114 protein-coding genes and 1 tRNA gene (2 of these 115 cut by a window edge) are annotated in these 109,306 nt (G+C 66.7%); 63 read left to right on the top strand and 52 right to left on the bottom strand.

The annotated features are described in order from the left end of the window. Together GC146_RS07470 and GC146_RS07465 are read right to left on the bottom strand one after the other, a co-directional pair. Nucleotides 1-181: the 5' portion of a hypothetical protein gene (locus GC146_RS07470; protein WP_291836612.1), read on the bottom strand. Its footprint begins 524 nt before the window's first position; only the first 181 of its 705 coding nucleotides appear in the window; it begins with the start codon at nt 179-181; its stop codon lies beyond the left edge, outside the window. Then, nucleotides 153-434 carry a hypothetical protein gene (locus tag GC146_RS07465; protein WP_291836609.1) on the bottom strand — a complete coding sequence of 94 codons (282 nt, stop codon included), beginning with the start codon at nt 432-434 and terminating at the stop codon, nt 153-155. Before GC146_RS07465 ends, GC146_RS07470 begins: the two co-directional genes overlap by 29 nt. 170 nt (nt 435-604) lie before the next feature. On the opposite strand from GC146_RS07465, the gene GC146_RS07460 reads away from it, so the two are divergent. The 4 genes from GC146_RS07460 (at nt 605) to GC146_RS07445 (ending at nt 4,239) form a co-directional block, all read left to right on the top strand. After that, nucleotides 605-1,105 (top strand): hypothetical protein, encoded by a 501-nt coding sequence (locus GC146_RS07460; RefSeq protein WP_291836607.1) that lies wholly within the window; start codon nt 605-607, stop codon nt 1,103-1,105. A 76-nt stretch (nt 1,106-1,181) separates the two neighbouring features. Further along, nucleotides 1,182-1,793: a ribonuclease HII gene (locus tag GC146_RS07455; protein ID WP_291836604.1), complete on the top strand. Its 612-nt coding sequence runs from the start codon at nt 1,182-1,184 to the stop codon at nt 1,791-1,793. A 103-nt stretch (nt 1,794-1,896) separates the two neighbouring features. Beyond that, nucleotides 1,897-3,003, top strand: a complete 1,107-nt coding sequence (locus GC146_RS07450; protein ID WP_291836601.1) for a site-specific DNA-methyltransferase — start codon at nt 1,897-1,899, stop codon at nt 3,001-3,003. A gap of 198 nt (nt 3,004-3,201) precedes the next feature. Then, the gene (locus GC146_RS07445; protein ID WP_291836599.1) at nt 3,202-4,239 is read left to right on the top strand and encodes an NADP-dependent oxidoreductase; all 1,038 of its coding nucleotides are present in this window, start codon (nt 3,202-3,204) and stop codon (nt 4,237-4,239) included. Between the two features lie 60 nt (nt 4,240-4,299). Here the strand turns inward: GC146_RS07445 and GC146_RS07440 are convergent, their stop codons facing one another. Both GC146_RS07440 and GC146_RS07435 read right to left on the bottom strand, forming a co-directional pair. Next, on the bottom strand, nt 4,300-5,448 hold the full coding sequence (locus GC146_RS07440) for an alkane 1-monooxygenase (protein ID WP_291836597.1): 1,149 nt from the start codon (nt 5,446-5,448) through the stop codon (nt 4,300-4,302). Nucleotides 5,449-5,500: 52 nt separating this feature from the next. After that, a complete protein-coding gene (locus tag GC146_RS07435) occupies nt 5,501-6,559 on the bottom strand; it encodes an A/G-specific adenine glycosylase (protein WP_291836595.1) in 1,059 nt (352 codons plus the stop codon). Nucleotides 6,560-6,613: 54 nt separating this feature from the next. On the opposite strand from GC146_RS07435, the gene GC146_RS07430 reads away from it, so the two are divergent. From GC146_RS07430 to GC146_RS07420, 3 genes are read left to right on the top strand one after another with little or no spacing between them, the layout of a single operon-like run. Beyond that, the gene (locus tag GC146_RS07430) at nt 6,614-7,123 is read left to right on the top strand and encodes a DUF721 domain-containing protein (RefSeq protein ID WP_291836593.1); all 510 of its coding nucleotides are present in this window, start codon (nt 6,614-6,616) and stop codon (nt 7,121-7,123) included. Between the two features lie 12 nt (nt 7,124-7,135). Further along, the gene (locus tag GC146_RS07425; RefSeq protein ID WP_291836591.1) at nt 7,136-7,816 is read left to right on the top strand and encodes a DsbA family protein; all 681 of its coding nucleotides are present in this window, start codon (nt 7,136-7,138) and stop codon (nt 7,814-7,816) included. After that, nucleotides 7,813-8,940, top strand: a complete 1,128-nt coding sequence (locus GC146_RS07420; protein WP_291836588.1) for a CoA transferase — start codon at nt 7,813-7,815, stop codon at nt 8,938-8,940. The genes GC146_RS07425 and GC146_RS07420 overlap by 4 nt, the downstream gene beginning before the upstream one ends. Here GC146_RS07420 and lpxK read toward each other — a convergent pair. The 5 genes from lpxK to GC146_RS07395 are packed head-to-tail and all read right to left on the bottom strand — an operon-like array spanning nt 8,927 to nt 13,591. Then, on the bottom strand, nt 8,927-9,922 hold the full coding sequence (gene lpxK / locus GC146_RS07415; protein ID WP_291836585.1) for a tetraacyldisaccharide 4'-kinase: 996 nt from the start codon (nt 9,920-9,922) through the stop codon (nt 8,927-8,929). The genes GC146_RS07420 and lpxK overlap by 14 nt on opposite strands. A 1-nt stretch (nt 9,923) precedes the next feature. Further along, entirely contained in the window at nt 9,924-11,150 is a 1,227-nt protein-coding gene (locus GC146_RS07410; RefSeq protein ID WP_291836582.1) for a glycosyltransferase N-terminal domain-containing protein, read from the bottom strand. 1 nt (nt 11,151) lies between these two features. Further along, entirely contained in the window at nt 11,152-11,397 is a 246-nt protein-coding gene (locus GC146_RS07405; protein ID WP_291836580.1) for a DUF4170 domain-containing protein, read from the bottom strand. Nucleotides 11,398-11,454: 57 nt separating this feature from the next. Beyond that, complete coding sequence (locus GC146_RS07400) at nt 11,455-12,258, bottom strand: 3'(2'),5'-bisphosphate nucleotidase CysQ (RefSeq protein ID WP_291836577.1); 804 nt, start codon at nt 12,256-12,258, stop codon at nt 11,455-11,457. After that, the gene (locus GC146_RS07395; RefSeq protein WP_291836574.1) at nt 12,245-13,591 is read right to left on the bottom strand and encodes a TldD/PmbA family protein; all 1,347 of its coding nucleotides are present in this window, start codon (nt 13,589-13,591) and stop codon (nt 12,245-12,247) included. Before GC146_RS07395 ends, GC146_RS07400 begins: the two co-directional genes overlap by 14 nt. A 129-nt stretch (nt 13,592-13,720) precedes the next feature. Here GC146_RS07395 and GC146_RS07390 point away from each other — a divergent pair, with 129 nt between their 5' ends. Further along, on the top strand, nt 13,721-14,452 hold the full coding sequence (locus GC146_RS07390; protein ID WP_291836571.1) for a dienelactone hydrolase family protein: 732 nt from the start codon (nt 13,721-13,723) through the stop codon (nt 14,450-14,452). Nucleotides 14,453-14,518: 66 nt separating this feature from the next. On the opposite strand, the gene GC146_RS07385 is transcribed toward GC146_RS07390, so the two are convergent. After that, a complete protein-coding gene (locus tag GC146_RS07385; protein ID WP_291836568.1) occupies nt 14,519-16,027 on the bottom strand; it encodes a DUF2125 domain-containing protein in 1,509 nt (502 codons plus the stop codon). A gap of 131 nt (nt 16,028-16,158) precedes the next feature. Here GC146_RS07385 and GC146_RS07380 point away from each other — a divergent pair, with 131 nt between their 5' ends. From GC146_RS07380 to GC146_RS07370, 3 genes are read left to right on the top strand one after another with little or no spacing between them, the layout of a single operon-like run. Next, the gene (locus GC146_RS07380; protein ID WP_291836565.1) at nt 16,159-16,908 is read left to right on the top strand and encodes an SDR family oxidoreductase; all 750 of its coding nucleotides are present in this window, start codon (nt 16,159-16,161) and stop codon (nt 16,906-16,908) included. Next, a complete protein-coding gene (locus GC146_RS07375) occupies nt 16,905-17,507 on the top strand; it encodes an enoyl-CoA hydratase/isomerase family protein (RefSeq protein ID WP_291836562.1) in 603 nt (200 codons plus the stop codon). The genes GC146_RS07380 and GC146_RS07375 overlap by 4 nt, the downstream gene beginning before the upstream one ends. Before the next feature lies 1 nt (nt 17,508). Continuing rightward, nucleotides 17,509-18,681 carry a TIGR03862 family flavoprotein gene (locus GC146_RS07370; protein ID WP_291836559.1) on the top strand — a complete coding sequence of 391 codons (1,173 nt, stop codon included), beginning with the start codon at nt 17,509-17,511 and terminating at the stop codon, nt 18,679-18,681. Here the strand turns inward: GC146_RS07370 and GC146_RS07365 are convergent. The 6 genes from GC146_RS07365 to GC146_RS07340 form a co-directional block, all read right to left on the bottom strand. Then, nucleotides 18,665-19,246 (bottom strand): glutathione S-transferase family protein, encoded by a 582-nt coding sequence (locus GC146_RS07365; RefSeq protein WP_291836556.1) that lies wholly within the window; start codon nt 19,244-19,246, stop codon nt 18,665-18,667. The genes GC146_RS07370 and GC146_RS07365 overlap by 17 nt on opposite strands. A 59-nt stretch (nt 19,247-19,305) precedes the next feature. Then, on the bottom strand, nt 19,306-20,334 hold the full coding sequence (gene holA, locus GC146_RS07360) for a DNA polymerase III subunit delta (protein ID WP_291836553.1): 1,029 nt from the start codon (nt 20,332-20,334) through the stop codon (nt 19,306-19,308). Then, complete coding sequence (gene lptE, locus GC146_RS07355; RefSeq protein ID WP_291836551.1) at nt 20,331-20,831, bottom strand: LPS assembly lipoprotein LptE; 501 nt, start codon at nt 20,829-20,831, stop codon at nt 20,331-20,333. Before lptE ends, holA begins: the two co-directional genes overlap by 4 nt. Beyond that, nucleotides 20,821-23,514 carry a leucine--tRNA ligase gene (gene leuS, locus GC146_RS07350; RefSeq protein ID WP_291836546.1) on the bottom strand — a complete coding sequence of 898 codons (2,694 nt, stop codon included), beginning with the start codon at nt 23,512-23,514 and terminating at the stop codon, nt 20,821-20,823. The genes lptE and leuS overlap by 11 nt, the downstream gene beginning before the upstream one ends. A gap of 73 nt (nt 23,515-23,587) precedes the next feature. Beyond that, nucleotides 23,588-24,055 carry a DUF3576 domain-containing protein gene (locus GC146_RS07345; RefSeq protein ID WP_291836544.1) on the bottom strand — a complete coding sequence of 156 codons (468 nt, stop codon included), beginning with the start codon at nt 24,053-24,055 and terminating at the stop codon, nt 23,588-23,590. A 144-nt stretch (nt 24,056-24,199) separates the two neighbouring features. Beyond that, nucleotides 24,200-25,309, bottom strand: a complete 1,110-nt coding sequence (locus GC146_RS07340; RefSeq protein WP_291836541.1) for a porin — start codon at nt 25,307-25,309, stop codon at nt 24,200-24,202. A gap of 236 nt (nt 25,310-25,545) precedes the next feature. On the opposite strand from GC146_RS07340, the gene GC146_RS07335 reads away from it, so the two are divergent. After that, on the top strand, nt 25,546-26,199 hold the full coding sequence (locus tag GC146_RS07335) for a YggS family pyridoxal phosphate-dependent enzyme (RefSeq protein ID WP_291836538.1): 654 nt from the start codon (nt 25,546-25,548) through the stop codon (nt 26,197-26,199). On the opposite strand, the gene GC146_RS07330 is transcribed toward GC146_RS07335, so the two are convergent. Continuing rightward, a complete protein-coding gene (locus tag GC146_RS07330) occupies nt 26,196-26,690 on the bottom strand; it encodes a L,D-transpeptidase family protein (RefSeq protein WP_291836535.1) in 495 nt (164 codons plus the stop codon). The two genes, GC146_RS07335 and GC146_RS07330, sit on opposite strands and share 4 nt — an antisense overlap. Then, nucleotides 26,687-27,415, bottom strand: a complete 729-nt coding sequence (locus GC146_RS07325) for a sterol desaturase family protein (protein WP_291836532.1) — start codon at nt 27,413-27,415, stop codon at nt 26,687-26,689. Before GC146_RS07325 ends, GC146_RS07330 begins: the two co-directional genes overlap by 4 nt. A 146-nt stretch (nt 27,416-27,561) precedes the next feature. Here GC146_RS07325 and GC146_RS07320 point away from each other — a divergent pair, with 146 nt between their 5' ends. Then, nucleotides 27,562-28,347, top strand: a complete 786-nt coding sequence (locus GC146_RS07320) for a hypothetical protein (protein WP_291836529.1) — start codon at nt 27,562-27,564, stop codon at nt 28,345-28,347. 6 nt (nt 28,348-28,353) lie between these two features. On the opposite strand, the gene ribA is transcribed toward GC146_RS07320, so the two are convergent. Further along, a complete protein-coding gene (ribA, locus tag GC146_RS07315; RefSeq protein WP_291836526.1) occupies nt 28,354-29,439 on the bottom strand; it encodes a GTP cyclohydrolase II in 1,086 nt (361 codons plus the stop codon). Between the two features lie 156 nt (nt 29,440-29,595). On the opposite strand from ribA, the gene GC146_RS07310 reads away from it, so the two are divergent. From GC146_RS07310 to GC146_RS07300, 3 genes are all read left to right on the top strand, one after another. After that, complete coding sequence (locus tag GC146_RS07310) at nt 29,596-30,282, top strand: response regulator transcription factor (protein ID WP_291838463.1); 687 nt, start codon at nt 29,596-29,598, stop codon at nt 30,280-30,282. 195 nt (nt 30,283-30,477) lie between these two features. Continuing rightward, nucleotides 30,478-30,804 carry a hypothetical protein gene (locus tag GC146_RS07305; protein ID WP_291836523.1) on the top strand — a complete coding sequence of 109 codons (327 nt, stop codon included), beginning with the start codon at nt 30,478-30,480 and terminating at the stop codon, nt 30,802-30,804. 96 nt (nt 30,805-30,900) lie between these two features. Further along, complete coding sequence (locus tag GC146_RS07300) at nt 30,901-31,689, top strand: exodeoxyribonuclease III (RefSeq protein ID WP_291836520.1); 789 nt, start codon at nt 30,901-30,903, stop codon at nt 31,687-31,689. A gap of 64 nt (nt 31,690-31,753) precedes the next feature. Here the strand turns inward: GC146_RS07300 and GC146_RS07295 are convergent, their stop codons facing one another. Further along, entirely contained in the window at nt 31,754-32,392 is a 639-nt protein-coding gene (locus GC146_RS07295) for a GDSL-type esterase/lipase family protein (protein WP_291836517.1), read from the bottom strand. Nucleotides 32,393-32,547: 155 nt separating this feature from the next. On the opposite strand from GC146_RS07295, the gene GC146_RS07290 reads away from it, so the two are divergent. Genes GC146_RS07290 through GC146_RS07280 form a run of 3 tightly spaced genes read left to right on the top strand, consistent with a single transcriptional unit; the run spans nt 32,548 to nt 34,322 of the window. Continuing rightward, nucleotides 32,548-33,468, top strand: a complete 921-nt coding sequence (locus tag GC146_RS07290; protein WP_291836514.1) for a co-chaperone YbbN — start codon at nt 32,548-32,550, stop codon at nt 33,466-33,468. A 27-nt stretch (nt 33,469-33,495) separates the two neighbouring features. Then, nucleotides 33,496-34,134 carry an LON peptidase substrate-binding domain-containing protein gene (locus GC146_RS07285; RefSeq protein ID WP_291836511.1) on the top strand — a complete coding sequence of 213 codons (639 nt, stop codon included), beginning with the start codon at nt 33,496-33,498 and terminating at the stop codon, nt 34,132-34,134. Continuing rightward, the gene (locus GC146_RS07280; RefSeq protein WP_291836507.1) at nt 34,131-34,322 is read left to right on the top strand and encodes a Trm112 family protein; all 192 of its coding nucleotides are present in this window, start codon (nt 34,131-34,133) and stop codon (nt 34,320-34,322) included. Before GC146_RS07285 ends, GC146_RS07280 begins: the two co-directional genes overlap by 4 nt. On the opposite strand, the gene GC146_RS07275 is transcribed toward GC146_RS07280, so the two are convergent. Further along, nucleotides 34,319-35,584, bottom strand: a complete 1,266-nt coding sequence (locus GC146_RS07275; protein ID WP_291836504.1) for a UbiH/UbiF/VisC/COQ6 family ubiquinone biosynthesis hydroxylase — start codon at nt 35,582-35,584, stop codon at nt 34,319-34,321. The genes GC146_RS07280 and GC146_RS07275 overlap by 4 nt on opposite strands. A gap of 51 nt (nt 35,585-35,635) precedes the next feature. Between GC146_RS07275 and GC146_RS07270 the strand changes: the two genes are divergently transcribed. The 4 genes from GC146_RS07270 (at nt 35,636) to GC146_RS07255 (ending at nt 42,025) form a co-directional block, all read left to right on the top strand. Then, nucleotides 35,636-36,964 (top strand): amidase family protein, encoded by a 1,329-nt coding sequence (locus GC146_RS07270; protein ID WP_291836501.1) that lies wholly within the window; start codon nt 35,636-35,638, stop codon nt 36,962-36,964. Between the two features lie 119 nt (nt 36,965-37,083). Next, complete coding sequence (locus GC146_RS07265) at nt 37,084-38,262, top strand: aminotransferase class I/II-fold pyridoxal phosphate-dependent enzyme (protein ID WP_291836498.1); 1,179 nt, start codon at nt 37,084-37,086, stop codon at nt 38,260-38,262. A 12-nt stretch (nt 38,263-38,274) separates the two neighbouring features. Next, nucleotides 38,275-41,322: a DNA translocase FtsK gene (locus GC146_RS07260; protein ID WP_291836496.1), complete on the top strand. Its 3,048-nt coding sequence runs from the start codon at nt 38,275-38,277 to the stop codon at nt 41,320-41,322. A 91-nt stretch (nt 41,323-41,413) separates the two neighbouring features. After that, nucleotides 41,414-42,025, top strand: a complete 612-nt coding sequence (locus GC146_RS07255) for an outer membrane lipoprotein carrier protein LolA (protein WP_291836494.1) — start codon at nt 41,414-41,416, stop codon at nt 42,023-42,025. 4 nt (nt 42,026-42,029) lie between these two features. Here GC146_RS07255 and GC146_RS07250 read toward each other — a convergent pair whose 3' ends face one another. Further along, a complete protein-coding gene (locus tag GC146_RS07250) occupies nt 42,030-42,617 on the bottom strand; it encodes a transglycosylase SLT domain-containing protein (RefSeq protein WP_291836491.1) in 588 nt (195 codons plus the stop codon). Between the two features lie 229 nt (nt 42,618-42,846). On the opposite strand from GC146_RS07250, the gene hspQ reads away from it, so the two are divergent. Continuing rightward, a complete protein-coding gene (hspQ, locus tag GC146_RS07245; protein ID WP_291836488.1) occupies nt 42,847-43,173 on the top strand; it encodes a heat shock protein HspQ in 327 nt (108 codons plus the stop codon). On the opposite strand, the gene GC146_RS07240 is transcribed toward hspQ, so the two are convergent. Beyond that, the gene (locus tag GC146_RS07240; protein ID WP_291836485.1) at nt 43,170-44,747 is read right to left on the bottom strand and encodes a gamma-glutamyltransferase family protein; all 1,578 of its coding nucleotides are present in this window, start codon (nt 44,745-44,747) and stop codon (nt 43,170-43,172) included. The genes hspQ and GC146_RS07240 overlap by 4 nt on opposite strands. 138 nt (nt 44,748-44,885) lie before the next feature. Between GC146_RS07240 and GC146_RS07235 the strand changes: the two genes are divergently transcribed. From GC146_RS07235 to GC146_RS07210, 6 genes are all read left to right on the top strand, one after another. After that, nucleotides 44,886-46,046, top strand: coding sequence for an acetyl-CoA C-acyltransferase (locus GC146_RS07235; RefSeq protein ID WP_291836482.1), 1,161 nt, complete (start codon nt 44,886-44,888; stop codon nt 46,044-46,046). 1 nt (nt 46,047) lies between these two features. Next, a complete protein-coding gene (locus GC146_RS07230; protein ID WP_291836479.1) occupies nt 46,048-46,560 on the top strand; it encodes a GAF domain-containing protein in 513 nt (170 codons plus the stop codon). A 69-nt stretch (nt 46,561-46,629) separates the two neighbouring features. Further along, nucleotides 46,630-47,199 carry a cupin domain-containing protein gene (locus GC146_RS07225; protein ID WP_291836476.1) on the top strand — a complete coding sequence of 190 codons (570 nt, stop codon included), beginning with the start codon at nt 46,630-46,632 and terminating at the stop codon, nt 47,197-47,199. Nucleotides 47,200-47,275: 76 nt separating this feature from the next. After that, nucleotides 47,276-49,735, top strand: a complete 2,460-nt coding sequence (locus GC146_RS07220; protein WP_291836473.1) for an FAD-dependent oxidoreductase — start codon at nt 47,276-47,278, stop codon at nt 49,733-49,735. A 68-nt stretch (nt 49,736-49,803) separates the two neighbouring features. Next, nucleotides 49,804-50,694, top strand: coding sequence for a homocysteine S-methyltransferase family protein (locus GC146_RS07215; protein WP_291838460.1), 891 nt, complete (start codon nt 49,804-49,806; stop codon nt 50,692-50,694). A gap of 10 nt (nt 50,695-50,704) precedes the next feature. Then, nucleotides 50,705-53,149, top strand: a complete 2,445-nt coding sequence (locus tag GC146_RS07210; protein WP_291836469.1) for an FAD-dependent oxidoreductase — start codon at nt 50,705-50,707, stop codon at nt 53,147-53,149. Between the two features lie 3 nt (nt 53,150-53,152). Here GC146_RS07210 and GC146_RS07205 read toward each other — a convergent pair whose 3' ends face one another. Continuing rightward, nucleotides 53,153-53,773, bottom strand: coding sequence for a YdeI/OmpD-associated family protein (locus GC146_RS07205; RefSeq protein WP_291836466.1), 621 nt, complete (start codon nt 53,771-53,773; stop codon nt 53,153-53,155). 119 nt (nt 53,774-53,892) lie between these two features. Between GC146_RS07205 and rarD the strand changes: the two genes are divergently transcribed. Further along, complete coding sequence (rarD, locus tag GC146_RS07200) at nt 53,893-54,804, top strand: EamA family transporter RarD (protein ID WP_291836463.1); 912 nt, start codon at nt 53,893-53,895, stop codon at nt 54,802-54,804. A 33-nt stretch (nt 54,805-54,837) separates the two neighbouring features. On the opposite strand, the gene GC146_RS07195 is transcribed toward rarD, so the two are convergent. Continuing rightward, complete coding sequence (locus GC146_RS07195) at nt 54,838-55,254, bottom strand: nuclear transport factor 2 family protein (protein ID WP_291836461.1); 417 nt, start codon at nt 55,252-55,254, stop codon at nt 54,838-54,840. 102 nt (nt 55,255-55,356) lie between these two features. On the opposite strand from GC146_RS07195, the gene GC146_RS07190 reads away from it, so the two are divergent. Continuing rightward, the gene (locus tag GC146_RS07190; protein ID WP_291836459.1) at nt 55,357-56,019 is read left to right on the top strand and encodes an RluA family pseudouridine synthase; all 663 of its coding nucleotides are present in this window, start codon (nt 55,357-55,359) and stop codon (nt 56,017-56,019) included. A 58-nt stretch (nt 56,020-56,077) separates the two neighbouring features. Here GC146_RS07190 and GC146_RS07185 read toward each other — a convergent pair whose 3' ends face one another. Both GC146_RS07185 and GC146_RS07180 read right to left on the bottom strand, forming a co-directional pair. Next, nucleotides 56,078-57,004, bottom strand: coding sequence for a ring-cleaving dioxygenase (locus GC146_RS07185; RefSeq protein WP_291836457.1), 927 nt, complete (start codon nt 57,002-57,004; stop codon nt 56,078-56,080). 144 nt (nt 57,005-57,148) lie between these two features. Beyond that, entirely contained in the window at nt 57,149-58,588 is a 1,440-nt protein-coding gene (locus GC146_RS07180; RefSeq protein ID WP_291836454.1) for an aldehyde dehydrogenase family protein, read from the bottom strand. A 146-nt stretch (nt 58,589-58,734) separates the two neighbouring features. Here GC146_RS07180 and GC146_RS07175 point away from each other — a divergent pair, with 146 nt between their 5' ends. The 4 genes from GC146_RS07175 to GC146_RS07160 are packed head-to-tail and all read left to right on the top strand — an operon-like array spanning nt 58,735 to nt 61,862. Beyond that, the gene (locus GC146_RS07175; RefSeq protein WP_291836453.1) at nt 58,735-59,388 is read left to right on the top strand and encodes a peroxiredoxin; all 654 of its coding nucleotides are present in this window, start codon (nt 58,735-58,737) and stop codon (nt 59,386-59,388) included. Between the two features lie 7 nt (nt 59,389-59,395). Further along, complete coding sequence (locus tag GC146_RS07170; RefSeq protein ID WP_291836452.1) at nt 59,396-59,914, top strand: RimK/LysX family protein; 519 nt, start codon at nt 59,396-59,398, stop codon at nt 59,912-59,914. After that, the gene (gene rimK / locus GC146_RS07165; RefSeq protein WP_291836450.1) at nt 59,911-60,816 is read left to right on the top strand and encodes a 30S ribosomal protein S6--L-glutamate ligase; all 906 of its coding nucleotides are present in this window, start codon (nt 59,911-59,913) and stop codon (nt 60,814-60,816) included. The genes GC146_RS07170 and rimK overlap by 4 nt, the downstream gene beginning before the upstream one ends. After that, nucleotides 60,816-61,862, top strand: coding sequence for a succinylglutamate desuccinylase/aspartoacylase family protein (locus GC146_RS07160; RefSeq protein WP_291836447.1), 1,047 nt, complete (start codon nt 60,816-60,818; stop codon nt 61,860-61,862). The genes rimK and GC146_RS07160 overlap by 1 nt, the downstream gene beginning before the upstream one ends. A gap of 128 nt (nt 61,863-61,990) precedes the next feature. On the opposite strand, the gene pnp is transcribed toward GC146_RS07160, so the two are convergent. From pnp to rbfA, 9 genes are all read right to left on the bottom strand, one after another. Next, nucleotides 61,991-64,123 (bottom strand): polyribonucleotide nucleotidyltransferase, encoded by a 2,133-nt coding sequence (gene pnp, locus GC146_RS07155; protein WP_291836444.1) that lies wholly within the window; start codon nt 64,121-64,123, stop codon nt 61,991-61,993. Between the two features lie 163 nt (nt 64,124-64,286). Further along, entirely contained in the window at nt 64,287-64,691 is a 405-nt protein-coding gene (locus GC146_RS07150; protein ID WP_291838457.1) for a GFA family protein, read from the bottom strand. A gap of 101 nt (nt 64,692-64,792) precedes the next feature. After that, the gene (gene rpsO / locus GC146_RS07145; RefSeq protein ID WP_291836440.1) at nt 64,793-65,062 is read right to left on the bottom strand and encodes a 30S ribosomal protein S15; all 270 of its coding nucleotides are present in this window, start codon (nt 65,060-65,062) and stop codon (nt 64,793-64,795) included. A 135-nt stretch (nt 65,063-65,197) separates the two neighbouring features. Then, on the bottom strand, nt 65,198-66,193 hold the full coding sequence (locus tag GC146_RS07140; protein WP_291836437.1) for a calcium-binding protein: 996 nt from the start codon (nt 66,191-66,193) through the stop codon (nt 65,198-65,200). Nucleotides 66,194-66,298: 105 nt separating this feature from the next. Beyond that, complete coding sequence (locus tag GC146_RS07135) at nt 66,299-67,210, bottom strand: alpha/beta hydrolase (protein WP_291836434.1); 912 nt, start codon at nt 67,208-67,210, stop codon at nt 66,299-66,301. A gap of 77 nt (nt 67,211-67,287) precedes the next feature. Then, nucleotides 67,288-67,809 carry a DUF1643 domain-containing protein gene (locus tag GC146_RS07130; protein WP_291836431.1) on the bottom strand — a complete coding sequence of 174 codons (522 nt, stop codon included), beginning with the start codon at nt 67,807-67,809 and terminating at the stop codon, nt 67,288-67,290. Nucleotides 67,810-67,859: 50 nt separating this feature from the next. Next, nucleotides 67,860-68,771: a tRNA pseudouridine(55) synthase TruB gene (truB, locus tag GC146_RS07125; RefSeq protein ID WP_291836428.1), complete on the bottom strand. Its 912-nt coding sequence runs from the start codon at nt 68,769-68,771 to the stop codon at nt 67,860-67,862. A 59-nt stretch (nt 68,772-68,830) separates the two neighbouring features. Beyond that, on the bottom strand, nt 68,831-69,562 hold the full coding sequence (locus tag GC146_RS07120; protein ID WP_291836426.1) for a phosphodiester glycosidase family protein: 732 nt from the start codon (nt 69,560-69,562) through the stop codon (nt 68,831-68,833). Continuing rightward, a complete protein-coding gene (rbfA, locus tag GC146_RS07115; RefSeq protein ID WP_291836422.1) occupies nt 69,559-69,966 on the bottom strand; it encodes a 30S ribosome-binding factor RbfA in 408 nt (135 codons plus the stop codon). Before rbfA ends, GC146_RS07120 begins: the two co-directional genes overlap by 4 nt. Nucleotides 69,967-70,075: 109 nt before the next feature. Here rbfA and dapB point away from each other — a divergent pair, with 109 nt between their 5' ends. After that, entirely contained in the window at nt 70,076-70,900 is an 825-nt protein-coding gene (dapB, locus tag GC146_RS07110; protein WP_291836420.1) for a 4-hydroxy-tetrahydrodipicolinate reductase, read from the top strand. An 85-nt stretch (nt 70,901-70,985) separates the two neighbouring features. Next, nucleotides 70,986-71,351, top strand: coding sequence for a dihydrodipicolinate reductase (locus GC146_RS07105; RefSeq protein WP_291836418.1), 366 nt, complete (start codon nt 70,986-70,988; stop codon nt 71,349-71,351). On the opposite strand, the gene GC146_RS07100 is transcribed toward GC146_RS07105, so the two are convergent. Continuing rightward, the gene (locus GC146_RS07100; protein WP_291836416.1) at nt 71,348-71,536 is read right to left on the bottom strand and encodes a DUF1674 domain-containing protein; all 189 of its coding nucleotides are present in this window, start codon (nt 71,534-71,536) and stop codon (nt 71,348-71,350) included. The genes GC146_RS07105 and GC146_RS07100 overlap by 4 nt on opposite strands. A 68-nt stretch (nt 71,537-71,604) precedes the next feature. Here GC146_RS07100 and GC146_RS07095 point away from each other — a divergent pair, with 68 nt between their 5' ends. From GC146_RS07095 to GC146_RS07060, 8 genes are all read left to right on the top strand, one after another. Further along, a complete protein-coding gene (locus GC146_RS07095; protein WP_291836413.1) occupies nt 71,605-72,891 on the top strand; it encodes a transcription antitermination factor NusB in 1,287 nt (428 codons plus the stop codon). A gap of 113 nt (nt 72,892-73,004) precedes the next feature. Beyond that, complete coding sequence (locus GC146_RS07090) at nt 73,005-74,720, top strand: heparinase II/III family protein (RefSeq protein ID WP_291838454.1); 1,716 nt, start codon at nt 73,005-73,007, stop codon at nt 74,718-74,720. Between the two features lie 16 nt (nt 74,721-74,736). Then, nucleotides 74,737-76,326, top strand: a complete 1,590-nt coding sequence (purH, locus tag GC146_RS07085) for a bifunctional phosphoribosylaminoimidazolecarboxamide formyltransferase/IMP cyclohydrolase (protein WP_291836410.1) — start codon at nt 74,737-74,739, stop codon at nt 76,324-76,326. Nucleotides 76,327-76,336: 10 nt separating this feature from the next. Further along, nucleotides 76,337-76,828: a signal peptidase II gene (gene lspA / locus GC146_RS07080; protein ID WP_291836408.1), complete on the top strand. Its 492-nt coding sequence runs from the start codon at nt 76,337-76,339 to the stop codon at nt 76,826-76,828. 53 nt (nt 76,829-76,881) lie between these two features. Next, nucleotides 76,882-77,379, top strand: a complete 498-nt coding sequence (locus tag GC146_RS07075; protein ID WP_291836405.1) for a DUF3035 domain-containing protein — start codon at nt 76,882-76,884, stop codon at nt 77,377-77,379. Between the two features lie 50 nt (nt 77,380-77,429). Continuing rightward, nucleotides 77,430-79,256 carry a DNA mismatch repair endonuclease MutL gene (mutL, locus tag GC146_RS07070; RefSeq protein WP_291836403.1) on the top strand — a complete coding sequence of 609 codons (1,827 nt, stop codon included), beginning with the start codon at nt 77,430-77,432 and terminating at the stop codon, nt 79,254-79,256. Continuing rightward, on the top strand, nt 79,253-80,410 hold the full coding sequence (gene rmuC / locus GC146_RS07065) for a DNA recombination protein RmuC (RefSeq protein ID WP_291836400.1): 1,158 nt from the start codon (nt 79,253-79,255) through the stop codon (nt 80,408-80,410). Before mutL ends, rmuC begins: the two co-directional genes overlap by 4 nt. Continuing rightward, complete coding sequence (locus tag GC146_RS07060) at nt 80,407-80,937, top strand: HutD family protein (protein WP_363241218.1); 531 nt, start codon at nt 80,407-80,409, stop codon at nt 80,935-80,937. The genes rmuC and GC146_RS07060 overlap by 4 nt, the downstream gene beginning before the upstream one ends. Before the next feature lie 6 nt (nt 80,938-80,943). Here GC146_RS07060 and GC146_RS07055 read toward each other — a convergent pair whose 3' ends face one another. Both GC146_RS07055 and GC146_RS07050 read right to left on the bottom strand, forming a co-directional pair. Beyond that, nucleotides 80,944-81,603: a ChrR family anti-sigma-E factor gene (locus GC146_RS07055; protein WP_291836397.1), complete on the bottom strand. Its 660-nt coding sequence runs from the start codon at nt 81,601-81,603 to the stop codon at nt 80,944-80,946. After that, nucleotides 81,600-82,124, bottom strand: a complete 525-nt coding sequence (locus GC146_RS07050) for a sigma-70 family RNA polymerase sigma factor (protein WP_291838447.1) — start codon at nt 82,122-82,124, stop codon at nt 81,600-81,602. Before GC146_RS07050 ends, GC146_RS07055 begins: the two co-directional genes overlap by 4 nt. Nucleotides 82,125-82,381: 257 nt before the next feature. Here GC146_RS07050 and GC146_RS07045 point away from each other — a divergent pair, with 257 nt between their 5' ends. From GC146_RS07045 to GC146_RS07020, 6 genes are all read left to right on the top strand, one after another. Further along, nucleotides 82,382-83,683, top strand: a complete 1,302-nt coding sequence (locus GC146_RS07045) for an FAD-dependent oxidoreductase (RefSeq protein WP_291836394.1) — start codon at nt 82,382-82,384, stop codon at nt 83,681-83,683. Continuing rightward, nucleotides 83,680-84,435, top strand: coding sequence for a DUF1365 domain-containing protein (locus GC146_RS07040; RefSeq protein WP_291836392.1), 756 nt, complete (start codon nt 83,680-83,682; stop codon nt 84,433-84,435). Before GC146_RS07045 ends, GC146_RS07040 begins: the two co-directional genes overlap by 4 nt. Further along, the gene (locus GC146_RS07035; protein WP_291836390.1) at nt 84,432-85,658 is read left to right on the top strand and encodes an MFS transporter; all 1,227 of its coding nucleotides are present in this window, start codon (nt 84,432-84,434) and stop codon (nt 85,656-85,658) included. The genes GC146_RS07040 and GC146_RS07035 overlap by 4 nt, the downstream gene beginning before the upstream one ends. Nucleotides 85,659-85,660: 2 nt before the next feature. Beyond that, a complete protein-coding gene (locus tag GC146_RS07030) occupies nt 85,661-86,221 on the top strand; it encodes a DUF3833 domain-containing protein (protein WP_291836388.1) in 561 nt (186 codons plus the stop codon). A gap of 1 nt (nt 86,222) precedes the next feature. Next, nucleotides 86,223-86,969, top strand: a complete 747-nt coding sequence (locus GC146_RS07025) for an SDR family NAD(P)-dependent oxidoreductase (RefSeq protein WP_291836385.1) — start codon at nt 86,223-86,225, stop codon at nt 86,967-86,969. Between the two features lie 77 nt (nt 86,970-87,046). Then, on the top strand, nt 87,047-87,370 hold the full coding sequence (locus GC146_RS07020; RefSeq protein WP_291836382.1) for a DUF3775 domain-containing protein: 324 nt from the start codon (nt 87,047-87,049) through the stop codon (nt 87,368-87,370). On the opposite strand, the gene GC146_RS07015 is transcribed toward GC146_RS07020, so the two are convergent. Further along, nucleotides 87,355-88,425 carry a saccharopine dehydrogenase gene (locus GC146_RS07015; protein ID WP_291836380.1) on the bottom strand — a complete coding sequence of 357 codons (1,071 nt, stop codon included), beginning with the start codon at nt 88,423-88,425 and terminating at the stop codon, nt 87,355-87,357. The genes GC146_RS07020 and GC146_RS07015 overlap by 16 nt on opposite strands. Next, complete coding sequence (locus GC146_RS07010; protein WP_291836377.1) at nt 88,406-89,050, bottom strand: histidine phosphatase family protein; 645 nt, start codon at nt 89,048-89,050, stop codon at nt 88,406-88,408. The genes GC146_RS07015 and GC146_RS07010 overlap by 20 nt, the downstream gene beginning before the upstream one ends. Before the next feature lie 125 nt (nt 89,051-89,175). Here GC146_RS07010 and GC146_RS07005 point away from each other — a divergent pair, with 125 nt between their 5' ends. Further along, nucleotides 89,176-90,831: a peptidoglycan-binding protein gene (locus GC146_RS07005; RefSeq protein ID WP_291836374.1), complete on the top strand. Its 1,656-nt coding sequence runs from the start codon at nt 89,176-89,178 to the stop codon at nt 90,829-90,831. A 63-nt stretch (nt 90,832-90,894) separates the two neighbouring features. Here the strand turns inward: GC146_RS07005 and GC146_RS07000 are convergent, their stop codons facing one another. From GC146_RS07000 to GC146_RS06990, 3 genes are all read right to left on the bottom strand, one after another. Next, complete coding sequence (locus tag GC146_RS07000) at nt 90,895-92,211, bottom strand: ABC transporter substrate-binding protein (protein ID WP_291836372.1); 1,317 nt, start codon at nt 92,209-92,211, stop codon at nt 90,895-90,897. A gap of 139 nt (nt 92,212-92,350) precedes the next feature. After that, complete coding sequence (ykgO, locus tag GC146_RS06995; RefSeq protein ID WP_291836369.1) at nt 92,351-92,476, bottom strand: type B 50S ribosomal protein L36; 126 nt, start codon at nt 92,474-92,476, stop codon at nt 92,351-92,353. Between the two features lie 77 nt (nt 92,477-92,553). Continuing rightward, nucleotides 92,554-92,628: transfer RNA gene (locus GC146_RS06990), tRNA-Val, on the bottom strand. A 154-nt stretch (nt 92,629-92,782) separates the two neighbouring features. On the opposite strand from GC146_RS06990, the gene GC146_RS06985 reads away from it, so the two are divergent. Beyond that, nucleotides 92,783-93,646: an N-formylglutamate amidohydrolase gene (locus tag GC146_RS06985; RefSeq protein WP_291836366.1), complete on the top strand. Its 864-nt coding sequence runs from the start codon at nt 92,783-92,785 to the stop codon at nt 93,644-93,646. Nucleotides 93,647-93,712: 66 nt separating this feature from the next. On the opposite strand, the gene GC146_RS06980 is transcribed toward GC146_RS06985, so the two are convergent. Together GC146_RS06980 and GC146_RS06975 are read right to left on the bottom strand one after the other, a co-directional pair. Further along, nucleotides 93,713-95,443: an OFA family MFS transporter gene (locus GC146_RS06980; protein ID WP_291836363.1), complete on the bottom strand. Its 1,731-nt coding sequence runs from the start codon at nt 95,441-95,443 to the stop codon at nt 93,713-93,715. A gap of 218 nt (nt 95,444-95,661) precedes the next feature. Then, nucleotides 95,662-96,915 carry a DNA polymerase IV gene (locus tag GC146_RS06975; protein ID WP_291836361.1) on the bottom strand — a complete coding sequence of 418 codons (1,254 nt, stop codon included), beginning with the start codon at nt 96,913-96,915 and terminating at the stop codon, nt 95,662-95,664. 140 nt (nt 96,916-97,055) lie between these two features. On the opposite strand from GC146_RS06975, the gene GC146_RS06970 reads away from it, so the two are divergent. Beyond that, nucleotides 97,056-97,913, top strand: coding sequence for an SPFH domain-containing protein (locus GC146_RS06970; RefSeq protein ID WP_291836358.1), 858 nt, complete (start codon nt 97,056-97,058; stop codon nt 97,911-97,913). Beyond that, nucleotides 97,913-98,200 carry a hypothetical protein gene (locus GC146_RS06965; protein WP_291836356.1) on the top strand — a complete coding sequence of 96 codons (288 nt, stop codon included), beginning with the start codon at nt 97,913-97,915 and terminating at the stop codon, nt 98,198-98,200. Before GC146_RS06970 ends, GC146_RS06965 begins: the two co-directional genes overlap by 1 nt. Before the next feature lie 10 nt (nt 98,201-98,210). On the opposite strand, the gene GC146_RS06960 is transcribed toward GC146_RS06965, so the two are convergent. From GC146_RS06960 to pyrF, 3 genes are all read right to left on the bottom strand, one after another. Further along, nucleotides 98,211-99,134 carry a sulfotransferase domain-containing protein gene (locus tag GC146_RS06960; protein WP_291836353.1) on the bottom strand — a complete coding sequence of 308 codons (924 nt, stop codon included), beginning with the start codon at nt 99,132-99,134 and terminating at the stop codon, nt 98,211-98,213. Nucleotides 99,135-99,230: 96 nt separating this feature from the next. Continuing rightward, nucleotides 99,231-100,022 (bottom strand): hypothetical protein, encoded by a 792-nt coding sequence (locus GC146_RS06955; RefSeq protein ID WP_291836350.1) that lies wholly within the window; start codon nt 100,020-100,022, stop codon nt 99,231-99,233. A 63-nt stretch (nt 100,023-100,085) separates the two neighbouring features. Beyond that, nucleotides 100,086-100,802 carry an orotidine-5'-phosphate decarboxylase gene (gene pyrF, locus GC146_RS06950; protein WP_291836348.1) on the bottom strand — a complete coding sequence of 239 codons (717 nt, stop codon included), beginning with the start codon at nt 100,800-100,802 and terminating at the stop codon, nt 100,086-100,088. Between the two features lie 64 nt (nt 100,803-100,866). On the opposite strand from pyrF, the gene GC146_RS06945 reads away from it, so the two are divergent. The 5 genes from GC146_RS06945 to GC146_RS06925 all read left to right on the top strand — a co-directional run bounded on the left by GC146_RS06945 (nt 100,867) and on the right by GC146_RS06925 (nt 106,150). Further along, nucleotides 100,867-101,586 carry a copper homeostasis protein CutC gene (locus GC146_RS06945; RefSeq protein ID WP_291836345.1) on the top strand — a complete coding sequence of 240 codons (720 nt, stop codon included), beginning with the start codon at nt 100,867-100,869 and terminating at the stop codon, nt 101,584-101,586. 119 nt (nt 101,587-101,705) lie between these two features. Beyond that, on the top strand, nt 101,706-104,321 hold the full coding sequence (gene clpB, locus GC146_RS06940) for an ATP-dependent chaperone ClpB (protein ID WP_291836342.1): 2,616 nt from the start codon (nt 101,706-101,708) through the stop codon (nt 104,319-104,321). Nucleotides 104,322-104,441: 120 nt separating this feature from the next. After that, nucleotides 104,442-104,960, top strand: a complete 519-nt coding sequence (locus tag GC146_RS06935) for a MarR family transcriptional regulator (RefSeq protein WP_291836339.1) — start codon at nt 104,442-104,444, stop codon at nt 104,958-104,960. Then, complete coding sequence (locus tag GC146_RS06930) at nt 104,935-105,639, top strand: GNAT family N-acetyltransferase (RefSeq protein ID WP_291836336.1); 705 nt, start codon at nt 104,935-104,937, stop codon at nt 105,637-105,639. Before GC146_RS06935 ends, GC146_RS06930 begins: the two co-directional genes overlap by 26 nt. A gap of 31 nt (nt 105,640-105,670) precedes the next feature. Next, complete coding sequence (locus tag GC146_RS06925; protein ID WP_291836333.1) at nt 105,671-106,150, top strand: Mpo1-like protein; 480 nt, start codon at nt 105,671-105,673, stop codon at nt 106,148-106,150. Between the two features lie 31 nt (nt 106,151-106,181). Here GC146_RS06925 and GC146_RS06920 read toward each other — a convergent pair whose 3' ends face one another. The 3 genes from GC146_RS06920 to GC146_RS06910 all read right to left on the bottom strand — a co-directional run bounded on the left by GC146_RS06920 (nt 106,182) and on the right by GC146_RS06910 (nt 107,909). Then, nucleotides 106,182-106,607, bottom strand: coding sequence for a hypothetical protein (locus GC146_RS06920; protein WP_291836330.1), 426 nt, complete (start codon nt 106,605-106,607; stop codon nt 106,182-106,184). Between the two features lie 237 nt (nt 106,608-106,844). Further along, a complete protein-coding gene (locus GC146_RS06915) occupies nt 106,845-107,342 on the bottom strand; it encodes a fasciclin domain-containing protein (protein WP_291836326.1) in 498 nt (165 codons plus the stop codon). Nucleotides 107,343-107,426: 84 nt separating this feature from the next. Beyond that, nucleotides 107,427-107,909: a fasciclin domain-containing protein gene (locus GC146_RS06910; protein WP_291836323.1), complete on the bottom strand. Its 483-nt coding sequence runs from the start codon at nt 107,907-107,909 to the stop codon at nt 107,427-107,429. A gap of 305 nt (nt 107,910-108,214) precedes the next feature. Here GC146_RS06910 and msrP point away from each other — a divergent pair, with 305 nt between their 5' ends. Beyond that, nucleotides 108,215-109,111, top strand: a complete 897-nt coding sequence (msrP, locus tag GC146_RS06905) for a protein-methionine-sulfoxide reductase catalytic subunit MsrP (RefSeq protein ID WP_291836319.1) — start codon at nt 108,215-108,217, stop codon at nt 109,109-109,111. Then, on the top strand, nt 109,111-109,306 hold the beginning of the coding sequence (msrQ, locus tag GC146_RS06900; protein ID WP_291836317.1) for a protein-methionine-sulfoxide reductase heme-binding subunit MsrQ. The gene runs 422 nt beyond the window's last position; only the first 196 of its 618 coding nucleotides appear in the window; the start codon lies at nt 109,111-109,113; its stop codon lies beyond the right edge, outside the window. The genes msrP and msrQ overlap by 1 nt, the downstream gene beginning before the upstream one ends.

The following is a 109,306-nucleotide window of genomic DNA, read 5'->3' as shown; positions in this document are numbered from 1 at the left end:
GGTCGTTGTTGTCGACAAACAGCTTCTCGACACGGGCGTTGAAGGCGCTGGCATCCGGCAAGTTGGCAAACAGCAACACCGCCGTCATCGCCAGAATCAACACGATGGAGACGATACCTGCGATGACGACACGGCTGCCGGTCTGGCGCGCCTCAATAGCGGAGGTAGTATTCTCCGGCACTGTCTTTCCTTTCTGCAAGCCCCGACTCGTCGAAGACAGATACGACGTTCAGCAGCTGCCAGCCAGCGGCAGCCAGTCGCGGTGCCAGTTCCGCACGGGCGGCCCCGACTGTGCAAGTCCCATTGATCTGCGCCACGCCATATTGAAGGCGCAGCGGATTGTCCTGCTTGGCCTTGTAATCGGCATAGCAACTGGCCTGCGCAGTGGTCGCGAGAAGGCTCAGCACAAGGACGATGGGAGAAAGGATTTTCATGTCGTCACTCTGCCCTCGGGCCGTGGTGATATTCAATAGCGCCGACGCGGTTTGCGAAGGTTATCGGATGGCCCGGTGGCGTTATTGCCTGACCTTCCGGACCGCTCGCAAGGTTGGTTCATCGCATCGGGCCCGTCTGCCGATGCCGTCAAACCAAAAGGACCAAGCACATGAAAAAGACCCTTCTTGCCGGTGTCGCCGCCGCCTCGCTCGCCCTCTCGGGCCTGTCCGCCACCCCCGCCTTCGCCGACAGTGGCACACAGGCGCGCAACCTCATCATCGGTCTGGGCGCGCTTGCCATCATCGGTGCCGCGATCAATGACAGCCGGTCCCATGCCGCGCCCGCTCCGGCCCGCCCGGCCCCAACCCGTCCCGACCGGTTCAGCCGCGCGCTGCCCGCGCAATGCCTCGACCGGGTCGATACCCGCCACGGCGTCGTGCGCCTGTTCGATCCCTCCTGCCTGCGCGCCAATTATGCCGGCGCCCGTCACCTGCCCGACAACTGCATGGAGGTCGTGCGTGGCCGTTACGGGCGCGAGCGCGGCTATGATCCGCAATGCCTCGCCGCGGCGGGCTACTCGGTCGAGGCGCAGCGCTGGGGCCGCCGCGACGGCGGCAACGGCTGGGGCGGGGGTTGGGGTGGCCAATGGGGCCAGGACCGCCGCCACTAGTCCCAGACAACCCTGTTCTCCTTCGGGCCGCGGTGATTTCCCTTGATCGGGCGCCGCGGCCTTGCTTTGTGGCCGCATGTCCAGCCTTCCTGACCTCAGCCATGAACGCGCCACCGGCGCTGCCCGCGTCGCCGGTGTGGATGAGGCCGGGCGCGGCCCGCTGGCAGGGCCAGTCGTGGCCGCCGCGGTGATCCTGACCCCCGGCAGCATCCCGCCGGGGCTGAACGATTCCAAGACCATCGCCAAGGCGCGCCTGCCCGCGCTGTTCGACGCGATCATGGCCGCGGCAGAGGTGTCTGTCGGGCTGGCCTCGGTTGCCGAGATCGACAGCCTCAACATCCTGCGCGCGTCGCACCTGGCGATGGAGCGGGCGCTGGCGGACCTGTTGCCGCCGCCTGACCACGCGTTGATCGATGGCAATCTGTTGCCGCGCGGTCTGGCCGTGCCCGCCACCGCCATCGTCAAGGGCGACGCGCTGTCGCTTTCCATCGCGGCGGCCTCGATCATCGCCAAGGTCACGCGCGATCGCATCATGGTGGACTTGGCGCAACAGCATCCCGGCTATGGATGGGAGCGGAACGCAGGCTATCCCAGCGCCGCGCATCGCAAGGCACTTCAAGATTTGGGGGTCACCCCACACCATAGGCGGTCGTTCCGGCCGGTGCACAACATCTTGTATCAAGATTAATTCTTAACCCGTTGATTCAAAAAAGTTTTTGACAGCGAATCGGTCCTGACTCATCTTGTCCAAAGGAACGAGCGGAACCAACCGCCGGGGACGAGGCAGACCGATGACGACGAAAACCACCAGCGGGCGCGCCAGCGCGCTGCCGCTTGACACCATTCTTGACGGCGATTGCATCGCGCAGATGAACGCGCTGCCGGAGGCGTCGGTCGACCTGATCTTCGCCGATCCGCCCTATAACCTGCAGCTGCGCGGCGACCTGCACCGTCCCGACAATTCCAAGGTCGACGCCGTCGATGACGCGTGGGACCAGTTCGCCAGCTTTGCCGCCTATGACCGCTTCACGCATGATTGGCTGACGGCGGCGCGTAGGCTGCTGAAGCCCAATGGCGCGATCTGGGTGATCGGCAGCTATCACAACGTCTTTCGCATGGGCGCCGAGCTGCAGAACCAGGGCTTCTGGATTCTCAACGACGTGGTCTGGCGCAAGTCCAACCCGATGCCCAATTTCCGCGGCAAGCGGTTTACCAACGCCCATGAGACGCTGATCTGGGCCAGCAAGTCCGAAGGCGCGAAATACACCTTCAACTACGAGGCGCTGAAGGCGCTGAACGAAGGCGTGCAGATGCGCTCGGACTGGGTGATCCCGCTCTGCACGGGCCATGAACGCCTGAAGGACGAGGCGGGCGACAAGGCGCATCCCACGCAAAAGCCCGAGGCGCTGCTGCACCGTCTGCTGGTGGGCACCACCAACCCCGGCGACGTTGTGCTGGACCCGTTCTTCGGCACCGGCACCACGGGTGCTGTCGCCAAGATGCTGGGCCGTCACTTCATCGGGATCGAGCGCGAGGAAAGCTATCGCCGCGCCGCCGAGAAACGCATCGCTGCCGTGCGCAAGTTCGACCGCTCTGCGCTGGAGGTCTCCACGTCCAAGCGGGCCGAACCGCGGGTGGCCTTCGGCGTGCTGGTCGAACGCGGGATGCTGCGGCCGGGTGAGGTGCTGGTCAACGGGCGCGGGCAGGCCGCCAAGGTGCGCGCAGACGGCACGTTGATCGCCGATGACGTGAAGGGCTCGATCCACCAGGTTGGCGCGCACCTGGAAGGCGCGCCCAGCTGCAACGGCTGGACCTACTGGCACTTCAAGCGCGACGGTCAGCAGATCCCGATCGACCTTCTGCGCCAGCAGATCCGCGCCGAGATGGCGCGCCACTGATCCAAAATACCGCCGGTGCCTGTGGCCTGACGGGGCAACGCCCCCGCGCCCGCACCCACCTGCCCCGCCGTCCTTGACAGGTCGGCGGGGTCTTTTCGTTCTGGCCTTTCGTTCCCCGCTGCCGACACGTCACGCGCATGTTGCTGGCAATCGCCATCCGTTCGGCCCAGAAGGGGCACAACCACGGGGAGACGCGCCATGACTACCGCCACGTCCATCGTCCTTGCCAGCCGCCCGCAGGGGCCGGCCACGCTGGAAAACTTCCGGCTGGAGCAACACCCGTTGCCCGACCCCACCGAGGGCGAGCTGCTTGTCCGGGTGATCTGGCTGTCGCTCGATCCCTACATGCGCGGCCGCATGGATGACGGGCCGTCCTACGCCGCGCCCGTGGCGCTTGGCGCGGTGATGACCGGCGGCGCGGTGGCCGAGGTCGTGGCCTCGCGCCACCCGGGCTTTGCCGTGGGCGATCTGGTGATGGGGGCCTTCGGCTGGACGACGCACGCCATTTCCGACGGCGCGGGTCTGCGCAAGGTCGATCCGCGCCTTGCGCCGCCGCAGACCGCGCTGGGCGTGCTGGGGATGCCGGGCATGACCGCATGGGTCGGCCTGACCGACATCGCGCCGATGAAGCCGGGCGAAACGGTGGTGATCTCGGCCGCGACCGGGGCGGTGGGCAGCGTGGCCGGGCAGCTGGCCAAGGCGCGCGGCGCGCGCGTCATCGGCGTTGCCGGCGGGCCCGAGAAATGCGTCTGGGCCACGTCCGAGCTTGGCTATGATGTCTGCCTCGATCACCACGCGCTGGATGAAAAGGCCCTGCGCGCCGCGCTGCGCGAGGCCGCGCCGGACGGGATCGACGTTTATTTCGAGAATGTCGGCGGCAAGACGCTGGCCGCCGTCATGCCCAACATGGCCACCGGCGGGCGCATCGCGCTTTGCGGCATGATCGCGTGGTATAGTGGCCAGAACTTCGACGAAGCACTGCCGCTTCCCCGCGTCTGGAGCACAATCCTTACCCGGCGGCTGAACGTGCGGGGTTTCATCGTCTCGGACCATTTCGACCGCTCGGGCGCTTTCGCCGCCGAGGTGGCCCCGCTTGTGATGTCGGGCCGCATGAAGCTGCGCGAGACCGTGACCGACGGGCTGGAAAACGCGCCCGCGGCCTTCCTGTCGCTGCTGGAAGGCGGCAATTTCGGCAAGGCGCTGGTGCGTGTCGGCCCCGATGCCGGGGCTGCGTGAGGCGCACCGCCTCCCTGATGCGGTGGCTCCAGTCGCCGGGAAGGCGCCCCCACGGGGGCGCTACCGCGGCATCGGGTTCGACGCCGTCTTGTAGGGCTGCCAGTCGGTGATCTCGGGGTAGAACTTGCGCCGCCAGGCCCGCACCCGCGGGTTCATGATCCGCCGCCAGAGGGGCGGCATCATCGCGGCAATCGTCATCACCGGGTAGCCGAAGGGAAGGTTCGGCGCGTCGTCATCGGCATAGTTCTGCAGCAGCGGAAACCGGCGGTCGGGCTTGTAATGATGGTCGGAATGGCGCTGCAGGTTGATCAGCAGCCAGTTCGACACCCGGTGCGCCGCGTTCCACGAATGCCGCGGCAGGACATGTTCATACTTGCCACCGCCAAGGTGTTTGCGGGTCAGCCCGTAATGTTCGACGTAGTTGACCAGTTCCAGCTGCCAGATCGCGATGAAGGCCTGCGTCAGGAACAGCCAGACCCCCACCCAGCCACCGATCAGCGCCGCCAGCGCGACGAAGGCCGCCTCCAGCGCCCAGTAGCGCCAGAACGGGTTCGCCGCATCCCACCACGGCCGCCCCTTGCGCGCCAGCATCGCCGCCTCGGCCCGGAAGGACGACACCAGGCATTGCCACAGCACGCGCGGAAAGAAGCGGTGGAACCCCTCGTTGTAGCGGGCCGTCACCGGGTCGCGCGGGGTGCCGACGTAGCGGTGATGGACCCGCAGATGCTCTGACCGGAAATGCGAATACATCACCATCGCCAGCAGCAGGTCGCCCAGCAGGCGTTCCCACCGCGGTTTCTGGTGCATCAGCTCGTGGCTGTAGTTGATGCCGATGGTGCCGGTGATCACCCCGATCCCGGCGAAAAGCGCCCACTTTTCCCACAGCGCCATCGAACTGTCGTGGGTGGCGGCCCAGAGCGTGCCGAAGATCACCAGTGCCTGCAGCCCCGGCCAGAGCAGCGTGATCAGCCGATACCAAAACAGCGCATCATCGGGCGTCGAAAGGTCCGCGTTCTCGGTGTTCAGCCCCACCACGGCGTCGATCAGCGCGAAGAGATACCATGTCGACAGCGGCAGCAGGATCAGCGACCAGCCGCCCACCGATGCCTCGATCCATACCAGCGGCAGCAGCCCCAGCGACAGCCAGAACGGCAGCGCGGCGCCAAGGCGCGCGGCAACGGGGCGTGCGGTGTCGGGGGCGATGGTCATCCGGTTCGGTCCTGATCGCGTGGGCCTATCCTAGCTGCCATGCGATGTTGGCTCAATCATGACGCAGGCTGGCCGCCGCAAGGTCATGCACCTTGCGCATCACCGTGGGCAGCGAGGCGGGGCGAAATGCCGCTGCCGGTACCCACTGGCCGCGGGCTGGGGCCGCATCGAGCGGCAGGCGCGCGGTCAGGATTTCCAGCCGTAGGTGGAAATGCGTGAAGGTATGGCGCGCCTCGGCGCCCAGCCGCGACCAGTCGGCATCGAGGGGCGGGGCGGGGTCGGGCACGTCGGACCAGTCCGAACAGGGCCAGCCCAGCATGCCCCCCAGAAGGCCGCTGTCGGGCCGCGTTTCCAGCAGCCAGGCCCCATCAGCGCGCCGCGCGACATAGGCAAAGCCGCGCCGCACGGGCTGTGCCTTTTTCGGCGTCTTTTTCGGCAGGTCCGGCGCGGTGCCCGCCATGCGCGCGGCGCAGGACGCACGCCAGGGGCAGATGCCGCAGGCGGGAGACCGGGGGGTGCAGATCGTCGCGCCCAGGTCCATCACCGCCTGTGCATAGTCGCCGGGGCGCGCGGCAGGTGTAAGGGCGGCGGCCAGGGCCGTCAGCTCGGCCTTGGCGGCGGGCAGGGGGGTGTGAACGTCATGCAGCCGCGCCATCACCCGTTCCACGTTGCCGTCCACCACCGTTTCGGCCCGGTCGAAGGCGATGGCGGCAATGGCGGCGGCGGTGTAAGGGCCGATGCCCGGCAGGCCCCGCAGCCCTGCCACCTTGTCGGGAAAACGGCCGTCATGATCCGCCACCACGGCGCGGGCGCATTTCAGCAGGTTGCGCGCCCGGGCGTAATAGCCCAGCCCGGCCCATTCGGCCATCACCGCGGCATCGTCGGCCGCGGCAAGGGCGGCCACGCTGGGCCACAGCGTGGTGAAACGGTGGAAATAGGACCGGACCGCGGCGACGGTGGTCTGTTGCAGCATCACCTCGGACAGCCAGACGCGGTACGGGTCCGGCCGGATGCCCGCCTTGCGCGCCGCCGGGGGCACACGCCACGGCAAGTCGCGCGCGTGGTGGTCATACCAGTCCAGAAGTGTGGCGCTGAGGGCAGGGACAGGCATTGCGTTCTTTCGGGGTGTCATGGCGCAGACATCGGTCTAGAATAGCGCGCAGACATGAAACAGCCACGCCACACATCGACACGCGGTTTTTCTCGCGCCGCCACGCTGCTGCAATCGCAGATCCGGGCCGGGACCGAAGGGCGCGGCTTTACCGAGACGCGGGTCCTGACCCATTGGCCCGAGATCGTGGGCGAAGACATTGCCGCCGTCGCGCAACCGGTCAGCGTCAGCTTTTCGCAAGGCGGCATGGGTGCCACATTGGTGGTTCTGGTGACCGGTGCACATGCGCCGATGATCGAGATGCAGAAGGACCAGATCCGCGACAAGGTGAATGCCTGCTACGGCTACCGCGCCATCGCGCGGGTGCGGGTGACCCAGACCGCGCCGACCGGGTTCGCCGAAGGCCGCATCGCCTTTGGCCCGGCCCCGAAAAAGCCCCCACCTGCGCCCGACCCGGCCCTTCTGGCCGAGGCGCGCGCGGCCGCACAAGGTGTTGAAGATGACACTTTGCGTCTTGCGCTTCAGCAGCTAGCCGCCAATGTTTTGTCCAAACGTTATAACTGATCCGAGGATTTCATGAACCGTCGTGCCTTTCTGACCGCAAGTGTGTCCGTCGCAGCGCTGGGTGGCGCCTGGTACCTGACCCGTCAGGGACAGGCGGAAGGGCTGCTTCCGGGGCCCGCAATGGCCGATGGCTCGGCCGCCGCGACCGCGCCTGTCGCCGACCCGTCGCTGGTTCCGGACATGACGCTGGGCAATCCTGACGCCAAGGTGACGGTGATTGAATACGGCTCGTTCACCTGCCCGCACTGTGCCGAGTTCCATGCCGACCAGTGGCCCAAGATCGACGCAAACTACGTTCAGACCGGCAAGATCAAGTTCATCTACCGCGAACTGGTGCGTAACCGGCCCGACATCTGGGCGTCGATGTTGGCGCGTTGCGATGGCGGGCTGCGCTACTTCGGCATTTCGGACCTTCTGTTCAAGCGTCAGCAGGACTGGGCCGCGGGCGGCGACATGGCCTCGATCGCCAGCGGTCTGCGGCAGATGGGCAAGGTTGCAGGCTTCGACGACGCGACGCTCGAAAAATGCCTTGGCGACGCCACGATGGCGCAGTCGATCCTGTCGGTCAGCCAGACCAATGCCGACCGTGACGGCATTCAGGGCACGCCGACCTTCCTCATCAACGGCGTGAAATACACCAACATGTCCTACGAGGATTTCGCCAAGATCCTGGACGCGCAGCTGGCCGGATGACACCGCTCGCCGGCCTGAAGGTCGTCGAGCTTGCCCGGATCCTGGCCGGTCCCTGGGCCGGGCAGACGCTGGCCGATCTCGGCGCCGAGGTGATCAAGATCGAATCCCCCGAAGGCGACGATACCCGCACCTGGGGCCCGCCCTTCGTCACCCGCGAGGGCGAGCGTGCGGCGGCTTATTTCCACGGCTGCAACCGCGGCAAGCGCTCGGTCGTGGTGGACCTGCGCACGGCCGAGGGGCAGGCGCAGGTGCGCCGTCTCGTGGCCGAGGCCGACGTGCTGATCGAGAACTTCAAGGTTGGCGGGCTGGTAAAATACGGGCTGGATTACGCCAGCCTGTCCGCGCTGAACCCGCGGCTGATCTACTGCTCGATCACCGGCTTCGGGCAGGACGGCCCCTATGCCGCGCGCGCGGGCTACGACTATATCCTGCAAGGTATGTCGGGGCTGATGTCGATCACGGGCGAGCCCGACCGCCAGCCGCAGAAGGTGGGTGTCGCCGTCACCGACCTGATGACCGGGGTCTACGCGACAACCGCCATCCTTGCCGCGCTGCACCAGCGCGGGGTGACGGGGCGCGGCCAGCAGATCGACATGGCGCTTTTCGACGTGGCCGTGGCGATGACGGCGAACCAGGCGATGAATTACCTCACCACCGGCACGCCGCCGACGCGGCTGGGCAACGCGCACCCCAATATCGTGCCCTACCAGGTCTTCGATTGCGCCGACGGCTTCATCATCATCGCCAGCGGCAATGACAGCCAGTATCGCAAGCTGTGCCGTATCCTGAACCTGCCGGAATTGGCCGACGATCCCGCCTATGCCACCAACGCCGACCGGCTGGCCCGGCGTGAGGATCTTGTGGCGCGGTTGTCGGCGGCGACGCTGGGCTGGACCAAGGCGGCGTTGCTGGCTGCCTGCGAAGAACAGGGTGTGCCAGCCGGGCCGATCAACGACATGGCCGAAGTCTTTGCCGATCCGCAAATCGTGCACCGCCAGATGCAGGTCGTTCTTGATGGCGTGCCGTCGGTGCGTACACCAATCAGGTTTTCTGACGCCGAGCTTGCGCTGGAGCGTCCCTCGCCCCGGCTGGGGGCCGATGACGGTCTGCTTAACGAGGGGTGACGCCGATCCGCGCCAGCGCGGCGTCAACCAGCGCCCAGTCATCCAGTTCCAGCCGCACAGGCAGCGTCAGCACCTTCTGCCGAAAGCTTGCTGGCAGGCGCACGGCATCCTTCTCGGTGGTCACCAGTTGGGCACGCCGCATCTTCGCCTCGGCCTCCAGCCGGGTCATCAGGGCCGCCGTCAGCGGTTGATGATCCTCCAGCGCCTCGCCGCGCACCACCTCGGCCCCCAGCCCGCGCAGCGTGGCGAAGAAACGCGCCGGATCGCCGATGCCCGCGAAGGCCAGAACCGGCAGGCCCTGCCAGACCATGCCGGTCCGCAGAGGTTGCAGCTGCCCCTCGGCCAGCGGCACCGGCAGCGGCCGTGCCTTGCGGAAGGCCGCGCGTGCCTCGGGCGCGCCGATGACCAGGACGAGGTCGGCGCGCGCCAGCCCGACCGTCACCGGCTCGCGCAGCGGCCCCGCCGGCATGACGCGGCCGTTGCCGAAACCGCGCGCGGCATCGACGACGACGATCGACAGGTCCTTGGCCACGGCCGGGTTCTGGAACCCGTCATCCAGCAGGATCACGTCCGCGCCCGCCGCCTGTGCCGCCTGCACGCCGGCCGCGCGGTCGCGGGCCACCCAGGTGGGCGCGAAGGCGGCCAGCAACAGCGGTTCGTCCCCCGTTTCGGCGGCCCCGTGGCGGCGTTCGTCGACGCGGACCGGGCCGGTTAGGCTGCCACCGTGGCCGCGGCTGACGATATGCGGCGACCAGCCCCAGCCCGACAGCCGCATCGCCAGCGCGATGGCCGTCGGCGTCTTGCCGGTGCCGCCGACGTTGATGTTGCCGATGCAGATGACCGGCACGGCGGCCTTCAGCGGCGTGCCCTGCCGCAGCCGCCGCGCTGTTGCCGCGGCATAAAGCGCGCCAAGCGGCGCCAGCGCGCGTGCGGCCAGCGTGGGCTTGTCGGGCGGGGTGAACCAGAAGCGAGGGGCGGGCATGTCAGGCGCCTCTTCGGGGCGCATCGCCCATTTCGGTGATCAGCATGATCAGCCGGTTGGTCACGTCGGCACCGCTCGAGGTGACGTCCCACGCGGCATGGGCCATGGTCGCCGCCTTGTCGGGCTCCAGCAGGCCTTCCACCATGCGGCCCAGATCTTCGGGTCCGCTGACCTGCCGGCTGGCCCCGGCCGCGGCTAGCCGACGATAGCTTTCGGCAAAGGGCATGGTGGCGCGGCCATGTACCACGACCGATCCAAGGGCTGCCGCCTCGAACGGGTGGCGCAGGCCCTGCCCTGTCAGGGTGCCGCCGATATAGGTGATTGGCGCAAGCCGATACCACAGCCCCAATTCGCCATCGCCATCGGCGACATAAACCTGAATCGTCTCAACCGGCTCCTGCTCGGAGCTGCGCAGCGCGGTCTGAAACCCCGCTGCCTGCAGCCGTGCCGCCATCTCCGGCCCGTCCAAGCGGTTGCGCGTATCAAGGATCAGCAGCAGCCGGTGCGTGCGCCGGTTTGCTACTGCATGAGCCTGCGCCAACAGCGCGGCCTCGTCCAGCGGCGTATCGGCGGCCAGCCAGACCGGGCGCGCGCCAAGGCTGGCGGCGATGTCGCGCCGCTCGCGGTCGTTGCAGCCCAGAACGGCCACGGTGTCTTCCAGCTTGCCCGACAGTTCCATCTGCACGTCATCGGCACCGGCGCGCCGCAGACGTGCCAGCACCGGTCCGTCACTGACAAGGATTCTGCTGAACCGTCGCAGCACCGCGCGCAACGCGCCGGGCCGCCAGCCGCCCGAGGTAAGATGCAGCGCCTCTGGCCCGGCTTCGGCAAGGATTGCGGGCAGATCACGCGCCGCCACCTCGGCCAGCAGGGCGGGATCAAGATCACCCCGCAGCCACAGCAGCATGTCCGGCGCCCAAGTCTCGAGAAAGGCCCGCGCTGCCGTTCGGCCCGGGGCCGGTTGTGGCTGCACCAGCATCTCGGCCCCGGGCAGGCTTTCAGGCAAGGTCTGGGGCACGGCATCTGGCAGGGTCAGAAGCACTGAAAGCGGCCCGGCCTCGTCCTGCAGGCGCTGGGCCAGTGCGGCAACGGCACCGATTTGCGCCGCGTTCGCCCCCCGCACCCACAACAGGCGCCCCGGTGGCCGCACCGCCCCGGCCTCCGCGTTTCCCGCGGGCTCGCGCCAGCTGCGCGGAACCAAGCCGGCCAGCGGGGGCCGCGGGCTCATCTCAATCGCCCATTTCCTCGGTCGCCGAGGCCGGCGCCGCCTCGTCCCGCAAACGGTGAATATGGGCGATGAAATAGCGCATGTGCGCGTCGTCGACGGTGCGCTGCGCCTCGGCCTTCCAGGCCGAATAGGCGCTGGCATAATCGGGGAACATGCCGACGATATGGATGTCCTTCACATCGCGAAAGACGTTGCGGCTTGGGTCGAGCAGTTCGCCGCCGAAAACAAGGTGCAGGCGCTGGGTCATCTGGTCCTCGGGTTAGGTCGCAAATTCTGGCGCACCCTAAGGAAATGCGGTGCGGGGTCAAGCAAACGGGGCAGCGGGCGCAGCTTGGGGCGCAAGACGCGCCACAAGCGCGCCATGCACCTCGCCGGCCGCCACGATCCCGTCAACCTGCGGATGCGGGTTGTTGAAACGCAACGGCGCGCCGCTGCGGTCGGTCGCGTGGCCCGACGCCTCGGCCACGATAAGCGCGCCTGCCGCCACATCCCACTCCCATGTTGGCCGCAGGGTCAGCATGGCGTCGAACCGGCCCGCGGCGACAAGGCACAGCCGATAGGCCAGAGAGGTGCGGAACTTGCGCTGAACGGGTGGCGTGGCACCGTCCCGCCAGTGGACCGGGTCAAGGCTGGGGCGCGCAGCCAGCACGGTCGCACTGTTCAGCTCACGCAGTTTGCTGACGACGATCGGCTGGCCGTTGAGTGTCGCACCACCGCCAGCCTCTGCGCAGAACATCATCTCGCGTAGCGGCAGGTAGACGACGGCGGCGGTCACCCGGCCATGTTCTGCAATGGCCAGCGAATGGGCCCAGTCCTGTGCCCCTTCGATGAAGGCGCGGGTGCCGTCGATGGGATCGACGATGAACGTGTTTGTGGCCTGCAGACGGGCCGGATTGTCCTCTGTCTCTTCCGACAGCCAGCCATAATTCGGGCGCGCGCGGGTCAGCTCGCGCCGCAACATGGCGTCCACTTCAAGGTCGGCCTCGGTGACTGGGCCAGCGCCATGTGGCTTGTCCCAGGCCCGCGGGCCGTCCTCGAAATGGCGTTTGGCAATGACACCCGCCTCTCGTGCGGCGTCGGTCAACAGGGTCAGATCAGTCGCCGGCAAGCGTCAGCCCCTCGACCAGAAGCGAGGGAACGACGGTGCCAAGGTGGTGGCGTGCGTCGTTGGCGGGCGTGATCCGCGGCAAGAATTCCAGCAGGTTGCCCGCCACGGTGCATTCGTTGACCGGGTAGGCGATCTGGCCGTTTTCCACCCAGAACCCCGACGCCCCGCGCGAATAGTCGCCGGTGTTGGGGTTGATGGTGGAGCCGATCATCTGCGTGATCAGCAGGCCCGTGCCCATCTGCGCGATCAGGTCGTCGCGGCTGGACGTGCCCTCGGTCAGGGCGATGTTGCTGGTGGACGGAGAGGGCGGTCCGCCGGTGCCGCGCGCGGCGTTGCCGGTGCTGGGCAGGCCCAGCTTGCGCCCCGTGGCAAGGTCAAGCGTCCAACTGCGCAGGATCCCGTCCGCGACGATCTCGCGCCGGGCGGTGGGCAGCCCCTCGGCATCGAACAGGCGCGAGCCCGGGACGCGGGCGCGGTGCGGATCCTCGATCACCGACAGGCCCTTGGGCAGGACTTGGCTGTCCATCCGGCCCAAGAGCCAGCTGCTGCCGCGCGCGATCATCATGCCGTTGGCGGCCTGCAGCAGATGGCCGATCAGAGAAGAGGCGACCCGTTCGTCAAAGATCACCGGATAGGCGCCCGTTTTCGGCCGCCGTGCACCCAGCCGGGCCACCGCGCGCTCGCCGGCAATGCGGCCGATCTCGTCGGCATCGCGCAGGTCGGACTGAAAAACGCGGCTGTCGAAATCCCAGTCGCGCTCCATCCCGGTGCCTTCGCCGGCGATGGCGACGCAGCCGCGCGCCCGGTCACTGCGGCCAAAGCCTGCAGAGAAGCCGTTGGTCGCGGCAATGTGAACGCGCCGACGCCCATAGCCGGCGGATGCGCCGTCAATCCGGGTGACGCCCTTGACCGCCAGCGCGGCGGCCTCGCAGCGGCGAGCGTCATCCTCAAGGACGGCGGGGTCGGGCTCGTCGCTTGGATCGTAAAGGTCCAGCGCCTCGGTGTCGGTCCGCTTGGTGATCTGGCCGGGCTCGGCCAGCCCGGCTGTCGGATCCTCGGGCGCCTCGCGGGCCATTGCCACGGCGCGTTCGGCCATCTGGCGCAGGGTTTCGGGGCGGGTGTCGGACGAGGAAACGCAGGCCTGTCGGCGCCCGATCAGAACGCGCAGGCCGATGTCGATCCCTTCGGAGCGCTCTGCCTGCTCCAGCGCGCCCTGCCGCACCGCGATCGAGACCGAAGTGCCGTCGACGGCGATTGCATCGGCGGCCTCGGCGCCCGCGGCGCGGGCGACATCCAGCAATTGTGCGGTCAGATCGGCAAGCGAAACAGTCATGGCGGCGCTCCTTGGGGTTGAGGCAGAGGTAGTCTTTGCCTTCCCGGCCCGCAAGGCTGCAGTACCACCTCTGGCCGCCGCACAGGGACGTGTTAGGTAAGGCCCATCCCGACATGGAAGGACACAGTCATGCCCCAGCGATCGTTGCAGATTACCACACCCGACGGCACCGCGCCGGCAACGCTGTTCACGCCCGAGGGTGCGACGCCGCAAAGCGCCATTATCCTTTACATGGATGCCTTCGGTCCGCGCCCCGGGCTGGAAGCCATGGCCGGACGACTGGCGGCCATGGGTCATGCGGTGCTGCTGCCGGACCTGTTCTATCGATTTGGCCCCTACGGCCCGTTCGATGCCGCCACGGCGTTTGCCAACCCCGAGGTCCGCGCCCAGCTGATGGGCATGATCGGCAAGACGACACAGGCCATGACGGAGGCCGATACCGGCGCTTTCCTTGATGCGCTGACGGCCGCGGGCGTATCCGGTTCGGTGGGAACGGTGGGCTATTGCATGGGGGGCGCACGTGCGCTGACGGCCGCCGCAGCCTATCCCGACCGCATCGTCGCTGCCGCCTCGATCCATGGTGGGCACCTTGCCGGCGACGCGCCTGACAGCCCGCACCTGCGCGCGGGCCAGATCAAGGGCCGAGTCTATGTCGGCTGTGCCGGTGTCGACAAGTCGTTTCCCCCCGAACAGTCGGCACGGCTGGCACAGGCACTGCGCGACGCCGGCGTCGATCATATCATCGAGAACTATGTCGGTGCCGAGCATGGCTGGGCGGTGCCGGACCATTCCGTGCACAATCCGGCCGCGGCCGAGAGGCACTGGCTCCGGCTGGCCACGTTTTTCGGCGAGACGCTATAGCCGCCACGAAAAAAGGGCCGCGCGGGGATCACCCGGCGGCCCTTTGTCTTGCCGTATCGCGTTGGCCTACTTGATCCGTTGGCCGTTGGCGAGGATCTGGCCGTCCTTTGTGAACTCGATGGTCGAGGTCAACTGATCGTCGCCCACGACCTTGGCGAACATGCCCATCATCATCCGGCCCATCTGGGCCTGATCATCGGGGACAAGGCCCATCTTGACCAAGGTGTCCAGCAGGCCGTTCGCGCCGTTCAACTGCAAGGTAATGCTGCCGTCCGGGCGTGGCATGCCGGGCATGGTCGTCATGTCGGTGTTATCGAGGGTCACGTGGCCTGTGCCGGTCAGAGAAGCGCCGGCAATGGCAACGTTCAGATCGTTGAGGTCGACCGAATTGACCTCGCCCGGTGCGTCGGCAGCGGCGGCGGCAGCCTGAGCCGGGTCCATCAGGTCATAGGCCAGCGTTGCCGTGCCTGAAACGTCGATCTTGGCCGTTGCCGGGTCGTGGGGCAGCATCCCGGTGGGGTCGATCATCGACCAGATCTCTTCATTGACGGCGACATCGGCGAGGTTGACGTTCATCGCATAGGGCACCGGCGTGTCGGACTTGGACAGCGGGAAGGTCAGGCCATAGGCCAGTTGCGACATGCTGATGTTGATCGGAAACGGCAGGCTGGAGGTGGTGACAGAAACTTTCAGCCCGTTGACCGTCGTATCGTAGGTCAGCCCGTCCTTGCTGAGCGCGGCGTCAAGCGACGCGTCCTGAAGCGAGATCGTCCCGTCGGTCTTGCCGTCGCTGGCGTCCGAGCTGAAGAGATAATTCGCCGATCCGAAGGTATAACCGCCCTGGAAGGCAAAGCCCTGCGCATAGGCCGCAGACGGGTTCGACATATCCATGCCCTTGGGCATGGTGACATTACCCGTCGCGGCAACCTGCCCGATCTGTCCCGACAGGGTGAACGGGCCGGCTTGCTGATCCTTCGACTCGACCAGCATGTCCAGCGTGTCTGCGGTCATCGAGTAGGTGAAACCGTCCATGTCGCCGGTCTTGGCCAGGTAATTGGCCGACACGTTGTTGAGGTTGACCGTGGCATCTGTCGGCACCGCGTCGCCGTCCTGCGTCACGCCGGTCAGCGCAAAGCCGTAACGGTTGGCGCTGACGGCATAGTTCATCGCGTCCGGCGTCCCGCTGACGACCATCTTCATCCCGGCGGCAATGACGTCCGCGCTGATCGTCTGGCTGCCGCTGGAATCGGTCATGTCCATATTGAAGGGCATCTTCTCGGGCACAGTGACGGTCACGGTGCCATCGCCGTTGCCGGTGAACACCACGTCGCCCACGTCAATCTTGGCGGTGCCATCATTCTGTTTGTTTTTGAAATTCAGCGACAGGCCCGAGACCGTCAGCGTGTTGCCAGAGGTCGACTCGGACGCGCTTTGCACGACGTCGGGGCCGGCCATGGACATGTTGGACTTCCAGTTGTTCCAAACGTCCTGCGGGGTGACGTCGGCCCATGCCGCACCGCCGGCGATGATCGCGGCAACGCAGACGCCCGATCTGATTAGAGTCGAATGGCGCATCTCAAAGATCCTTTCACTGTAAACCCAAAGGGAAGGTTCGCCCGCCTTGCGCAGCCGGTCAAGGTGGGGAAAACTCCTTCGATCCGTGAAGCGCACGATTTCACGCCACAAGAGCAGAAGAGGGGACAGGAATGGGTCTGCAGGGACAGGTCATTGCGGTAACCGGCGCCAATCGCGGCATCGGAGAGGCCGCGGTGCGCGCTTTTGCCGCCGCGGGCGCCCGTGTGGCGCTTCTGGCGCGCGATGGTGCAGCGGCCGAACGAATCGCGGGCGAGATCGGGCCGGAGGCTTTGGCCGTGACCTGCGACGTGGCCGATGCGGGGCAGGTAGCGGCCGCCGTGACCCAGATCGTCGACCGATTTGGCCGTCTTGATGTCTTTGTGGCCAATGCCGGGGTGATCGGGCCGATGGGGCCGCTGGAAGAGGCTGATATCTCCGCATGGAGCGCGACGATCGACATCAACCTCAAGGGGGTTTTTCATTGTCTCCATGCCGCGGCGCCGCAGATGCTGGCGCAAGGCGGGGGCACGTTCATCACCATCTCGTCGGGCGCGGCGCATAACGCGCTGGGTGGCTGGTCGGCCTACTGCGCGTCCAAGGCCGGGGCCTATATGCTGACCCGCACCGCCGATGCCGAGTTCCGGGCTCGCGGCCTGCGGGTGATGGGCCTGTCACCCGGCACCGTCGCCACCGACATGCAGCGCGCGATCAAGGCGTCGGGCGTGGGGCCGGTCGCGCGGCTGGACTGGTCCGACCACATCCCGCCCGACTGGCCCGCGAAGGCGCTGATCTGGATGTGCGGGCCGGAGGCCGACGGCTACCTCGGGCAGGACGTCTCGCTGCGTGAACCCGCGATTCGCCACGCGGTGGGGCTTGCATGATTTCCTGCGACCGCGATGACGGGCTTTGGACTGTCACGCTGAACCGTCCTGACAAGGCCAATGCACTGACCGGCGCGATGTTGGCCGAACTGGCCGATATTGCCGAAGATGCGGCGGGCAAGGCACGGGTGCTGATCCTGACCGGGGTCGGCAAGGTTTTCAGCGCCGGGGCCGATCTGGACGCGGCCAAGGCCGGCCTGGCCACCGATCCGGTGTGGGAGCGGCTGTCGGGTGCGCTGGCCGCGCTGCCCTGTCTGACCATCGCGGCGCTGAATGGCACGCTGGCGGGCGGGGCCTTTGGCATGGCGCTGGCCTGCGACCTGCGGGTGGCTGTGCCGGGGGCCTCGTTCTTTTACCCGGTGATGCGGCTGGGCTACGCGCCGCAACCCTCGGACCCGGGCCGCCTTGCCGCGCTGCTGGGGCCTGCGCGGGCGCGGCTGATCCTGCTGGCGGGCGCGCGGCTGGACGCGGCCGAGGCGCTGGCCATCGGCCTGATCGACCGCGTCGCCGATGACGTGATGGCCGAAGCCCACGTGCTGGCCACCCCGGCGCTGGGGGCGAGCTCCGAGCATGTCGCCCGCCTCAAACGGATGACCTGACATGCCGCAGGCTCTTGTCATCGGCGCCGGTCCGGCCGGCCTGATGGCCGCGGACGTGCTGTCGGCGGCGGGCGTCTCCGTCCGTCTGGCCGATGCCATGCCGACGCCGGGGCGCAAGTTCCTGATGGCGGGCAAGTCGGGCCTGAACCTGACGATGGATCAGCCGCTGGAGGATTTCCTGACGGCCTTCGCGCCATTGCCCGACGTGTTGCGCGCGGCGCTGACCGAATTCGGTCCGCCGGAGGTGGCCGACTGGGCGCGCGGGCTGGGGCAGGAGGTGTTCACCGGCACCTCTGCGCGGGTCTTTCCGGTGGCGATGAAGGCCTCGCCGCTGCTGCGGGCCTGGCTTGCACGGCTGATGGCGCAGGGCGTGCGCCTGACGCCCCGCACCCGCTGGGCGGGCTGGGACGGCGCGGCGGTCCTGCTCGACGGCCCGGCGGGGCGCGAGGTGCTGACGCCAGACGTCACCGTGCTGGCGCTGGGCGGAGCCAGCTGGTCGCGCCTGGGCTCGGATGGCGGCTGGGCCCGGCACCTGGCGGGCCATGTCGCGCCGTTCCAGCCGGCCAACATGGGGCTGCGGGTGAACTGGTCGGCGCACATGGCGCCGCATTTCGGCAGCCCGGTGAAGGGCTGTGCCCTGCGCGCCGGGCACGACACATCGCGCGGCGAATTCGTGATTTCGGCGCGCGGGCTGGAGGGCGGCGGGATCTATGCCGTGTCGCGCGCGGTGCGCGAGGGCGCGCCGCTGTTTCTGGACCTGCTGCCGCATCTTGGCGTGTCAGAGGTCGCGCGCCGGCTGGCCACGCCGCGGGGCAAGGCGACGCTGGCGGCCCACCTGCGCCGCACCCTGCGGATCGTCGGCACCCGCGCGGCGCTGCTGAACGAATTCGGACGTCCGTTGCCTGCCGATCTCGCGCCGCTGCTGAAGGCGCTGCCGCTGCGCCATGCCGGCCCCCGCCCCATTGACGAGGCAATCTCCACCGCGGGCGGGCTGCGCTTTGACGCGCTGGACGAGGGGTTGATGCTGCGCGACCGCCCCGGCACCTATGCCGCGGGCGAAATGCTCGACTGGGAGGCGCCGACGGGCGGTTACCTGATCACCGCGTCGCTGGCCACCGGGCGCCGGGCCGGGCTGGCGGCGTTGCGGCGGCTGGGCCTTAGTCCTGCAACCTGATCCAGGCTGGTCGCGCCTCCATCCGGGCGCGATAGGCGTTCAGCACCTCGCCCGGATCGGGAAACCGCGCCGAGGCCGCCCATTGCAGCACATGGGCGCAAAGGATGTCGGCGATCGTCATCGTCTCGCCCATCAGGAACGGCCCCTTCACCTGCGGCGCCAGCCGCGCGGCGCTTTCCGCGAATTCCCATTTCAGGCTGTCCTTGACCTCTTTCACCCGCAACTCGGGCGGCAGGATAAAGCTGTGACGGGCCGCGACCCAAAGCAGCGCGTCAAACTCGTCGAGCAGCAGGAAGGTCAACGCGTCCTGCCGGGCGCGGGCAATCGTGCCGGCGGGATGGGTCAATTGGCCATGCTTGTCGGCCAGATAGGTCAGGATCGCCATCGAATCGGTCAGTACCGCGTTGCCATCCTGCAGGACCGGCACCTTGCCCGACGGGTTGAGCGCGACGACGGTGGCCGAGCGCGGCTTTTCGGCCTCGTGGCGATAGGGCAGACCCATCTCTTCGAGCGCCCAAAGCACGCGGAACGCGCGCGTCGTCTTCGATCCGATCACGGTATACATCATGGTCCTCCGCTGTTGCGCCTAAGGGAAAGGCGCGGGCGGCAAAAGGCAAGGGCGCGTCAGCCGCGCGCTGCCCGCCGCATGGCGATTCGGATCAGCGCGCGCTCGACCAGCGCATGTTCCGGCGCGCGCGAGGTGGAACGCAGCTGCAGGTCGGTCGCCGTGATCTCGGACAGCGCGGCCTCTATATCGGCCACGCGCCATGCGGCGGCTTGCCGTTGCAGCGCATCGCGGCGCGGGCCGTAGACCGGGGGACGCAACCTGTCGATCCCGGACGAGGCGCCACCGGGCGCTGTGGCGACGCTGTGCAGGGTACGAAAATACCGCCCGGCCGCGATGCACAGGCCCACCGGCATCGTGCCTTGCGCGAAAAGCTGCCGTAAAACAGGGCCGATCTGCTGCGCGCGCCCCTCGGCGACGATGCCCACCAGCGTGTCCAGTTCCGCCTCCATCGACAGTGGCGCGCAGGCGGCCACGTCTGCGGCCGAAACTGGTGCGTCGCTATCATAGGCGTAAAGGCTAAGCTTTTCGGCCAGTTGCCGCAGGTCGCCCGGATCGAGGTTGCGCGAAACGTCCATCAGCGCGTCCATTGCGTCGGGGCCGACCTGTGTGACCCCGGCGGCGGCCAGCACGGCGGCCACCTCGTCACGCCCCGGCGGGTCGGCGTAAAGCCCGACTGCCACGGCGTTGCGATGTCCTTCGAACGCCTTGCGCAGGGCCGAGCGGGCAGGCAGCGCGTTGGCGGTCACGATCATCACCGCGTCGCCTTCGCGCCAGTCGTCCAGCGCCGCGGCGATGACCGGGGCCAACCCGTCGCTTGCCCCCTCGACGATGGCCAGCCGCATCCCGGCGAAGAAACCCTGCGCGCGCATCGCGTCGTCCAGCAGTGCGGGGTCTTTGCGCAGGTCGGCGGCAGCGATGCGGGTGACGCGCATGTCGGCCTCGGCGTCCGGTCCAGCGAGGGCCAGCGCGACCTCGCGCCGCCGCTCGTCCACTGCGGCCGGGTCGGCGCCGTGGATCAGCAGGCCGGCGCGCCGCGGGTCTGGCTTGCGGAAATAGCCGGCCGCCTCGCGTGCGTTCAGCTTCATGCCGGCAGGCGCGGCGACAGCGCGATGAGTTGCGTGACGATCTGGTCGGCCAGCGCCACCATCAACCGGCTATGCGCGTCATCCTCGGCGGTCAGCGTGGCAACCGTGCTGGCGGTGGTGGAATAGGCGGCGAAGGTGTCGGCCTTGCCTTGGCCCAGCACCGTTCCCGCCGCGTCCTTCAGCACCCAGGTGGCTGTGCCGGGCAGGTTGATGCGCGTGGCGGTATCCTCGGGCGAGACGGCCACGGCGACGGTGCCCACGTCGATTGTCACGTCCAGGGAGTAGCGCACATCGGTCGCGCGGCCCAGCCGGTCTTCGATCCGTTGGCGCAGGGCGTATCCGTCGGGTGTTTCGGGCGCGCTGAGCGTGATGGCGTCGCGCAGTACCGTCGCCGTGCCGCCGTTGCCGTAGACCGGACGGAACCCGCAGCCCGCCAGTGCGCAAAGCCCCAGCAGGGCAGCGCGGCGTGGCAGGCGAAGGGCGGTGTCAGACGACAATGTTGACGATCCGTCCGGGGACGACGATCAGCTTGCGCGGCGCGGCCCCGTCCAGCGCGCGCACCACAGCATCGTCGGCCAGCGCGCGTTTTTCAACCTCTGCCGCGGGCAGATCGGCAGGCACGGTGATTTCCGACCGCCGCTTGCCGTTGATCTGGATCGGCAGGGTGATGGTATCCTCGACCAGCATCGCCGGATCAGCCTTGGGCCAAGGCGCGGTGGCGACAAGGCCCTCGCCCCCCAGCATGGCCCAAATCTCCTCGGCCAGATGCGGGGTCATCGGCGCCATCAGCTGCGCAAGAACGCGCGCGGCCTCTTTGCGCGCAGTGCCGCCGGCGGTGGATTTCTGCAGGGTCGAGGTGAAGGCGTAGAGCTTTGCGATGGCGGCGTTGAAGCCAAAGCTTTCCACGCCCATCGTCACGTCGTGGATGGTCCGGTGCATGGCTTTCAGCAGATCTTCATCGCCCGGCCCCGCGCCCTCGGGCATCTCGGCGATTTCGCTGGCGATGCGGTGGACGCGGCTGAGGTGCTTGAACGTGGCCTCGGCGCCGGCGGCGGTCCATTCCACGTCACGCTCGGGCGGGCTGTCGGACAGCACGAACCAGCGCGCGGTATCGGCGCCGTAGGTCGAGACGATGGCGACGGGATCGACCACGTTCTTCTTCGATTTCGACATCTTGGCCGAGGGGATGACGTCGACAACCTCATTAGCAATGCGATTAGCGGCAAATGTGGTGAGAGCCTTCTTGTCGTCCCAGACACCCACGTTCCCTTTGAGCACGGCAAGTCTCTTTCCGTCCTCGCCCGAGAAAACGTAAACCTCCTCTGGCAGGTGATAGACGGGGCGGCCGGCGGCATCGCGGGTCATGTAGATCTCGTGCGTCACCATGCCTTGCGTGAACAGGGCATCGAACGGCTCGATCGCCTTGGCGGGCAGGTGGCCGGTCAGGTGCATCGCGCGGGCGAAGAAGCGTGAATAGAGCAGGTGCAAAATCGCGTGTTCGATGCCGCCGATATACTGGTCGACGTTCATCCAGTAGCTGGCCTCGGCCATGTCGGTGGGCGTGGCCGAATGGGGCGCGGTGAATCGTGCGAAATACCAGCTGCTGTCGACGAAGGTATCCATCGTGTCGGTTTCGCGCCGGGCGGGCTGGCCGCATTTCGGGCAGGCGCAATCGCGCCATGTCGGGTGGCGGTCCAGCGGGTTGCCGGGCACGTCGAAGGTCACGTCGTCGGGCAGGCGGACGGGCAAGTTTTCCTTGCGCTCGGGCACCACGCCGCAGGTCGCGCAATGCACGACCGGAATCGGGCAGCCCCAGTAGCGTTGCCGCGACAGGCCCCAGTCGCGCAGGCGGAACTTGGTCACGCCCTTGCCGATGCCCTTGGCCTCGCAGGTGGCGATGGCGGCGTCGATGGCCTCGGCCCCGGTCGCGGTTTCAGACCAGCCGAAGGATTTCAGCCAGCGGACCTTCTCGGTTTTCGGCGGAACGAAGGCCGTATCGGTCACGCGCTCGGGCACGGTACGGATATCGCCCGGCTCCCAGCCGAACTTGCCGCCAGCGCCGGTGGCATCGGCAGGGTCGCCAACCCGTTCCGACAGCGCCATGAAGGTGTCGATCACCGGCAGGCCATACTTGCGCGCGAAGTCGAGGTCGCGCTGGTCATGCGCGGGGCAGCCGAAGATGGCGCCGGTGCCGTAATCCATCAGGATGAAGTTGGCGATGTAGACGGGCAATTCCCAGGCCGGGTCGAACGGATGGCGCACCTTCAGCCCGGTGTCAAAGCCCAGCTTCGGCGCGGTTTCGATGGCCTCTTCCGTGGTGCCGCCCTTGCGCGCCTCGGCGCAGAAGGCCGCGACCTCGGGGTGTTTGGCCTCCAGCTCGCGCGCCAGCGGATGATCGGGCGAGATGCCGACGAAGGACGCGCCCAGCAACGTGTCGGGCCGGGTGGTATAAACCTCGATCTGGCCGCCATGGGTCAGCTCGAAGGCGAATTGCAGGCCACGGCTTTTGCCGATCCAGTTGGACTGCATCAGCTTGACCTTCGCGGGCCAGTTATCCAGCCCGTCGATGGCATCCAGCAGCTCTTCCGAGAAGTCGCTGATCTTGAAGAACCATTGCGTCAGTTCGCGCCGTTCCACCTCGGCACCCGAGCGCCAGCCTTTGCCGTCGATCACCTGTTCGTTGGCCAGCACCGTCATGTCGACCGGGTCCCAGTTGACCACGGCGTTCTTGCGGTAGACGAGGCCACGGTCGAGCATGTCGATGAACAGGGCCTGCTGCTGGCCGTAATATTCGGGGTCGCAGGTGGCAAATTCGCGGCTCCAGTCGATCGACAGGCCCAGCGGCTGCATCTGCGCCTTCATGTCGGCGATGTTCTGGTAGGTCCAGGTTTTCGGGTGGCCGCCGCTGGCCATTGCGGCGTTCTCGGCGGGCATCCCGAAGGCGTCCCAGCCCATCGGGTGCAGCACGTTATGGCCGGTCGACAGCTTGTAGCGGGCGATCACGTCGCCCATCGTGTAGTTACGCACATGGCCCATGTGGATGCGCCCCGAGGGATAGGGGAACATCTCCAGCACGTAGTATTTCGGCTTGCTGGGGTCGTGACGGGCCTTGAAGGTGTCGGCCTGGCCCCATGCGGCCTGCCAGCGGGCTTCGATCTCGGCGGCGGAATAACGCGACATGCGGAACGGGTCCTTGGACGTGGGAAGGGCGCGGGCGCGTGGCCCGGCGCGGGTCTGGCAGCGGCGGCTGGCCTTAAAGGCCGCGGTCGGAGATGCGAAGTTGCCGGGCGCGGTTCAGGATCGCGTCTTCGACGGCGCGCTGAGTCGCGGCTGCAACCGGCCCGCCGCGCGTCTGGATCGCGACGTTGAGCGAGCGGGCATCCAGCGCGGGGTCGGAGATATAGACCGTTGCGCGGTAGGCGCGGCCACCGCCGGGAGGCGTGCCGTAGCCAAAGACGATGACGCCGGTGAACGGGTCCACGCTTTCGATTGGCAGGAAATCCAGCACGTCGATCGCGGCCGCCCAGAGATAGCGGTTGACCGCCACGTTCTCTGACCCGCGGGTGCGGGCGGCGGCGCGGGTGGCACCATCAGTGGCACGGTGAAAGCCGAGGCTGCCGAAGGGCAGGCTGCCGAACGAGCCGGTGCTGCCGCACGCAGACAGGCCCAGAAGCAGGGCCGGAACAAGGGCGCCACGGCCTATGCGAGAAAGTGCTGTCAAAACCGGTCCCCCGTTGGGCTCAGAGCTTTGGCAAAGGTGTAGCGAAGCGGCGCGGCGGTCACAAGTCTCTTGGCCAAAAGGCAATGCCGCAAAAAGAAAGAGCGGCCCCGAGGGGCCGCTCTGACGTTTCCAATCCGGAAAGGATCAGAACTTGAAGTTGACTTCCACAGTCGTGCCCTGCTGGTAGTCGTTCGGGCCGTAGGCGTCGTCGTCCGAACCGCCGGTGGCGTAGGACACGAGCAGCGAGGCGCCGCCGCCGAGATCGTAGGTGCCAGCCAGGTAGTAGCTGTCATCCCAGCTGTCTTGGGCATAGTAGCCGGCATAGACCATCAGGCCGTTGCCGATATCATACGAACCGTCGAGGGCGGTCTTGTTGGTGCCCTGATCGTTCTGGTAGTCGAGGGTCACAGCCACCGGGCCCGATTTGTAGGCCAGATTGACGCCGTAGTTCGGGTCGGTATTCATCCCACCGCTTTCTGCGACGTAGTACACGGTCGCAGTGACGGGGCCAACCGGGTAGGCCAGCTTGATGCCGGTCGACTGACGGCCATCGGTGTTGTCCTTGGCATAAGCCACGGTGACGGTCGCGCCCGAGAAGGTGGTCGAGCCCGAAATCCCGAAGATCTCGTCGGGGTGGTAGTCGCCGCTCGAGCCGTACCAGGAGTTCGCGTCGGCCTGATAAGCGACCGAGAACGAGAACTGACCCACGGTGCCGTCGGCGCCGATCGACAGCTGGTGCAGTTGACGATCGTTGGTGTCGTAGAGGTACGAAATCGACGCATTCACGCCGCCGTACTTCACGTCGCCACGGATGACCGCTTCGGCAGCCGAGTCGGTCCAGTCGGTGGTGAAGCTGTCGGCTTCCATGTCGCCGGCCGATTTCCAGTGCATCTGGGCAGCGGTCGAGGTGTCGCCGAAGTACAGCGAGGCCATGTCAGACTTCAGGTAGACAGTGAAGTTCTGCAGGTAGGCCGAAGTCGAGGTCACCGAGAAGGTGCTGCCGGTAGCGCCGAGGTCGAAGGTGGCGCCGGCGGTGATGCCGTTGTCCAGCTGCTTCGACAGATCGACGTGGATGTTGGCCGACCAGTAGAACCCGTAATGGTTGTCCGAAGTGGACGCCGGGTTGCCCGAATAGTCGGTCGGACGGTTGGTGTCGTTGTAGCCCAGCGTGGCATCGCCCGACCAAGCAATATCGGCGGACGCGGCGCCGGCCATCGCGACCAAGGCCGTCGAGGCAAGAAGGATGCGTTTCATGGATTATTCCCTCGTGTTTGCATTCCCAAGAATGCCAGTTGAACCAGCATTGACGGTGTAATTGCGCCCAACGCCCCGGACACTCAAGCAATTTGGCCAAACGGCTGCCCCGCGCCGCGAAAATGATGCATCATGGCCACACACGGGGCAGAGGCCTTGTGGGGGGTGACAGTGGGTAGTGCCGGCGCTATGTCCCCGCCACGTCTGAAAGGCACAATGTTTTCAGGAGGCTGCAAGTGTCGTTGGCAGAGATTCGGGGCCGTTTGACTGCGGCGGAAAAAGCGGCCGGACGGCCCGTCGGCACGGTTTCGCTCATCGCCGTTTCAAAAGTGCAGCCGCTGGAGCGGATCGAATCCGTGCTGGCCGAGGGGCAGCGGCTGTTTGGCGAGAACAAGGTGCAGGAGGCGCAGGGCAAGTGGCCGGCGTTGGCCGCGCGCTTTGCCGACGTGGTTGTGCACCTTATCGGACCGCTTCAGACCAACAAGGCGCGCGCCGCGGTCGAGCTGTTTTCGGCCATCCATTCGGTGGACCGGCCGAAGCTGGCCGGTGTGCTGGCGCGGTTGGCGCAGGAGCGCGGTCAGTCGCCCGACATCTTCATCCAGGTCAATACCGGGGCCGAGCCGCAGAAGGCCGGCGTGTTGCCCGGCGCGACGGATGCGTTCATTGCCGAGTGCCGGGCGCTGGACCTTCCGGTGGTCGGCCTGATGTGCATTCCGCCTGCTGATGTGCCTCCCGGCCCCCATTTCGCGATGCTCGCCGACATGGCGGCGCGCAATGGTCTGGCGGGCTTGTCGATGGGGATGAGCGGGGATTTCGAAGAGGCCGTGGCGCATGGCGCGACCCATGTCCGCGTGGGAAGCGCGATCTTTGGTGAACGGGTGCCCGTCTAAGGGATGATCAGCCGGGTGCGGTGCCGAATTCTTGGCGCAATCCAGCGCAACGCACTTCTCGACAAGGCGATACAGCCAGCCGTGGGGGCGCCGGGCTGCCGCCACTGGTGGATAAAGATGGCCGACCCATGGCCGCGCCGGGCGCGTGGCCAGTTCCAGTCAGTAATTAGAATCAGGTCGTAAAGCGGGTCCGGCCGCCGTAGCGACTCGGCGCTGTGGGGGTAGGGGACACGGACCATCAGGTTGTAGTCTTCGTCACCCGGATCGTCGGACCACAGGTCGCCGGGCCTGATCGGCACCGCCCAGTCGGCGGGCCGCGCTATCCGGTCGGGGCGGTAGAGCATCCCCACGATCCGGTGTGTGCCGCGCGGCGTGGCGCCGTCGCCCTCGCGCTTGTCCGCCGTCAGGCCGCCGTGCCCGATCGTGCAGGCAAACCGGCGGCCCATGAAGCGCAGGTGCGTCGGCGTCAGGACAAGGTCTTGTGGCGTCATTCCGGCCGTGCCGCGACCCCGCCGCGGGGCGCGCGGGAAATCCCGAAAGCCTTGCGCGCGGTGACAAGGCGCAGGTCGTCGGGGTCCATCCCCATGCTCAGCATCGTGCGGCGGTCGAACCGGGCGCGCGCCGTCACGGCATCGTGCGGGGTGCCGAACAGCCGGTCGATCCAGCCCATGCCGAAGCTGACATGAAACGTCGCCCGGTGGTCCCGGAAATGGTGGGCCATGTGGCTTTGCGTCACGCGCTGGCCGAACCAGCCCTTGGGCACCCGCAGGTGCGCCAGGGTGTGGCAGTATTCGTAAAAGGCAAAGGCCGAGGCCGAGCCGCCAAAGATCGCGATTGCCGCGAAGGACGCTGCGCCGGCCAGCCCCAGCACGGGCCAGAGGACCAGCATGTGCAGCGCGGCCGAGATCAGCCCGAAGCGGACCGGATACCAATGATCGTCGCCGGTGAAGAACTCCGGGTCGCCGGGAAACTCGTGATGGCCGATATGGCTGCGGTAAAGCTGGTTGAACACGCCCTGATCCGCCGGCGGTGCCCGGTGCATCAAAAAGCGGTGCATGGCGTATTCCACGAAGAACTGCATCGCCACGCCCCAGACCAGCGCGAAAACGACCAGCGGCGTGGCAAGCCACACCGCAAGTGCCATCGCCAGCACCCAGAATGGCGCCAGACGGTGCAGGCTGCCCATGTTGGCCAGGATGCGCAGGGTAGGGATCATCGCCGCCTCTTAGAACGACAGCGATTTTGCGCGTGTCCCCTGCGCAACGCAAGTCCGCCCCGGCGTCACCCCGCCGTCTGGACTGTGGACCCGGCCGGGGGACCTGCATAGCCTTGCCGAAGTCGGGTGGCGGTGATGCGGGCAACATGGTTCGGGACATTCTGATCAGCGGCGGTTTCGTTCTGGGCACGGTGCTGCTGACATGGGTCATCTATTTCGGAATGCGCCTTTTCGTGCGCGACAGGGTGGCCCCCGACACCAAGGATCTTGCCGGTTCCGTGATCTTTCGCGTGGCGGCGCTGCACGGGCTGATCCTCGGCCTCGTCTTCGCGCAGGAACTGCTCGACTATAACGAGATCCGCGCCGACCTTGTCCGCGAGGCAACCGCGGTCGCCGATATCTATAACGACATGAACCGCTATGGCGGTGACGAGGTTGCCGCGGTGCAGCTGGCCCTGTCCGATTATGTCCGGCAGGTCGTGACAGTGGAATGGGACAGGCTGGGCCAGCAGGGCAGGCTGTCGGCCGAAGGATGGGTCTTTCGCGAAACGTTCTACCAGTCGATCCTGAACCTGTCTCCCAACAGCCCGCGCCAGACCGACCTGCGGTCACACATGGTGCAGAATTCGCAGCTTATCGCCACCCTGCGTCAGCAGCGCGAGAACACCGCCATCTACCACATGGGCGCCCTGTTCTGGATCGCGGCGCTGGGCGGTCTCGTCTTTGTCGCGCTGCCCTATTTCACCTTCACGCCGACACCGCTGCATGTCGCGCTGCTCAGCATCTACGGGGCGTTCAGCGGGCTGATCATGCTGATGATCTATGCTTTCTCGAACCCGTTCAGTCCGCCCGGCGCGCTGGCTCCCACGGCATTCGAACGACTGATGGAGACCGAGATCGGCGTCGGGCCGCGCCGCAGCCCGGACCTTTGACCGGCCTCAGAGAAGGTGGCCCGACTTTGCCGCCTTGGTGGCAAGGTAGGCGGTGTTGTGACGGTTGCGCCCGACCTTGAGCGGCACCCGTTCCGTCACCGCGATGCCCGATTCGGTCATCCGCGCCACCTTGGCCGGGTTGTTGGTCAGCAGGCGCACGGCGGAAAAGCCCATCTTGCGCAGGATCTCGGCCCCGATGCGAAAGTCGCGTTCGTCATCCTCGAAGCCCAGCCGGTGGTTGGCCTCGACGGTGTCAAAGCCCTGGTCCTGCAGCGAATAGGCCCGCATCTTGTTGGCAAGCCCGATGCCCCGCCCCTCCTGATTGAGGTAAAGCAGAACGCCCGCCCCCTCGGCCCCCATCTGCGCCAGCGCGCCGCGCAGTTGCGGGCCGCAATCGCATTTCAGGCTGCCCAGTAGGTCGCCGGTGAAGCAGGCCGAATGCAGCCGTGCCAGAACCGGTGCATCGCGCGGCGGCTGGCCGATTTCTACCGCGTAATGTTCTTCTGCCCCGTCTTCGGGGCGGAAGATGTGCAGGCGGCCGGCCTCGGACACTTCCAGCGGCACGCGCGCGCTGATGACCGGCGACAGTGGCGACAACGCATCGTTGAGCGCGGCGCGGGCGGGCACGGCCGTCAGATCATGCTTGGCGGCAAAGCTGGCCGGTTCATCCAGCGGTGCCACGACAACGGCCGGCAGCAGCCGCGCGGCCTTGGCCAGGGCGATGGCCGCGCGGTGCAGCGTCGCGTCGCCGTCGCGCAGGGTTTTCAGCGGGCCTTTCATCGGCGTCGTCAGATCACCCGCCGGATCGGCCAGCGCGCGCACCCAGTCGAGCGAGGCATCGGCGGGCAAGGCTACGCGAGCCACGTCGCCGTCATAGGCCCGCGCCTTGAGCGTTTGCGCCCGCCATCCGGTGATCGCCACACAGACGGGCCCACCCAGCCGGCGCAGCTCGGCCAGCCGGGCGGCGTCTGTCGTCTCGGCGGCAAGCACCAGCGCGCCGCTGTCTGAACCCAGCATCACCACGGGTACACCCATGCGCAGGTCCGCCCGGGCGCGGGCCAGCCGTTCTGTAATATCGAGTGCAAAAGTCATGACATTCCGCGGATCAGGCCGCCCAGAGATAGCGGCACGCGCCGCCGATTGAAACATTCCTCGCCATCCCGACACGTCGGCGTGAAGCGGTTGCAGCAATTCTTGCCCATCCAGTGATGCAGGCGCATGTGTGTCGAAGTGGAAATGGAGGCTGTCATGGGGCAACTCAAGAAGATCCTTCTGGTGGACGACGATGACGACCTGCGCGAGGCGCTGGGAGAGCAGTTGGTCCTTACTGAAGATTTCGACGTGTTCGAGGCCGCCAGCGGCACTGACGCGATGGCCAAGGTCAAGGCGGGTCTTTACGACCTTGTGATCCTGGACGTGGGCCTGCCCGACACTGACGGGCGCGAATTGTGCAAGCTCATGCGCAAGCAGGGCGTCAAATGCCCGGTGCTGATGTTGACCGGCCACGATACCGACAGCGACACGATTCTGGGCCTCGATTCGGGCGCGAACGACTATATTACCAAGCCGTTCAAGTTCCCTGTCCTGCTGGCCCGCATCCGTGCACAGCTGCGTACGCATGAACAATCCGAGGATGCCGTGTTCCAGCTGGGCCCCTATACATTCAGGCCCTCGCAGAAACTTCTGGTCACCGCCAACGAAAAGAAGGTGCGTCTGACCGAGAAGGAAACCAACATCCTGAAATTCCTCTACCGCGCGACCGATGGCGTGGTCCCGCGCGACGTGCTGCTGCACGAGGTCTGGGGCTACAACGCTGGCGTCACGACGCACACGCTGGAAACGCACATCTACCGCCTGCGCCAGAAGATCGAGCCCGATCCGGCCAATGCCCGCCTGCTGATCACCGAAAGCGGCGGCTACCGGCTGGTCGCCTGATCCGGCCGGTCCCGGCCCGCGTAAGAACCGAACCCCCGATGGCGGGTTAGCCATCACCTCCCTGTTGGACTTGGCCGGGCCTTCGTGCCCGGCCTTTTTTCATTTTCCCTCTTCTCCGCGACGGGGCGGCCTGCGCATCATCACAGCGGCGTGATCTTGCGCTGGCGGGGCGTTGCCCCAAGAGGTTTGACCGAAATGTTTCGCACTTCTGCTTTCCTGACCGTGACCGGCCTCGTGCTCGGCCTTGCTGGGCCACTTGCGGCCGAGGACCTGCAATGGACCCTGATCAACAACACCGATACCGCCGTGGTCGAGTTTTACACGTCGCCCACGACCACCAACGACTGGCAGTCGGACGTCTTGTCCAATGACGTGCTGGAGCCCGGCGCGACCGCGACGGTCACGATCGCCGATGGCGAAACCGTCTGTGATTACGACCTGAAGTTCGTGTTCAAGGACGGCTCGACCCTCGAGGATACCGTGAACATGTGCGAGATGGGGTCCTACACCCTGCAAAACTAGTCAGGCATCGCCGCCGGTTCCGCGCGGAACCGGCGGCTTGAGGCTTGGGGTCTGCGCGGCTAGGGTCCGCCGGACCCCTGCAGGAAAGCCCCGCCAATGCCCTTCACCCTTGCCACATGGAACATCAACTCGGTCCGCCTGCGTGCGGGCCTTGTCGCGCGGCTGCTGTCGGAAGAAGCGCCCGACATCCTGTGCCTGCAGGAATGCAAGAGCCCGGTCGACAAGATGCCGCTGCAGGACTTCGCCGCGCTGGGCTATGGCCATGTCGTGGCGCGCGGGCAGAAGGGCTATAATGGCGTCGCGATCCTGTCGAAACTGCCGATCACCGAGGTCGCGGCGCATGACTTTGCCGACCTCGGCCATGCCCGCCACGTGGCCGGGCAGCTGGAGAACGGCGTCGTGATCCACAATTTCTACGTCCCCGCGGGCGGCGACGTGCCCGACCGCGAGGTCAACGAGAAGTTCGGCCAGAAACTCGATTATCTGACCCAGATGCGCGACCATTTCCACGCCGAACGTCCCGCGCGCGCGATCCTGGTCGGCGATCTGAACATCGCCCCGCGCGAGGATGACGTCTGGTCGCACAAGCAGCTGTTGAAGATCGTCAGCCATACGCCGATCGAGGTGGAGCACCTTGGCGCCGCGCAGGAGGCGGGCAGCTGGGTGGACGTGACCCGCGCCGACATTCCCGAGGGCCAGCTTTACAGCTGGTGGTCCTACCGCGCGCCCGACTGGGACGCCGCCGACAAGGGCCGCCGGCTCGACCATGTCTGGGCGACGGGCGACATCGCGGGCGCGGCCCATTCCAGCCGCATCCTGCGCGCGGCGCGCGGCTGGGACCAGCCCAGCGACCATGCGCCGGTCTTCGCGACGTTCGATCTTTAGCCCTGTTGCATCGGCCCCGGGGCGCTGCCCCGGACCCCGGAGTATTTGGGGCAAGATGAAGGGATCAGAGACCTTCGATGGCCTTGGCGACGGCAAGGCCCAGCGTGCGGTGCGCGTCGGGTTCGAAATGCACGCCATCCACGGGGCTGACGGCGATGTGCTGGCCGGCATCGAGGAACCCCGCGCCCCAGTTTTCGGCCATCGCGGCGTAAAGCGGCGGCAGTGCCATTCCCTTCGCCCGGCCGCCGAAGATACCCTCGCGCAGCGGGCCTTGTTCCAGCACAGGCGGCGGGCAGATGACCAGCACCTTGAAGCCGCCGTGGCGGGTCTGCATCTCGTCGCTCATCGCGATGGAGAGCAGGCCCGCGATTCCGGCCGTGATGCCCTCGGGCGTGGCGCCGAACATTGTCTTGGTGTCGTTGGTGCCCAGCATAAGCGTCAGCACGTCGAGCGGACCGTGGCTTTGCAGCGCGATCTTCAGCCCGTCGCGGGCGTCCATGTGCGCGCCCATCAGCGGGTCGGGGAATTGCGCGGTGCGGCCGGGCAGCCCCTCTTCGACCAGCTCCCAGCCATCCCCCAGCGCGGCAACGGCGATTCGCGGCCAGCGGATGTCGGGGCCGTAGCGGTCATAGACGCCGCGGGTGACGATGGGCGGTGTGCCGTGGGTGTTGCTGTCGCCAAAGGTCATCAGGATGCGCGTCATGGCCATTCTTTCGGTGAAGGGACGGGTGGACAGGCATGCAGGCTAGGGCCCGTTTTTGCCGGGCGCAAGGCGCGGAAATCGGGCCCCGCCCCTTGGCGATCAGGGGCGGCGAGCGCATATAGGCGGCAACGCATTATTCAACGAGGAGAGCCGTGATGCTCGAACTGGGAAGCAAGGATAGCGCCGCGCCCGCTGACGACCTGATCATCGAAGGCAGCGATGCGGGTTTCATGACCGATGTGATCGAGGCCTCCAAGACAGTGCCGGTGATCGTCGATTTTTGGGCCACGTGGTGCGGCCCCTGCCGCACCCTTGGCCCCGCGATCGAGGCTGCGGTGACCGCGGCCAAGGGCGCGGTCAAGCTGGTCAAGATCGATGTCGACCAGAACCAGGTCTATGCCGGGCAGTTGCGCGTGCAGTCGATCCCCACCGTTTACGCCTTCTGGCAGGGTCAGCCGGTCGACGGATTTCAGGGTGCGCTGCCGGCCAGCCAAGTGAACGAGTTCGTGACCAAGATTGCTGCCATGGGCAATGGCGGCGCGGCCGACGCGGGTCTGGACGAAGCCCTTGATGCCGCCGAGGCGATGCTGGAAGAGGGCGCCGCCGCCGACGCTGCCGAAACCTTTGCCGCAATCCTGCAGGAAGAGCCGGAAAACGCCCGCGCCTATGCCGGCATGATCCGCGCCTATCTGGAGATGGAAGAAGTTGATCAGGCCGAAGCGGTGCTGAACGGGGCACCGGTGGCAATCTCGACCTCGGCCCCGATCGAGGCGGCGCGCGCCCAGATCGCGTTGGCCCGGCAGGCAGCAAAGGCGGGCCCGGTGGCCGAGTTGCGACAAAAGGTCGAGGACGACCCCGATAACCACCAGGCGCGCTACGATCTTGCCACGGCGCTTTATGCCTCCGGCAAGACCGAGGAGGCGGTGCATCAGCTTTTGGACCTGTTCCGGCGTGACCGGGAGTGGAACGGCGGCGCTGCCAAGGAGCAGGTGCTTCAGATCTTCGGTGCGCTCAAGCCGAACGACCCAATCGTGATCGCTGGCCGCAGGAAACTGTCGTCGATGATATTTGCCTGAGGGTGCCCCCACGCTAGGTCGCTTCACATGAAGAAGATCGCGGACCTTCCCGAGACGATTGCGGTGTTTCCGTTGCCCGGCGCGCTGCTTTTGCCGCGCGCGCGACTGCCGCTGCACATCTTCGAGCCGCGATACCTTGCGATGATCGAAGACGCCATGAAGACACCCGAAAGGCTGATCGGCATGGTCCAGCCCTATGAAAGCAGGGGCGAGTCATTGCATCGGATCGGCTGCGCCGGGCGGCTGACCGCGTTTTCCGAAACCGAGGACGGCCGCTACATGATCTCGCTGTCCGGTGTCAGCCGGTTCCGCGTTGTCGAAGAGGTCAAGGGCTTTACGCCGTATCGTCGGTGCAAGGTGGCGTGGCAGGGGTTTGAGCGGGACCAGGGCCCGACCGAGACCGACCCCGCACTGGATCGCCCGGCCTTGCTGGACGCCCTGCGCCGCTACTTCACCGAGCAGGGCCTGTCGACCGACTGGGACAGCCTGAAGGACGCCGAGGACGAACTGCTGATCAACTCGCTCTCCATGCTGTGCCCCTTCGATCCCGAAGAAAAGCAGGCGCTGCTGGAGGCGCCGTCGCTGCCCACTCGGCGCGAAACCCTGATTACCCTGATCGAATTCGCGCTGCGCCGTGGCGGCAATGACGAAGAGGTGCTGCAATGACAGACGCGCCGTTCGATCCCAAGATGCTTGAGGCATTGGTCTGCCCGCGGACCCAGACGACGTTGCACTATGATTCGACGCGGCAAGAGCTTGTCTCGACAGCCGCGGGGCTGGCCTTTCCGATTCGCGGCGGCATCCCGGTGATGCTGATCGACGAGGCGCGGCGGCTGGACGAAGACGCGCCCTAGCGCATCAGTGCAGGCAAGTCACCGGTCAGGCCCGCGGCCTCTCGCACGAAACCGCGGCGCAACGCCGGCACGGCGCCGATGGCGCCCATCCCGATATCACGCAGCTTTCGCAGCGCAGGATTGTCGTTTGAAAACAGGCGATTGAACGTATCCGTTGCCAGCGCCAGCGTGGCCGTGTCGAAGCGGCGCCATTGCTGGTACCGGCCCAGCACGGCGGCGTTGCCGATATCCTCGCCCCGCTGGCGGGCCTCGGTCAGCACCTGTGCCAGCGCGGCCACGTCGCGCAGGCCGGCATTCAGGCCCTGCCCGGCAATCGGGTGCATGCCATGCGCGGCATCGCCCACCAGTGCCACGCGCGGTGCGACAAAGCTGTTGGCCAGCGTCAGGCCCAGCGGATAGCTGAACCGTGCACCCGCCAGCGCGATTTCACCCAGGAAACTGCCGAAGGCAGGGCGCAACGCATCGAGAAAGCCCGCGTCGTCCAGCGCGATGATGCGGGCGGCGTCGGCGTCATGTTCGGACCAGACGATGGAACAGCGGTTACCGGTCAGGGGCAGGATGGCCAGCGGCCCGTGCGGCATGAAGAACTGATGCGCGATGCCGTGGTGCGGCAACTCGTGTTCCACCGCGCAGACGATGGCTGTCTGGCCATAGCCCCACGCGGTACGGGAAATTCCGGCGCGCCGGGCGGTGCCGCTGCCGCGCCCGTCGCAGCCCACCAGCAGCCGACCATGAACCTCTTTGCCGGAGGCAAGATGCAGCGTGATCGCGCGCGGTCCGGCATCTTGCGCAGTTACATCCTGCGCCACCACCGTCTCGCCCGACAGGTGGGTGATCCTTTCTTCGGCGGCCATCGCATCCAGGAAGGCGTGGCGCAGATACCGGTCTTCGACCATGTGGCCCATCGGGCCTTCGCCCACTTCGGCATGGTCGAAATGCAGCATCCAGGGGCTGGGCCCTTCGCCCGCGCGCCCGTCGGTGACCTTGATTTCCAGCATCGGCTGGGCGTGCTCGGCCAGCGCAGGCCAGAGGCCCAACGCGTCGAGGAGCCGGCACGAGGCCAGCGCCAGAGCGTAGGCGCGCCCGTCAAAGCCGGGATCGGCCCGGGTTTCCAGCGGCTCCGCGTCAATCACGGCGACGCGAAAACCTGCCTTGGCTGCTGCCAGCGCCAGTGCCGGACCGTTCAACCCGCCCCCCACGATCGTGATGTCATGCTCTTGCACCATGCCCGGCAATATGGCCGCTGGCGCGGGATTGTCCATGCGCCGCTTGGCCGCTACCGTCCGTGACGAAGCGTGCGAAAGGGCAGTCTGATGCAGGAATGGTTATGGGCCTCGGCGGCCGAGCTTGGCCGGGGGATCGGCGCGGGCCGGATCGACCCGGTGGCGCTGACGCAGACCTATCTCGATGCCATCGCCGCGCATCCGATGACACCGCGAATCTATGCGCGTGTCACGGCCGAGCGGGCTTTGGCCGAAGCGCGCGCCGCCGCCGCGCGGGCCGCCTCGGGCCTGCGGCGCGGGCCGCTCGACGGGGTGCCGGTGTCGTGGAAGGACAATTTCGATACTACGGGGATCGCGACCGAGGCTGGCACCGCGCTGATGGCCGGGCGTCGGCCCGATCGCGATGCGCAGGTGCTGGCCAACGCGACCGCCGCGGGCCTTGTCTGCCTTGGCAAGACCCACATGTCCGAGATCGCGTTTTCCGGCCTTGGCTACAACCCGACCACCGCGACCCCGCCCTGTATCAACGATGCCGAGGCGGTGCCCGGCGGCAGTTCCTCGGGCGCGGCGGCGTCGGTCGCGCATGGGCTGGCGGCGGCGGCGGTGGGCAGCGATACCGGCGGTTCGGTGCGCATTCCGGCCGCATGGAATGACCTTGTTGGTCTGAAGACGACGCATGGCCGCCTGTCGCTGGAGGGCGTGGTGCCGCTTTGCCTGACCTTTGATACGGTCGGCCCTTTGACCCGCACGGTGGAAGACGCAGCACTTATGTTGTCCGCGCTGGAAGGCGCGCGCGCGCCAGACCTCGACGGTACGGCGCTGGCTGGATCGCGGCTGATGGTGCTGGAAACGGTGGCGATGGACGAGCTTGAGTCGACCCCCGCGGCCGCCTTCGACAGCGCCGTCGCGCGGCTGGAGCGGGCCGGTGCCACGATTGAGCGCCGTGCGCTGCCATTGGTGACCCGCGCGATGGATCTTGCCGCGATCCTCTTTGCGACGGATGCCTATGCCTTGTGGCGGCCTCTGGTCGAATCTGCGCCGGACAAGATGTATGACCGCATTCTGGAGCGCATCCGCGCGGGCGCCACTGTGTCGGCGGCCGACTACATTGCCGGTTGGTCGGCCCTGCGTGCGCTGCGGGCTGACTGGGCTGCAGAGGTGGCGGGGTTTGACGCCGTCATCATGCCGACGGCGCCGATCATGCCACCCAAGGTAGATCGCCTCGTCACGGACGAGCCCTATTACAAGGCGGCCAACCTGTTGACGTTGCGCAATACCCGCATCGGCAACCTCATGGGTGGCTGCGCGCTGACCCTGCCAAGCGGCACACCGTCCTGCGGGATCATGCTGAACGCGCCCGCGGGGGGCGAGGCGGGTCTGTTGCGGCTTGGCGCGGCCGTTGCTGCCGTCTTGGCGTAAAAGCCACAATTGCGGGCTGCAAGCCCGTTGATTCGCGCCGTTTTTCTGGACAGCAGGGGGGCAGGGCGGATAGTCTGCCTCCAAAGCGGGGCGCCAACGATCCCGCATTTGAGGCAGCGATGGTTGATCCCGAGCGGTTTTCGGACCTTCCGGACTATGCGTTTCCGCGTCTGCGGAAACTGCTGGATGCGCACGCCCCGGGCGGGGCGCCCATTGCCATGACCATAGGTGAGCCGCAGCACGCCTTTCCCGACTGGGTGGGCGAGGTGCTGGCCGAAAACCTTGCCGGCTTCGGGAAATACCCGCCGAACGAGGGCACGCCAGAGCTGCTGGCGGCAATTTCGGGCTGGCTGGCGCGGCGCTATGGCGTCGATGTCGGGGCCGAGCGGCTGATGGTGCTGAACGGCACGCGCGAGGGCTTGTACAACGCCGCGATGGCGCTGTGCCCCGAGCGCAAGAACGGCGCGCGGCCCGTGGTTCTGACGCCCAATCCGTTTTACCAGGTCTACGCGGTCGCCGCGCTGTCGGTCGGGGCCGAGCCGGTCTACGTGCCGGCGACCGTCGAAACCGGCCATTTGCCCGATTACGCGGGACTGCCCGCCGATGTGCTGGACCGCACGGCGATCGCCTATATCTGCTCGCCTGCCAACCCGCAGGGCGCTGTGGCTGACGAGGCGTACTGGCGCACCCTGATCGGGCTGGCCGAGAAGCACGATTTCCGCATCTTCGCCGACGAATGCTATTCGGAGATTTACCGCGAGGCCGCGCCCGTTGGCGTGCTGGAGGTGGCCGCGAAGATGGGCGCGGACCCCGAGCGGATCGTGGCATTCCATTCGCTGTCGAAACGGTCGAACCTGCCGGGGCTGCGCTCGGGCTTCGTGGCGGCCGGGCCGCATGCCACCCTTCTGATGCGGCAGTTGCGCAACTACGCGGGCGCGCCGCTGCCGCTGCCGCTGCAGCGCGTGGCCGAAAAGGTTTGGGCCGACGAAGCCCATGTCGAGGAAAACCGCGGGCTTTACCGGCAGAAATACGCCGTGGCCGACCAGGTGCTGGACGGCGTGCCGGGCTATGCCCCGCCGCCTGCGGGGTTCTTTCTGTGGCTGCCGGTCGAGGATGGCGAGACGGCCACGCTCAGGCTGTGGCGCGAGACGGGGGTGCGGGTTCTGCCCGGCGCCTATCTCAGCCGCGATACCAGCGCCGGCAACCCCGGCACGGGATACATTCGGGTCGCGATGGTGGCCCCAACGCAAGAAATGCAGCGCGGGCTGACACTGCTCCGCGACTGCCTGTACGGGTAAGGGACAAGACGCATGGCATCCTATCAGACACGGCAGCGCGATCCGCTTCTCGACAGCAGCACGCAGGCAGTGGTTGAACGGCGCGCAAAGGAACTTATCGGGCTGGTGCTGATCGCGCTGGGCCTGATGGCGGCGATGATGCTGTGGTCCTACAGCCCGAACGATCCCAACTGGATGCTGGCGACCGACGCGCCGGTGCAGAACTGGATGGGCCGCCCGGGCGCTGCCATCGCTGCGCCGGTCCTGATGGTGATCGGCTGGGGTGCATGGGCCGTGGCGCTGGTCCTGCTGGCATGGGGCCTGCGGCTGGCCGCGCATGTCGGGGAAGAGCGTGCTGTCGCGCGTGTGATCTTCGCGCCGATCGCCGTGGCGATCACCTCGGTCTATGCCTCCACGATGCTGCCGCCCGCCAGTTGGACCCATAGTTTCGGCCTTGGTGGGCTGTTTGGCGACACCGTTCTCAGCGTCGTGCTTACCGTACTTCCTTTGCCCACGGCCCTCGGGCTGAAACTGGCAGCGCTGGTTGCGGGCCTGTCGATGCTGGGCATGTTCGCCGTCGTGCTGGGTTTTACCTGGCCGGAGGTCAAACAGGGCCTGCGGCTGCTGATGATCGGGTTGGTCCTCGCCTATGACATGGCGATGCGGCTGGTCGGGCGCGGTGCGGCGCTGTCGGCGCGCGCGGCCTCGACCGCGCATGGCAACCTGCAGAACCGCCGCGCCCAGATGCGCGCTGCGGCCGCAGCTGCCGGAGAGGACGACATCGACGTTTACGCAGCCCGTGCGATGCCGCCCGAACCCGCGCTGCACCGTCCCGCTGCCGCCGTGGTCCGGCCGGTGGGGCCGGCACCTGCACCGGCCGCGGCCGAGCAGACCCGCGCCGCGCAGCGCCTGATGCCGGGCCGCGCACGCGAGGTGGCGGCCGATCATGCCGGGCTGCCGCCCGAACCGCCGATGTTCAACCGCCGCGAGGTTTCATCCTCTGCCGCCGTGCCCGCCCCCTCGCCGCTGACAGCACCCCAGCGCCGCGTCGCTGCGGCCCCCTCGGGCGGATTGCGCGGGCTGGTGCCTTCGCTGTTGCGACGTGCCGTCAGCCCGCAGATGCCCACACCCGAACTGGTTGAAACCGTGCCCGTCGACGCGGCCCTGCCGGCGCCAAGCGGCGATCGTGTGCGTGACAAGATCAGCGCGGCGATCCGGGCCCGCAGCGCGGTGCAGCCCACGCCACAGCCCCCAATCAGCAGGACGCCGGATGGGTTGCGCATTGAACCTTCGCTGACCCAGGGCAAGGGCCCGCGCCCCTTGGTTCTGTCGACATTCACGCCGCCGCCTCCGCTGGACGAGACGCTTGCAACGGAGGATGAGGCCGATCCCTACGTGATTGAGCGCGACGTCGATCCGACGCCCGAGATGCCCGCCTATCCCCCTGTCACCGCGCCCGCGGAATCGTCCCGCCGCGTGGTGCAGCATGCCCCGCAACGCACGCCCCAGCCGTCGCGGCAGGCGCAGGCCGAGGCGCAACCGCGGCTGCAATTCGAGGAAACCCATGCCGATTATGAAACGCCGCCGCTGAGCCTTTTGACCAACCCGGTGACGATCACCCGACATCACCTGTCGGACGAGGCACTGGAGGCAAATGCGCGGATGCTTGAGTCCGTCCTCGACGATTACGGCGTCAAGGGCGAGATCGTGTCGGTCCGGCCCGGCCCGGTGGTCACGATGTACGAACTGGAACCGGCGCCCGGCCTGAAGGCCAGCCGTGTGATCGGCCTTGCCGACGATATCGCGCGCAGCATGTCCGCCCTTTCGGCCCGCGTCTCGACAGTGCCGGGGCGCAGCGTGATCGGCATCGAACTGCCCAATGCGAACCGCGAAAAGGTGGTTCTGCGCGAGATCCTTTCGGCCCGCGATTTCGGCGACAGCCAGATGCGCCTGCCGCTGGCGCTTGGCAAGGATATCGGCGGGCAGCCGATCATCACCAACCTCGCCAAGATGCCCCACCTGCTGATCGCCGGGACCACCGGTTCGGGCAAGTCGGTGGCGATCAACACGATGATCCTCAGCCTGCTTTACAAGCTGACGCCCGAGGAATGCAGGCTAATCATGATCGACCCCAAAATGCTGGAACTGTCGGTCTATGACGGCATCCCGCACCTGCTGTCGCCCGTGGTCACCGACCCCAAGAAGGCGGTCGTCGCGCTGAAATGGACCGTGGGCGAGATGGAAGAGCGTTATCGCAAGATGTCCAAGATGGGCGTGCGCAATATCGAGGGCTACAACGGCCGCGTGCGCGACGCGCTGTCGAAAGGCGAGATGTTCAGCCGGACGGTGCAGACCGGCTTTGACGACGACACGGGCGAGCCGATCTTCGAGACCGAGGAATTCGCGCCCGAGACGCTGCCCTACATCGTCGTCATCGTCGACGAGATGGCCGACCTGATGATGGTGGCGGGCAAGGAGATCGAGGCGTGCATCCAACGGCTTGCGCAGATGGCGCGGGCCAGTGGCATCCACCTGATCATGGCGACGCAGCGGCCGTCGGTCGACGTCATCACCGGCACCATCAAGGCCAACTTCCCGACCCGCATCTCTTTCCAGGTCACCTCCAAGATCGACTCGCGGACCATCCTGGGCGAGCAGGGGGCCGAGCAGCTATTGGGTATGGGCGACATGCTCTACATGGCGGGCGGCGCCAAGATCACCCGTATCCACGGGCCTTTCGTGTCGGATGAAGAGGTTGAGGAGATCGTCAACTTCCTCAAGGGCTTTGGTCCGCCGGACTATTTCTCGGGCGTGGTCGAAGGGCCGGATGAAGATACCGAAAGCAGCATCGACGCGGTGCTGGGCCTTGGCGGCAACCAGGATGCCGAGGACGCGCTTTACGACACCGCGGTCGCCATCGTCATCAAGGACCGCAAATGCTCGACCTCCTACATCCAGCGCAAGCTGGCGATCGGTTACAACAAGGCCGCGCGGCTGGTCGAGCAGATGGAAGAACAGGGCGTCGTGAGCTCTGCCAACCATGTCGGCAAACGCGAAATTCTCGTGCCGGAACAGCACTAAGGCCGTCTGTTATCGCGTAACACGCACAGATGTGATCCTGTCGCAGGGCTTACGCATTGCATCGGCATACCCGAGACACGAGATGGGACTCATGGACAGACGCAGATTTCTTGGACTGACAATCAGTGGCGCCGCGGTGCTTGGGCTGGCGGGCCCCGCTGCCGCGGATGAGATACCGCTTGATGATCTCAGCCGATACCTCACCTCGCTTCAGACGGTCGAGGCCAAGTTCACCCAAGTGAATGCAGACGGCAGCATCTCGACCGGAACGCTGAAGCTGAAACGGCCGGGCCGTATCCGTTTCGAATACGATCCGCCTGACGGTGCGCTGGTGGTGGCCGGGGGTGGCCAGCTGGCCATCTTCGATCCCGCTTCGAACGAGGGCCCGACGATTTATCCGCTGTCGCGCACGCCGCTAAGCCTGATCCTTGCGCCCAAGGTGGACCTGTCCACCGCGCGCATGGTGGTGGATCACGGGGCCGACGCGACCAGCACCACGGTGACCGCGCAAGACCCCGATCATCCCGAATACGGCACGATCCAGCTGGTCTTCACCGCCAACCCGACCGAGCTGCGGCAATGGGTGGTGACCGACGATACCGGATCGCAGACAACGGTCATTCTCGGCGACATGGTGATCAACCAGCCCATCGGCGATATCGCTTTCAACATCATCGCTGAAAGCGCCAAACGCGGATTTTGAAGGCTCAGCGCGCCGCCCGGCAGGTGGCCAGTTGCGCGGCATAGACATTGGCGCGCTGCCGGGTCTGATTGGCGATGCGCAGCAGCCATGCCTTGGAATTGTGGGTGCCACGCAGATAGCCGGTGCGCCCATCGTGATAGGCCAGATACTGATTGCGAACGTCGTCGATCCTGACGCCGGTCTCGGTCGTGGTCTGGGCCATGTACCAGCCCATGAAATCGGCGGCATCCCAGATGTTGTCGCGGCGGGCACGCCAGCGGCCCCGGTCCTGCTGGTAATCGGCCCATGTCCCGTCCAGAGCCTGGGAATAACCGTAGGCCGAGGATTGCCGACCGACCGGGATGACGCCCAATACGAACTGGTGCGGCGTGCGGTTGTTGGCGATGAACTTGCTCTCTTGATAGATCATCGCCATCAGCACCGCAGGGCTGACGCCCCATGTGCGTTCGGCGGCCCGGAAGGCGCGCATGTATTGCGGGCGCTCGGTGACGATACTGCATGCGTCGTCCAGGTTGCGCGGAGCCGTGTTGTCCCGGCTGCCGCAGCTTCCCAGCGCAAGCAATACGATCAGGGCGCGAAAGAGTCTGCTCATCTGCCTCTCGCTTTTTTGTCTTTTTCTGAAGGATAGCGGATTGGCGCACGTCTGAAAACGTCAAAGGCCCGCGATACGATCACTTTCGTCGCGTTCTGACGGCGGGGGAAGGTCTGCGCGACTGCATCGTAGGGAAGGAGGCCACAGACTGTTTCCGCCGATTCGCGGGCCCGCCGATGGACAAGTCCGTCCCGCAAGCCTTAGAAGGGGCGCTGGGGGGCAGATCTTTATGCTCAAGACGCGCGCAAAATATCATCTCGGGCAAGTGGTGCGGCACCGCAAGCACCCCTTTCGCGGCGTGGTATTCGACGTCGACCCTACCTTTTCCAACACCGAGGAATGGTATCAGGCCATCCCCGAGGAAAGCCGCCCGGTGAAGAACCAGCCGTTCTATCATCTTTTGGCCGAGAACGAGCAGAGCTATTACGTCGCCTACGTGTCGGAGCAGAATTTGATTGCCGACTATTCCGGCGTCCCGGTCGAACATCCCGACCTTGACGACCTCTTCGGCCCGTTCGAAGACGGCACCTATCCGCTGCAGTTCGCGCTGAACTAGTAGCCCAGCGCGCAGCCGTCCTTGCGCGGATCGCTCGCCCCTTCCAGCACGCCGTTGTCGTGGATACGGATCGCCTGCGCGCCGCCCATCGGATCGTCGAACCCGAAGACGGAATGGCCCTTGGCCGCCAGCTGGGCGATCACCGCGTCGCCATAGGTGCCCTCGATCCGCAGCTTGCCGTCATAGGCAAAGCTGCGCGGCGCATCTATGGCGGCCTGCGGGGCCATCCCGAAATCGGTGATGTTGGTGACGAAGCGGGCATGCCCGGCTGGCTGGTAGGGGCCGCCCATCACGCCGAAGGGCATGATCAGCTTGCCGTTCTGCTTCAACATGCCGGGAATGATCGTGTGCATCGGCCGCTTGGCCGGTCCCGCCTCGTTGGGGTGGCCGGGGGTCAGCGACATGCCCTTGGCACGGTTGTGCAGCAGGATGCCGAAACGGTCGCTGGCGATGCCAGAGCCGAAATCGTCGAAGATCGAATAGATCAGCGACACCGCCATGCGGTCACGGTCGACGACGGTGATGTAGATGGTTTCCTTGTGCACGGCGTCGACCTCGGGCCGCCCGACGGGAAGCGCCCGGTCAAGGTCGATCAGCGCGGCCAGTTGCGCGGCCGTTTCGGACGCCAGCATATGGTCAAGCCGCGTGGTATGATCGGCGTCGGCAAGGAAGCGATCACGCGCGTCATAGGCGAGCTTGGTCGCCTCGGCCTCGAGATGGGCGCGCTCGGCGCCGAACGGGTCCATCTGCCTCAGGTCGAAATGCTTGAGGATGTTCAGCAGCAGGATCGCCGTGGCGCCGTGGCCGTTGGGCGGGTGTTCGTAAAGGTCCAGGCCACCATAGCTGCCCTTGATCGGCGTGACCCAGTCGGCGCGGGTGGCGGCGAAATCCTCGGCCGTGTGGGTGCCGCCAAGCGCGGCAAGGCTGGCAACCATGTCGGCGGCAACCTCGCCTTCGTAGAAGGCTTCCCGGCCATGCCCGGCGATGCGGCGCAGCACCTCGGCCTGGCCGGGCGCGCGGAAGCTTTGGCCGACGCGCGGCGCGGCACCATCAAGCAGGAACAGCTCGCGCGCGCGGCCCTGCAGGTTGCCTTCGTAGACGGCCCAGTCGCGCGCCACGCGCGGCGCGACGGGCACCCCGGCCTCGGCATAGTGGATGGCGGGGGCCAGCACCTCTTTCAGCGATAGGCGCCCCCAGTCCTGCGACAGCCGGCAGAACCCGTCGACCGCGCCGGGGATCGAGACCGATTCCGGCCCGCCCGCGCGCATCCGCGTCAGCCCCTGCGCGCGCAGCGCCTCCGCGTCCAGCCCGCGCGGCGTGCGGCCCGAGGCGTTCAGCGCCAGCACCGCGTCCGATCCGGGGGGCGTCATCAGCACGAACATGTCGCCGCCGATGCCGGTCATCTGCGGTTCGCACAGGCCCAGCAGGACTGCGCCCGCGATGGCCGCGTCCGCGGCATTGCCGCCCTGTTCGAGGATGCCGACGGCCACTTTTGCGGCCAGCGGGTGCGACGTTGCGCACATGCCGTTATTGGCAAAGACGGCCGACCGGCCGGGTTTGGTGAAATCGCGCATGCTGTGGTCCCCCGCTTAGCCGCGAACTTAGGCAAGTCCGGGGCGGATGCAACGGGTCGCAGTGCAGCGGACGGGGATGGTCAGTTATGAAGTTCCGCGGCAAGAATGGAACGTGGCAGGCAGCGGCATGGGGATGAAATGGTTGAAGTTGTGATTGCGGGTGCGGCCCGCACGGCGATGGGCGGGTTCCAGGGTGTGCTGGCCGGTGTCGATGCGCCTGTGCTGGGCGGTGCGGCGCTGCGTGCGGCGTTAGGCGGGGCCGGCATCTCGACGGTGGACGAGGTGCTGATGGGGTGCGTCCTGCCGGCGGGACAGGGACAGGCCCCGGCCCGGCAGGCGGCCTTTCTTGCCGGCCTGGGTGAAGAGGTGCCCGCGACCACGCTCAACAAGATGTGCGGATCGGGCATGAAGGCCGCGATGCTGGGTTTCGACCAGATCGGTGCGGGCAGCGCCCGGGTGGTGGCCGTGGGCGGGATGGAGAGCATGACCAACGCGCCCTATCTACTGCCGAAGATGCGCGGGGGCGCGCGCATCGGCCATGCGCAGGTAATTGATTCGATGTTCCTCGACGGGCTGGAGGATGCCTATGACAAGGGCCGCCTGATGGGCACCTTCGCTGAGGATTGCGCGGTCGCATTCCAGTTCAGCCGCGCCGCGCAGGATGAGTACGCGCTGGCCTCGCTGCACAACGCGCTGGCCGCGCAGGCGCGCGGCGATTTCGCGGCCGAGATCGTGGGCGTGGCGGTGCCGGGCCGTGGCGGCGTAGTCGAGGTGGCCGAGGACGAACAACCCGGCCGCGCGCGGCCCGAGAAGATCCCCACGCTGAAACCCGCCTTTCGCGAGGGCGGCACGGTGACGGCGGCCAATTCCTCGTCGATCTCGGACGGGGCCGCGGCGCTGGTCCTGGCGGCGGGCGATGCGGGTCTGCCCGTGCGGGCGCGGGTGCTGGGCCACGCCAGCCACGCGCAGGCCCCGGCCGATTTCCCCACCGCCCCGGTGCCTGCCGCGCGCAAGCTGCTGGCACGGATCGGCTGGGAGGTGGGCGACGTGGACCTGTGGGAAGTCAACGAAGCCTTTGCCGTGGTGCCGATGGCCTTCATGGCCGAGATGGGCGTGCCGCGCGAGAAGATGAACGTCAACGGCGGGGCCTGCGCGCTGGGCCATCCGATCGGCGCCTCGGGCGCGCGGATCATCGTGACGCTGCTGCACGCGCTCGAGGCGCGCGGGCTGCGGCGCGGGGTTGCGGCAATCTGCATCGGCGGGGGCGAGGGCACCGCCATTGCCATCGAAAGGGTCTGACATGCGGGTGGATTACACGGAACTGGCGAAGGTCATCGCCGCGCTGACCGAGGGCGAGAGCGATGCCGTCGCGCTGATGGCCACGCTCGCCTGCGAGGTGCATCATGCCGATGAGCGTTTCGACTGGACGGGGTTCTACCGCGTCGTCGCGCCGGGCCTGATGAAGATCGGTCCTTACCAGGGTGGGCATGGTTGCCTTGTGATCCCGTTCTCGCGCGGGGTCTGTGGCGCGGCGGCGCGCACGGGCGAGGTGCAGATCGTGCCGGATGTCGAGGCGTTCGACGACCATATCGCCTGTTCGTCCTCCACCCGGTCCGAGATCGTGCTGCCGGTCCGCGACGGGCAGGGGCGGCTGATCGGGGTGTTCGACATCGACAGCGACCAGCCGGACGCCTTCGACGCGGCCGATGCCGCCGGGCTGGGCGATATCCTGGCGGCGGTCTTTGGCAAGACGGCCGGGACGCCTCCGGCGGGGGAGTATTTGGGGCAAGATGAAGGGGCCGTGAAAGTTTGACTTGAAATTTCACGAGCGGCCGCGGCAGAGTGAAATCCGGACGTCATTTTTTCACAAGGCTGCGCCGTCGTGCTGCACGACCCCCCTTCGGAGAACCGCACGCTGGGCGCCGACCTGCGCGCGCTGCGGCGTGCGCGGGGGCTGACGCTGGCCGATCTGGCGGCACGGCTGGGCCGTTCGGTGGGCTGGCTGAGCCAGGTCGAGCGCGACATTTCCGCGCCCGGCATTGCCGACCTGCGGGCCATTGCCGGGGCGCTGGACGTGTCCATCTCCAGCCTGTTTCGCGCGACCGCCCGGCCCGACGAGGCCGGGTACATCGTGCGCGCCGGCGCGCGCCGTCCGATCGGTTCGCGCGAGGCGGGGCTGGTGGAAGAGTTGCTGTCACCCGACCTGACCGATGCCTTCGAGGTGGTCCATTCCACCTTCGAGCCGGGCGCGCGGCTGCCCGCCCCGGTGGCGCGGCCCACGCAGGAGGTGGGCTACGTGCTGGAGGGGCGGCTGACCCTCTGGATCGACGGCGCGCGGTTCGCGCTGAACCCCGGCGACAGTTTCCGTATCCGGGGCGAAACCTTTGCCTGGGAAAACCCCCATGACACGCCCGCGCGCGTGATCTGGGTGATCGCGCCGCCGGTGTATTGATGGTGCGGGCGGTGCGGACCGGATTTCTGAACGACAGGGCCGCGACGCGGCCGCGAAACGACGAGGGAGAAGCGGGATGAGCGTGGCAGGAACGGGCGGTTTTCCGACCCAGGCGCGGGTGGTGATCATCGGCGGGGGCGCGGTGGGTGTCTCGGCGCTCTATCACCTTGCCAAGGCGGGCTGGACCGATTGCGTCCTGCTGGAAAAGAACGAGCTGACCGCCGGCTCCACCTGGCATGCCGCGGGCAATTGCCCGTCTTTCAGCACCTCCTGGGCGGTGATGAACATGCAGCGCTATTCGCTGCAGCTTTACCGCGGGCTGGCGGCCGAGGTGGATTACCCGATGAACTACCACGTCACCGGCTCGATCCGGCTGGCGCATTCGAAGCAGCGGATGCAGGAATTTGCCCGCGCGGTGGGGATGGGGCGCTACCAGGGGATGGACTTGGCGACCATCAGCCCCGACGAGGTGCGCGCGAAATACCCCTTCATCGAACTGCACGACATCGAGGGCGCGCTATTTGACCCCGACGATGGCGATATCGACCCCGCGCAGCTGACGCAGGCGCTGGCGAAAGGCGCGCGGCAGATGGGCGCGAAGATCCTGCGCTTCACCCCCGCCACGGGCGTGACGCAGACGCCCGACGGCTGGATCGTGCATACCGAAAAGGGCGACATTGCGTGCGAAAAGGTGGTGAACGCCGCCGGATATTACGGACAGCGGGTGGGCGAATGGTTCAAGCCCTATGGCGGGCGCACGGTGCCGATGGCGGTGATGAGCCACCAGTATTTCCTGACCGAGCCGATCGCGGAGCTGGAACAGTGGACCGCCGAACATGGCAAGCTGCCGCTGCTGCGCGACGTCGACAGCTCCTACTACCTGCGGCAGGAAAAGTTCGGCCTGAACCTTGGCCCCTACGAGCGGAACTGTCGCGCGCATTGGGTGGACCCGTCGGATCCGATGCCGGATGACTTCAGCTTCCAGCTCTATCCTGACGATCTGGAGCGGCTGGAATGGTATATCGAGGACGCGATGGCGCGGGTGCCGATCCTGGGCAAGGCGGGCGTCGGCAAGGTGATCAACGGGCCGATCCCCTATGCGCCCGACGGCTTGCCGCTGCTGGGGCCGATGCCGGGGGTCAGGAATGCCTACGAGGCCTGCGTCTTCACCTTCGGGATCACGCAGGCGGGCGGGGCGGGCAAGGTGCTGGCCGAATGGGTGACCGAGGGGCAGACGGAGTGGGACATGTGGTCCTGCGATCCGCGCCGGTTCACCGACTATACCGATCCGCAATATTGCCTCGACAAGGCCATTGAGACCTATGGCCATGAATACGCGATGCATTTCCCCTGGCATCGCTGGCCCGCGGGCGCGGGGCGCAAGCTGTCGCCGGTGCATGACGCGGTGGCGGCCAAGGGCGGGCAGTTCGGGGCCTATAACGGCTGGGAGCGGGCCAACTGGTTTGCCAAACCGGGCGACGACGTCAGCGAGGCCGCGACCGAGACATGGGACCGTGCCGGTCCGTGGGAGCAGCGCCTCCGCGAGGAATGCGAGGCGGTGCGCGACGCGGTGGGCGTGCTGGACCTGCCGGGTTTCTCGCGCTTCGACCTAGCCGGGCCGGGCGCGGCCGACTGGCTGCTTACCCGGATCGCGGGGAACCTGCCGAAGATCGGCAAGCTGTCGCTGGCCTATTTCCCCGACAGCCGTGGCCGGATCCTGACCGAGATGTCGATTCTGCGCCATGCCGACGACCGTTTCACGCTGATCACCGCCGCCAGCGCGCAATGGCACGACTGGGAGGTGCTGTGGCGCGACCTGCCGCCGGGGCTGACGCTAACCGACCGCACGCGCGAGAAATCGACGTTGATCGTCACCGGGCCGCAGGCGCGCACGCTGTTCCAGCAGATCGGCACCGATGCCGATCTCAGCCTGCCCTGGCTGAGCCACCAGGAGGCGCAGGTGGCGGGCAGGCCTAGTGAGCTGGTCCGCGTCAGCTTCGCAGGCGAGCTGGGCTGGGAGATTCACGCGGCCAATGCCGACATGCCCGCGCTTTACGCGGCGGTAACCGAAGCGGGGGCGAAGCCCTTTGGCATGTGGGCCCTCAACAGCCTGCGGCTGGAGAAGGGATACCGCGCGTGGAAGGGTGACCTGTCGACCGATTATTCACTGCTGGAAGGCGGGCTGGAGCGGTTCGTGAAGCTCGACAAGCCCGATTTCGTGGGCAAGGCGGCGCTGATGGCCGAAAAGCAGCGCGGCGTGAAGAAGAAGTTCGTCACGCTGGTGCTGGATGTGCCGGGAGCAGCGGACGCGCCTTACATGTCGACGATCTGGTTCGAAGGCGCGGTGGTGGGCGAGACCACCAGCGGCGGCTGGGGCTACCGGGTGAACCGGTCAATCGCGCTGGGGATGCTGCGGCCCGACCTGTGCGTCGCGGGCACGCCGGTGGAGATCGAGATCTATGGCCAGCGCCACGCCGCGACCGTGCAGGAGGATGCCCCGCTATGGGATCCGCAGAACGCGCGGATTCGCGCGTAGGGGGTTGCCGCCCCCGCCCCTTGCGGGGCTCCCCCGCGAGTATTTCCGGCAAGATGAAGGAGAGGGCCTTGGCCGAGATCGTGCTTCTGGACGGCGGGTTGGGACAGGAACTGGTGCATCGCGCCGGAGACCTGCCGACGCCGCTATGGTCGACGCAGGTGATGGTCGATCATCCCGGGATGGTGGGGCAATTGCACGCGGACTATTTCGCGGCAGGGGCCACGGTGGCCACGACCAATACCTACTGCGTCCATCACGACCGGCTGGAGGGCACACCGCTAGCGGCGCGGTTTCACGACCTGCATATGGCGGCGCTGGCCGAGGCGCGGGGCGCGGTGGTGCCGGGCCGGCGGATTGCCGGGTCGATCGGGCCGCTGGAGGCGTCCTACCGGCCCGACAGGCATCCGCCGCATGACGTGGCGGTGGCGCGCTATGCCGAAGTGGCGCGCGAGATCGGCCCGCAGGTCGACCTGATCATCTGCGAGACGGTCGCCTCGCTGGCGCATGTGCGGGCGGTGCTGGAGGGCGCCAAGGCGGCGGGCAGGCCGGTGTGGCTGTCGGTGACGGTGGATGACGAGGACGGGGCGCGGCTGCGCTCGGGCGAGGCCACGGCGGATGTCTGCGCCATCGCGGTTGCGGGCGGGGCGGAGGCGCTGCTGGCCAACTGCTCGGCCCCCGAAGCGATGCCGGCGGCGCTGGCGGCGCTGAAGGGGGCCGGCCTGCCGATTGGCGCCTATGCCAACGGGTTCACCCAGATCACCAAGGATTTCCTGCGCGACAAACCCACCGTCGACAGCCTGCACCCGCGCGAGGACATGACGCCCGAACGCTATGCCGTCCATGTCATGGGCTGGGTCGCGCAGGGCGCCACCATCGTCGGCGGCTGTTGCGAAACCGGGCCCGCCCATATCGCCGAACTTACCCGGGCGCTGCGCGCCGCGGGTCATACCATCGTCTGAGGGATCATCCATGAACCTGCCGTCTCACGCGCGCGTCGTCATCATCGGGGGTGGCGTCGTCGGCTGCTCTGTCGCCTATCACCTGACGAAACTGGGCTGGACAGACGTGGTGCTCTTGGAGCGCAAGGCGCTGACTAGCGGCACGACTTGGCACGCGGCGGGGCTGATCGCGCAGCTGCGAGCGACGGCGAACATGACGCGGCTGGCGAAATACAGCCAGGAACTTTACGGCGGGCTGGAGGCCGAAACGGGCTTGGCGACCGGGTTTCGCCGGGTAGGCTCGATCACCGTGGCGCTGAGCGAGGAGCGCAAGGAAGAGATCTTCCGCTCGGCCGGGATGGCGCGGGCCTTTGGCGTGGAGATCGAGGAGATCGGGCCGGCCGAGGTGAAGGCGCGCTATCCACACCTCAATACCGATGGCGTGACGGCGGGCGTCTATCTTGCCAAGGACGGGCAGGGCGACCCCGGCAACATCGCGCTGGCGCTGGCCAAGGGCGCACGGATGCGTGGGGCGGTCGTGCAGGAGCGGGTGAAGGTGACGGGCATCGCGCGCACCGGCACGCGGGTGACCGGGGTGGACTGGCAGGGCGAAGACGGCAGCGCGGGCCACATCGCCTGCGACATGGTGGTGAACTGCGCCGGCATGTGGGGGCACGCGGTGGGCCGGATGGCGGGTGTCAATGTGCCGCTGCATGCCTGCGAGCATTTCTACATCGTCTCGGAACCCATCGCCGGGTTGGAGCAGTTGCCGGTGCTGCGGGTGCCCGACGAATGCGCCTATTACAAGGTGGACGCGGGCAAACTGATGCTGGGCGCGTTCGAGCCAAAGTCGAAACCCTGGGGGATGGCGGGCATTCCCGAGGGGTTCGAGTTTGACCAGCTGCCCGAGGATTTCGACCATTTCGAGCCGATCCTCGAGGCCGCCGTCGCGCGCATGCCGATCCTGGGCGAAGCTGGGATTCACACCTTCTTTAACGGGCCGGAAAGCTTTACGCCCGACAACGCCTATCACCTTGGCCTTGCGCCGGGGATGGACAACGTCTGGGTCGCCGCCGGGTTCAACTCGATCGGGATCCAGTCGGCGGGCGGCGCGGGCATGGCGCTGGCGCAGTGGATGGAGGACGGCGAAAAGCCGTTCGACCTGGGCGATGTGGACATCGCCCGCGCGCAACCCTTCCAGGGCAACCGGCGCTACCTGAAAGAGCGGGTCACCGAAACGCTGGGCCTGCTTTACGCCGACCATTTCCCCTACCGACAGAAGGCCACCGCGCGGGGCGTCCGGCGCACGCCGTTCCATGCGCAGCTGGAGGCGCAGGGCGCGGTCTTTGGCGAGCTGGCCGGGTGGGAGCGGGCCAACTGGTATGCTCGGCCCGGGCAGGAGCGGGACTATCGCTATTCCTGGAAACGGCAGAACTTCTTTTCCAATGTGGCGGACGAATTGGCCGCCGTCCGCACCGGCGTGGGCATGTACGACATGTCCAGCTTCGGCAAGCTGCGGGTGGAGGGGCGCGATGCAGAGGCGTTTCTGAACCGCGTCTGCGGGGCGGATGTGGCGGTGCCGGTGGGCAAGATCGTCTATACCCAGTTCCTCAATTCCCGCGGCGGGATCGAGGCGGACGTGACGGTGACGCGCCTGTCGGAGACCGCCTATCTGGTGGTGACCCCCGCGGCGACCCGGCTGGCCGACGAGACATGGATGCGCCGTCACCTGCGCGACGAGGCGGTGGTGATTACCGACGTGACGGCGGCCGAGGGCGTGCTGGCGGTGATGGGGCCGCGCGCGCGGGAGGTGATGCAGGCCGTCTCGCCCAACGATTTCTCGAACGCCACCAACCCCTTCGGCGCCGCGCAGGAGATCGAGCTTGGCCTTGGCCTCGCCCGCGTTCACCGCGTCTCTTACGTGGGCGAGCTTGGGTGGGAGGTTTACGTCAGCGCCGACATGGCCGCCCATGCCTTCGAGACGCTGTGGGAGGCCGGGCAGGGCATGGGCCTGAAACTCTGCGGCATGCACATGATGGACTGCGCCCGGATCGAAAAGGCGTTCCGCCATTTCGGCCATGACATCAGCTGCGAGGATCATGTGCTGGAGGCGGGGCTGGGCTTTGCCGTGGCGACGGGCAAGGCCGATTTCATCGGCCGCGACGCGGTGCTGGCCAGGAAGGAGGCCGGGCTACAACGCCGCCTTGTGCAGTTCCGCCTGACCGACCCCGAACCGCTGCTTTACCACAACGAACCGCTGGTGCGAGACGGGCAGATCGTGGGCCACGTCACCTCGGGCGCCTATGGCCACCACCTCGGCGGGGCGATCGGCATGGCCTACGTGCCTTGCGCGGGCGAGACGGCGGCGGATGTGCTGGCCTCGACCTTTGAGATTGACGTGATGGGCGCGCGGGTGCGGGCCGAGGCGTCGCTGAGGCCGATGTATGACCCGACCGGCGCGCGCACGAAGGCCTGAGGGCTAACGGTCCATCGCGCCTTTGCCGGCAAGGATCCGGTCGCGGACCTTTGCGATCCGGGCCACCCGCGTTTCGGGCTTTTTCAGCGCGTTCAGGACGATGGCATAGCTCTTGCGCCGCCCCGGTGTCAGCGCGGCAAAGGCTTCGGCCAGTTCCGGGTCGTCGTCCAGCGCGGCGATCAGTTCGGCGGGCAGGTCCACCTCGGCGGGCGGTTTGGGCGCTGTCACGCCCGCCTCGGCATAGCCCATCGCCTCGGCCAGATAGGCGCGGATCGTGCCCTCCATCGCGGCGACCTGCGCGTTGTCGGTGAAACGGATCATGTCCTGCGTCGCTGTCGCCGCGCCCTGTTTCTCCATCACGCCGGCGGGGTCCTTCATCAGCCCGGCGTTGAAGAAGGTCAGCCGCATGTTGTCCTGAAAGGCGCCCATGATGACGATGTTGCGGCCCGCATGCATGTAGCAGGGATGGCCCCATTTCAGCGTCTCTTCCAGCCCGGCCTCGCGGCAGATGCGGCGCAGGGCGGCCTGCCCCTCGGCCCATTTCAAAGAGGAACAGGCGGGCGTGTCGAACCGGGCACATCGCCCGCAACCCTTGGTGAAGTAATCCTCGATCTCGGTGATCATGGGCCCGCTCCGCTGATGTCGTCTCGGCAAACCTACCGCCCGTCGCGGGCCGCGGCAATTTCCATCGGCTTGCGCGCGAGGACTTGCGCAGGGCAAGGCTTTGGCCCAGTGATCCGGCCATGACCGATACACCCAAGCAGTCCGGCGACAGCGCCGCAGGTTTTGCCTATGCGATGGCCGCCTATGTTATCTGGGGTTTCCTGCCCCTTTACATGAAGGCGCTGGCCCATGTTGCCCCGGCCGAAGTCGTGGCGCATCGCGTAATATGGTCTGTCCCGATTGCCGCCGCGGTGCTGGTCTTTCGCGGTCGTACCGCCGATATCCGCGCCGCGCTTGCCTCTCCGCGAACGCTGGCGATGGGCGCGCTGACGGCCGCCCTGATCTCGGCCAACTGGGGCATCTATGTCTGGGCGATCGGCAGCGGCCATGCGCTGGATGCGGCGCTGGGCTACTATATCAACCCGGTCTTCAGTGTGGCGCTGGGCGCGATCCTGCTGCGCGAACGCCTGCTGCCGCTGCAATGGGTGGCGGTGGGTCTGGCCGTATTGGCCGTGGTGGTGCTGACGGTCGAGGCAGGCAGCCTGCCTTGGGTCGCGGTGGGCCTGACAGTCAGCTGGGGGTTCTACGCCTTCTTCAAGCGCTGGCTGCCGGTCGGCCCCAATCAGGGCTTCCTGCTTGAGGTGCTGATCCTGCTGATCCCGGCACTGGCCTATGTCGGCTGGGCCGAAGGCGCTGGTATCGGCCACCTGCTGCATGGGTCGCGCGCCGACGTGGCCCTGCTGATGGGCACCGGCGTGGTCACTGCCGTGCCGCTGATGCTTTATGCCAACGGCGCCAAGGGGCTGACGCTGTCGACGATCGCGATCCTGCAATATGTGGCGCCGACGATGATCTTCCTCACCGCGGTCTTCGTCTTTGGCGAACCCTTTGGCACAGCGCGCGCGGTGGCTTTCCCGATGATCTGGGCGGCGCTGGTCCTTTACACCTACGCGATCATCCGGCGGCCCCGGTTGCCCCTGCCTGTCAGGTAAATCCCAGCCGGGGGGGACCGGTTTGGCGCGCGCTCAGCCGTCCGTCAGTGCATCGCGGAGTTTCAAGAACCGGGGATCGGTCGCGACCCGGGCATTCATCGCTTCGCGCAGCGCCGCGACGGTTTTCAGCGGGCGCATCACCACTTCCAGCTGCGCGATCAGCCCGTCGGCGTCCAGCGTAATCAGGTCCACGCCAACTGCGTCCAGATCGCCGACCTTGCACTGGAACTCCAGCGCCCAGTCGGGCCCATGTCCCATCACGCGGCGATAGCGAAAATCCGTAAAGACCTGCCCGACGTGGCCCAGCACGGCCGCCACCGCCTCGGGGCCCTGCCACCTGGCCCAGTAGGTCGGTGGCAGGAATTGGACCACGGGCGATAGAAGCGGCGCCAGCGCGGCCTCGTCCCCGGTCTGTGCAGCGGCCTCGAAGGCGGCAATCGTCGGGTGCATCGGGCTCTCCATCGCTGACCTCGCAAGAGTGGCCGTGGTCTGCTTCGGGCGCAAGGGGGGCGCGCTGTTGCCCCGCTGCGCGCCGGGCGGTAGAGGGGCGCCATGTCTGATGCCGCCTTCGACACTGCCTATGATCCGCCCGATGGCCCGCTGGTGATCCTGCACGAGGATCATGAGGTGCTGCTTGTCGACAAGCCGTCGGGGTTGTTGTCCGTGCCGGGCAAGGGCGCACATCTGGCAGATTGCCTGATGGCGCGGGTGCAGGCGGTGTTTCCGCAGGCGCTGCTGGTGCACAGGCTGGACCGGGATACGTCAGGCGTCATGATCTTCGCGCTGACACCGCATGCGCAGCGCCACCTTGGCCTGCAATTCGAGAAGCGGATGACGAAGAAGACCTATGTCGCCCGCGTCTGGGGCCGGCTGGAGCCGCGCACCGGCACGGTGGACCTGCCCATCGCGGTGGACTGGCCCAACCGCCCCCTGCAGCATGTCGATCACGAGAACGGCCGCCCGGCGCAGACGGATTGGCGCGTGATGCGGGCGAGCGACGCGGAAAGCCGCGTGCGGCTGATGCCGCGCACCGGGCGGTCGCACCAGCTGCGCGTCCACATGCAGGCGCTGGGCCACCCGATCCTGGGCGATCCGTTCTATGCCACGGGGCCTGCACGGGACTTTCCGCGCCTGATGCTGCATTCCGAAACGCTGCAATTCCGCCACCCCGATGGCGGGGCGGGGATGCGGATTTCATCGCCCAGCCCGTTCTGATCGCCGCAGGGCGGCGATGCCTCCGGCGGGAGTATTTCGGGCAAGATGAAGCCGCGCGTCAGTCGAGGGGGGCGAGTGTCGTCTCCAGTTTTTCGCGCAGGTGTTCGTGCCGGGCGGGCAGGCGCAGGGCCTCGCCCAGATGTGCCGGGTCTTCGTCGACGGCAAAGCCGGGCTCGTTTGTGGCAACCTCGAACAGCACGCCGCCGGGGCTACGGAAGTAGATTGCCCAGAAATAGTCGCGGTCCTTGACCTCGGTCACCTTCCAGCCCGCGGCCAGCAGGGTCTCGCGAACCTCGGCCTGACGCGCGCGGTTCTCGACAGCGAAGGCAATGTGATGGACCGATCCCGCGCCCTGGTGCGCCCGGTCCGCGCCGGGATCTGGCAAGATGTCGACGACCCGCGCCGGCCCGCCGCCGGGGAGGGCGTAGCGGGTGACATCGCCCTCGCGAGCCAATTCGGCATAGCCCATCTTGCGCAGGAGCGCCGCGGTCTGGTCCGCCTCGGCAAGATGCAGCACCACCGAGTGCAGCCCGCGCAGGGCAAGCCCCGCGTCGATCTCGGGCGTGGTCCAGGGCGCGCGGTCGTCCTCGGCCTCGACCAGGGCCAGGCGTTCGCCGTCCGGGCCGTCGAAAAGGACGCGCGCTGCGCCGAAGGCGGTATCGCGCACGATGTTCTGCACGCCCGCGGCGTCCAGCCGGCCCGCCCAGGTGGCGGCGGTGCCGGGCGGGATCGAGAAGGCGGTAAGCGCGACCTCGCCGGTGCCCCGCGTGCCGCGTTTGCTGTGGGGGCGGGGGAAATAGGTCATGACCGTGCCGGGCGTGCCCGCGGCATCGCCGAAATAGAGGTGATAGACGTCGGGTGAATCGAAGTTCACCGTCGTCTTGACCCGGCGCAGGCCCAACGTGCGGGTCCAAAAGGCATTGTTCGCGGCCGGGGCCGAGGCCAGCGCGGTAACGTGGTGAAGCCCCTTGATCTGGTCGAGCATGATGCGTCCTTTCGGTTAGTGAAAAGCATAGCGTGAATCGGCGCGCAGATCATCGCCGGGGCCGCAGGGGCTGTGTGCGCAGGCAAACAAAAGGGGCGCGGCCCTTTCGGTGCCGCGCCCCCCGTTACCTTCGCCCGGATCGCCTTATTCGGCCGCCCAGCCCGAGATTGCCTTGACCTCGAGGAATTCCTCGATGCCCCAGGTGCCGCCCTCGCGGGCGCGGCCCGACGCCTTGACGCCGCCGAAGGGCGATCCGGCAGAGCGGGATTTGTAGTTCATCTCGACCATGCCCGAGCGCAGGCGGCGCGCCATGCGGTTGCGCTTGGCACCGTCCTGGCTCTGGACATAGTTGGTCAGGCCGTAGGGCGTGTCATTAGCGATCTGGACCGCCTCTTCCTCGGTTTCGAAGGGGATGATCGACAGAACCGGGCCAAAGATCTCTTCCTGCGCGATGCGCATCTTGTTGTTCACGTCCGCGAAAACCGTCGGGCGAACGAAATACCCACGGTTCAGCCCCTCGGGCCGGCCGAGGCCGCCCGCAACCAGCCGCGCGCCTTCCTTGATCCCGGCCTCGATCATGCCTTGGATCTTTTCGTATTGCGCCTTGTTGACGACCGGACCGATGTGGTTGCCGGGCTCCGAGGCCGGGCCGACACGGGTCTCGTTGGCCACTTCCGCGGCAATCTCGACCGCGCGGTCATAGATCGAGCGTTCCACAAGCATCCGGGTGGGGGCGTTGCAGGACTGGCCGGAGTTGTAGAAGCACTTTTTCGTGCCGGTGCGCACGGCCCGTTCGTCGGCATCGGCGAAAATCACGTTGGCGCCCTTGCCACCCAGCTCCAGCGTCACGCGCTTGAGCGTTTCGGCGGCGGTTTTCGAAATCGCCTTGCCGGCGCGGGTGGAGCCGGTGAAGGAAATCATCTGCACATCCGGGTGCGCCGACAGCTGAGTGCCCACGCCAAGGCCATCGCCGTTGACGAGGTTGAAGACGCCCGGCGGGGTGCCCGCGTCATGCATGAACTCGGCAAAAAGCAGCGAGGACAGGGGCGATTCCTCTGACGGCTTCAGCACCACGGTGCAGCCGGCCAGGATCGCCGGGATCACCTTCAGCGTGACCTGGTTCATCGGCCAGTTCCACGGCGTGATCAGCCCGACGACGCCGATGGGTTCCAGCGCGATGCGGTCGTTGGGTGTGTCGGCGCGCAGCGGCTTGATCCACTCGATATGCTTGTAGGCGTCGAGGAAGTTCTTGAGGTGCCAGGGCAGACAGGGGGCCTGGTCGGCGCGGCTCATGTCGATGGGCGCGCCCATTTCAAGGCTGATCGCCTGCGCCATTTCCTCGGCGCGGGACTCGTACTGGGCGAGGATCCGCTCGACCAGCGCGTAGCGATCTGCCGGGTCGCTGACCGACCAGCTGTCGAAGGCGCGCAGCGCGGCAGCAACGGCGGCATCGGTATCGGCCTGGTCGCCGAGGCTGATGATGGCGCAGGGCTCTTCGGTGGAGGGGTCGATGACGTGGTAGTCGCGGGACTTGGCCGGGGCGACCCATTTGCCGTCGATGTAGAATTCGCGCTTTTCGATCATCGGAAACTCCAGGATTGTTGCTGCGTCGCCTTGCGGGGCAGCGTGTCGGGGTGGCGGGCGGTGGCGCCCGCCGCTGAGGGGCCTTATATGGGGTTCAACGGCGCACCGAAAGACCGGCTGCGACATCACATGACAGGAGAATCGACATGGCCTTGCGCATCAACGATACCATCCCCAACCTGACCGTCGTGACCGACCAGGGCGAGCTGAAGCTGCACGACTGGGTCGGCGACAGCTGGGCGATCCTTTTCAGCCATCCCAAGGACTTCACCCCCGTCTGCACGACCGAATTCGGCGCCGTGGCGCAACTGGCCGACGAATGGGCCAAGCGTGGGACCAAGGTGATGGGCATTTCCGTTGACGGGGTCGAGGACCACGTGAAGTGGAAGAAGGACATCGAGGTGGCCGGCGGTGCCAAGCCGGGCTTCCCGATCGTGGCCGATACCGACCTGCAGGTTTCCAAGGCCTTCGACATGCTGCCGGCCGAGGCCTACCTGCCCGACGGACGCACGCCCAACGACACCGCGACGGTGCGCGCGGTCTTCATCATCGGGCCGGACAAAAAGCTGAAGCTCAGCATGGTCTACCCGATGAACGTGGGCCGTAACTTTGCCGAGGTGCTGCGTGCGCTGGACGGGCTGCAGACCGCCAACGGCAAAGGCGTGGCGACGCCGGCCAACTGGAACTTGGGCGATGACGTGATCATCCCGACCGCGGTCAGCGATGCCGATGCGAAGGCGAAGTTCGGCGAGTTCACCACGGTCCTGCCCTACCTGCGCAAGACCAAGCTACCCGCCTGAGGCCAGCTTGCCCCCGCGCGCGCAAAGGCCGCCCGCCACCACCATCGGCTGGCGCGAGCGGGTCGACCTGCCCGCGCTGGGGCTGACCGGCATCGTTGCCAAGATCGACAGCGGCGCGCGAACATCCGCGCTGCATGCGACGCGGCTGGAACGGTTCAGCCGCGATGGCGCGCCTTGGCTGCGCTTTCGCGTGCCCCATGCCGGGCTGCTAGAGACGGTCATCTGCGAGGCGCCGCTGGTCGATCGCCGGGCGATCCGCAACACCAGCGGCATCGCCGAGGCCCGCCCGGTGATCGTGACAACGCTGGTGATCGCCGGCCGGCGTTGGCCCATCGAGGTATCGCTGGCGGACCGCGCGGGCATGACCCATCCGCTGATCCTTGGCCGCACGGCGCTGCGGCGGCGCGGCCTGCTGGTGGATGTCGGGCGGTCTTTTCTGACCACGCGTCGCGGCGTTGACATGGCCTTGCGCGAATCTGGCGGAACAGTCACACCGCCGGAATCCCTGCCCGAGGACACCCCATGAAGATCGCCATGCTCGCGCGCAACCCCGAGCTTTACTCGCATCGCCGGCTGAAGGAGGCGGCCGAGGCGCGGGGCCACCAGCTCGACATCATCAACACGCTGCGCTGTTACATGAACATCGCCAGCCGCCGGCCCGAGATCTACTACAATGGCGAAAAGCTGCCGCATTACGACGCGGTGATCCCGCGCATCGGCGCGTCCATCACCTTTTACGGGCTGGCCGTGCTGCGTCAGTTCGAGATGCAGGGGGTCTACCCGCTGAACGAAAGCGTGGGCATTGGCCGCAGCCGGGACAAGTTGCGTTCGCTGCAACTGCTGGCACGCGACGGTATCGGCCTGCCGGTCACCACCTTTGCCCATGACGCCAAGCAGACCGAAGAGGTACTGAAGTTGGCCGGCGGCGCGCCCGTGGTCATCAAGCTGTTGGAGGGGACGCAGGGCATTGGCGTGGTGCTGGCCGATACCGACCGCAGCGCGAAATCGGTGATCGAGGCGTTTCGCGGCGCCAACGTGAACATCCTTGTGCAGGAGTTCATCAAGGAGGCCGGCGGCACCGACATTCGCGCGCTTGTCGTGGGTGGTCGCGTGGTGGCCGCGATGAAGCGGACGGGCGCCGATGGCGAGTTCCGGTCGAACCTGCACCGGGGCGGGTCGGCGCAGGTTGTAAAACTGTCGCCCGAAGAGCGCGCAACAGCGATCCGTGCCGCCAAGGCGATGGGGCTGAACGTCTGTGGCGTCGACATGCTGCGCGCCAATCACGGGCCGGTGGTGATGGAGGTAAACTCCTCTCCCGGTCTTGAAGGCGTCGAAAATGCGACGGGTATCGACATCGCCGACAAGATCATCGCCTTCATTGAAAAGAATGCAGAGGTCGGCAAGACCCGGACCAAAGGCAAGGGCTGATGAGCGGGGTGCGCAAGCCCTTCGAGATTGGTGGGCGGCGCGTGGCGCCGGGGCAGCGCGCCACGGTCGAATTGCCGGTCAGCACGCTGACGGATCATACGCCGGTGACGCTGTCAGTTCACGTTGTGCATGGCAAGAAACCGGGGCCGGTGATGTTCGTCTCGGCCGCCATCCACGGGGACGAGGTGATCGGGGTCGAAGTGGTGCGCAGGCTGTTGCGCGCGCCGCAGCTTGACCGGGTTTCCGGCACACTGCTGGCGGTGCCGATCGTCAACACCTTCGGCTTTCTCAACCAGTCGCGGTACCTGCCGGACCGCCGCGACCTGAACCGGGTGTTTCCCGGTTCTGCCTCGGGCTCGCTGGCGGCGCGGCTGGCGCACCTGTTTCTGACCGAAGTCGTCGCGCGGTGTTCGTTCGGGATTGATCTGCATTCAGCCGCCGTGCAGCGCACCAACCTGCCGCAGGTCCGCATCAGCCCCGGCAGCACCAGCCTGGCCGAGATGGCCGAGGTTTTTGGCGCGCCGGTGATCCTGACCGCGAAGGAACGTGACGGCTCTCTGCGCCGGGCGGCGGCCGCGCGGGGGATCGACGTGCTGCTCTACGAGGCGGGCGAAGGGCTGCGATTCGACGAATACGCCGCGCGGACGGGGGTTTACGGCATCCTGCGTGTGATGCGCGCGCAGGGCTTGATCGGTGCCAAGGGTGTGCAGAAGCCAACCGTCCGGCCGATCCGCAGTGCCCGGTCCAGCTGGCTGCGCGCGCCTGCGGGCGGGCTGATGCGCAGTTTTCGACAGGCGGGAGATGTGGTGGCGGCGGGTGACGTACTGGGCATCATCTCGGACCCGTTCGGCGAGAACGAGATCGAGGTGGTGGCGAGCGAAGGCGGCATGATCGTGGGCCGCAGCATCCTGCCGGTAGTCAACGAGGGGGATGCCCTTTTTCACATTGCGGCCTTGCCCGACCCGGGCCGCGCCGAGGCGGCGCTGGGCGCACTTGCCGACCAGATCGAGGCACAGCCGCTGTTCGACGAGGACGAGATTATCTGAGAGGGCGGGGGGCCGTCTGCCCCCCGCGCCCCCCGAGAGTATTTCCGGCCAGAAGAAGAGCGCGGCCCAAGAAAAAAGGCCCCGGGCGTCGCCGCCGGGGCCTTTGGCTTGATACGATCGGGCGCCGCTTATTCGGCGGCTGCCTCTTCCGTCATTTCCTTGCCGGTTTCCTGATCGACCATCTTCATCGACAGGCGGACCTTGCCGCGATCATCGAAGCCCAGCAGCTTGACCCAAACTTCCTGACCTTCCTTCAGCACGTCGCTGGGATGGTTCAGGCGGCGGTTCTCGATCTGGCTGACATGGACGAGGCCATCGCGCTTGCCGAAGAAGTTCACGAAGGCGCCGAAATCGACGAGCTTCACGACCTTGCCCTTGTAGATCTTGCCCTCTTCCGGCTCGGCCACGATCGAGTAGATCATGTCGTAGGCCTTCTGGATGGCATCGCCGTTCGACGAGGCGATCTTGATCACGCCGTCGTCGTTGATGTCGACCTTGGCACCCGACACTTCCACGATCTCGCGGATGACCTTGCCGCCCGACCCGATCACTTCACGGATCTTGTCGGTGGGGATGGTCATCGTCTCGATGCGCGGGGCATGGACGCTGAAGGCATTGGCGCTGCTCAGCGCCTTGGACATCTCGCCAAGGATGTGCAGACGGCCGGCCTTGGCTTGTGCCAGTGCCTTTTCCATGATCGCCGGCGTGATGCCTGCGACCTTGATGTCCATCTGCAGCGAGGTGATGCCGTTCTCGGTGCCAGCGACCTTGAAGTCCATGTCGCCGAGGTGGTCCTCGTCGCCAAGGATGTCGGTCAGCACCGCGAATTCGCCGTCGTCTTCCAGCACCAGGCCCATCGCCACGCCGGCCACGGGGGCCTTGAGCGGGACGCCAGCATCCATCATCGAAAGCGAACCGCCGCAGACGGAGGCCATCGAGGATGAGCCGTTCGACTCGGTGATCTCCGAGACGACGCGGATGGTGTAAGGGAAATCGGTCGCCGCCGGCAGAACCGCCTGCAACGCGCGCCAGGCCAGCTTGCCATGGCCGATCTCGCGGCGGCCGGGGCTGCCCACGCGGCCCACTTCGCCGACCGAGTAGGGCGGGAAGTTGTAGTGCAGCAGGAAGTTCGACTTGTAGGTGCCGTTGAGAGCGTCGATCATCTGTTCGTCGTCGCCGGTGCCCAGCGTGGTCACGACCAGCGCCTGCGTTTCGCCACGGGTGAACAGGGCCGAGCCATGGGTCCGCGGCAGGATGCCGGTTTCCGACACGATCGGGCGGACCACGTCGAGGCCACGGCCGTCGATGCGGCGGCCATGCTTGACGACATCGCCCCGCAGAACCGAGGATTCCAGCTTCTTCAGCGCGGTGCCGAGGTTGGGGTCTGCCAGCTGCTCTTCGCTCAGCGTCGCCTTGATGGCAGCCTTCGCGTCAGACACGGCGGCCACGCGGGCCTGCTTGTCGGTGATCGCATAGGCGGCCCGCATCTGCTCTTCGCCGGCGGCTTTGACCGCGGCCAGCAGCGCACTGTAGTCGGGCGGGGCATAATCGAAGGGCTCTTTGGCGGCCGTTTCAGCCAGATCGATGATCAGGTCGATCACCGGCTGGATCTGCTCGTGCGCAAAGGTGACGGCGCCCAGCATCTCGGCCTCGGACAGCTCGTAGGCCTCCGATTCCACCATCATCACGGCGTCTTTCGTGCCGGCGACGATCAGGTCCAGCCGCTGCTCGGGGTTCTCGCGCAGCTTGTGCATGTCGTCGACGGTCGGGTTCAGCACGTATTCGCCATCGACAAAGCCCACGCGGCAACCGGCGATCGGGCCCATGAAGGGCGCGCCCGACAGCGTCAGCGCGGCCGAAGCGGCGATCATCGCCACCACGTCGGGGTCGTTGACGAGGTCATGGCTGAGAACGGTGCACATGATCAGCACTTCGTTCTTGAAGCCTTCGACGAACAGCGGGCGGATCGGACGGTCGATCAGGCGGGCAGTCAGCGTTTCCTTTTCGGTCGGCCGGGCTTCGCGCTTGAAAAAGCCGCCGGGCACTTTGCCCGCGGCATAGTATTTTTCCTGGTAGTGGACCGTCAGCGGGAAAAAGTCCTGCCCCGGTTTCGGTTCCTTGGCGAAGGTCACGTTCGCCATCACGCTGGTTTCGCCCAGAGTGGCGATGACGGTGCCGTCGGCCTGGCGGGCAATCTTGCCCGTTTCCAGTGTCAGCGTTTCTTCGCCCCACTGAATGGATTTCTTCACTTCATTGAACATCTATCGTTTCCTATGAGGGAGCACTCCCGGCGTTCCGGGTCTCCCGTTTGTGTGGCGGCCCCATTGCCGCCCACCCCTGTCCTTCGCGAGCGCCGGGGTCAGGGCGCTACGTCACAGATTGGGGGGCCATACAGGAAAACGGCAAGGCTGGAAAGGGGCAGGCTCAGCCCTGCCCGGCTGGACCGATCGGCACATCGTCATCGCGATCGCGGGCATATTGCCGGGTTCCTTCGAAGGCGGGCAGCCACGCTTCGCGCCGGCTTGTCCACAGTTCGTAAGTTGGCCTGAACTGACTTGGCGCATCGAGGGTGCCAAGGTGCACTTCCACCTCGCCGCCGCTGACTGCAAACACGGAAGAGCCGCAACAAGGGCAGAAATGGCGGCCCTTCCACGCGGCCGATCTGCCGGTCACGGTGACGGCCGATGCCGGAAAGACTGCGATGGCCAGAAATGGGGCGCCGTGGTGTTTGCGGCAGTCCATGCAGTGGCAGATGCCAACCCGCAAAGGTGCGCCTTCTGCGACCAGCCGCAGCGCACCGCACAGACACCCCCCGGAATGGGACCCCATCGCGCATCCTCCCGCTGCCTTATCTTGCCACGGGTCGGGGGCAAAGGAAAACGCCCGCACCTTGCGGCGCGGGCGTTTCCAAATCCAGGTAGGTGCCGGCCTTAGCGGCGCAGGCCCAGACGCTCGATCAGCGACTGGTAGCGGGCCACGTCCTTGCGCTTGACGTAGTCCAGCAGCTTGCGGCGGGTGGCAACCATCACCAGAAGGCCACGACGGCCGTGGTTGTCCTTCTTGTGGGTCTTGAAGTGTTCGGTCAGCGTGGCGATGCGCGAGGACAGGATCGCAACCTGAACCTCGGGCGAACCGGTGTCGCCTTCCTTCGTCGCGTATTCCTTGATCAGGCGCGCCTTTTCTTCGGCAGTGATCGACATCGGGGTCTCCTTCATCAAAGGGTTAAGGCGCATGCCGGGATGTCGTCCAGCAGGGCCCTTGGAGGTGTCACGCAGGCGCGAGGCCTTCGGGATGCGTGCGCATAGGGCAAATCGGCCCCGAAGAAAAGCAGAATCTCAGGCCGCGACGAGGTGGACCGTCGAGAGGTCCAATGTCTTGACCCCGGCCAGTGTGGCCACCGCGGTGCCATCAGCAAACAGCGTGCTGCCACTTGCGTCGCTGCTGACGCTGAGTTCTGGCGCGGCGTGGCTGCCATCGTAAAGTACGACAAGTGCGTCTTCGGTGGGGTTGTAGTCGTCCACGTGGACGCTGCCCTGCGCGGCGCTCTGCGCGTCGAGGGCAAAGATGTCGGCCCCGTCACCGCCATTGAGATTGTCGCCTGCTCCGGCAATCAGCGTGTCATCGCCCGGCCCGCCATTGAGATAGTCCAGCGTGGCGGGATCCGGGCCATCGCGCCCGTCCAGCGTATCGTTGCCGGCCCCGCCATGCAGCACGTCGGCCCCGGCGCCGCCAACGAGCGTATCGTCGCCCTCGTATCCGAGTAGCGAGTCGTTGCCGGCCCCGCCCAGCAGCGTGTCGTTGCCGCCGCCGCCGTTAAGCTGGTCATCCCCCGCGCCGCCGTCCAGCGTGTCGTTGCCGACATGGCCCAGAAGCGTGTCATTGCCCGCATCGCCCGTCAGGCTGTCATCGCCGAGGCCGCCGTGGATCTCGTCATTACCGTCGCCACCTACCAGCGTGTCGTTGCCGCCTTCGCCGTTCAGGTGATCGTCCCCGCCATTGCCCAGCACGGTATCCGCCCCGTCGCCGGTAAAGAACACGTCGCGCCCCGGGCCGCCAATGAAGAGGTGATCGAGCGAAATGGTCTGCACGCTGTCGCCGGAAGGGTCAGCCGTGGGATCGGTGGACTCTCCCGATGGCATATGCGTGTCGTCCGGCGGTCCATCCTGTGGGCCGGATCCCTGCAGGAAGGTGTCAACGGAGACGGTTTGGACGCTTTCAGTGCTGTCGGCAGCGTCACCCTCGCCATCATCTCCCGGCGCCGCATCGTCGGGATGGGGGATGAGGGCCATGCCGAAGATCGCCACACCCAGCAAGCTCAGGATAGCAAGCATCCCATCAAACCTTCACCCAAAGGCGGCCGAACGGCCACCAGACACCCCCGGGGCAAGGTCATAGCATGTCAAGGCGCGGGCCCGGCCGACTTTCGCTGTGGTTGGTTAACGGCTGGTCCCGAGGCCGCGCGCGGCCTTGCGGAAGAACGGACCGAAGGCGGCCAGCACCGCGGCGGGGTTTTCTTCCATCGCGAAATGGCCCGAAGCGCAGCTTTCGCCGCTTAGCGTCCGGCACCACGGCCGCCACAGGCCCAGCGGATCGCCGGTCTGGGCGGGAAATCCGCCTTCGCCCCAGAGGAACCGGACCGGTGCGGCGATCTTGTGTTTCGCGGCGCGGTCTGCTGTGTCGATGGTGCGGTCGGTGGTGGCACCGGCGCGATAATCGGCGCACGTCGCATGCAGGTGCGCGGGATCGCGGGCCTGCGCCCGGTAGCTTTCCAGCGCGTCCGGCGCAAAGACATCTAGTGTCTTGCCACCTGTCCAGCTGCGCAGGGTCCAGTCGATGTAACCAACCGGATCGGCGCCGATCAGCGTTTCGGGCAGCGGTGCAGGCTGGGCGAGGAAGGTCCAGTGATAGGCGCTGAGCGCAAGCTCGGCATTCCACGCGGCCCAGAAATCGCCCGTCGGCACGATTTCCACGATACCCAACGCGAAGATCCGCGTGGGATGGTCCAGCGCCAGCCGGTAGGCCACGCGCGCGCCCCGGTCATGGCCCAGCACCGCGGCGCGCTCGATCCCCAGCGCGTCCATCAGGCCGATGATGTCGGCGGCCATGCGCCGCTTGGAATAGGTGGTGTGGGCGTCGTCGTCGGGCGGCGCATCGCTGTCGCCGTAACCGCGCAGGTCGGGCACGATCACGTCGAAATCATGGGCAAAGCCGGGGGCGACCGCGGCCCAGCAATGATGGTTCTGCGGGTAGCCGTGCAGCAGGATCAGCGGCGCGCCCTGCCCGGCGCGATGCACCGACAGCGTGACATCGCCGCAATCGACGCGGGAGGGGACGAATCCTTCGATCATGCGAAGAGCCTATCCCAGCTGGCAACCGCGCGCGACTGTAACTCGGCCGCCAAGCCGTTCGCCTGCTTTCCCGGCGATCAGGTTGCGATCCAGTCCACCGGCTGGACATCGCGTCGCAGGTAAAGCGGGTGGCGGGGGTGCCCGTCCTTGGTCAGGCCCAGCACCTGCGGCCGGTGCCCGGCGGCGCGCAACAGCGCGGCCACCTCGGTGCCGCGCCCGTGCAGCGTGCCGTGAATGCCCCATGCGCAGATCAGCCACCCCGCGCGGGCCGCGGCGCTCAGGATGGCTGCGTCATTATCCGGGCCGACGGGGTCCTCGGCCCGGCGCAGATCGCGCGGGTGGGTGGCACGAAAGGCAAAGAGGTTGACCACCTCCATCCCGCCCGCCCCCAGCGCGCGGGCAAAGCCGGTGCAACGTGCGATGGTCGGGTCGTCCGTCGCCTCGCTTGCCGTCGACGGGTTGAGCATCACGAAAACCGCCGCGCGCCCGGGCCCCCAGTCCCGCGTCAGCGACAGCCGGTAACGTCCGCAGGTGGAATAGACGGCCGCGCCGGTCCCGTCCGGCCGGACGGCCTGTCGCAAGATCGTCTGCGGTTTCATCTTGCCCCAAATACTCCCCCGCCGGAGGCGTCCCAAGGCCGGATACGGGCCTAGCCGTTGGCGGCGAAGACCCGCGCCGGATGCAGTTCGCCGCCGCGATACTGGCCCACGGCGATGGCCCGGCCGTCATGGCTGACCCAGGCCGTGTCGCCGTATTCGGCCTCGCCGGGAAAGACCATCGCGGGGTTGCCGTTGCGCAGGCGCGGCACGCTGTCAGCCGGGCATCGCAGTTCCGGCAACTCGTGCAGCCCCGCCTCGAGCGGCAGGAGATGCGCGTCAAGCTCCGGCGTATGCGCAAGGCGCTCGACGGTATCAAGGTCCACCCCGTTTTCCACCGCAAAGGGGCCAGACCACAACCGGCGCAGCGCCGTCACATGACCAAGACAGCCAAGCGCGCGGCCCAGATCGCGCGCGACAGAGCGGACATAGCCGCCCTTGCCGCAGGTCATTTCAAACGTCGCGTGATCGACGTCGGGCCGCCCCGTCATCACCAGTTCCTCGACCCAGAGCGGCCGCGCGGCAAGGTCCATCTCTTCGCCGTCGCGGGCCAGGTCATAGGCGCGCGCGCCGTCGACCTTTACGGCGGAAAACTGCGGCGGGACTTGCATGATATTGCCCACGAAGGGGCCCAACGCCTGCTTGATCGCGGCATCGGTCGGGCGGGCATCACTGGTTGCAATCACCTCGCCCTCGGCATCATCGGTAGTGGTGGACTGCCCGAAGCGCACGGTGAAGGCATAGCACTTCAGCGCGTCCGTGATGTAGGGGATGGTCTTTGTCGCCTCTCCCAGCGCCACGGCCAGCAGCCCGGTTGCGGCCGGATCAAGGGTGCCGGCATGGCCGGCCTTCTTTGCCTGAAACGCCCAGCGCACCTTGTTGACCACGGCAGTCGAGGTCATGCCGGCGGGCTTGTCGACCACCAGCCAGCCGGAAATGTCGCGCCCCTTGCGTGTGCGTCCCATCGTTGGCCCCTCTTGCTTCCAAGGCGGCCCGCCTATCCAAGCGGCTCGCCCCGGTCAAGTCACTCCACCAGCCCTACGATCGGGCCCATCGGCAAGCCGATGTCGTCGCGGCCGATCGCCGGCGCATAAAGCCGCGAGACCCGCCCGTCCAGGTAGAGGGCATCACTGAGCCCCAGCGCATCGCGAAAGGCGCGGGCGAAATCGTAAAGGTTGACCGGCTTGTCCGCGATGACGAAGACAGCGCGGTCGCCCGCCGCCGTGGTGCCCACGCCGTTTCGCACCAAGCGTGACGGGCTGCCGGCGATGAGCCGCGGGTGCAGCTTGCCCCCGATCACCAGCATCGGCCCGGACTGCGTGGCATAGCGGCAGGCGGGGCGGGTACGAGCGAAAAGCCGTGTCTCGATCACCTGCGCAGTATCGGACCCGATGCAGAAAACACCGTTGGGCAGCATCCCGAAATTACCCTTGCTGGCCCCGGTCAGCAGAGGTGTGCGTTCGACCCCGTCCTCGACATAGTAGCCCACCGGGCTGAGATCGGGCCGGTACATGCCACCGTTCATGGCAAAGACCAAATGCTTGCCCTCGGCCTCGAGCGCGGTGCGCACCGCCGAGAAGCTGCCGTAGGGCTGACCGTTTGCATCGTCCAGAAAGAGCCGCAGATCGTCTTGGGCGGGTCGCGCTGCGCAGACAGTGTAATTGGCGCCTTCGAACTGCATCCTGCCACAGACGGCGGCCCCAGCTGCCCCCGCCCAGACCATACAAAGCGCCAGCACCGCCAGCGCCCGTGTCACTCGTCGAGGTCCTGTCGGACGTGATCCTCTGAAAGAAGACGCCGTGTCTCGTCCATGCGGTCGAAGGTCTCGTCGATCTCGAACCGAAGTTGGGGCGCGAATTTCAGTGTCATGCCGCGGGTCACAAGATGGCGGATCTCGGCAGTATTGCGCCGCAGCGCGGTCAGCGCCGTCTCTTTGTCCTTGCCGCCAAGGGGCAGGACAAAAGCGGTTGCGATGCGCAGGTCGGGCGATGTGCGCACCTCGCCCACCGTGATCGACATCCGCGCAAGATCGGGGTCGTGCACGTCGCCACGGGCCAGAACGTCCGACAGCGCGCGGCGGATCACCTCGCCCACGCGCAGCTGTCGCTGGGTGGGTGCGCGATGCGTTCCGGCGCCTTCGGAAGAGTGACGTCTTGCCATGCCCTGCACCTAAACGCTTCGCACGGGCTTGCCAAGGCAGGCTTTGCCAAGCCCGCGCCGTCCCGGTAAACCCTTGCCGAAGCAATCAGGCGAGATGGGGGGACGGACCATGGCGGAACAAGCGGCGGCGGACAAGCCGGGCATCGTGGTGACGGGCGCCTCGGGGCGGATGGGGCAAATGCTGATCCGCACGGTGATGGAGTCGCCCGATGCGCGGCTGGCCGGGCTGATCGAGCGCGAGGGTCACCCTTGGGTGGGCCGTGACGCGGGCGTTGCCATGGGCGGCGCGCCAATCGGTGTGACGGTAACGGACGATCCGCTCAGCGCCTTTGCCACCGCACAGGCGATCATCGACTTCACCGCGCCCGCTGCCACGGTAGAGTTTGCGGCGCTCGCTGCGCAGGCGCGGGCCGTCCATGTCATCGGCACGACCGGGCTGTCCGACGAGGACCTGCGCAAGATCTCGGCCGCGGCCCGGCACGCGGTGATCGTGCGGGCCGGCAACATGAGCCTTGGTGTCAACCTTCTGGTGCAGCTGACGCGCAAGGTCGCCGCGGCGCTGGATGCAGATTTCGACATCGAGGTGATCGAGGCGCATCACGGGCGCAAAGTCGATGCGCCGTCGGGCACGGCGCTGATGCTGGGGCAGGCGGCGGCCGAGGGGCGGGGCGTGAACCTCGCCGAGGTCGCGGATCGGGGCCGTGACGGCATCACCGGCGAACGCAAGCGCGGGCATATCGGCTTTTCCTCGATCCGCGGTGGCGACATCGTGGGCGAGCATGACGTGATGTTCGCGGCGCCGGGCGAGCGTATCATCCTGCGCCACGTTGCCACGGACCGTGCGGTTTTTGCCCGTGGCGCGCTGAAGGCCGCCCTTTGGGGGCAGGACCGTGCGCCCGGCGAATACGACATGCTAGACGTTCTGGGGCTGTAGCCGGACAAGAAAAAGTGAACCGGGCGTGCCGGGTCAGCGTATTGGTCTTCGTGAAACCGCAACCCTTGCGACCGAGAGCCCAGACATGCCCCGCGCCGCCCTGCTTGCCCTTCCGTTGATCCTGTCCGCCCTGCCCGCCAAGGCGGACGGTTTCATGCCGGTCCGCGACCGGCAGCAATTCGTTTCGCTTGTTGAAGGCAAGGAATTGCGGATCTGGCTGTGGGGTGTGAACCTTCGGATCAGGCCGGACGGCACGATCGAGGGGCAAGCCGCCACTCGCACGGTAAGTGGCCGCTGGGCCTGGCAGGATGGCTATTTCTGCCGCGAGATGGCGTGGGGCGATACCGAGATTCCGGCGAACTGCCAGCTGGTCGAGGTGAAGGACGACCGCGAGATACGGTTTACCGTCGATCGCGGCGCGGGCGATTCCGCCACGCTCAGCCTGCGCTAGAAGTCGATCGCAAGGCCCTTCTTTTCCCAGTCGCCATAGCGCACAGGCTCTGGCCCATTGCGTCCGCCCAATTCCGGGGGCAGGTCCACCGGCTTTGCCGCCTTGCGCCGCGCCTCGGCCTCGGCCAGTGCGCGTCTTGCGGCGGGCGGCAGGTTTTCAGGTTGGGCGGGCGTCTGATCGCTCATCGCGGCGGTTCCTTGTCCGGTCGGCCCTTCTGATATACGGGCGAACGCCACAGGCTCAAGAGGACGCCATGACGCAACCCGGACCCGAGGCGGGCCTTGCCCCGCGCCGCGCCGCGCTGAAGATGCTGCAGCAGATCACCGGCGAGGGGCGTCTGTTTCCCGAACTGGTCGAAGGCGGCAGCCTTGCCGACTTGGCACCCGAAGACCGCGCGCGGGCGCAACGGCTGGTGCTGGACACGCTGCGCGGGTTGGACCGCGCCGACCGGATGCTGGCGCCGTACTTGAAGAAGGCACCGCCGCTTTATGCGCGCAACGCGTTGCGGTTGGGTACGGTCGAACTTTGTGCCAATGGCGAGGCCGCGCATGGTGTCGTCAACGCGATGGTCGGCCTCGTCGGCGCGGACAAGCGCGCGGCGGGGCTGAAGGGGCTGGTCAACGCGATCCTGCGCAAGATTGCTGCCGAGGGTCCGGCGGGCTGGGCGCAGCGACCAGTCCCGCTGCTGCCGGGTTGGCTGCGCCAGCCGCTTGTCGCGGCCTGGGGGCGCAAGGCGGTGGCAGGGATGGAGGCCGCGCATTTCGCCGGTGCCCCGCTGGACCTGACACCCAAGGGTGACGCGGCCAACGTCGCGCAGGCGCTGGGCGGTCAGGTCTTGCCCACCGGCTCGGTCCGGCTGGCGCAGGCGGGGCAGGTGACGGCGTTGCCGGGGTATGACGATGGCGACTGGTGGGTGCAGGATGCCGCCGCCGCTTTGCCCGCGCGGTTGCTGGACGCGCAGCCGGGCGAACGGGTGCTGGACATGTGCGCCGCACCGGGCGGCAAGACGCTGCAACTGGCGGCCAGCGGGGCCGCGGTGACAGCGCTCGACATTTCCGAGGCGCGGATGGAGCGGGTCCGGCGCAACCTGACCCGCACCGGGCTGGCGGCGTCCTGCGTCGTGGCAGACGCGCTGGATTATGCGCAGGGCGGCTGGGATGCGATCCTGCTGGACGCGCCCTGTTCGGCCACCGGCACCATCCGCCGCCACCCCGACCTGCCGCAGGCCAAGGACGGGGCGGAGTTTGCCGCGCTGATCGACCAACAGACCGCCCTGATCGACCACGCGCTGACGCTGTTGCGCCCCGGCGGGCGGCTGGCTTTCTGCACCTGCTCGCTTCTGCCGGACGAGGGCGAGGTGCAGGCCGAGGAAGCCTTGGCGCGGCATCCGGGCCTTGTGGCCGAACCGCCTGAGGGTCTGGCGGGAATCGACGCAGGCTGGATCACGCCTGAAGGTGGGCTGCGACTCCGGCCCGATTACTGGCCCGAGCTTGGCGGGATGGACGGCTTCTACATGATCCGGCTAAGAAAGCCCGCGTGACTTGACCCGCCCGGCTTTCTATCATCGCGGGTGGAAGACGGTTTGAAACCGCAGGCAGGGGCAGCAGCGACGTGGCAAGAAACCGGACATGGCAAGACCGCCGCGCGCAGGTCATGGACCGCGTGCATGCGCGCATGGCCGCCCGCGCCAAGATGCCCACCGGTTTCGCCTCGCAGCCCGAGCCGCGCACGATCGGGCGCTATGCCCGCGGACGGCAGCTTGTCGCGGGGAATTTCCTGTTCTCCGGTCACCTGATCGAGGCGCCGGGCCGTGCCATCTGGGATATTGTCGCCGAGGCACCGCACATTGCGGCCGAATTGCAGGGCTGCACCTGGCTGGATGATCTTGCCGCAGTGGGTGACGCCAAGGCGCGGGAACGGGCGCAGGCCTGGGTCTTTGACTGGATCGACCGGTTCGGGCAGGGGCGGGGGCCGGGCTGGACGCCCGACCTGACAGGGCGGCGGCTGATCCGCTGGATCAATCACGGCTTCTTCCTGCTGCGCGGGCAGGAAAAGGCGGCCGCGGACAAGTTCTTTCTCAGTCTGGCGCGGCAGACGCTGTTCCTGTCGCGCCGCTGGCGCAGTGCGCGGCCCGGCCTGCCCCGGTTCGAGGCGCTGACCGGGCTGATTTATGCGGGCCTGTCGCTGGAAGGGATGGAGGCACATGTCGACCCCGCCATCGCCGAGCTGACCCGCGACTGCGAACGGCAGGTGAGCGAGGGTGGCGGCATTCCCACCCGCAACCCCGAGGAACTGCTGGAGGTGCTCACGCTGCTGAACTGGGCCGTGCAGGCGCAATCGGAGGCCGGGCGCGGACCGCCCGCGCCGCAACTTGCCGCGATCGCCCGGATTGCGCCGACCTTGCGCACACTGCGCCATGCCGATGGAGGGCTGGCGCGGTTTCACGGAGGCGGACGCGGGATTGACGGATGGCTTGATCATGCGCTGGCGACTGCCGCGACACCGGGGATACGGCGCGATGATCTGGCAATGGGTTTTGCGCGAATGGCGGCGGGGCGGACCAGCGTCATCGTCGATGCCGCCCCGCCGCCGATGGGGCCTGCCTCGGTCGATGCCCATGCCTCGACCAACGCCTTCGAGCTGACATCGGGGCGACGGCCGATGATCGTCAATTGCGGCTCGGGCCGCAGCTTTGGGCCGGACTGGCGGCGGGCCGGGCGGGCAACGCCCAGCCACTCCACGCTGGGGCTGGCGGCCATGTCCTCGTCGCGGCTGGGTGCGCTGGACGGTCATGACGGGCGCAAGGCCGAGGAATTGGTAGAAGTGCCCGACAGGGTGCCGGCGATCTTTTCCCGCCTGCCTGACGGGCGGCGGCTGGAGGTTGCGCATAACGGTTACCAACGCACCCACGGGCTGACCCATGCCCGCACGCTGGACCTGTCGTTCGATGGGCGGGCGCTGGCCGGCGAAGACCTGCTGACGACGTTGTCGGACGGGGACAAGGCGCGGTTTGACAGGGCGATGGACGCGGCGCGGCTGGACGGGATCGCCTTCGCCATCCGCTTTCACCTGCACCCCGAGGTCGATGCCTCGGTCGATCTTGGCGGCGCGGCAGTGTCACTGGCGCTGAAAAGCGGCGAGGTCTGGATTTTCCGGCAGGACGGCAGCGCCACGATGACGCTGGAGCCGTCGGTCTACCTTGAAAACGGGCGGCTGAGGCCCAGAAATGCGCAGCAGGTGGTTCTCTCCGGCCACGCGATGTCCTATGCGACGCGCGTACGCTGGTATCTGGCCAAGGCGCAGGACACGCCCGACGGGCTGCGCGACCTTGGCCAAAACGACAGCGATATGCTGGCGGACGACGCCTGAGCCAAGGAGACAGCCGATGAGCCCCACTTCCCTGCCACTGCGCCGCGCGCTTCTGTCGGTCTCGGACAAGACCGGATTGGTCGATCTTGCGCGCGCCCTGCATGATCGCGGTGTCGAACTGGTCTCGACCGGAGGCACGGCGGCGGCGCTGCGCGATGCCGGCCTGCCGGTGCGCGATGTCGCGGACCTGACCGGGTTCCCCGAGATGATGGATGGCCGCGTCAAGACGCTGCACCCGGCGGTGCATGGCGGCCTGCTGGCGCTGCGCGACGATCCCGCCCACCGCGCCGCGATGGAGGCGCACGGCATCGGGCCGATCGACCTGCTGGTCGTCAACCTTTATCCGTTCGAGGCGACGGTGGCCAAGGGCGCCCCCTATGCCGACTGCATCGAGAACATCGATATCGGCGGCCCCGCGATGATCCGCGCCGCGGCCAAGAACCACGCCTTCGTCGCCGTCGTGACCGACCCCGAGGACTATCCCGCGCTGCTGTCGGAACTGGCCGAGGCAGGGGGAACGTCGCTGGCCTTCCGCCAGCGGCTTGCGCTGACAGCCTATGGCCGCACGGCGGCCTATGACGCGGCCGTTTCGGGCTGGATGGCAAAGGCGCTGGACGAGGCCGCGCCCCGCCGCCGTGCCTTCGCCGGGACGCTGGCCCAGACCTTGCGCTACGGCGAGAACCCGCATCAATCGGCGGCCTTTTATACCGACGGCACAGGGCGCATCGGTGTCGCGACGGCGACGCAGCATCAGGGCAAGGAGCTGTCCTACAACAACATCAACGATACCGACGCCGCTTTCGAACTGGTGGCCGAGTTTGCCCCGGCCGACGGACCGGCTTGTGTCGTCGTGAAACACGCCAACCCTTGCGGCGTGGCGCGGGGCACCACGCTGCTGGCCGCCTACAAGGCTGCCTATGATTGTGACCGCACCAGCGCCTTCGGCGGGATCGTTGCGCTGAACCAGCCGCTGGATGCGCAAACCGCCACCGAGATCTGCCAGATCTTCACCGAGGTCGTCATTGCGCCGGGTGCCAGCGACGAGGCGCGCGCGATCTTCGCGAAAAAGCCCAACCTGCGCCTGTTGACGACTGACGGTTTGCCCGATCCGCGCGCGCCGCAACTGGCCTTCCGACAGGTCGCGGGCGGGTTGCTGGTGCAGGACAAGGACGTGGGCGAGGTGACTCAGGACGACCTGAAGGTGGTGACGAAACGCGCGCCTACGCCCGCGCAGATGGCCGACCTTCTCTTTGCCTGGAAAGTGGCCAAGCACGTCAAGTCCAACGCCATCGTCTATGTCAAGGATGGCGCCACCGTCGGCGTCGGCGCGGGCCAGATGAGCCGCGTGGACAGCACCCGCATCGCCGCGCGCAAGGCCGCAGACATGGCCGAGGCGCTGGGCCTGCCCGAGGTGCCGACCAAGGGCTCTGTGGTGGCCTCCGACGCCTTCTTTCCTTTTCCCGACGGCCTTTTGACCGCGGCCGAGGCGGGTGCGGTCGCGGTGATTCAGCCGGGCGGGTCGATGCGCGATGCCGAGGTTATCGCTGCCGCCGACGAGGCGGGGCTGGCGATGGTCTTTACCGGCATGCGGCATTTCCGGCACTAGGGGGCGCGCAATGCGACTGACACTCTGGACGGGGCTTGTCGTCCTTCTGATCGATCAGGCCTCGAAGCTGGTCGTCGTGCGCTGGCTTGGTCTGATGGATCGGCAAGCCATTGATGTGCTGCCACCGTTCCTGACCTTTCGGATGGCGTGGAACCGGGGCGTCAACTTCGGCCTGTTGGCCGGGCACGATCCGCGGCCGTGGCTGATCGCGGTGGCAGTGGTGATTTCGGCGCTGGTGCTTGCGTGGGTCTGGCGCAGCCCGCCCGGCCGCTGGGCCGCGATTTCGGCCGGCCTTCTAGTGGGCGGTGCGGCGGGCAATGTGCTTGACCGGCTGATCTATGGCGCGGTCGCCGACTTCCTGAACATGTCCTGCTGCGGGCTGGACAACCCTTATGCGTTCAACCTTGCCGATGTCGCGGTTTTCCTTGGTGCGCTGGGCCTGATCCTGTTTACCGGCGACAAGAAGCCAGCGACGCGCGGTGGCCGAAACAAGACCCCGTGACGCGGGCGGATGCATCGGTTAAACAAGGCCACGAAGTGTGCAGTGGAGGCGACATGCGGGGGACGATACTGGCAGGCCTTGCGGCCCTGAGCCTGACGGCCTGCGGCAGTGCCTCGCACTTGCACAGCTTTGGCAATGCCGGGCCGGGGCCGGACGAATTCTCGGTTCTTCCGACGCGACCGCTGGAAATGCCCAAATCCTTTGCCGCGCTGCCGGCGCCGACACCGGGCGGCACAAATCTGGCCGATCCAAATCCGGTGGGTGATGCGATCGCCGCTCTTGGTGGCCGCGAAGGTGCAGGTGCCAGCGTTCCTGCTGCAGATGCCGGGCTGGTTGCTACTGCCGATCGCTACGGCGTTGATCCGGCGATTCGCACGACGCTGGCAGAAGAGGACGCGGCCTTCCGTGCCCGGCGCGGGCGTTTGGGCATCCTCTCGGGCTTTGGTGACCGTTATTACCGGATCTATGCCGGCATGGCGCTTGACGCTTATGCCGAACTGTCCCGCTTCCAGTCGATGGGCGTGCATGTGCCCAGCGCACCGCCGCAATAGGCCGCAATCCCCCTGTTAGAATCGGCGCTGTCCATGCTAATGGTTGTGGTATGACCCGTCACGACCGCAACATGTCCGATTCCCGCCCGGTCATCCGGCAGCTGGACGAAGCAGCGATCAATCGCATCGCGGCGGGCGAAGTGGTGGAACGTCCGGCGGCCGCGGTCAAGGAACTGGTCGAGAATGCGCTGGATGCCGGGGCGGGGCGCATCGACATCACGATCGCGGAGGGCGGCAAGGCGCTGATCCGGGTGGTCGATGACGGGTGTGGCATTGCTGCGGACGACCTGCCGCTGGCGCTGGCCCGCCATGCCACCTCGAAAATCGACGGCTCGGATCTTCTGAACATCCGCAGTTTCGGCTTCCGGGGCGAGGCGCTGCCCTCGCTTGGCGCGGTGGGGCGGCTGACGATCACCAGCCGCGTGCGGGGCGAGGATGCCGCGCAGATCACCGTCGATGGCGGCAGGATGGGGCCGGTGCGGCCCGCCGGGCTGACCGCCGGCACGGTGGTGGAGTTGCGCGACCTTTTCCATGCGACGCCCGCGCGGCTGAAGTTCCTGCGCACCGACCGAGCCGAAGCGCAGGCGGTGGCCGAGGTGGTCCGGCGGCTGGCGATGGCCGAACCCTTCGTCAGCTTCACCCTGCGTGACGCCAGTGGCGGCGAGGACCGGCTGGTCTTTCGTGCCGATGCCGAAACGGGTGACCTTTTCGACGCGTTGCACGGACGTCTGGCCGGCGTGATGGGCCGCGACTTTGCCGAGAACGCCTTGCGGATCGAGGCGACGCGCGAGGGGTTCCACCTGACCGGTTACGCCGCGCTACCCACCTATTCGCGAGGCGCTGCGGTGGCGCAGCACCTGTTCGTCAATGGCCGCCCGGTGCGCGACAAGTTGCTGGTCGGGGCACTACGCGGGGCCTATTCGGACGTGCTGAGCCGTGACCGGCACCCGGCGGCGGCGCTGTTCGTCGATTGCGATCCGCAACTGGTGGACGTCAACGTTCACCCGGCCAAGACCGAAGTGCGCTTTCGCGACTCCGGCATCGTGCGGGGCCTGATCGTCAGTGCGCTGCGCCATGCGCTGGCCGAGGCCGGGCACCGCGCCTCGTCCACCGTGGGCACGGCGACGCTGGGTGCGTTCCGGGCCGAGCCCACCGCCGGCGCCCGAATCTACCAGATGGACCGACCGTCGGCGCCCTTGCGCGCGATGGCCAACACCTCGCAGGCCCCCGGCTTTGCCGAGACGGCCACGCCCTCTGCCCGGTTTGAACCAGACCCCACGCCAGAGACGCCCGAGGCGGGCCCGCTGGGTGCGGCGCGCGCGCAGGTGCACGAGAATTACATCATCGCCCAGACGCCCGGCGGCATCGTCATCGTCGATCAGCACGCGGCGCATGAACGGCTGGTGTATGAAAGGCTCAAACGTCAGATGGCCGAAACCGGCATCGCCGCGCAGGCGCTGCTGATCCCCGAAATTGTCGAGTTGTCGGCCGGCGAGGCGGCGCAGCTTCTTGAAGCGGCAGAGGACCTGGCGCGACTTGGGTTGCTTATCGAACCCTTCGGCGGCAATGCCGTGGCGGTTCGTGAAACCCCGGCCTTGCTTGGGGTCGTCGATGCGCAAGGCTTGATCCGCGATATCCTCGACGAACTGGCAGATCTGGGTGACAGCGCGACCGTGCAGACACGGATGGATGCGATCCTCAGCCGGGTTGCCTGCCATGGGTCGATCCGTTCGGGACGACGGATGCAGGCCGACGAGATGAACGCACTTCTGCGCGAAATGGAGGCGACGCCATTGTCGGGCCAGTGCAACCACGGACGGCCGACCTATGTCGAACTCAAGCTGGCCGATATCGAACGGCTTTTCGGGCGCACATGACCCCTGTTAGCACGCTGAACCTGAATGATCCGCTGACGTTGGCCCTGCTGGCCGCAGGCGCAGTGGCGCTGTTGCTGATCGTGCTGCTGATCGTGTCGATCCGGCGCGCCGGGAGATCTGCCGCACTGGCCGAGATGCTGGCCAGCCAGATGGGCGGCGTCACCAGCCGCGTTCAGTTGCTGTCGGACGGCCAGCAGCAGCTTTTCGGCGGGTTGACGGCGGTGACGGAGGCGCAGGCCCAGCAGCAGGCACGCACCCTTCGCCTGATGGAGGAACGGCTGGCAAGGGTGACAGAGACGGTTTCGCAGAACTTGTCCTCCTCGGCGCGCAACACCGCGCAGAGCCTTGGCGAATTGCAGCAGCGCCTCAAGACGATCGACAAGGCGCAAGAGAACATCACCAAGCTGTCGGGCGATGTTCTGTCGCTGCAGGACATCCTGTCGAACAAGCAGACGCGCGGTGCCTTCGGCGAGATCCAGTTGCACGATATCGTCTCAAAGGCGTTGCCGTCCGATTCCTATGCGCTGCAGGCGAGCCTGAGCAACGGCAAGCGCGCAGATTGCCTGATCCACCTGCCCAACCCGCCCGGGCCGATCGTGATTGACAGCAAGTTCCCGCTGGAGGCCTATGAAAAGTTGCGCGCCGCCAAGACCGACCACGAGGTGACGCAGGCCGGGCGCGAGTTTCGGACTGCCGTTCGGGCCCATATCAAGGCAATCTCCGAGAAATACATCATCGAGGGCGAGACGGCTGATGGCGCCCTGATGTTCCTGCCCTCCGAGGCGGTCTATGCCGAACTGCATGCCAATTATCCCGAGGTTGTGCGCGAAGGTTTCGCGGCGCGCGTCTGGATCGTATCGCCGACCACATGCATGGCGACGCTGAACACGATGCGGGCCATCCTGAAAGACGCGCGCATGCGCGAACAGGCCGGTGCGATCCGCACCACGCTGCGGCAATTGCACCGCGATGTGGAGATCGTGGTCGAGCGGGTGGACAAGCTGAACACCCATTTCGGGCAGGCCCGTGCCGATCTTGACGGTATCGGCGTTGCTGCAGAGCGGGCGGGCAAAAGGGCCGCGCGGCTGGACAATTTCGATTTCGAGGAACTCGCGGCCGATCCCGCGCCGCCGTTGGTGGCCGCGCCCAAGTGAAGCGGCGACTGGGCCCTGCAGATTTTCGCGTGATGCCTTGGGCCAATGGGCGGGGTCAAACGCTGGAACTTGTGCGGGTGGCGGGACAGGACGGGCTTTTATGGCGCTTGTCCGTGGCACAGGTTGTCGAGGATTGCGCGTTTTCACCACTGCCGGGGATCGCGCGGAGCCTGACGGTTATCTCCGGTCCGGGGTTTGATCTGGCAGGTGATGTCGCCCTTCGGGCCGATCCGCTGGTGCCGGTGGCCTTTGCCGGCGGTGCCACGGTACGGGCTGTCGCTGTGACGGCGCCGTCGGAGGATTTCAACGTGATGACCGCCGGCCACCTTCCAAAGCCGCAGGTGAATGTCCTGAGGGGCGACGTTGCCAATCCGCCGATCGGCGGCATCGTGGCGGTGTTCGCGATGGAGGATGCTGCGGCTGACGGGCAAACGCTTGCCGCCCGTCACCTGTTGCTAAGCGATGCACCACTCACGCTGGCCGGAGGCACGGTGATTGCCGTGGCGCTGGCAGTCCCGCTGCCCTGAGCCGTTTCAGATCCCGATGAAGCGTTGCGCCATGCGCGGCACGAAGGCGTTGAAGCGCAACGGCGCATCGGTGGCCGCAAGGCAGATGCAATCGGCGCCCGCCTCGGCGATGGGCTTGTGATTGAGGTCTTCGTCGGCAACCTCGACATCACCAACGCCGAAACGGTCTGTCTCGTCGCGGAAGGCGCCCTGCAGCACAAGCGTCAATTCGGTGCCGCGATGGCCGTGATCGGGCACGGCCTGCCCCGCCGGAATGTGCAAGAGCCGCACCGAGGCATCGCCCGCGGTGCGCAGCACCATCTGCCGCACGCCGCCGCCCACCTTGCGCCAGCGGATCGCGTCCAGATCACCACCGACGTAATCCTGCAGCGGGGCGGGAAGGGCCCCTTTGCGCCGCGCCTTTGGCGCATCTTCGCGGCCCTTGCCATCGGCGATCATCGCCAGCGTCGCGGCGAGGCAATCGGCCGAAACCGCCTCCTGCCCGCAATCCAGCATCACCTCGCCCCCGACAGCATCGAGCGCCGCCAGCCGCGCCCGGCATTCGTCGCAAAGCGAGACATGGGTCGCCACGACAAGGCTGAACGCCTCGGGGAGGGTTCCCGCGGAGTAGCCCATCAACAGGGCGTCGGTGAGGTGATGGTTGATGTTCGACATGGTCTTTTTCATTTCATGTTATGGCGCAGCCGTTCCAGCGCCAGCCTGATACGTGATTTGATCGTTCCCAGCGGCAAGCCCGTCTCGGCTGCAATTTCGCTATGGCTCAATTCGCCGAAATAGGCCCGCTCGATCAGTTTCCTCTGTTTTTCAGGCAAGGCTTGCAGTGCCCGGCCCAGTTGTTCGGTCTCCTGTTGCAACGCCAGCGCGTCTTCCTGCTCGGGGTCGCTCTCCGGTCCCCAGGGCAGGTCCTCGGGCTCGGGCCGTCTTTGCTTGCGGATCAGGTCGATCCGCTTGTTCCGCGCAATGGTGAAGATCCATGTCGACACGCTGGCCTTGGCCGGGTCGAACAGTTGCGCCTTGTTCCACAAGGTCGCCATCACCTCTTGCACGCACTCCTCGGCCACGTCCGCAGGCGCGCCGGACTTCATCAGGAACGACTTCACGCGCGGCGCGAAGTACTGGAAAATCTCGCCGAAGGCACGCTGATCTCGTTGATCGCGCACCGCCTCCAGCTGAGCCACCCAGGCCATCCGCGTGCTCGTTTCGGTCGTCGTCACTCTTCCGGCTCCTGAAAAAAGGTGTGTTTTGCGTCCGCCTCCATCATAAGGAGGCGATGCTGCAAGTGCATCCGCTTTCGTTGCGTCCGGTTCGAGGTACAACATGGAACGTTTACGGGGGCGGAGCGCAATCGGATCACCCGCCAGAACGCAAAGTTTCCTATCATCCAAACAGGCAGCCACAGCGTAACAGATCATATGAGACGACCCCCTATGGAGCATCACCACCCATGCCTTTCGAAACAGCTACTTGCGCGCCCCGCACGGTCGCGGTCATCGGCGCAGGAATATCGGGCATGGGGGCGGCGCACATGCTGGCGCGTGACCATCGCGTCGTTCTCTTCGAGGCCGAGCCGCAGCTAGGCGGCCATGCGCGCACGCGGATGGGAGGCGTGCGGCGCGACCAGCCGGTCGATACCGGCTTTATCGTTTTCAACTACGCGAACTATCCGCATCTTGCCGCGCTATTTGCCGAGCTTGATGTGCCGGTTGTGCCGTCCAACATGAGTTTCGGCGCCTCGATCGGCGGTGGCCGGCTGGAATATGCGCTGGCCTCGGTCGATGCGATCTTTGCGCAGAAATGGCGTCTGGCCGATCCGCGTTTTGTCCGGATGATCCGAGACATCCTGCATTTCAACAGCAATGCAGTGGCCGAGGCCGAAGCGACGCCGGGCCTGACCATCGGTGGCTTGCTGGAACGGTTGGGTACGGGGCGCTACTTCCGCGATTACTATCTGGCGCCGCTCTCGGGCGCGATCTGGTCGACGCCGACCGACAAGATCATGGAGTTTCCTGCTTACGCCATGGTCAACTTCTTCAATAATCATGCGCTGCTGAACTTTACCGGCCAGCACCAGTGGTACACCGTCGAAGGCGGCTCGCAGACCTATGTGGGCCGGCTGGGTACCGCGATGGAGGCGCGCGGCGTGGACCTGCGGCTTGGCGCGCCGGTGCAGGCGGTGCGCCGCGGCCCGCTGGGCGTCGAGGTGCGGGCATGGGGCGGTGAATGGGAGATGTTCGACGAGGTGGTTTTTGCCACCCATTCGGACGACACGCTGCGCCTGTTGGCCGATGCCACCGCCCATGAACGCGCCGTGCTGGGCAAGCTTCGCTACCAGCCCAACAAGGTGGTGCTGCATTCCGACACATCGGTCATGCCCAAGCGGCGCAAGGTCTGGTCGTCGTGGGTCTATACCGAAGAGCAAGGAAAGACCTCGGACAAGATCGACCTGACCTACTGGATGAACAACCTTCAGCCGTGGTTGAAGGAGGATCCGCTTTTCGTCACGCTCAACACGCAGCGCCCGATCCTCGAGGACCTGATCTGGGACGAGGTGACGCTGCACCATCCGGTCTATGACATGGATGCGCTGGCCGCGCAGGCCGAGGCGCAGGCGATGAACGGGTCCAGCCGGACCTGGTTCTGCGGGGCCTGGATGAAAAACGGATTTCATGAGGACGGGCTGTCGAGCGCGGTCGACGTGGTCGGCGCCCTGAACGCCGTTGAGCGTTTGGAGATGGCCGCCGAATGAAACCGGTCGAGCACATTGCTGCGCAGACCTATCACGGGCGGCGCGGGGCGACGAAGAACGCCTTCCGCTACTCGATAGACTACGTGTTGCTTGATGCCGAGGCAGCGCAGCCCGCGCCGTGGCTTTTTTCGCGCAACGGCCGGCGCCTGTTCTCGCTGCATGATTCCGATCATGGCGGTGCGCCGCACAAGGGCCGAAGTGCCGAATGGGTGCGCGAGGTTCTTGCCGCAAATGGCGTTGATCTGCCGGGGCGGATTGATTTGCTGGCGCAGCCCCGAATCTGGGGCCACGTCTTCAATCCGGTCAGTTTCTGGCTGTGCCATGATGCGGACGGCGTTCTGCGCGCGGTGATCGCCGAAGTCACCAATACCTTCGGCGATCGGCATTCCTACCTGTGCCGCCATGACGATCTGCGCGAGATCACCAAGGCCGATACGATCCGCGCCACGAAGATCTTTCATGTCTCGCCGTTCCAGCCGGTCGAGGGCGATTACACGTTCCGCTTCGACATCACGCCCGAGAGCATCGGTATCTGGATCGACTATGCGCGCGGCAATGGCGGGCTGATCGCCACGCTGACCGGGCCGCGCCGGCCGCTGACCAACGCGGGCATCTTGCGTGCCGCATTGCGCCGTCCGCTGGGGTCGCGCCGGGTGCTGGCGCTGATCCACTGGCAGGCGCTGAAGCTGTGGTGGAAGGGCGCCAGCTATCGCCCGCGCCCCGAACCGCCGGTGCAGGAGATCAGCCAGTGACAGCGTGGTCGGAACGGCTTCCGGCCTATACGCTTTTCGCGGCCGTCACCTCGGCGGCGGGGCTGCCGATCTACATATACGCGCCGACCTACTATGCCGAGACCTACGGCATCAGCCTGACCAGCCTTGGCGCGATCCTGTTCGCGTTGCGGCTGATCGACGTGGGCCAAGACCCTGCACTGGGCTGGATCGCCGAACGGCTGCGCCGGTCCAAGGCGCCCGCGGTGGCGCTTGGGGCGCTGCTGATGGCGGCCTCGATGCTGGGGCTGTTCGCCGTCGCGCCGCCGATCACACCCGCCTTGTGGTTTGCGCTGATGGTGACCGGCCTGTTCACGGGCTTCAGCTTTCTCAGCATCAATTTCTATGCGCAGGGCATTGCCAAGGCCGGGCCGCACGCATCGGGGCACACCCGGCTGGCGACATGGCGCGAAACCGGCTCGCTTCTGGGTGTCTGCATCGCCGCGGTGGCGCCGACGCTGCTGATGGGCCATGTCGGGGCGCCGTTCTCCACGTTTGCATGGGGCTTTGCCGCCGCGGTGCTGTTGGCGACGCTGGCAATGTGGCCGGAATGGCGGCCCGGCGGCACGGTCGAGCCGACACCGATGCGCGTCATCGTGTCCGACCCTGTGGCGCGGCGGCTGTTGATCCTGGCGCTGGTGAACGCGACGCCGCTGGCGGTGTCCTCGACCCTGTTTCTGTTTTTCGTGCAGGCCCGGCTGGGCGCGCCGGGGTGGGAGGGGCCGCTGCTGGTGCTGTTCTTTCTTGCCGCCGCGGTGTCGTCGCCGGTCTGGGGTGCGCTGGCGCGGGCGCGGGGGGCGAAGGCCACGCTGTTGTGGGCGATGGTGCTGGCCGTCGTCTCATTCGGCTTTACCTTCTTTCTTGGCAGGGGCGACGTGTGGCTTTTCGCGCTGATCTGCCTGGCGTCCGGCGCCACGATCGGTGCCGACCTGACATTGCTGCCGGCGATGTTCGCCCGGCGGATGGCCGCGATCTCGCCCATCGGGGGGCAGGGGTTCGGCCTTTGGGCGCTGGTTAACAAGCTGACGCTGGCCTTTGCCGCCGTCGCGTTGTTGCCGGTGCTGGAACGGTCCGGTTTCGTGCCCGGCGCAGACCATGTGCCAGCCGCGGCCGAGACCATGTTGACGGTGCTTTACGCGCTGGTGCCGTCGTTGTTGAAACTGGTGGCGATCGGCCTTCTGGTTGCCACCCCGTTGGAGGAGTGATGATGGCGATCCTTCCGTATCTCTTGATCGGCGCGGTGCTGGCACTGGCCGGAGTGCTGGTGCAGGCGCGCTATGTCTCGTTCTGGGCGCAAAAGCCCGAGGATTATGCCAGCGGTCCGGCCTTCGACATTCGCGAAAGGCTGAACGGCCCCATCGTCTGCGAAGGTGTGATCTTTGGCCCCACGGGGCGCGTCTCGTCCCGCTTCGTGGCCGATTTCGAGGCAAGCTGGCAGGGCAATGTCGGCATCATGACCGAGGTGTTCACCTATGACAGCGGCGCGGTGCAGAACCGGCAATGGAAGCTGACCGTCAACGACGACGGCGAGATTCAGGCCGAGGCGCCCGATGTGGTGGGCGTGGGCAGGGGCCGGCAGAAGGGCTCGGCCGTGCTGCTGAACTACCGCATCAAGTTGGCCGAGGAGGCGGGCGGTCATGTGCTGAACACCACCGACTGGATGTATCTGACGCCCAACGGTGTGATCATGAACCGCAGCCAGTTCCGCAAGTTCGGCATCAAGGTGGCCGAGCTTGTGGCCACGATGCGCCCGCGCGACGCCGCCTGAGATGGCCGCGTTTCACAGCCTCAAGGACCGCCGTTACTGGCTTGTCGGCGCAAGCGAGGGGCTGGGCCGCGCGCTGGCGCTGGAGATGAGCCGCGCGGGCGCCGAGGTGATCGTCTCGGCCCGCACGCAGGACCGGCTGGACGAACTGGTGACCGAATTGCCCGGTCCGGGGCTCGCCGTCACCGTGGACGTGACCGACCGCGCCAGCGTCGAGGCCGCGGCGCAGGAGGTGGGCCAGATCGACGGGATGGTCTACCTCGCCGGGGTCTACTGGCCGATGAAGGCGCAGGACTGGGACAACGCGCATGCCGAGGCGATGGCCGAGGTCAACTACATCGGCGCAAGCCGCGTGGTGGGCGCCGTCATTGGCCCGATGCTGGCGCAGGGGCACGGGCATATCGTGCTGACCGGCTCGCTCTCGGGCTTTCGCGGGCTGCCGGGGGCCATCGGCTATGCCGCGTCGAAGGCGGGGGTGATGGCACTGGCCGAATCGATGCAGGCGGATCTGAAGGGATCGGCCATCCGGGTGCAGCTGGTGAACCCAGGCTTCATCCGCACGCGGCTGACCGACAAGAACGATTTTTCCATGCCCTTCATCATGGAACCCGAGGCGGCCGCGCGCGAGATGCTTGCGCATATGCGCACAGGGCGTTTCAAGAAGAGCTTTCCCACCCTCTTCTCGCTGCTCTTCCGGGGCAGCCAGTTGCTGCCCGACTGGGCCTATTACCGCCTGTTCGCCGGACGCTGAGCTTGCGCCAGATCAATGCCTGATGCGCGGTCCCCGGCGACTGTGCTAGCATCGACAATGATCAGGGAGGGCAGGGCGTGCTGGACATCTCGGCGGACAAGGTTGGCGAGATCATCATCCTCGCCCGCGAGGACCGCGGCGAACGCGAGTTTGACGCCTTCATCGAGGCGCTGAACGAGGAAGAGCAGGCAAGCCTTGTCGCGCTCTTCTGGATCGGGCGCGGCACCTTCGAGGCCGACGAACTGGCAGAAGCGGTCCGCACCGCCCGCAACGAGGCCACGACCGCGACGGCGTCTTACCTCAAGCAATCGCCGCATCTGGCCGACCATCTTGAAGCCGGGCTGGAAGCCTTGGGATTTGATCCGACTGACGTTGAAGACGACCTTTACCGGCCCGTGTAGTCGTCGAAGACCGCACGCGCCCGGCCCCAGACACCGGCGTCGATCCTGTCCAGAGCCAGCAGGTGCGGCAGAAGCTGGCCCGCAAAATCCTCCGAACTTTCGCGCGGCAGAAGCGAGGGCAGGTTGTCGATCGCCATCACGTCGAGCGGCGGCGCGTCATGCACCCGCAGCACCGGCGCATCCCATGTCGTGACGCGGTCATAGACCTTCACGGGCGAAAAGGCGCTGTCGGGATCGCAGGCGATGTCGCCGATCACCCGCAGGTCACGCGGTGCCGTCACCGCGTCGGCCGGCACGAAGACGGGCGTTCCGGGCCGGGCGAGGATGCAGTTGAGGAAGATGCCGTGCGCCAGCACCTCGGGGAAGGGGCCGCCATGCGCCGTCTCGGCCATGTCCCAGCGGGTGGGCGCGATGCCAACCGCGGTGCAAAGGTCGGCCGCGCCCGTGCCCACCCGGCCCAATGCGCCGATGATCAGCGCCCCCGGCCGGGCCAGCCCCGTGCCGTCCAGCGCGGCGGAAACCGCGCGGGCCAGCGCATCGGCGTCGGGATAGGTGCTGACCGGGGCGGCGATGTCCCCTTGCGCCTGCGCGGCCCAGGCCAGCGCCGACACGGCGGCACCCGCGTACCCGGCCCAGTAGCCGAAGGCGGCCACCCGCCCGGCTTCGTCGGTCAGGTATTCCAGATCGTAAAGCGCACCACCCCCGGCGCGGAACCGCGCCAGCAGGCGCTGCCCCGCCGGCTGGCCCTTGAAGGCGTGGCCGAACATGATGTGCCGGTGCGGCAGCGGCGTGCCGTTGTCGGGCAGTTCCTTCAGCCCGAAGATGATGGCGTCCCGCGGCGCCTCGGGCCAGGTCCCCTCGGGGGCGATGGCGCAGCCGGTGGCGCGATAGGCCGCGATGGGAATCGCCCGCTGGCGGCTTTCCTCGACCGTCACGGCGAACCCCGCGGCCAGCAGGCGCGCCACGCCATCGGGTGTGATCCCCACCCGCTCTTCATGGGTGCGCTGTTCGGCGCGGACCCAGAGGTGGGGTTTGTCAGAAATGGGTGCGGGCATGAGAACGATCCTCGCGGTCGAGATGCGGCGTGGCGTTGAACCCGGCCAGAATGGTGCCGTGGTCGAACACGTGAATCCGGTGAACCGAGGTGTTCAGGATCGGCAACGTCACCATCGCCATGCGCCGCGGATCGAGGTCCAGCAGGTGGCGCACCACCATCGCGATCACCCCGCCCGAGGTGATGCACAGGACGTGGCGCCCGGGCGTCGCGGCCTCTTGCAGCACGGAGGTCACCCGCGCCTCGAAGGCGGCGAAGGTTTCGTTGCCCATGATCTCGGCACGGTGCCAGGCCTCCATCACCTGCGGGGCATGGGTGGCGAAATCCTCGGGGCCGGGCATCGGCACGCCGTGCACGTTCTCAAGCGCGCGGCCGAGGTTGAAGTAATCCATCTCGTTCAGGCGTGGGTCGATCTTCGCTGCTTCATGACCCATCGCCGTGGCGGTCTGGCGGTGCCGCGTCAGACTGCCTGACAGCACCGTATCGAACCGTTCGCCCTGCGCGCGCAGCCACTCGCCCAGCCATGCGGCCTGCTGGCGTCCAAGATCGGAGAGGCGATCGTATCCCGCCTCGTCCTGCGCCGCCGAATTTGCCTGTCCGTGCCGGACCAGCGTGATGATGCCCATGACCAGCCTCCGTTGCCTTTCGCCCTAGTCGATGCGGCCGCCACTGCCAATCCCCGGGCCCACGTTATTGATTATCAATGCCGTGCGGCCCTAGCGTGACAGCGTTCCAAACAAGGAGAATGCCTATGCGCCGGCTGATGCTGACGACCGCCCTGACCCTGCTAAGCACCCTGCCCGCGCTGGCCGGCGATTCTGCGCTGCTGCTTGGCAACGAAAGCTATGGACGGCTGGGACGTGTCGCGCGCGCCGCCGATATCGTTCAGGCGCAAGCGCGTCTGACGCGGCTGGGATTTGCCGTTTCCGCCCTGCAAAATGGCCGGGCCGGCAATACCGCCGATGCGCTGACGGCCTTTGTTGGCGATGCCAACGGGTCTGGCCGACTTCTGGTGGTGATGTCGGGCCATTTCGTCACGGACGGGACGCGAACATGGCTGCTGACGTCGGATGCCACCGACCCTGCCCTGCTGACGCTGGGGGCAACGGCAGTCTCGGTTGAAAGCGTGCTGCGGGTTCTGGCCGAAGCGCCGGGCGAGGCATTGCTGGTGCTCGGCGCCGATTCGGGGGCCGACGGGCCTCGTGGGGCCTTCCTGCATGACGGAATTGGTACGCTCGACATTCCGCAGGGCGTCACCGTTGTCAGCGGCGAGCCGCGCGATGTCGCGGACTTCGTCACCGGACCGATGTTGCAGCCGGGCGCGGACATTGCCCAACTGGTCGCAGGCAACCGGCGTCTGAGCGCCAGTGGATTTCTGCCGCATCAGTTCGTCTTCATGCCGCCCGACATCGTTGCGTCGACGCCTCCCGCCACAGATACGCGCGCCGACGACACGATGTGGGACGGGGCCAAAAGCCTTGATACCGCCGATGCGTATCGCAACTACCTTGGCCGCTACCCGATGGGCCGCCACGCCGCCGAAGCAGAAGCCGCGATTACGCGCATCATGGCCGAACCCAACCGTGCCGACCGGCTGGCCGAAGAGGCGTTGGGCCTGACCGCTGACCAGCGCAGGGCGATCCAGCGCCAACTGACCCTTCTTGATTTCAACACGCGCGGGATCGACGGCATCTTTGGCCCGGGGACCCGCCGCGCCATAGCCAACTGGCAGCAGGATAACGGTTTTGGCCAGACCAGCTATCTGACTGCCGACCAGCTGACGCGGATCGAAGCGCAGGCGGCGCGCAAGGCGGCTGAACTTGAGGCGGCAGCCGAGCAGAAGCGGCAGGAAGAGGCTCGGCAGGACCGTGCCTTCTGGGAAGAAACCGGTGCCAAGGGCGACGAGGCGGGGTATCGCGCCTATCTGTCGCGCTATCCTGACGGGAATTACGCCGATACGGCAACTGCCGCGCTGGAGCGCATCGACGCGCAGAAACAGCAATCGGCCCAGCATGACGAGCAGGTGGCCTGGGCGCAGGCGCGGCAGGCGGACACTGTCGAGGCCTATCGCAACTACCTGCAGCTTTATCCGCAGGGCACATTTCAGGCCGATGCGCAGGCCCGCATTGATGCGCTGAATCAGCAAAGCGCAGGCGCCGCTACGCAGGAACAGGCCGCCGCGGACGAGCGCGCGCTGAATCTCACGCCTTTCGTAACCCGGCTGGTCGAGGCGCGACTGACGCAGCTGGGATTGAACCCCGGCCCGGTCGATGGCCGGTTCGACAATGCAACGCGCCGCGCGATCCGCCGCTACCAGCGGGCCCGCGACCTGCCGGTTACCGGCTATCTGAGCGAGGCGATGATGGTGCGCTTGCTGGCCGACAGTCTGCCCATTTCGGGCCGCTGAGACGCGAACCGCCGCCCGGAGTGTTTCCGGGCGGCGGACTGTCGTTACGAATGGCTGGCGCGGTTACTGCGCCGGCACGAACCGCTCCATCGCGAGGCGGGTAAAGCCCTGACCGCTGCCATTGAGATCCTGCACCGCGATCATGTAGAGGCCGGGATTGACCTTGGCGATGATCTGCGCGTCCAGGCTGTTGCCGTTGTCGTCGTTCTTGGCGACGGTCCGGCCCAGATCGTCGAACAGGCCCAGCGAGGGATCGCCGTTGCCATCAGTCGAGATCGCGTCGATCGTGATGATCCCCGGCTCCGAGATGCGGATGGTGAACCACTCGGCCTTGTCGGTGTTGCGGATGTCGGTCCGCATCCGTGCTCCCAGCGGGCCCAGGTCTGTTACGGGGTAGCTGCCGTCAAGCGGCGGTGCAGCCTCGCCCCGGTCATAGCTGGCGCGCAGCGCTTCGGCCGGATCGAACCGCGCGACCTTCACGTCGATCGGAAGCGTCGTGTCGGTCAGTGCCTGCACCGCGATGCAGTAGTTGCCTGCCGGCAGCGGCGACGACATGTCGATGCGCGAGTTCAACCCGTCAAAGTCATCGTTGTCGGCAAGATAGCCACCGGTCGAATCGTAAAGCGTGATCGAAGGGTCGGCATTTTCGTTCTTGGCGGTGATGGTGACTGCCTGTGGCTGATCAAGCGTGAATCGCCAGAAGGGTGTCGCGTCGGCACTGGCGCTGCCGGTCACGCCGTCACCAAGCTGGCCATCGATCGGGCCGTTGCCCAGTGCCGCGGCGTTGGTGGCATCGGTGCAGCTGCCATCGCCCGCTGCCATGTCGCTCGACCCATCGCTGGACGAGGTGTCTCCCGTGCCCATGTCGCTGCTTTGATCGGAGGGCTGGCTGTTTCCAAGATCGGTATTGCCCATGTCGCTGGCACCCGTCGTCAGCGCCTCCTGATCGCCACGGCTGACCCGGACGAAACCGGTCATCGGCTGGTTGCTGACGCTGTGCATCTCGAGGCAGTAGGTGCCCGGCTGCAGCGTCATTTCGCCCCGCGCGGAGCCGTTGCCGCCCGAATCGTCATCGGTCAGCATGACCGCGCCGGAGGCATCGTAAAGCGTGATCGCGGGGTTGCCGCCGCCGCGGCCCTCGGCCTCGACCCGGACATCGGTGGGTGCGCTGGTGCTGAACAGGGCAACATAGGTGCTGTCGGCCAGCACAAGTGCCATCTGCTGCTGATAATCGCTGACGGTGGTGATGTCGGACCCGGCCTCGGCGCCGCCGATCCACTGGCCGTGATCCCCGATTCCGCCGCAGAGCCCTGCGGCAGCCGCTGGACTAGCCAGCGCCACCGCTGCAGCCAGCCCCAGACCCTTGATAAGTAAACGCATTGCAAGCCACTCCCGAATTCCATGGTCGAATGGCGACAGGATAGGCCCGCGGGGCCGATCTGGCTACATCGTTTCGGACAAAGCGAAAGGGCCGCCTCCTTGCGGAAGCGGCCCTTCTTGTTCGTTCTGACCGGTGGTCTCAGCCTTGGCGGGCTTTGAAACGCGGCTGGGTCTTGTTGATGACGTAAACGCGGCCCTTGCGGCGCACGACGCGGCAATCGCGGTGGCGCAGCTTGAGCGAGCGAAGCGAGTTGCGGACCTTCATGACCGTCTCCTTCTGTCGCGGCGCGCGGGGATTGCGCCGAGGTTGCCATTTGGCCCGCCTTGGGGCCGGTGAATTCATGGTGGGCGGTACTGGGATCGAACCAGTGGCCACTACGATGTCAACGTAGTGCTCTACCGCTGAGCTAACCGCCCATGACCCGCCGCGCTGCCGCCTGCCCCAAAAACAAATGGGACGCGGGGTGAACCGCGCCGGGTGAGCGGTCTATAAAAGGAGTCGTGAGGGGGATCAAGGGCTTTTGGCAAACGCGATTCCCGCGCTATCTTGGCCCCCAAGGAGGAGGCGCACTTGTCCCGTACCAGCTATGATGTGGCCTTGCCGGCCCAGCCCACCACCAGCGTGGTTTTCGCCTCTCCGCACAGTGGCCGGGACTATCCGGCGGCGTTCCTGTCACGCGCAATGCTGGATCGCCACGCGATACGGTCATCCGAAGATGCCTTTGTTGACAGCCTGTTCGCCGCCGCGCCCCGGCATGGTGCTCCGCTGATCACGGCACGGATGCCACGCGCCTACATTGATCTCAACCGCGCCGCCGACGAGCTTGACCCTGCAGTGATCGAAGGGGTGCGCCGCGTTTCCCACAACCCGCGCATCGCCTCGGGGCTGGGGGTGATTCCCCGTGTGGTCGCCAATGGCCGGCAGATCTATAACGGCAAGCTGACGCTGCCCGAGGCCCATCATCGGATCGCCACGTGTTGGCATCCCTACCATGACGCGCTGCGCGGGCTTCTTGATACTGCCACGGCCAGCTTTGGCGAGGCGATCCTCATCGATTGCCATTCGATGCCGCACGAGGCGCTGGAGCATCTCGGTCCTTCGGGTGCGCCGCGGCCAGACGTGGTGCTGGGCGATCGGTTCGGGGCCTCTGCCGCCTCGGACGTGGTGGACCGGATCGAGGCGGCGTTTGCCGCAGCTGGCCTGCGCGTGGCGCGTAACATGCCCTTCGCCGGGGCCTACGTGGCGCAGGCCTATGGCCAGCCCGCGCGTCATCGGCATGTCGTTCAGGTGGAACTGGATCGCGCACTTTACCTCGATGAGGAACGGGTTGTTCCCGGTCCTGACTTCGCCGCGTTCTGCCTGCTGCTGGAAGGCGTGATCGCCGAGATCGCCGACATCGGGCGGCCCGCCGACCTGCGCGTCGCGGCAGAGTAGGCCCCGGCGCCGACTGGACGAAAAAGGGCGCCCCGAGGGGCGCCCTTTGGTGTCTGGTCTGGTCGGTTACTCGACCGGAACAGCACTCAGTTCAGGCTCGTCATGGTGGTGGTGCGCGGCCACCGGCCGCATGAAGAGGTTCACCACGAAGGCAATCACCAGCAGCCCTGCCATCACGTACATCGTCGTGTTGTAGAGGCTGGGCGTCGGGTCCACCGTGCCTGCGGGCGCAACCTCCATCAGCTTGGCGACGGTCACGGTCTTGGCCTTGATCAGCGCATCAAGCTGGTCGAGGGGGGCGCCGAACTTGGCCGCGAAGGCGGCCGGGTCGATCTTGGCGGCAAGGTTGTGCAGTGCCGCGTTCAACGAGAATTCCCGCAGCGAGGTGATGACCAGCGGACCGGCGACCCCGGCGGTGGACCACGCCGTCAGGATGCGGCCGTGGATGCCGCCGACATGCATGGTGCCGAAGACGTCGGCCAGGTAGGCCGGGATCGTCGCAAAGCCGCCGCCATACATCGTGAAGATCACCATCGTCGCGACGTAGAACCCGACGAGGTAGATCATCGACGGGTTCGCGCTGCCCGCGCTGGCGAAGTAGGGGATCGACAGGTAGAGCGCCGTACCAAGGATGAAGAAGGCATGGAATGTGTTCTTGCGCCCGATATAGTCCGAGGTCGACGCCCAGAAGAACCGGCCGCACATGTTGAAGACCGAGATCATCAACACGTAGGTCGAGGCGAAGGCGGCGGTCACGATCAGCGGCATCGTGGTGCCGAAAATCTCGCTCATCATCGTCTTGGCCACGCCGATCACGCCGATGCCGGCGGTGACGTTGAAGCACAGCATGATCCACATCTGCCAGAACTGCGGCGTTTTCAGCGACTGGTTGATGTCAACGTTGTTCTGCGTGATCATTCCGCCGGCGACCGGTTTCGGCGTCCAGCCTGCGGGTTTCCATCCGGCGGCGGGCACGCGATACATGAAGGCCGCGATCATCATCACGATGAAATAGCCAATGCCCAGCGTCACGAACGTGGCCGCGGCGCCGGTATTGCCGGTGCCAACGATGTAAGCCCCCGCATCACCGCCGCCCGGCAGCGCTGCGGCCTGTTTCGCGGTGGCGACGACCACCTCGATCTTGCCGGCCGCGGTTTCGGCGAATTGGCGGCCGTTCTCGGTGACAAGCTTGACCGTGTCGGTAGAGCCCAGAAACTCGGGCGCCTTGGCATAAAGCGACAGCAGCCAGCCCTTCAGCGGTGCCGCAATCATCGCGCCGCCGCCAAAGCCCATGATCGCCATGCCGGTCGCCATGCCGCGGCGGTCCGGGAACCAGCGGATCAGCGTGGACACCGGCGAGACGTAGGCCAGGCCCAGGCCGATGCCGCCGAAGACGCCGTAGCCAAGGTAGAGCAGCCACAGCTGGTGGGTCGAGATGCCGATCGAGCCAACGAGGAAGCCGCCGCCCCAGCAAACCGCAGCCACGACACCAACCATGCGCGGGCCAACATCCTCGAGCCACTTGCCGGCAAAGGCCGCGGCAAGTCCGAGAACGAGAATCGCGACCGAGAAGATCCAGACGACCGAGGACAGCGACCAGTCGTCGGCCGAAGAGGCGACGACGCCAAGCTGCTTGGTCAACGGCGGGTTGAAGACCGACCACGCATAGACCGAGCCGATGCAGAGGTGCATCGCGATAGAGGCTGGCGGAACGAGCCAGCGGTTGTAGCCGGGTTTGGCAATGATGTGGTCCTTGCGCAGAAATGCGAAGGCACCACCGGATGTCGTGTTCGACATGGATTTCACTCTCCCTCAGGGGCGCGGTCACCGGCCCTCCTCGGCCGGTTTCGACACACGCCGCGATTGCTCGCGCCAAGGCGCTTGGCGGACCTTAAGGAAGGGGCCAGATCAGTCAAATATTTTTACCAATGATGCGAAAGATTCTGTCGCGGAAGGGTGATATTCTCGGAATATGGCCGCGCGAACCGGTCTTTCCGGTCAATAATCCAGACCGATCAGCGCAGGGCGCGGCCTTTCACGATGGCGTCCTTGCCGAATTTCTGCCGGATCGCGTCGGTTGCGCGTTCGGCCGCAGCGCGGCGTGTGGCGCCGGGGTCCAGCAGGTCGCCCTCGCGGTCGGCCTCGGTGGCGGGCACCAGATCGCTCAGCCCCACGCCCAGCAGGCGGAACGGCCCGGTCAGCCCGGACTGGTCGTAAAGCGCACGGGCGGTGCGATAGATCGTTTCGGCCAGTTGCGTCGGCTGGTGCAGGCTGAGGCGGCGGGTGAGGATGCGGAAATCGGCACGCCTGAGCTTGAGCGTGACGACCCGGCCCGCCTTGCCGGTGGCCTTGGCACGCCCGCTGACTTGTTCCGCCAGACGCCAGATATGGCCGTCGAGGATGTCGGGGTCGGCGGTGTCGTCGTGAAAGGTCGTCTCGTTCGAGATGCCTTTGACCGGGGTGTGCGCCGAGACGCGGCGCGCATCCTGCCCGCGCGCGAGATGCCACAGCCGCTCACCCATCTGGCCGAAACGCTGGGCCAGCGCGTCCTTGTCCCAGCGCGAGAGGTCGGCGAAGGTGCGGATCCCGGCCGCCTCCAGCGCCTCCTGCGCGGCGGGGCCGATGCCCCAGATCAGCCGCACCGGGCGGGGGGCGAGGAAGGCCACCGTTTCGGCCGCGCCGATCACCGAGAAGCCGCGCGGCTTGTCGAGGTCGGAGGCCAGCTTGGCAAGAAACTTGTTGTGGCTCAGCCCGATCGACCCGCTCAACCCCAGCTCGTCCTGCATCCGCTTGACCAGCCGGGCCAGCATTACCGCCGGGGGCGCTTGGTGCAGCCGCGCGGTGCCTGTCAGGTCAAGGAACGCCTCATCCAGCGACAGGGGTTCGACGACCGGCGTCAACTCGTCCATCAGCGCGCGCACGGCGCGGCTGGCCTCGACATAGGCCTCCATCCGGGGACGGATCACCACCGCCTCGGGGCAAAGTTTCAGGGCCTGGAACATCGGCATGGCCGAGCGGACGCCCTTGATCCGGGCGATATAGCAGGCGGTGGACACCACGCCCCGCCGCCCGCCGCCGATGATGACGGGTTTGTCGCGCAGCGCCGGATTGTCGCGTTTCTCGACGCTGGCATAGAAGGCATCGCAATCCATGTGGGCGATCGAGAGATCGAAAAGCTCGGGGTGCGACGTGACACGCGGCGACCGGCAGGCGGGGCAGCGGGTGCCCGCATCAAAGGTGGTCAGACAATCGCGGCACAGGGCGGGCATGATGCATATAGGATAGCCGTTTCGCCCAGTCCTTTGCCAGAGAGTGTCGCGAACCAGAGGGCCGCCAATGGGCTTTCCTTGATCACGGGCTGCGGGCATAGTGCTGGCGGGCTTGGACCCTTGTGGATTTGGAGAATGAGATGAACGGTTTTCTGGGGGCGCTGGCGGCGCTGATCCTGCTTTCTGTCTACCTTGCCGTGCGGATCGTGCCGCAGAGCCAGAAGCACGTGGTCGAGCGGTTCGGGCGCTTGCGGTCGGTGCTGGGGCCGGGGATCAACTTTGTCGTGCCCTTCGTGGACCGGGTTGCGCACAAGATTTCCATCCTGGAACGCCAGTTGCCCACCGCGACGCAGGACGCGATCACCGCCGACAACGTGCTGGTGAAAGTGGAGACGAGTGTTTTCTACCGCATCACCGAGCCGGAAAAGACGGTCTACCGGATCCGCGACGTGGACGCGGCCATTGCCACCACGGTAGCAGGCATCGTGCGCTCCGAGATCGGCAAGCTGGAGCTGGACCAGGTGCAGTCGAACCGCACGCAGCTGATCAGCCAGATCCGCGAGCATGTGCACGCGATGGTCGATGACTGGGGCATCGAGGTGACGCGGGCCGAGATCCTTGACGTGAACCTCGACGACGCGACGCGCGCCGCAATGTTGCAGCAGCTGAATGCCGAGCGGGCCCGGCGCGCGCAGGTGACCGAGGCCGAGGGCAAGAAGCGGGCGGTGGAGCTGTCGGCCGATGCCGAGCTTTACGCCGCCAAGCAGAAGGCCGAGGCACGGCGCATCTCGGCCGATGCCGAGGCTTATGCCACGCAGGTCGTGGCCGTGGCGATCAAGGAAAACGGCATCGAGGCGGCGCAGTACCAGGTGGCGCTGAAGCAGGTCGAGGCGCTGACGGCGGTGGGGCAGGGCAGCGGCAAACAGACCGTGATCGTGCCCGCACAGGCGCTGGAGGCCTTCGGTGATGCCTTCAAGATGCTGAAGGGGCGTGTCTGATGCTTTGGACGGAATGGTGGATGTGGCTGGTCGCGGCCTGCCTTCTGGGCATTCTGGAACTGCTGGTCCCGGCCTTTGTTTTTCTGGGTTTCGCCATCGGCGCGGCGCTGACCGGGCTGGTACTTTGGGCGGGCGTGCCTCCGGCGGGCTGGATGGCGGGCTCGCTGCCGCATCACCTGCTGGTCTGGGCCGTCGCCTCGCTGGCCGGCTGGCTGGTGCTGCGTGCGGCCTTCGGGCGCAAGCGCGGGCAGGTCAAGATCTGGGACCGCGACATCAACGACAACTAGGCGGGTTCGGTCAGGGCAGCGGGCCGCCGTTGTAAAGCCAGTCTAGCGCGTCGGCGTCGGGGCAGATCTGGCTGCCCACCGCCCGCAGGTGGCGCGAGATCTCGTCTGTCATGCCATCGTCGCGGGCCTTGCCGGCCTCGCCCCGGCGCAGCATCGCGCCCGGGTTCAGCACCGGCACGGGCGTGTCGGGCATCGTCTCGAACCGGTCCTCGTGCTGCTTCATCCACGGGAAGGACGTGTATTCAAGGATCGCGGGCCAGCGATCGTCGCCGGGGCTGACGCCGAGAAAATCGGCAATCTTGCGGATCGTGCCCTCGTGGTCGTCCTTCATGTCCGCGTAGTGGAGGAACAGGACGTTGGGCTGGCCCCGCAGTGGCCACCATGCCGCGAGAAACCCGAAATGCATTGCCTGCATCCCCTGGGGGTCGATCACCTCGGCGTAAAAGCTGGGGAAATCGGGGCGGCACATCGCCATGCGCGGCACCTGCCAGAGGTCGAACCACTCGTCCGAGTGCTTGTTGAGGAAGGGCCAGAAAGAGACGAGCGATTCCTCGGGATTCCGAAAGACGACGATGTATTTCACGCCGGGCCAGCCGTCAGGGGCATGGAACGGAAGGCCGGGCGGCGGTGAATGTGTCTTCATCACGCGGCGTTGTGAGGGCGGAATGGCATTGAGCCTGTCCAGCACTGTGTCATGGGTGTCCGCGGGATGGCTGAGAAACTCGATCCACGGCACCTCTTCGTAGATGCGCTCGAACGCGGCGGTTCCGCCGTTGAGAACCTGATGGACGATGTTCATCGTCCATGTCGTGCCGCTTTTTGGTGGCACCGAAATGACGACATCGCCGTCGCGCCACGCGATTTTCTGCTGGATCTCTGGATCGATCCAAGGGGGCCCCTGTCGAGGACCGTTGTCGTGCTGAATATCTGTCATGACCGCAACCTCCCGTTGGGTCGGCATCCGGCCCGCTGGGGGCCGAATGTTCGCGGATGCTATACTCTGGGCCGGCTGGCGTAAACCGGCGGGCCCTCAGGGCGCCGCGCCGCGCATGCGGGCGCTGATCCGATGCGGCGAAAGAAGGGCGCGGCCTTTTTCCAGCCAGGCGGCGGCGAAGGCCAGCACCGCGGCAACCTCGGCGATCAAGAAGAAACGCACCTTGTCGAGGGCGCCTGTGACCCCGGTCAGCCCTGCCCGTGCGGCGAGCCAGTACAGCCCCAGCCCCGCCATCGCGGCAAGGATTACCACGCCGCAGCGGAAGAAATAGGTGTTGCGCGGGTCCCAGACCGTCGCCGGGTAAACGCCGCCGCGCGTGGCCACGATATTGGCCTGCGTCGACCCGCCACGCGGAAACAGGACAAGGCAGAATACAGCCGTGCCAAGAAAGAAGACCCCGGCGCAGCTGTAATGCACGATGTCGGAATGGTGGGTGAAGCCCGAAATCGGGCAGGGCAGCAACCCGTGGCACTGGTCGCCCCGGACCGGGAACTGGGCCACGCCGATTGCGCCCAGCCCGGTCAGCTTGGCCACCCAGAAATCCGAGATGTGGTCGCGCCAGCGGGGCGATGCGCGTTCCACCGCGGTGGGCCGATAGCCGAGATAGGCGATCAGGAACACGCCGATGGCCCAGAGCACGCCGACCAGCACGTCGCCCATCGCGGTGTGGTAATAGTCGCTGATCGAAGCGGCGAACGCATGCCCGGTCAGCGCCGACCAGCCGAGCAGCGTGACAGGAAGCGCAAGGCCGAGATATCCCAGCGCCTTGCGCACATAGTCGAATTGCTGCGCCTTGCGGGCAAGGTCGTCCGCTTCGTCGGGGTTCATGCGCTGCCCTCCGCCGTTTTGCGGAAAGGATAGCCGCGTGCGGCGCCGCTGCCTAGCGCGGGATCAGACGTTCGGGTGGCGGGCCTGCGGGCTGTCCATCTCGGCCCGTACGGCCAGCGCCGCGGCGCGCGGATCGGGGTGCATCCAGACCGGACGGCCGATGACGATGTGATCGGCGCCGTCGGCAATGGCCTGCGCGGGGGTCGCGGTGCGTTTCTGGTCGTCATGTTCGGCGCCGGTCGGGCGGATGCCGGGGGTGACGATCAGCCGGCCCTCGGCCTGCGGCAGCGCGCGGATCAGCGCCGCCTCCTGCGCCGAGGCGATGACGCCATGCGCGCCCGCCTCGAATGCGCGGCCGGCGCGTTCGGTCACGAGGTCGGCGACGCTGCCGGCCTTCATGCAGCCTGCGTCAAGGTCGCCCCGGTCGAGCGAGGTGAGAATTGTGACGGCAAGGATCTTCAGGTTGGAGCCTTCGGCGCCCGCCCGCGCGGCGCGCACGACATGGGGGTCGCCGTGGACGGTGAGAAAGTCGATGTCATAGCGGGCGAACCCGCGCACCGCGGCCTCGACCGTGGCGCCGATGTCGAACAGTTTCATGTCGAGGAAGATGCGCTTGCCGTGTTCGGCCTTCAGCTCGTTGGCCAGCGCAAGGCCGCCGCCGGTCAGCATGCCCAGCCCGATCTTGTAGAACGACACCGCGTCGCCGATCTTCTCGGCCATCGCGAGGCCGTCGAGCACGTTGGCGACGTCGAGGGCGACGATCAGGCGGTCATCTTGCATCGGGCTTCCTTTCAGGCGTTCGGGCGGTCATGGTCCCGCGCGGCAGACCTGTCAAGGAGGGCGGATGGCGCGGATCGGGCTGGAAGTGGCGGTGGACAGTCCGGCGGGGCTGGCCGCGGCGGTGGCGGGCGGCGCGGACCGGGTGGAACTTTGCGCGGCGCTGGAGCTGGGCGGGCTGACGCCCGCGCCGGGGCTGGTCGCGCAGGCGCGCGATTGTGGCCTGCCCGTCTTTGCGATGATCCGGCCGCGCGCGGGCGATTTCGTCTTTGATGCCGCCGAGGTGGAGGCCGCGCTGGCCGACATCGCCGCGATGCGCGCGGCGGGGCTGGCCGGCGTGGTGATCGGCGCGGCGCGGCCGGATGGCGCGCTGGACGAAGGCGTGCTGGCGCGGATGGTCGCGGCGGCGGGGCCGCTGGCGGTGACGCTGCACCGGGTTTTTGATCTCGTGCCTGAGCAGAGCGCGGCGCTGGAGGTGGCGGTCCGCCTTGGCATCGGGCGTGTGCTGACCTCGGGCGGGGCCACGCGGGCAGTGGACGGTGCGGCGCAGATTGCCGCCTTGGTGGCACAGGCGCGCGGGCGCATCGGCATTCTTCCCGGCGCGGGGATCACGCCGGACAATGTGGCCGCGCTGGTTGCGGCGACCGGGGTGGTTGAGGTTCATGCCTCTTGCGCCGTGTCGTTGCCACAGGATCCGGATGCCGTCGCATTGGGGTTTTGCGGACCCGTCAGGCGGCAAACCGACGCAGAAACGGTTCGCAAGATGCGGGCGGCGCTGGCTGCTTGACACAGGTCAGGGACTTGCAGCGACGCAAGGCGCACACCATCTGAAAGACGAGGCCCGAAGGGGGATGTGCCGCATGGCCGGGCATCCCGAGTATGGGCGCTTTGAAAAGGAGAGACACCATGAACTTGGAGAAGTTCACCGAGCGGTCGCGCGGCTTTTTGCAGGCTGCCCAGACGATCGCGATGCGCGAAAGCCACCAGCGCATCCTTCCCGAACATTTGCTCAAGGCCCTGATGGACGATGACCAGGGCCTGTGCGCCAATCTGATCGGCCGCGCCGGTGGCGATGCCCGCGCCGTGCGCGAGGCCGTCGATCTGAGCCTGTCCAAGCTGCCCAAGGTCACCGGCGATGCCGGGCAGGTCTATATCGACAGCCTGACGGGCAAGGTGCTGGACGAGGCCGAGAAGGTTGCGACCAAGGCGGGCGACAGTTTCGTCCCGGTCGAGCGCATCCTGATGGCGCTGACGATGATCAAGTCGAAGGCCAAGGATGCACTGGATGCCGGACAAGTCAGCGCGCAGGCGTTGAACACCGCGATCAATGACATCCGCAAGGGGCGCACGGCGGACTCGGCCTCTGCCGAGGAAGGCTATGACGCGCTGAAAAAGTATGCGCGTGACCTGACCGAGGCCGCCGAGCAGGGCAAGATCGACCCGATTATCGGCCGTGACGAGGAAATCCGCCGCGCGATGCAGGTTCTCAGCCGCCGGACCAAGAACAACCCGGTCCTGATCGGCGAGCCGGGTGTCGGCAAGACCGCCATCGCCGAGGGGCTGGCGATCCGCATCGTTGAAGGTGACGTACCGGAATCGTTGCGCAACAAGCGGCTGATGGCGCTGGATATGGGTGCTCTGATTGCCGGCGCGAAATACCGGGGCGAATTCGAGGAGCGGCTGAAGGCCGTTCTGAAAGAGATCGAGGCCGCGGCGGGCGAGATCATCCTGTTCATCGACGAGATGCACACGCTGGTGGGTGCCGGCAAGTCCGACGGCGCGATGGATGCGGCCAACCTGATCAAACCTGCCTTGGCGCGGGGCGAATTGCACTGTGTGGGTGCCACGACGCTGGATGAATACCGCAAGTATGTCGAGAAGGACGCGGCGCTGGCCCGGCGGTTCCAGCCGATCATGGTGGAGGAGCCGACGGTTGAAGATACCATCAGCATCCTGCGCGGCATCAAGGACAAGTACGAGATGCACCACGGCGTGCGGATCTCTGACAGCGCGCTTGTCGCCGCGGCGACGCTGAGCCACCGCTACATCACCGACCGTTTCCTGCCCGACAAGGCGATTGACCTTGTCGATGAGGCCGCGAGCCGGTTGCGGATGGAAGTGGACAGCAAGCCAGAAGAGCTGGACGCGATGGACCGGCAGATCCTGCAGATGCAGATCGAGGCCGAGGCGCTGAAGAAGGAAGACGATTCCGCGTCCAAGGACCGGCTGGCCAAGATCGAGAAGGAACTGGGCGACCTGCAGGAAAAGGCCGACGTGATGACGGCCAAGTGGCAGGCCGAGCGGGACCGGATGGAAGGCGCACGCGCGCTCAAGGAAAAGCTGGACCGCGCGCGGGCCGATCTGGAGATCGCCAAGCGCGAAGGCAACCTCGCCAAGGCTGGCGAGCTGTCCTACGGCGTCATTCCGCAGTTGGAGCGTGATCTGGCCGCAGCCGAGGCGCAGGAAGACGCGCTGATGGTCGAAGAGGCCGTGCGGCCCGAACAGATCGCCGAGGTGGTGGAACGCTGGACCGGCATCCCGACCTCGAAGATGCTGGAGGGCGAGCGCGACAAGCTGCTGAAGATGGAAGACGAGCTGGGTAAGCGCGTGGTCGGCCAGCGCGCAGCCGTGACGGCCGTGTCGAATGCTGTGCGGCGTGCGCGTGCGGGGCTGAATGACGAGAACCGCCCGCTGGGCAGTTTCCTGTTCCTCGGCCCCACCGGTGTCGGCAAGACCGAGCTGACCAAAGCCGTGGCCAACTACCTGTTCGACGACGATCAGGCGATGGTGCGCATCGACATGAGCGAGTTCATGGAGAAGCACTCGGTCGCCCGGCTGATCGGCGCGCCTCCGGGCTATGTCGGCTATGACGAGGGCGGCGTGCTGACCGAGGCGGTGCGGCGCCGGCCCTACCAGGTGGTGTTGTTCGACGAGGTGGAAAAGGCGCACCCGGATGTCTTCAACGTGCTGTTGCAGGTGCTTGATGACGGGGTGCTGACCGACGGGCAGGGCCGCACGGTGGACTTCAAGCAGACGCTGATCGTGCTGACCTCGAACCTTGGCGCGCAGGCGTTGAGCCAGTTGCCGGACGGGGCCGATGCCGCAGACGCCAAACGCGACGTGATGGATGCGGTGCGGGCGCATTTCCGGCCCGAGTTCATCAACCGGCTGGACGAGATCGTGATCTTCGACCGGCTGGCGCGGTCCGACATGGCGGCGATAGTGCAGATTCAGTTGCGGCGGCTGGAACAGCGGCTGGCCGGGCGGAATATCACGATCGACCTTGATGCCGACGCGCTGCACTGGCTGGCCGAAGAGGGCTATGACCCGGTCTTCGGGGCGCGGCCGCTGAAGCGGGTGATCCAGCACGCGCTGCAGGACCAGCTGGCCGAGCTGATCCTCTCGGGCGCCGTCCACGACGGCGAGACGGTGAAGGTCACGACCGGGCCTGCCGGCCTGATCGTGGGTGGGCTGGTTGCAGGCTCGCGCCGCGACCGCCCGCATGAGGCCCGTGTGCACTGACGCCCGCCAAAGTGGCTGAAACACTGGAAGGCCCCGCCGCGAGGTGGGGCCTTTTTCCTTGGCGTTGACCTTTCACTCCAATTTATATAACGTGTTATATAATATCTGATGGAGATGGCTATGATCGACGATTTCGTGCGCAGGAAGGGGTATTTGACGCTGGGTACGCGGCTGCGGCGGATCGGAGAGAGATTGCAGGCCGAGACCAGGTCGGTCATGGCCGATCATGGCGTGCCGCTTCAGGGCAACCATTACCCCGTCATCGCGGCGCTGGACGAACATGGCCCGATGACCATAGGCGCGCTGGCCGAGGTGTTGGGCGTCAGCCAGCCGGGCGTGACGCGACTGGTGGGGCAGTTGGCCAAGCTGGGCATGGTCCGCAGCCGGACGGGCAAGGACGACGCGCGGCAGAAGATCGTTGCACTGACCCCGGCCGGGCAGGCCCGTGTCGACGAGGGCCGCGCCGAGGTCTGGCCGCTGATCCAGGCCTGCGTGGCCGAAATGCTGGACGGGCAGCGTGGCCCGCTGCTGATGCAACTTGACCATCTGGAGGACGAGATCGCGCGGCGGCCATTTCTGGCGCGCGCAAGGGCGATGACGGGGAGGGTGGCCGATGACGATGGAAGAGACGGAACTTGATCGGCCGAACTGGGCCACGCTGACCAGTCGGCACGCCGCGATCGCACAGGGGGACCATCTGGCGAGGCGGTTTCCGGCCGAGATCAGCATGCTGGCCGGCATTCCCCGGATCGATGGAGACAGTATGGCCGCGCTGGCTGAGATGGTCGCGGTGACGGGCCCTGTTGGCGTGGCGCAAGTCGGCCATGTGCCCTGCCCGGACGGGACGCACGACATTCATGCCTTCGACGTGAACCAGATGATCCTGCGGGTGACCGGCATTGGCCTGGCGGATGACAGGCTGGTGCGGCTGGGGGCGCACAATGCCGCCGCCATGCTGGCGCTTGCCACGATGACCAAGCCTGGCCCCTTTGCCCTGCGCACGCATGAACTGGGCGAGTACTGGGGCCTTTTCGAGAATGGCGAACTGATTGCGATGGCGGGTGAGCGGATGAAGTTGCCCGGCTATACCGAGATCAGCGGCGTCTGCACGCGGCCCGACCAGTGCGGCAAGGGCCTTGCGCGGCGGCTGTGCCGCCACCTGGTCGCGCGGATACAAGCGCGCGGCGAAACGCCGTTCCTGCATGTCGAGACGACCAAGCCCGAGGTCGAGGCCTTTTATGCCCGGCTGGGCTTCGAGACGCGCCAGATGCTGAACGTTCATGTCTTTGCGCCGGAATCGCCGGCGCAACCGCATTGACCCCGCCCCGGCTTCGCCCCCACTCTGCCGAGTGAAACCGAAGGACAAGGCGATGACGCGACGGATCGAACGGCTGCTGGCCGAATATGGCGAAAGCCACCAGAACCCCACCAACAAGGCAGTGCACTGGGTCTGCGTGCCGCTGATCGTGTGGAGCGTGCTGGCGCTGGTGGCCAGCATCCCCGGTCCGGGTGCGGGGCAGGGCGTGCGGTGGATCACGCTGCTGCTGATCCTTGCGATGTTCTATTACATCTGGATATCGCCCACGCTGGCGGTGGGGATTGCGGTCTTCGCGGGGCTCTGCCTGTGGGTAATCTCGCTTGTGCAGGGCGCGGGCCTGCCATTGTGGCAGGTTGCGGCGGCGGTCTTCGTGCTGGCGTGGATCGGGCAGTTCTGGGGACACAAGGTAGAGGGGCGCAAGCCTTCGTTCCTGAAGGACCTGCAGTTCCTGCTGATCGGCCCGGCCTGGCTGCTGAGTTTCCTTTACAAGCGCGCGGGAATCCCGGTCTGAGGGCCGCGGTGCGGCGGATCGGACCCGCCCCCTAGCGCAGCTGCCCGCGCGCGGCCATCGCCCTTGCGTACAGCCACAGCGCCAGGGTGACGACGAAGATCGCCGCCGAGAACACGATGGCGCCGCTGCCGGAGGCCTCGGACATCGAGATTTCTGCAAGGCCGAAGGTATAGACCGAGGTGACCACGATGCCGAGCAGCGCGGCCAGGAAGGCCGACGCCGCGAACCGGCTGCGCAACAACAACAACACCGACCCCAGCACGGCGGCCCAGACGCCCAGGGCCCAGAAGGCGACTACCCAGGCCGGGTAGCTGAAGAAATACGCCAATTGCTCGGGGGTGAATTGCGCCAGATACCACGCGGAGCGAGCCTGCGTCATCGTGTAGTCGAAGGCGCCCACCGCGTTCCACAACAGCGACACGATGCCAACCAGCCACAGATGCCATGGTGTCTTCATCTCTTATCGCCCCGATTGCTTGGACCGCCGCAAGACGCAGATTGCGCCTCATGCTGCGGGCGTTCGGGGTTCCGATCAAGCCCTTTTGCGCCCGGCCCCAGGGCGCCGCGTCGAGCCCGCGATCCGGCGGTCGTTGGCGGAAGGGATGCGGCGCCCTCGGTAACCGCGCTGTAGCGGGGCGAAACGAAAAAGGGCGGGGGACCCCCCCCGCCCTTCGATCGCGTCCCGCCTTGCCGCTTACATCGGCGGCAGCAACACCTTGTCGATGACGTGGATCACACCGTTCGACGCCATGATGTCGGCGGTCGTCACGGTGGCGTTGTTGACCTTGACGCCATCGGTCCCGTTGACGTGCATGTTCTGCCCCTCGACGGTCTTGATGGTGCCGGTCTTGCCCGCCAGCGCCGCGGCCGGGTAGGTGCCCGCGGCGACGTGGTAGGTCAGCACCTTGACCAACTGGTCCTTGTTCTCGGGCTTGAGCAGGTTTTCGACCGTGCCGGGCGGCAGGGCGGCAAAAGCCTCGTTCGTGGGGGCGAAGACGGTGAACGGGCCGGGGCCCTTCAGCGTGTCGACGAGGCCGGCCGCCTTCACGGCGGTCACGAGGGTCGAGAAATCGGGATTGCCGGCGGCGATGTCGACGATGTCCTGCTGTTGTTGCATCATCGGCGCACAGGCGGTGACGGTGGCCACAGCGGCCCCGGCCACGAAAAGCTTTAGCGTGGTGCGACGGTTCATGTCGTCCTCCCTTCGCATTGTCTGGATTTCGGAAATGGCGGGACAGGGCCGCGCGGACCCTGCCCCTTCTTGCAGATGGGCCGATTACATCGGCGGCATCAGAACCTTGTCGATCACGTGGATCACGCCGTTCGAAGCTTCGATATCGGCTGTGGTCACGTTGGCATCGTTCACCATGACAGACGGCATGGTCTTGATGGTGATGTCCTTGCCCTCGACGGTGGTGGCGGTCATGCCATCCTTGAGGTCTGTCGACATCACCTTGCCGGCGACGACGTGGTAGGTGAGGATCGCGATCAGCTTGTCCTTGTTCTCGGGCTTGAGCAGATCATCGACGGTTCCCGCGGGCAGCGCCGCGAAAGCCTCGTTGGTGGGGGCGAAGACGGTGAAGGGCCCCGCACCTTTCAGAGTATCGACCAGCCCGGCCGCCTTGACGGCTGCGACGAGGGTCGAGAAGTCCGGGTTGGAAGCGGCGGTATCAACAATGTCCATGTCGGCGGCATGAGCCATTCCGCCGAAGGTCGTCACGATGGCGGCGGTCGCGGCCAGGAAGGTTCTGCGCAGCATGTTTTAAGTCTCCCAGTTAACTACAAGATGCTCCAATCGGCATCGAGGAGGAATACTGCTGCGAAGCCTTGCCGGATCAGCTCAAATCGCGGTCAAATTGATGCCAGCGGCCCTTGATCGAAAGACGTAGATCGCTAAGCCGCGCCTTTTTGCGCCGTCCACTGACTTTGCCGTGATGAGTTGTGACCGGCTGTGAGTGATCGGGGCGGGGGATCATTACAATTTCAGACAGCATCGTGAGGCCGTGAAACCTCTTTCTGCACTATAACGTATCTTGATTACGGATATCGATGAAAGAGGGCCCCATGACCAGACGCTGGAAATCTGACCTGACCGAAGCCGACGTGACGCCCGAGGCCGCGTGGCTGAACCGCCGCGCGCTGATTGCGGGTAGCGTGACCCTTGGCGCACTGGCCGCAGCCGGTGGCGCGCGGGCCGATACGCTGACGCCAAACACGCTGGACGAGATCACGCACTACAACAACTTCTACGAATTCGGCACCGGCAAGACCGATCCGGCCAACAACGCCGGCGGGCTGAAGACCTCGCCCTGGGCGATCAAGGTTGACGGGATGGTGGACAAGCCCGGCACCTATACGATCGACGAGTTGCTGGCGGGCTTTACGCCGGAACAGCGGATCTACCGTTTCCGCTGCGTCGAAGCATGGGCGATGGTGATCCCGTGGAACGGCGTGCCACTGGCCAGCGTGCTGGACAAGCTGGGCGTGCAGTCTGGCGCGAAATATGTCGCCATGGAATCTGTGGTGCAGCCCGACGTGATGGTCGGTGTGCGGCAGGGGGTTATCCCGTTCCCGTATGTCGAGGGCCTGCGACTGGACGAGGCGATGCATCCGCTGACGCTTCTGGCCACCGGCCTTTACGGCAAACCGATGCCCAACCAGAACGGCGCGCCGATCCGGCTGGTGGTGCCGTGGAAGTATGGCTTCAAGTCGATCAAGTCGATCGTGCGGATCAGCCTTGTTGCCGATCAGCCGCCAACGACATGGAACAAGATCGCGCCGCAGGAATACGGGTTCTACAGCAACGTGAATCCGAACGTAGATCATCCGCGCTGGAGCCAGGCGACCGAACGTCTGATCGGTGGCGGCCTGTTCTCAAAACGGCAGCCAACGCAGATGTTCAACGGCTATGATGAGGTCGCCTCGCTGTACGACGGTATGGATCTGAGGGTGAACTACTGATGGATGTGGCGGGCTACATCAATCGTGCCGCCCGGAGGGTGCCGCCCTGGACGCTATATATAGCAGGCTTCGGCTGGGCGGCTTGGCTATTCTGGCAGGCCGCAACCGGGGCGATCGGCGTCGAGCCCGTCAACATCCTTGAACGGGCCTATGGGCTGCTGTCGCTAAAGCTTTTGGTGGCGGGGCTGTGCATCA

It is taken from the genome of Limimaricola sp. (assembly GCF_016125575.1).
GTDB lineage: Bacteria > Pseudomonadota > Alphaproteobacteria > Rhodobacterales > Rhodobacteraceae > WGLM01.
This window is presented reverse-complemented; position numbering and strand designations above follow the sequence as displayed.

What these genes read in the sequence shown, in the direction of transcription:
- GC146_RS07465 (WP_291836609.1), bottom strand. Translation starts at nt 434, where the DNA reads ATGAAAATCCTTTCTCCCATCGTCCTTGTGCTGAGCCTTCTCGCGACC.
- GC146_RS07460 (WP_291836607.1), top strand. Translation starts at nt 605, where the DNA reads ATGAAAAAGACCCTTCTTGCCGGTGTCGCCGCCGCCTCGCTCGCCCTC.
- GC146_RS07455 (WP_291836604.1), top strand. Translation starts at nt 1,182, where the DNA reads ATGTCCAGCCTTCCTGACCTCAGCCATGAACGCGCCACCGGCGCTGCC.
- GC146_RS07450 (WP_291836601.1), top strand. Translation starts at nt 1,897, where the DNA reads ATGACGACGAAAACCACCAGCGGGCGCGCCAGCGCGCTGCCGCTTGAC.
- GC146_RS07445 (WP_291836599.1), top strand. Translation starts at nt 3,202, where the DNA reads ATGACTACCGCCACGTCCATCGTCCTTGCCAGCCGCCCGCAGGGGCCG.
- GC146_RS07440 (WP_291836597.1), bottom strand. Translation starts at nt 5,448, where the DNA reads ATGACCATCGCCCCCGACACCGCACGCCCCGTTGCCGCGCGCCTTGGC.
- GC146_RS07435 (WP_291836595.1), bottom strand. Translation starts at nt 6,559, where the DNA reads ATGCCTGTCCCTGCCCTCAGCGCCACACTTCTGGACTGGTATGACCAC.
- GC146_RS07430 (WP_291836593.1), top strand. Translation starts at nt 6,614, where the DNA reads ATGAAACAGCCACGCCACACATCGACACGCGGTTTTTCTCGCGCCGCC.
- GC146_RS07425 (WP_291836591.1), top strand. Translation starts at nt 7,136, where the DNA reads ATGAACCGTCGTGCCTTTCTGACCGCAAGTGTGTCCGTCGCAGCGCTG.
- GC146_RS07420 (WP_291836588.1), top strand. Translation starts at nt 7,813, where the DNA reads ATGACACCGCTCGCCGGCCTGAAGGTCGTCGAGCTTGCCCGGATCCTG.
- lpxK (WP_291836585.1), bottom strand. Translation starts at nt 9,922, where the DNA reads ATGCCCGCCCCTCGCTTCTGGTTCACCCCGCCCGACAAGCCCACGCTG.
- GC146_RS07410 (WP_291836582.1), bottom strand. Translation starts at nt 11,150, where the DNA reads ATGAGCCCGCGGCCCCCGCTGGCCGGCTTGGTTCCGCGCAGCTGGCGC.
- GC146_RS07405 (WP_291836580.1), bottom strand. Translation starts at nt 11,397, where the DNA reads ATGACCCAGCGCCTGCACCTTGTTTTCGGCGGCGAACTGCTCGACCCA.
- GC146_RS07395 (WP_291836574.1), bottom strand. Translation starts at nt 13,591, where the DNA reads ATGACTGTTTCGCTTGCCGATCTGACCGCACAATTGCTGGATGTCGCC.
- GC146_RS07390 (WP_291836571.1), top strand. Translation starts at nt 13,721, where the DNA reads ATGCCCCAGCGATCGTTGCAGATTACCACACCCGACGGCACCGCGCCG.
- GC146_RS07385 (WP_291836568.1), bottom strand. Translation starts at nt 16,027, where the DNA reads ATGCGCCATTCGACTCTAATCAGATCGGGCGTCTGCGTTGCCGCGATC.
- GC146_RS07380 (WP_291836565.1), top strand. Translation starts at nt 16,159, where the DNA reads ATGGGTCTGCAGGGACAGGTCATTGCGGTAACCGGCGCCAATCGCGGC.
- GC146_RS07375 (WP_291836562.1), top strand. Translation starts at nt 16,905, where the DNA reads ATGATTTCCTGCGACCGCGATGACGGGCTTTGGACTGTCACGCTGAAC.
- GC146_RS07370 (WP_291836559.1), top strand. Translation starts at nt 17,509, where the DNA reads ATGCCGCAGGCTCTTGTCATCGGCGCCGGTCCGGCCGGCCTGATGGCC.
- GC146_RS07365 (WP_291836556.1), bottom strand. Translation starts at nt 19,246, where the DNA reads ATGTATACCGTGATCGGATCGAAGACGACGCGCGCGTTCCGCGTGCTT.
- holA (WP_291836553.1), bottom strand. Translation starts at nt 20,334, where the DNA reads ATGAAGCTGAACGCACGCGAGGCGGCCGGCTATTTCCGCAAGCCAGAC.
- leuS (WP_291836546.1), bottom strand. Translation starts at nt 23,514, where the DNA reads ATGTCGCGTTATTCCGCCGCCGAGATCGAAGCCCGCTGGCAGGCCGCA.
- GC146_RS07340 (WP_291836541.1), bottom strand. Translation starts at nt 25,309, where the DNA reads ATGAAACGCATCCTTCTTGCCTCGACGGCCTTGGTCGCGATGGCCGGC.
- GC146_RS07330 (WP_291836535.1), bottom strand. Translation starts at nt 26,690, where the DNA reads ATGACGCCACAAGACCTTGTCCTGACGCCGACGCACCTGCGCTTCATG.
- GC146_RS07325 (WP_291836532.1), bottom strand. Translation starts at nt 27,415, where the DNA reads ATGATCCCTACCCTGCGCATCCTGGCCAACATGGGCAGCCTGCACCGT.
- GC146_RS07320 (WP_291836529.1), top strand. Translation starts at nt 27,562, where the DNA reads ATGGTTCGGGACATTCTGATCAGCGGCGGTTTCGTTCTGGGCACGGTG.
- ribA (WP_291836526.1), bottom strand. Translation starts at nt 29,439, where the DNA reads ATGACTTTTGCACTCGATATTACAGAACGGCTGGCCCGCGCCCGGGCG.
- GC146_RS07310 (WP_291838463.1), top strand. Translation starts at nt 29,596, where the DNA reads ATGGGGCAACTCAAGAAGATCCTTCTGGTGGACGACGATGACGACCTG.
- GC146_RS07305 (WP_291836523.1), top strand. Translation starts at nt 30,478, where the DNA reads ATGTTTCGCACTTCTGCTTTCCTGACCGTGACCGGCCTCGTGCTCGGC.
- GC146_RS07300 (WP_291836520.1), top strand. Translation starts at nt 30,901, where the DNA reads ATGCCCTTCACCCTTGCCACATGGAACATCAACTCGGTCCGCCTGCGT.
- GC146_RS07295 (WP_291836517.1), bottom strand. Translation starts at nt 32,392, where the DNA reads ATGACGCGCATCCTGATGACCTTTGGCGACAGCAACACCCACGGCACA.
- GC146_RS07290 (WP_291836514.1), top strand. Translation starts at nt 32,548, where the DNA reads ATGCTCGAACTGGGAAGCAAGGATAGCGCCGCGCCCGCTGACGACCTG.
- GC146_RS07285 (WP_291836511.1), top strand. Translation starts at nt 33,496, where the DNA reads ATGAAGAAGATCGCGGACCTTCCCGAGACGATTGCGGTGTTTCCGTTG.
- GC146_RS07280 (WP_291836507.1), top strand. Translation starts at nt 34,131, where the DNA reads ATGACAGACGCGCCGTTCGATCCCAAGATGCTTGAGGCATTGGTCTGC.
- GC146_RS07275 (WP_291836504.1), bottom strand. Translation starts at nt 35,584, where the DNA reads ATGGACAATCCCGCGCCAGCGGCCATATTGCCGGGCATGGTGCAAGAG.
- GC146_RS07270 (WP_291836501.1), top strand. Translation starts at nt 35,636, where the DNA reads ATGCAGGAATGGTTATGGGCCTCGGCGGCCGAGCTTGGCCGGGGGATC.
- GC146_RS07265 (WP_291836498.1), top strand. Translation starts at nt 37,084, where the DNA reads ATGGTTGATCCCGAGCGGTTTTCGGACCTTCCGGACTATGCGTTTCCG.
- GC146_RS07260 (WP_291836496.1), top strand. Translation starts at nt 38,275, where the DNA reads ATGGCATCCTATCAGACACGGCAGCGCGATCCGCTTCTCGACAGCAGC.
- GC146_RS07255 (WP_291836494.1), top strand. Translation starts at nt 41,414, where the DNA reads ATGGACAGACGCAGATTTCTTGGACTGACAATCAGTGGCGCCGCGGTG.
- GC146_RS07250 (WP_291836491.1), bottom strand. Translation starts at nt 42,617, where the DNA reads ATGAGCAGACTCTTTCGCGCCCTGATCGTATTGCTTGCGCTGGGAAGC.
- hspQ (WP_291836488.1), top strand. Translation starts at nt 42,847, where the DNA reads ATGCTCAAGACGCGCGCAAAATATCATCTCGGGCAAGTGGTGCGGCAC.
- GC146_RS07240 (WP_291836485.1), bottom strand. Translation starts at nt 44,747, where the DNA reads ATGCGCGATTTCACCAAACCCGGCCGGTCGGCCGTCTTTGCCAATAAC.
- GC146_RS07235 (WP_291836482.1), top strand. Translation starts at nt 44,886, where the DNA reads ATGGTTGAAGTTGTGATTGCGGGTGCGGCCCGCACGGCGATGGGCGGG.
- GC146_RS07230 (WP_291836479.1), top strand. Translation starts at nt 46,048, where the DNA reads ATGCGGGTGGATTACACGGAACTGGCGAAGGTCATCGCCGCGCTGACC.
- GC146_RS07220 (WP_291836473.1), top strand. Translation starts at nt 47,276, where the DNA reads ATGAGCGTGGCAGGAACGGGCGGTTTTCCGACCCAGGCGCGGGTGGTG.
- GC146_RS07210 (WP_291836469.1), top strand. Translation starts at nt 50,705, where the DNA reads ATGAACCTGCCGTCTCACGCGCGCGTCGTCATCATCGGGGGTGGCGTC.
- GC146_RS07205 (WP_291836466.1), bottom strand. Translation starts at nt 53,773, where the DNA reads ATGATCACCGAGATCGAGGATTACTTCACCAAGGGTTGCGGGCGATGT.
- rarD (WP_291836463.1), top strand. Translation starts at nt 53,893, where the DNA reads ATGACCGATACACCCAAGCAGTCCGGCGACAGCGCCGCAGGTTTTGCC.
- GC146_RS07195 (WP_291836461.1), bottom strand. Translation starts at nt 55,254, where the DNA reads ATGCACCCGACGATTGCCGCCTTCGAGGCCGCTGCACAGACCGGGGAC.
- GC146_RS07190 (WP_291836459.1), top strand. Translation starts at nt 55,357, where the DNA reads ATGTCTGATGCCGCCTTCGACACTGCCTATGATCCGCCCGATGGCCCG.
- GC146_RS07185 (WP_291836457.1), bottom strand. Translation starts at nt 57,004, where the DNA reads ATGCTCGACCAGATCAAGGGGCTTCACCACGTTACCGCGCTGGCCTCG.
- GC146_RS07180 (WP_291836454.1), bottom strand. Translation starts at nt 58,588, where the DNA reads ATGATCGAAAAGCGCGAATTCTACATCGACGGCAAATGGGTCGCCCCG.
- GC146_RS07175 (WP_291836453.1), top strand. Translation starts at nt 58,735, where the DNA reads ATGGCCTTGCGCATCAACGATACCATCCCCAACCTGACCGTCGTGACC.
- rimK (WP_291836450.1), top strand. Translation starts at nt 59,911, where the DNA reads ATGAAGATCGCCATGCTCGCGCGCAACCCCGAGCTTTACTCGCATCGC.
- GC146_RS07160 (WP_291836447.1), top strand. Translation starts at nt 60,816, where the DNA reads ATGAGCGGGGTGCGCAAGCCCTTCGAGATTGGTGGGCGGCGCGTGGCG.
- pnp (WP_291836444.1), bottom strand. Translation starts at nt 64,123, where the DNA reads ATGTTCAATGAAGTGAAGAAATCCATTCAGTGGGGCGAAGAAACGCTG.
- GC146_RS07150 (WP_291838457.1), bottom strand. Translation starts at nt 64,691, where the DNA reads ATGGGGTCCCATTCCGGGGGGTGTCTGTGCGGTGCGCTGCGGCTGGTC.
- rpsO (WP_291836440.1), bottom strand. Translation starts at nt 65,062, where the DNA reads ATGTCGATCACTGCCGAAGAAAAGGCGCGCCTGATCAAGGAATACGCG.
- GC146_RS07140 (WP_291836437.1), bottom strand. Translation starts at nt 66,193, where the DNA reads ATGCTTGCTATCCTGAGCTTGCTGGGTGTGGCGATCTTCGGCATGGCC.
- GC146_RS07135 (WP_291836434.1), bottom strand. Translation starts at nt 67,210, where the DNA reads ATGATCGAAGGATTCGTCCCCTCCCGCGTCGATTGCGGCGATGTCACG.
- GC146_RS07130 (WP_291836431.1), bottom strand. Translation starts at nt 67,809, where the DNA reads ATGAAACCGCAGACGATCTTGCGACAGGCCGTCCGGCCGGACGGGACC.
- truB (WP_291836428.1), bottom strand. Translation starts at nt 68,771, where the DNA reads ATGGGACGCACACGCAAGGGGCGCGACATTTCCGGCTGGCTGGTGGTC.
- rbfA (WP_291836422.1), bottom strand. Translation starts at nt 69,966, where the DNA reads ATGGCAAGACGTCACTCTTCCGAAGGCGCCGGAACGCATCGCGCACCC.
- dapB (WP_291836420.1), top strand. Translation starts at nt 70,076, where the DNA reads ATGGCGGAACAAGCGGCGGCGGACAAGCCGGGCATCGTGGTGACGGGC.
- GC146_RS07105 (WP_291836418.1), top strand. Translation starts at nt 70,986, where the DNA reads ATGCCCCGCGCCGCCCTGCTTGCCCTTCCGTTGATCCTGTCCGCCCTG.
- GC146_RS07100 (WP_291836416.1), bottom strand. Translation starts at nt 71,536, where the DNA reads ATGAGCGATCAGACGCCCGCCCAACCTGAAAACCTGCCGCCCGCCGCA.
- GC146_RS07095 (WP_291836413.1), top strand. Translation starts at nt 71,605, where the DNA reads ATGACGCAACCCGGACCCGAGGCGGGCCTTGCCCCGCGCCGCGCCGCG.
- GC146_RS07090 (WP_291838454.1), top strand. Translation starts at nt 73,005, where the DNA reads ATGGACCGCGTGCATGCGCGCATGGCCGCCCGCGCCAAGATGCCCACC.
- purH (WP_291836410.1), top strand. Translation starts at nt 74,737, where the DNA reads ATGAGCCCCACTTCCCTGCCACTGCGCCGCGCGCTTCTGTCGGTCTCG.
- lspA (WP_291836408.1), top strand. Translation starts at nt 76,337, where the DNA reads ATGCGACTGACACTCTGGACGGGGCTTGTCGTCCTTCTGATCGATCAG.
- GC146_RS07075 (WP_291836405.1), top strand. Translation starts at nt 76,882, where the DNA reads ATGCGGGGGACGATACTGGCAGGCCTTGCGGCCCTGAGCCTGACGGCC.
- mutL (WP_291836403.1), top strand. Translation starts at nt 77,430, where the DNA reads ATGACCCGTCACGACCGCAACATGTCCGATTCCCGCCCGGTCATCCGG.
- rmuC (WP_291836400.1), top strand. Translation starts at nt 79,253, where the DNA reads ATGACCCCTGTTAGCACGCTGAACCTGAATGATCCGCTGACGTTGGCC.
- GC146_RS07055 (WP_291836397.1), bottom strand. Translation starts at nt 81,603, where the DNA reads ATGAAAAAGACCATGTCGAACATCAACCATCACCTCACCGACGCCCTG.
- GC146_RS07050 (WP_291838447.1), bottom strand. Translation starts at nt 82,124, where the DNA reads ATGGCCTGGGTGGCTCAGCTGGAGGCGGTGCGCGATCAACGAGATCAG.
- GC146_RS07045 (WP_291836394.1), top strand. Translation starts at nt 82,382, where the DNA reads ATGCCTTTCGAAACAGCTACTTGCGCGCCCCGCACGGTCGCGGTCATC.
- GC146_RS07040 (WP_291836392.1), top strand. Translation starts at nt 83,680, where the DNA reads ATGAAACCGGTCGAGCACATTGCTGCGCAGACCTATCACGGGCGGCGC.
- GC146_RS07030 (WP_291836388.1), top strand. Translation starts at nt 85,661, where the DNA reads ATGGCGATCCTTCCGTATCTCTTGATCGGCGCGGTGCTGGCACTGGCC.
- GC146_RS07025 (WP_291836385.1), top strand. Translation starts at nt 86,223, where the DNA reads ATGGCCGCGTTTCACAGCCTCAAGGACCGCCGTTACTGGCTTGTCGGC.
- GC146_RS07015 (WP_291836380.1), bottom strand. Translation starts at nt 88,425, where the DNA reads ATGCCCGCACCCATTTCTGACAAACCCCACCTCTGGGTCCGCGCCGAA.
- GC146_RS07010 (WP_291836377.1), bottom strand. Translation starts at nt 89,050, where the DNA reads ATGGGCATCATCACGCTGGTCCGGCACGGACAGGCAAATTCGGCGGCG.
- GC146_RS07005 (WP_291836374.1), top strand. Translation starts at nt 89,176, where the DNA reads ATGCGCCGGCTGATGCTGACGACCGCCCTGACCCTGCTAAGCACCCTG.
- GC146_RS07000 (WP_291836372.1), bottom strand. Translation starts at nt 92,211, where the DNA reads ATGCGTTTACTTATCAAGGGTCTGGGGCTGGCTGCAGCGGTGGCGCTG.
- ykgO (WP_291836369.1), bottom strand. Translation starts at nt 92,476, where the DNA reads ATGAAGGTCCGCAACTCGCTTCGCTCGCTCAAGCTGCGCCACCGCGAT.
- GC146_RS06980 (WP_291836363.1), bottom strand. Translation starts at nt 95,443, where the DNA reads ATGTCGAACACGACATCCGGTGGTGCCTTCGCATTTCTGCGCAAGGAC.
- GC146_RS06975 (WP_291836361.1), bottom strand. Translation starts at nt 96,915, where the DNA reads ATGCCCGCCCTGTGCCGCGATTGTCTGACCACCTTTGATGCGGGCACC.
- GC146_RS06970 (WP_291836358.1), top strand. Translation starts at nt 97,056, where the DNA reads ATGAACGGTTTTCTGGGGGCGCTGGCGGCGCTGATCCTGCTTTCTGTC.
- GC146_RS06965 (WP_291836356.1), top strand. Translation starts at nt 97,913, where the DNA reads ATGCTTTGGACGGAATGGTGGATGTGGCTGGTCGCGGCCTGCCTTCTG.
- GC146_RS06960 (WP_291836353.1), bottom strand. Translation starts at nt 99,134, where the DNA reads ATGACAGATATTCAGCACGACAACGGTCCTCGACAGGGGCCCCCTTGG.
- GC146_RS06955 (WP_291836350.1), bottom strand. Translation starts at nt 100,022, where the DNA reads ATGAACCCCGACGAAGCGGACGACCTTGCCCGCAAGGCGCAGCAATTC.
- pyrF (WP_291836348.1), bottom strand. Translation starts at nt 100,802, where the DNA reads ATGCAAGATGACCGCCTGATCGTCGCCCTCGACGTCGCCAACGTGCTC.
- GC146_RS06945 (WP_291836345.1), top strand. Translation starts at nt 100,867, where the DNA reads ATGGCGCGGATCGGGCTGGAAGTGGCGGTGGACAGTCCGGCGGGGCTG.
- clpB (WP_291836342.1), top strand. Translation starts at nt 101,706, where the DNA reads ATGAACTTGGAGAAGTTCACCGAGCGGTCGCGCGGCTTTTTGCAGGCT.
- GC146_RS06935 (WP_291836339.1), top strand. Translation starts at nt 104,442, where the DNA reads ATGATCGACGATTTCGTGCGCAGGAAGGGGTATTTGACGCTGGGTACG.
- GC146_RS06930 (WP_291836336.1), top strand. Translation starts at nt 104,935, where the DNA reads ATGACGATGGAAGAGACGGAACTTGATCGGCCGAACTGGGCCACGCTG.
- GC146_RS06920 (WP_291836330.1), bottom strand. Translation starts at nt 106,607, where the DNA reads ATGAAGACACCATGGCATCTGTGGCTGGTTGGCATCGTGTCGCTGTTG.
- GC146_RS06915 (WP_291836326.1), bottom strand. Translation starts at nt 107,342, where the DNA reads ATGAACCGTCGCACCACGCTAAAGCTTTTCGTGGCCGGGGCCGCTGTG.
- GC146_RS06910 (WP_291836323.1), bottom strand. Translation starts at nt 107,909, where the DNA reads ATGCTGCGCAGAACCTTCCTGGCCGCGACCGCCGCCATCGTGACGACC.
- msrP (WP_291836319.1), top strand. Translation starts at nt 108,215, where the DNA reads ATGACCAGACGCTGGAAATCTGACCTGACCGAAGCCGACGTGACGCCC.